At 69.1% G+C, this 109559-nt stretch carries 110 protein-coding genes, 1 tRNA gene and 2 pseudogenes (2 of these 113 only partly in view); 42 read left to right on the top strand and 71 right to left on the bottom strand.

Annotation, left to right across the window (positions count from 1 at the left end; translation table 11 throughout):
- A protein-coding gene (locus T8T98_RS05650; RefSeq protein WP_251105812.1) for a DUF808 domain-containing protein crosses the window boundary here: on the bottom strand, nt 1-565 show its 5' portion. 380 nt of this gene lie to the left of the window's left edge; the window shows 565 of its 945 coding nt (coding positions 1-565); the start codon lies at nt 563-565; its stop codon lies off the left edge, out of view.
- A gap of 218 nt (nt 566-783) precedes the next feature.
- On the opposite strand from T8T98_RS05650, the gene rpsF reads away from it, so the two are divergent.
- The 4 genes from rpsF to T8T98_RS05630 all read left to right on the top strand — a co-directional run bounded on the left by rpsF (nt 784) and on the right by T8T98_RS05630 (nt 3594).
- A complete protein-coding gene (gene rpsF / locus T8T98_RS05645; protein WP_160732677.1) occupies nt 784-1149 on the top strand; it encodes a 30S ribosomal protein S6 in 366 nt (121 codons plus the stop codon).
- Nucleotides 1149-1373 (top strand): 30S ribosomal protein S18, encoded by a 225-nt coding sequence (gene rpsR / locus T8T98_RS05640; protein ID WP_160732676.1) that lies wholly within the window; start codon nt 1149-1151, stop codon nt 1371-1373. Before rpsF ends, rpsR begins: the two co-directional genes overlap by 1 nt.
- 13 nt (nt 1374-1386) lie before the next feature.
- Nucleotides 1387-2028: a 50S ribosomal protein L9 gene (gene rplI, locus T8T98_RS05635; protein WP_160732675.1), complete on the top strand. Its 642-nt coding sequence runs from the start codon at nt 1387-1389 to the stop codon at nt 2026-2028.
- A gap of 126 nt (nt 2029-2154) precedes the next feature.
- Nucleotides 2155-3594, top strand: a complete 1440-nt coding sequence (locus T8T98_RS05630; protein ID WP_251105813.1) for an AMP nucleosidase — start codon at nt 2155-2157, stop codon at nt 3592-3594.
- A gap of 63 nt (nt 3595-3657) precedes the next feature.
- Here the strand turns inward: T8T98_RS05630 and rimK are convergent, their stop codons facing one another.
- The 11 genes and pseudogenes from rimK to trmD form a co-directional block, all read right to left on the bottom strand.
- The gene (gene rimK / locus T8T98_RS05625) at nt 3658-4563 is read right to left on the bottom strand and encodes a 30S ribosomal protein S6--L-glutamate ligase (RefSeq protein WP_251105814.1); all 906 of its coding nucleotides are present in this window, start codon (nt 4561-4563) and stop codon (nt 3658-3660) included.
- A 10-nt stretch (nt 4564-4573) separates the two neighbouring features.
- On the bottom strand, nt 4574-5038 hold the full coding sequence (locus T8T98_RS05620) for an ATP-dependent zinc protease family protein (protein ID WP_407675098.1): 465 nt from the start codon (nt 5036-5038) through the stop codon (nt 4574-4576).
- Nucleotides 5039-5078: 40 nt separating this feature from the next.
- Entirely contained in the window at nt 5079-6926 is a 1848-nt protein-coding gene (locus T8T98_RS05615; protein WP_251105815.1) for a M2 family metallopeptidase, read from the bottom strand.
- A 112-nt stretch (nt 6927-7038) separates the two neighbouring features.
- Nucleotides 7039-7794 (bottom strand): alpha/beta fold hydrolase, encoded by a 756-nt coding sequence (locus T8T98_RS05610; protein ID WP_251105816.1) that lies wholly within the window; start codon nt 7792-7794, stop codon nt 7039-7041.
- 12 nt (nt 7795-7806) lie between these two features.
- Entirely contained in the window at nt 7807-8538 is a 732-nt protein-coding gene (locus tag T8T98_RS05605; RefSeq protein ID WP_251105817.1) for a hypothetical protein, read from the bottom strand.
- Nucleotides 8535-8648: pseudogene (locus T8T98_RS05600) on the bottom strand (2-hydroxychromene-2-carboxylate isomerase); the annotation flags it as partial. The gene T8T98_RS05605 and the pseudogene T8T98_RS05600, both read right to left, overlap by 4 nt.
- Before the next feature lie 54 nt (nt 8649-8702).
- Nucleotides 8703-9140: a GyrI-like domain-containing protein gene (locus tag T8T98_RS05595; protein WP_251105818.1), complete on the bottom strand. Its 438-nt coding sequence runs from the start codon at nt 9138-9140 to the stop codon at nt 8703-8705.
- A complete protein-coding gene (locus T8T98_RS05590) occupies nt 9137-9784 on the bottom strand; it encodes a 2-hydroxychromene-2-carboxylate isomerase (RefSeq protein ID WP_251105819.1) in 648 nt (215 codons plus the stop codon). Before T8T98_RS05590 ends, T8T98_RS05595 begins: the two co-directional genes overlap by 4 nt.
- A gap of 32 nt (nt 9785-9816) precedes the next feature.
- On the bottom strand, nt 9817-10842 hold the full coding sequence (locus tag T8T98_RS05585; RefSeq protein ID WP_251105820.1) for an aspartate-semialdehyde dehydrogenase: 1026 nt from the start codon (nt 10840-10842) through the stop codon (nt 9817-9819).
- A gap of 149 nt (nt 10843-10991) precedes the next feature.
- The gene (gene rplS / locus T8T98_RS05580; RefSeq protein ID WP_160732665.1) at nt 10992-11366 is read right to left on the bottom strand and encodes a 50S ribosomal protein L19; all 375 of its coding nucleotides are present in this window, start codon (nt 11364-11366) and stop codon (nt 10992-10994) included.
- Nucleotides 11363-12205, bottom strand: coding sequence for a tRNA (guanosine(37)-N1)-methyltransferase TrmD (gene trmD / locus T8T98_RS05575; RefSeq protein ID WP_251105821.1), 843 nt, complete (start codon nt 12203-12205; stop codon nt 11363-11365). The genes rplS and trmD overlap by 4 nt, the downstream gene beginning before the upstream one ends.
- Nucleotides 12206-12247: 42 nt before the next feature.
- On the opposite strand from trmD, the gene T8T98_RS05570 reads away from it, so the two are divergent.
- On the top strand, nt 12248-13174 hold the full coding sequence (locus T8T98_RS05570; RefSeq protein WP_251105822.1) for an NAD(P)/FAD-dependent oxidoreductase: 927 nt from the start codon (nt 12248-12250) through the stop codon (nt 13172-13174).
- On the opposite strand, the gene T8T98_RS05565 is transcribed toward T8T98_RS05570, so the two are convergent.
- The 6 genes from T8T98_RS05565 to T8T98_RS05540 all read right to left on the bottom strand — a co-directional run bounded on the left by T8T98_RS05565 (nt 13161) and on the right by T8T98_RS05540 (nt 16898).
- Complete coding sequence (locus T8T98_RS05565) at nt 13161-13688, bottom strand: hypothetical protein (RefSeq protein WP_251105823.1); 528 nt, start codon at nt 13686-13688, stop codon at nt 13161-13163. The genes T8T98_RS05570 and T8T98_RS05565 overlap by 14 nt on opposite strands.
- A 55-nt stretch (nt 13689-13743) precedes the next feature.
- Nucleotides 13744-14232, bottom strand: coding sequence for a ribosome maturation factor RimM (gene rimM, locus T8T98_RS05560; RefSeq protein ID WP_251105824.1), 489 nt, complete (start codon nt 14230-14232; stop codon nt 13744-13746).
- Between the two features lie 10 nt (nt 14233-14242).
- Nucleotides 14243-14722 (bottom strand): 30S ribosomal protein S16, encoded by a 480-nt coding sequence (gene rpsP / locus T8T98_RS05555; protein ID WP_160732661.1) that lies wholly within the window; start codon nt 14720-14722, stop codon nt 14243-14245.
- A 40-nt stretch (nt 14723-14762) separates the two neighbouring features.
- Entirely contained in the window at nt 14763-16199 is a 1437-nt protein-coding gene (ffh, locus tag T8T98_RS05550) for a signal recognition particle protein (RefSeq protein WP_251105825.1), read from the bottom strand.
- A gap of 185 nt (nt 16200-16384) precedes the next feature.
- Nucleotides 16385-16460: transfer RNA gene (locus T8T98_RS05545), tRNA-Ala, on the bottom strand.
- Nucleotides 16461-16571: 111 nt separating this feature from the next.
- Complete coding sequence (locus T8T98_RS05540; protein ID WP_160732659.1) at nt 16572-16898, bottom strand: TIGR02300 family protein; 327 nt, start codon at nt 16896-16898, stop codon at nt 16572-16574.
- 205 nt (nt 16899-17103) lie between these two features.
- On the opposite strand from T8T98_RS05540, the gene aroA reads away from it, so the two are divergent.
- On the top strand, nt 17104-18417 hold the full coding sequence (aroA, locus tag T8T98_RS05535) for a 3-phosphoshikimate 1-carboxyvinyltransferase (protein ID WP_160732658.1): 1314 nt from the start codon (nt 17104-17106) through the stop codon (nt 18415-18417).
- Nucleotides 18418-18421: 4 nt separating this feature from the next.
- Here aroA and T8T98_RS05530 read toward each other — a convergent pair whose 3' ends face one another.
- Entirely contained in the window at nt 18422-18742 is a 321-nt protein-coding gene (locus tag T8T98_RS05530) for a DMT family transporter (RefSeq protein ID WP_251105826.1), read from the bottom strand.
- A 336-nt stretch (nt 18743-19078) separates the two neighbouring features.
- Here T8T98_RS05530 and T8T98_RS05525 point away from each other — a divergent pair, with 336 nt between their 5' ends.
- Entirely contained in the window at nt 19079-19324 is a 246-nt protein-coding gene (locus T8T98_RS05525) for a CBU_0592 family membrane protein (RefSeq protein ID WP_251105984.1), read from the top strand.
- On the top strand, nt 19321-19947 hold the full coding sequence (locus tag T8T98_RS05520) for a (d)CMP kinase (RefSeq protein WP_160732656.1): 627 nt from the start codon (nt 19321-19323) through the stop codon (nt 19945-19947). Before T8T98_RS05525 ends, T8T98_RS05520 begins: the two co-directional genes overlap by 4 nt.
- A gap of 58 nt (nt 19948-20005) precedes the next feature.
- Here T8T98_RS05520 and T8T98_RS05515 read toward each other — a convergent pair whose 3' ends face one another.
- On the bottom strand, nt 20006-22828 hold the full coding sequence (locus tag T8T98_RS05515) for an autotransporter family protein (RefSeq protein WP_322295865.1): 2823 nt from the start codon (nt 22826-22828) through the stop codon (nt 20006-20008).
- A 176-nt stretch (nt 22829-23004) separates the two neighbouring features.
- Here T8T98_RS05515 and T8T98_RS05510 point away from each other — a divergent pair, with 176 nt between their 5' ends.
- The 3 genes from T8T98_RS05510 to gloB all read left to right on the top strand — a co-directional run bounded on the left by T8T98_RS05510 (nt 23005) and on the right by gloB (nt 26262).
- Nucleotides 23005-23454, top strand: a complete 450-nt coding sequence (locus T8T98_RS05510) for a hypothetical protein (RefSeq protein WP_251105828.1) — start codon at nt 23005-23007, stop codon at nt 23452-23454.
- A 239-nt stretch (nt 23455-23693) separates the two neighbouring features.
- Nucleotides 23694-25394: a 30S ribosomal protein S1 gene (gene rpsA, locus T8T98_RS05505; RefSeq protein WP_160732654.1), complete on the top strand. Its 1701-nt coding sequence runs from the start codon at nt 23694-23696 to the stop codon at nt 25392-25394.
- Nucleotides 25395-25506: 112 nt separating this feature from the next.
- Nucleotides 25507-26262 carry a hydroxyacylglutathione hydrolase gene (gloB, locus tag T8T98_RS05500; protein ID WP_251105829.1) on the top strand — a complete coding sequence of 252 codons (756 nt, stop codon included), beginning with the start codon at nt 25507-25509 and terminating at the stop codon, nt 26260-26262.
- A 12-nt stretch (nt 26263-26274) separates the two neighbouring features.
- On the opposite strand, the gene T8T98_RS05495 is transcribed toward gloB, so the two are convergent.
- The 9 genes from T8T98_RS05495 to T8T98_RS05455 form a co-directional block, all read right to left on the bottom strand.
- Nucleotides 26275-26892, bottom strand: coding sequence for a flavodoxin family protein (locus tag T8T98_RS05495; protein WP_160732652.1), 618 nt, complete (start codon nt 26890-26892; stop codon nt 26275-26277).
- 108 nt (nt 26893-27000) lie between these two features.
- On the bottom strand, nt 27001-27564 hold the full coding sequence (locus T8T98_RS05490) for a F0F1 ATP synthase subunit B family protein (protein ID WP_251105830.1): 564 nt from the start codon (nt 27562-27564) through the stop codon (nt 27001-27003).
- Nucleotides 27557-28051, bottom strand: a complete 495-nt coding sequence (locus T8T98_RS05485; RefSeq protein ID WP_251105831.1) for a F0F1 ATP synthase subunit B family protein — start codon at nt 28049-28051, stop codon at nt 27557-27559. Before T8T98_RS05485 ends, T8T98_RS05490 begins: the two co-directional genes overlap by 8 nt.
- Nucleotides 28052-28128: 77 nt before the next feature.
- Entirely contained in the window at nt 28129-28356 is a 228-nt protein-coding gene (locus T8T98_RS05480) for a F0F1 ATP synthase subunit C (protein WP_047805836.1), read from the bottom strand.
- 47 nt (nt 28357-28403) lie between these two features.
- Nucleotides 28404-29162: a F0F1 ATP synthase subunit A gene (locus tag T8T98_RS05475; protein ID WP_160733205.1), complete on the bottom strand. Its 759-nt coding sequence runs from the start codon at nt 29160-29162 to the stop codon at nt 28404-28406.
- A 70-nt stretch (nt 29163-29232) separates the two neighbouring features.
- A complete protein-coding gene (locus T8T98_RS05470) occupies nt 29233-29568 on the bottom strand; it encodes an AtpZ/AtpI family protein (protein WP_322295864.1) in 336 nt (111 codons plus the stop codon).
- Between the two features lie 127 nt (nt 29569-29695).
- A complete protein-coding gene (locus tag T8T98_RS05465) occupies nt 29696-30097 on the bottom strand; it encodes a YdbL family protein (protein WP_251105833.1) in 402 nt (133 codons plus the stop codon).
- An 11-nt stretch (nt 30098-30108) separates the two neighbouring features.
- The gene (locus tag T8T98_RS05460) at nt 30109-30318 is read right to left on the bottom strand and encodes a YnbE family lipoprotein (protein WP_237486780.1); all 210 of its coding nucleotides are present in this window, start codon (nt 30316-30318) and stop codon (nt 30109-30111) included.
- A gap of 47 nt (nt 30319-30365) precedes the next feature.
- Entirely contained in the window at nt 30366-33656 is a 3291-nt protein-coding gene (locus T8T98_RS05455) for a YdbH domain-containing protein (RefSeq protein ID WP_251105834.1), read from the bottom strand.
- Between the two features lie 104 nt (nt 33657-33760).
- On the opposite strand from T8T98_RS05455, the gene radC reads away from it, so the two are divergent.
- Nucleotides 33761-34471 carry a RadC family protein gene (gene radC / locus T8T98_RS05450; protein WP_251105835.1) on the top strand — a complete coding sequence of 237 codons (711 nt, stop codon included), beginning with the start codon at nt 33761-33763 and terminating at the stop codon, nt 34469-34471.
- Between the two features lie 26 nt (nt 34472-34497).
- On the opposite strand, the gene T8T98_RS05445 is transcribed toward radC, so the two are convergent.
- From T8T98_RS05445 to T8T98_RS05415, 7 genes are all read right to left on the bottom strand, one after another.
- Nucleotides 34498-35721, bottom strand: coding sequence for a mechanosensitive ion channel family protein (locus T8T98_RS05445; protein WP_251105836.1), 1224 nt, complete (start codon nt 35719-35721; stop codon nt 34498-34500).
- Between the two features lie 156 nt (nt 35722-35877).
- A complete protein-coding gene (locus T8T98_RS05440) occupies nt 35878-36264 on the bottom strand; it encodes a DUF1801 domain-containing protein (protein WP_251105837.1) in 387 nt (128 codons plus the stop codon).
- Entirely contained in the window at nt 36261-36674 is a 414-nt protein-coding gene (locus tag T8T98_RS05435) for a DUF1801 domain-containing protein (protein WP_251105838.1), read from the bottom strand. Before T8T98_RS05435 ends, T8T98_RS05440 begins: the two co-directional genes overlap by 4 nt.
- Nucleotides 36671-36868, bottom strand: a complete 198-nt coding sequence (locus T8T98_RS05430) for a hypothetical protein (protein WP_160732643.1) — start codon at nt 36866-36868, stop codon at nt 36671-36673. The genes T8T98_RS05435 and T8T98_RS05430 overlap by 4 nt, the downstream gene beginning before the upstream one ends.
- Nucleotides 36868-37278 (bottom strand): SRPBCC family protein, encoded by a 411-nt coding sequence (locus tag T8T98_RS05425; RefSeq protein WP_160732642.1) that lies wholly within the window; start codon nt 37276-37278, stop codon nt 36868-36870. The genes T8T98_RS05430 and T8T98_RS05425 overlap by 1 nt, the downstream gene beginning before the upstream one ends.
- Nucleotides 37275-37619, bottom strand: a complete 345-nt coding sequence (locus T8T98_RS05420) for an ArsR/SmtB family transcription factor (RefSeq protein WP_251105839.1) — start codon at nt 37617-37619, stop codon at nt 37275-37277. The genes T8T98_RS05425 and T8T98_RS05420 overlap by 4 nt, the downstream gene beginning before the upstream one ends.
- Nucleotides 37620-37712: 93 nt before the next feature.
- Nucleotides 37713-40502 (bottom strand): DUF3857 domain-containing protein, encoded by a 2790-nt coding sequence (locus tag T8T98_RS05415; RefSeq protein ID WP_322295863.1) that lies wholly within the window; start codon nt 40500-40502, stop codon nt 37713-37715.
- Nucleotides 40503-40630: 128 nt separating this feature from the next.
- Here T8T98_RS05415 and purB point away from each other — a divergent pair, with 128 nt between their 5' ends.
- Nucleotides 40631-41941, top strand: coding sequence for an adenylosuccinate lyase (gene purB / locus T8T98_RS05410; protein WP_160732639.1), 1311 nt, complete (start codon nt 40631-40633; stop codon nt 41939-41941).
- Between the two features lie 104 nt (nt 41942-42045).
- Here the strand turns inward: purB and T8T98_RS05405 are convergent, their stop codons facing one another.
- Together T8T98_RS05405 and cobS are read right to left on the bottom strand one after the other, a co-directional pair.
- Complete coding sequence (locus T8T98_RS05405) at nt 42046-44244, bottom strand: transglycosylase domain-containing protein (protein WP_251105841.1); 2199 nt, start codon at nt 44242-44244, stop codon at nt 42046-42048.
- Nucleotides 44245-44293: 49 nt separating this feature from the next.
- A complete protein-coding gene (gene cobS, locus T8T98_RS05400) occupies nt 44294-45286 on the bottom strand; it encodes a cobaltochelatase subunit CobS (protein WP_251105842.1) in 993 nt (330 codons plus the stop codon).
- Nucleotides 45287-45386: 100 nt separating this feature from the next.
- On the opposite strand from cobS, the gene T8T98_RS05395 reads away from it, so the two are divergent.
- The gene (locus tag T8T98_RS05395) at nt 45387-46244 is read left to right on the top strand and encodes an oxygenase MpaB family protein (protein WP_251105843.1); all 858 of its coding nucleotides are present in this window, start codon (nt 45387-45389) and stop codon (nt 46242-46244) included.
- Between the two features lie 24 nt (nt 46245-46268).
- On the opposite strand, the gene soxR is transcribed toward T8T98_RS05395, so the two are convergent.
- Nucleotides 46269-46760, bottom strand: coding sequence for a redox-sensitive transcriptional activator SoxR (gene soxR / locus T8T98_RS05390; protein ID WP_160732636.1), 492 nt, complete (start codon nt 46758-46760; stop codon nt 46269-46271).
- A gap of 117 nt (nt 46761-46877) precedes the next feature.
- Between soxR and T8T98_RS05385 the strand changes: the two genes are divergently transcribed.
- Nucleotides 46878-47249 (top strand): VOC family protein, encoded by a 372-nt coding sequence (locus tag T8T98_RS05385; protein WP_251105844.1) that lies wholly within the window; start codon nt 46878-46880, stop codon nt 47247-47249.
- Between the two features lie 6 nt (nt 47250-47255).
- Here T8T98_RS05385 and ubiA read toward each other — a convergent pair whose 3' ends face one another.
- A complete protein-coding gene (ubiA, locus tag T8T98_RS05380) occupies nt 47256-48158 on the bottom strand; it encodes a 4-hydroxybenzoate octaprenyltransferase (RefSeq protein WP_251105845.1) in 903 nt (300 codons plus the stop codon).
- A gap of 203 nt (nt 48159-48361) precedes the next feature.
- Here ubiA and T8T98_RS05375 point away from each other — a divergent pair, with 203 nt between their 5' ends.
- Nucleotides 48362-49123 carry a 16S rRNA (uracil(1498)-N(3))-methyltransferase gene (locus tag T8T98_RS05375; protein ID WP_251105846.1) on the top strand — a complete coding sequence of 254 codons (762 nt, stop codon included), beginning with the start codon at nt 48362-48364 and terminating at the stop codon, nt 49121-49123.
- Nucleotides 49124-49172: 49 nt separating this feature from the next.
- Nucleotides 49173-50543 carry a glutamate--cysteine ligase gene (locus tag T8T98_RS05370; protein ID WP_251105847.1) on the top strand — a complete coding sequence of 457 codons (1371 nt, stop codon included), beginning with the start codon at nt 49173-49175 and terminating at the stop codon, nt 50541-50543.
- A 1075-nt stretch (nt 50544-51618) separates the two neighbouring features.
- On the opposite strand, the gene T8T98_RS05365 is transcribed toward T8T98_RS05370, so the two are convergent.
- From T8T98_RS05365 to T8T98_RS05345, 5 genes are all read right to left on the bottom strand, one after another.
- Nucleotides 51619-53004, bottom strand: coding sequence for a methyltransferase family protein (locus T8T98_RS05365; RefSeq protein WP_251105848.1), 1386 nt, complete (start codon nt 53002-53004; stop codon nt 51619-51621).
- 82 nt (nt 53005-53086) lie between these two features.
- On the bottom strand, nt 53087-54433 hold the full coding sequence (locus tag T8T98_RS05360; RefSeq protein ID WP_251105849.1) for an outer membrane protein assembly factor BamB family protein: 1347 nt from the start codon (nt 54431-54433) through the stop codon (nt 53087-53089).
- A 19-nt stretch (nt 54434-54452) separates the two neighbouring features.
- Nucleotides 54453-55220, bottom strand: coding sequence for a tetratricopeptide repeat protein (locus T8T98_RS05355; RefSeq protein WP_160732565.1), 768 nt, complete (start codon nt 55218-55220; stop codon nt 54453-54455).
- A gap of 125 nt (nt 55221-55345) precedes the next feature.
- Nucleotides 55346-56500, bottom strand: a complete 1155-nt coding sequence (locus T8T98_RS05350; protein ID WP_251105850.1) for a glycosyltransferase family 4 protein — start codon at nt 56498-56500, stop codon at nt 55346-55348.
- Nucleotides 56497-57357 carry an alpha/beta fold hydrolase gene (locus T8T98_RS05345; protein WP_160732563.1) on the bottom strand — a complete coding sequence of 287 codons (861 nt, stop codon included), beginning with the start codon at nt 57355-57357 and terminating at the stop codon, nt 56497-56499. The genes T8T98_RS05350 and T8T98_RS05345 overlap by 4 nt, the downstream gene beginning before the upstream one ends.
- An 87-nt stretch (nt 57358-57444) precedes the next feature.
- Between T8T98_RS05345 and T8T98_RS05340 the strand changes: the two genes are divergently transcribed.
- Together T8T98_RS05340 and astD are read left to right on the top strand one after the other, a co-directional pair.
- A complete protein-coding gene (locus T8T98_RS05340) occupies nt 57445-58881 on the top strand; it encodes a protein adenylyltransferase SelO family protein (protein WP_251105851.1) in 1437 nt (478 codons plus the stop codon).
- Between the two features lie 106 nt (nt 58882-58987).
- Nucleotides 58988-60403: a succinylglutamate-semialdehyde dehydrogenase gene (astD, locus tag T8T98_RS05335; RefSeq protein WP_407675115.1), complete on the top strand. Its 1416-nt coding sequence runs from the start codon at nt 58988-58990 to the stop codon at nt 60401-60403.
- 15 nt (nt 60404-60418) lie between these two features.
- On the opposite strand, the gene T8T98_RS05330 is transcribed toward astD, so the two are convergent.
- Entirely contained in the window at nt 60419-61153 is a 735-nt protein-coding gene (locus T8T98_RS05330) for a hypothetical protein (protein WP_251105853.1), read from the bottom strand.
- An 89-nt stretch (nt 61154-61242) separates the two neighbouring features.
- Here T8T98_RS05330 and T8T98_RS05325 point away from each other — a divergent pair, with 89 nt between their 5' ends.
- A complete protein-coding gene (locus T8T98_RS05325) occupies nt 61243-62346 on the top strand; it encodes a PA0069 family radical SAM protein (protein ID WP_251105854.1) in 1104 nt (367 codons plus the stop codon).
- Between the two features lie 45 nt (nt 62347-62391).
- Here the strand turns inward: T8T98_RS05325 and T8T98_RS05320 are convergent, their stop codons facing one another.
- From T8T98_RS05320 to T8T98_RS05310, 3 genes are all read right to left on the bottom strand, one after another.
- On the bottom strand, nt 62392-62616 hold the full coding sequence (locus T8T98_RS05320) for a hypothetical protein (protein WP_251105855.1): 225 nt from the start codon (nt 62614-62616) through the stop codon (nt 62392-62394).
- Between the two features lie 304 nt (nt 62617-62920).
- Nucleotides 62921-63349, bottom strand: a complete 429-nt coding sequence (locus T8T98_RS05315; protein WP_251105856.1) for a DUF1330 domain-containing protein — start codon at nt 63347-63349, stop codon at nt 62921-62923.
- On the bottom strand, nt 63346-64986 hold the full coding sequence (locus T8T98_RS05310) for a long-chain fatty acid--CoA ligase (RefSeq protein WP_251105985.1): 1641 nt from the start codon (nt 64984-64986) through the stop codon (nt 63346-63348). Before T8T98_RS05310 ends, T8T98_RS05315 begins: the two co-directional genes overlap by 4 nt.
- Nucleotides 64987-65070: 84 nt before the next feature.
- Here T8T98_RS05310 and T8T98_RS05305 point away from each other — a divergent pair, with 84 nt between their 5' ends.
- The gene (locus T8T98_RS05305; RefSeq protein WP_251105857.1) at nt 65071-65469 is read left to right on the top strand and encodes a hypothetical protein; all 399 of its coding nucleotides are present in this window, start codon (nt 65071-65073) and stop codon (nt 65467-65469) included.
- Here the strand turns inward: T8T98_RS05305 and dnaE are convergent.
- From dnaE to T8T98_RS05280, 5 genes are all read right to left on the bottom strand, one after another.
- Entirely contained in the window at nt 65425-68898 is a 3474-nt protein-coding gene (dnaE, locus tag T8T98_RS05300; RefSeq protein WP_251105858.1) for a DNA polymerase III subunit alpha, read from the bottom strand. The two genes, T8T98_RS05305 and dnaE, sit on opposite strands and share 45 nt — an antisense overlap.
- A 130-nt stretch (nt 68899-69028) precedes the next feature.
- Nucleotides 69029-69508: a glutathione peroxidase gene (locus T8T98_RS05295; protein ID WP_160732555.1), complete on the bottom strand. Its 480-nt coding sequence runs from the start codon at nt 69506-69508 to the stop codon at nt 69029-69031.
- 27 nt (nt 69509-69535) lie between these two features.
- Nucleotides 69536-69811 (bottom strand): hypothetical protein, encoded by a 276-nt coding sequence (locus T8T98_RS05290; RefSeq protein WP_251105859.1) that lies wholly within the window; start codon nt 69809-69811, stop codon nt 69536-69538.
- Between the two features lie 50 nt (nt 69812-69861).
- Complete coding sequence (locus T8T98_RS05285; protein WP_160732553.1) at nt 69862-70536, bottom strand: ABC transporter ATP-binding protein; 675 nt, start codon at nt 70534-70536, stop codon at nt 69862-69864.
- On the bottom strand, nt 70529-71770 hold the full coding sequence (locus tag T8T98_RS05280) for a lipoprotein-releasing ABC transporter permease subunit (RefSeq protein ID WP_160732552.1): 1242 nt from the start codon (nt 71768-71770) through the stop codon (nt 70529-70531). Before T8T98_RS05280 ends, T8T98_RS05285 begins: the two co-directional genes overlap by 8 nt.
- A gap of 164 nt (nt 71771-71934) precedes the next feature.
- Here T8T98_RS05280 and purF point away from each other — a divergent pair, with 164 nt between their 5' ends.
- The 3 genes from purF (at nt 71935) to T8T98_RS05265 (ending at nt 74575) form a co-directional block, all read left to right on the top strand.
- Nucleotides 71935-73401, top strand: coding sequence for an amidophosphoribosyltransferase (gene purF, locus T8T98_RS05275; RefSeq protein WP_160732551.1), 1467 nt, complete (start codon nt 71935-71937; stop codon nt 73399-73401).
- Nucleotides 73401-74123, top strand: coding sequence for an SDR family NAD(P)-dependent oxidoreductase (locus tag T8T98_RS05270; protein ID WP_251105860.1), 723 nt, complete (start codon nt 73401-73403; stop codon nt 74121-74123). The genes purF and T8T98_RS05270 overlap by 1 nt, the downstream gene beginning before the upstream one ends.
- 101 nt (nt 74124-74224) lie before the next feature.
- On the top strand, nt 74225-74575 hold the full coding sequence (locus T8T98_RS05265; RefSeq protein ID WP_160732549.1) for a PilZ domain-containing protein: 351 nt from the start codon (nt 74225-74227) through the stop codon (nt 74573-74575).
- A gap of 6 nt (nt 74576-74581) precedes the next feature.
- Here the strand turns inward: T8T98_RS05265 and T8T98_RS05260 are convergent, their stop codons facing one another.
- Both T8T98_RS05260 and T8T98_RS05255 read right to left on the bottom strand, forming a co-directional pair.
- Nucleotides 74582-75745, bottom strand: coding sequence for a serine hydrolase domain-containing protein (locus tag T8T98_RS05260; RefSeq protein WP_251105861.1), 1164 nt, complete (start codon nt 75743-75745; stop codon nt 74582-74584).
- Between the two features lie 5 nt (nt 75746-75750).
- Entirely contained in the window at nt 75751-76992 is a 1242-nt protein-coding gene (locus T8T98_RS05255; protein ID WP_160732547.1) for an SAM-dependent methyltransferase, read from the bottom strand.
- A 106-nt stretch (nt 76993-77098) separates the two neighbouring features.
- Here T8T98_RS05255 and T8T98_RS05250 point away from each other — a divergent pair, with 106 nt between their 5' ends.
- Complete coding sequence (locus T8T98_RS05250; protein WP_251105862.1) at nt 77099-77515, top strand: hypothetical protein; 417 nt, start codon at nt 77099-77101, stop codon at nt 77513-77515.
- Here the strand turns inward: T8T98_RS05250 and T8T98_RS05245 are convergent.
- Nucleotides 77512-78891, bottom strand: coding sequence for a cryptochrome/photolyase family protein (locus tag T8T98_RS05245; RefSeq protein ID WP_251105863.1), 1380 nt, complete (start codon nt 78889-78891; stop codon nt 77512-77514). The genes T8T98_RS05250 and T8T98_RS05245 overlap by 4 nt on opposite strands.
- A 41-nt stretch (nt 78892-78932) precedes the next feature.
- Here T8T98_RS05245 and T8T98_RS05240 point away from each other — a divergent pair.
- Nucleotides 78933-79562, top strand: a pseudogene (locus tag T8T98_RS05240) (phosphatase PAP2 family protein); the annotation flags it as partial.
- Between the two features lie 59 nt (nt 79563-79621).
- Here T8T98_RS05240 and T8T98_RS16325 read toward each other — a convergent pair.
- From T8T98_RS16325 to T8T98_RS05220, 4 genes are all read right to left on the bottom strand, one after another.
- Complete coding sequence (locus T8T98_RS16325) at nt 79622-80656, bottom strand: metal-dependent hydrolase (RefSeq protein ID WP_407675094.1); 1035 nt, start codon at nt 80654-80656, stop codon at nt 79622-79624.
- A gap of 120 nt (nt 80657-80776) precedes the next feature.
- Nucleotides 80777-81364: an EF-hand domain-containing protein gene (locus tag T8T98_RS05230; protein ID WP_160732543.1), complete on the bottom strand. Its 588-nt coding sequence runs from the start codon at nt 81362-81364 to the stop codon at nt 80777-80779.
- Between the two features lie 115 nt (nt 81365-81479).
- Nucleotides 81480-82514 carry a 2-oxoacid:ferredoxin oxidoreductase subunit beta gene (locus T8T98_RS05225; protein WP_251105865.1) on the bottom strand — a complete coding sequence of 345 codons (1035 nt, stop codon included), beginning with the start codon at nt 82512-82514 and terminating at the stop codon, nt 81480-81482.
- Complete coding sequence (locus T8T98_RS05220) at nt 82511-84496, bottom strand: 2-oxoacid:acceptor oxidoreductase subunit alpha (protein ID WP_251105866.1); 1986 nt, start codon at nt 84494-84496, stop codon at nt 82511-82513. The genes T8T98_RS05225 and T8T98_RS05220 overlap by 4 nt, the downstream gene beginning before the upstream one ends.
- A gap of 179 nt (nt 84497-84675) precedes the next feature.
- Here T8T98_RS05220 and T8T98_RS05215 point away from each other — a divergent pair, with 179 nt between their 5' ends.
- Both T8T98_RS05215 and T8T98_RS05210 read left to right on the top strand, forming a co-directional pair.
- On the top strand, nt 84676-85647 hold the full coding sequence (locus T8T98_RS05215; RefSeq protein ID WP_251105867.1) for an alpha/beta hydrolase: 972 nt from the start codon (nt 84676-84678) through the stop codon (nt 85645-85647).
- Complete coding sequence (locus T8T98_RS05210; protein WP_160732539.1) at nt 85644-86117, top strand: RNA pyrophosphohydrolase; 474 nt, start codon at nt 85644-85646, stop codon at nt 86115-86117. Before T8T98_RS05215 ends, T8T98_RS05210 begins: the two co-directional genes overlap by 4 nt.
- A 57-nt stretch (nt 86118-86174) precedes the next feature.
- Here the strand turns inward: T8T98_RS05210 and T8T98_RS05205 are convergent, their stop codons facing one another.
- The 5 genes from T8T98_RS05205 to T8T98_RS05185 form a co-directional block, all read right to left on the bottom strand.
- Nucleotides 86175-86681 carry a tetratricopeptide repeat protein gene (locus T8T98_RS05205; RefSeq protein WP_251105868.1) on the bottom strand — a complete coding sequence of 169 codons (507 nt, stop codon included), beginning with the start codon at nt 86679-86681 and terminating at the stop codon, nt 86175-86177.
- A 59-nt stretch (nt 86682-86740) separates the two neighbouring features.
- Nucleotides 86741-87922 (bottom strand): RsmB/NOP family class I SAM-dependent RNA methyltransferase, encoded by a 1182-nt coding sequence (locus T8T98_RS05200; protein WP_251105869.1) that lies wholly within the window; start codon nt 87920-87922, stop codon nt 86741-86743.
- Nucleotides 87923-87973: 51 nt separating this feature from the next.
- Nucleotides 87974-89428: an IMP dehydrogenase gene (gene guaB / locus T8T98_RS05195; RefSeq protein WP_160732630.1), complete on the bottom strand. Its 1455-nt coding sequence runs from the start codon at nt 89426-89428 to the stop codon at nt 87974-87976.
- A gap of 86 nt (nt 89429-89514) precedes the next feature.
- A complete protein-coding gene (locus tag T8T98_RS05190) occupies nt 89515-91017 on the bottom strand; it encodes a M28 family peptidase (RefSeq protein ID WP_160732536.1) in 1503 nt (500 codons plus the stop codon).
- 8 nt (nt 91018-91025) lie between these two features.
- On the bottom strand, nt 91026-91781 hold the full coding sequence (locus T8T98_RS05185) for a 3-hydroxybutyrate dehydrogenase (RefSeq protein ID WP_251105870.1): 756 nt from the start codon (nt 91779-91781) through the stop codon (nt 91026-91028).
- A gap of 109 nt (nt 91782-91890) precedes the next feature.
- Here T8T98_RS05185 and ypfJ point away from each other — a divergent pair, with 109 nt between their 5' ends.
- Together ypfJ and T8T98_RS05175 are read left to right on the top strand one after the other, a co-directional pair.
- Nucleotides 91891-92772, top strand: coding sequence for a KPN_02809 family neutral zinc metallopeptidase (gene ypfJ, locus T8T98_RS05180; protein WP_251105871.1), 882 nt, complete (start codon nt 91891-91893; stop codon nt 92770-92772).
- A 7-nt stretch (nt 92773-92779) separates the two neighbouring features.
- The gene (locus tag T8T98_RS05175) at nt 92780-93445 is read left to right on the top strand and encodes a hypothetical protein (protein ID WP_251105872.1); all 666 of its coding nucleotides are present in this window, start codon (nt 92780-92782) and stop codon (nt 93443-93445) included.
- Nucleotides 93446-93478: 33 nt separating this feature from the next.
- Here the strand turns inward: T8T98_RS05175 and T8T98_RS05170 are convergent, their stop codons facing one another.
- Nucleotides 93479-95086 carry a M56 family metallopeptidase gene (locus T8T98_RS05170; RefSeq protein WP_251105873.1) on the bottom strand — a complete coding sequence of 536 codons (1608 nt, stop codon included), beginning with the start codon at nt 95084-95086 and terminating at the stop codon, nt 93479-93481.
- Nucleotides 95083-95472 carry a BlaI/MecI/CopY family transcriptional regulator gene (locus T8T98_RS05165; protein ID WP_251105874.1) on the bottom strand — a complete coding sequence of 130 codons (390 nt, stop codon included), beginning with the start codon at nt 95470-95472 and terminating at the stop codon, nt 95083-95085. The genes T8T98_RS05170 and T8T98_RS05165 overlap by 4 nt, the downstream gene beginning before the upstream one ends.
- A 104-nt stretch (nt 95473-95576) precedes the next feature.
- On the opposite strand from T8T98_RS05165, the gene T8T98_RS05160 reads away from it, so the two are divergent.
- Entirely contained in the window at nt 95577-96731 is a 1155-nt protein-coding gene (locus tag T8T98_RS05160; RefSeq protein WP_251105875.1) for an alpha-hydroxy acid oxidase, read from the top strand.
- Nucleotides 96732-96790: 59 nt separating this feature from the next.
- Complete coding sequence (locus tag T8T98_RS05155; protein WP_251105876.1) at nt 96791-97429, top strand: peptidylprolyl isomerase; 639 nt, start codon at nt 96791-96793, stop codon at nt 97427-97429.
- A gap of 5 nt (nt 97430-97434) precedes the next feature.
- Here T8T98_RS05155 and T8T98_RS05150 read toward each other — a convergent pair whose 3' ends face one another.
- Complete coding sequence (locus T8T98_RS05150) at nt 97435-97761, bottom strand: winged helix-turn-helix transcriptional regulator (RefSeq protein ID WP_322295862.1); 327 nt, start codon at nt 97759-97761, stop codon at nt 97435-97437.
- A 140-nt stretch (nt 97762-97901) separates the two neighbouring features.
- Here T8T98_RS05150 and T8T98_RS05145 point away from each other — a divergent pair, with 140 nt between their 5' ends.
- The 8 genes from T8T98_RS05145 to T8T98_RS05110 all read left to right on the top strand — a co-directional run bounded on the left by T8T98_RS05145 (nt 97902) and on the right by T8T98_RS05110 (nt 105323).
- Complete coding sequence (locus T8T98_RS05145) at nt 97902-98498, top strand: FMN-dependent NADH-azoreductase (RefSeq protein ID WP_251105878.1); 597 nt, start codon at nt 97902-97904, stop codon at nt 98496-98498.
- 153 nt (nt 98499-98651) lie between these two features.
- On the top strand, nt 98652-99071 hold the full coding sequence (locus T8T98_RS05140; protein WP_251105879.1) for a glycine zipper 2TM domain-containing protein: 420 nt from the start codon (nt 98652-98654) through the stop codon (nt 99069-99071).
- A 101-nt stretch (nt 99072-99172) separates the two neighbouring features.
- Entirely contained in the window at nt 99173-99958 is a 786-nt protein-coding gene (locus T8T98_RS05135; RefSeq protein WP_251105880.1) for an SDR family oxidoreductase, read from the top strand.
- Nucleotides 99955-100617, top strand: a complete 663-nt coding sequence (locus T8T98_RS05130; RefSeq protein ID WP_251105881.1) for a cytochrome b/b6 domain-containing protein — start codon at nt 99955-99957, stop codon at nt 100615-100617. The genes T8T98_RS05135 and T8T98_RS05130 overlap by 4 nt, the downstream gene beginning before the upstream one ends.
- Entirely contained in the window at nt 100614-101351 is a 738-nt protein-coding gene (locus T8T98_RS05125; protein WP_251105882.1) for a molybdopterin-dependent oxidoreductase, read from the top strand. Before T8T98_RS05130 ends, T8T98_RS05125 begins: the two co-directional genes overlap by 4 nt.
- 57 nt (nt 101352-101408) lie before the next feature.
- Nucleotides 101409-102665, top strand: coding sequence for an SAM-dependent methyltransferase (locus T8T98_RS05120; RefSeq protein ID WP_251105883.1), 1257 nt, complete (start codon nt 101409-101411; stop codon nt 102663-102665).
- A gap of 105 nt (nt 102666-102770) precedes the next feature.
- A complete protein-coding gene (locus T8T98_RS05115) occupies nt 102771-103985 on the top strand; it encodes an argininosuccinate synthase (protein WP_251105884.1) in 1215 nt (404 codons plus the stop codon).
- A gap of 783 nt (nt 103986-104768) precedes the next feature.
- Nucleotides 104769-105323: a septal ring lytic transglycosylase RlpA family protein gene (locus tag T8T98_RS05110; RefSeq protein WP_251105885.1), complete on the top strand. Its 555-nt coding sequence runs from the start codon at nt 104769-104771 to the stop codon at nt 105321-105323.
- A gap of 323 nt (nt 105324-105646) precedes the next feature.
- On the opposite strand, the gene T8T98_RS05105 is transcribed toward T8T98_RS05110, so the two are convergent.
- The gene (locus T8T98_RS05105) at nt 105647-106642 is read right to left on the bottom strand and encodes a hypothetical protein (protein WP_251105886.1); all 996 of its coding nucleotides are present in this window, start codon (nt 106640-106642) and stop codon (nt 105647-105649) included.
- Nucleotides 106643-107095: 453 nt separating this feature from the next.
- On the opposite strand from T8T98_RS05105, the gene T8T98_RS05100 reads away from it, so the two are divergent.
- On the top strand, nt 107096-107725 hold the full coding sequence (locus T8T98_RS05100; RefSeq protein WP_251105887.1) for a hypothetical protein: 630 nt from the start codon (nt 107096-107098) through the stop codon (nt 107723-107725).
- Entirely contained in the window at nt 107688-109331 is a 1644-nt protein-coding gene (locus T8T98_RS05095; protein WP_251105888.1) for a hypothetical protein, read from the top strand. Before T8T98_RS05100 ends, T8T98_RS05095 begins: the two co-directional genes overlap by 38 nt.
- A gap of 125 nt (nt 109332-109456) precedes the next feature.
- Here the strand turns inward: T8T98_RS05095 and uvrA are convergent, their stop codons facing one another.
- Nucleotides 109457-109559 carry the final stretch of an excinuclease ABC subunit UvrA gene (gene uvrA / locus T8T98_RS05090; protein WP_251105889.1) on the bottom strand. 2837 nt of this gene lie beyond the right edge of the window, so the window shows 103 of its 2940 coding nt (coding positions 2838-2940); the start codon falls outside the window, past its right edge — the gene reads right to left on this strand; it ends in the stop codon at nt 109457-109459.

Genomic DNA, 109559 nt, shown 5'->3' with positions numbered 1-109559 from the left:
AGCCGTAGACGACCACGGTTATGACCGCGCCGACCAGCGCGAGGACCGCCGCGCGGGTGAGGAATGTCTCGACCGCGACTTCGTTGAGCGTGATCGCCATGATCTCCGCCGACAGGATCAGATCGGTGCGGATCGCGCCCGACACGCGCTTCTTCTCGAACGCGGCCGGGTCCTCGATCGGATCGTCCAGCGTCTTCCCGTGCTTCGCGCCGCCCAGCTTCTCCAGGACTTTCTCCGCCCCTTCGTAGCTGAGATAGGCCCCGCCGAGCATGAGGACGAAGATGATCGCCGCCGGCAGGAACTCGCTGAGCAGCAGGGCGCCGGGCAGCAGGATCAGCAGCTTGTTCCTGAAGCTGCCCTTGGTGATCTTCCAGATGATCGGCAACTCGCGCGCGGGCGAAAGCCCGGTGACATAGGAAGGCGTGACCGCCGCGTCGTCGATCACGACCCCGGCCGCCTTCGTGCCCGCGCGGCTCGCCGCCACGCCGACATCGTCGATCGAGGCGGCCGCCGTGCGGGCAATCACGGAAACGTCATCGAGCAGGGCCACCAGTCCGCCGGGCATCGAACCTCCTGTTTCGCAAGCTTTCCCCTGCCCTGCCGCGAGCCACCGGCCGGCACAAGCCCAACCTTGGCCTTGCATTCCGCGCCCAGGCCGCTATGTGCGCGCCTTCCTGCCGCCCGGCGACCGCGGTCGCCCGGCAGGAAAGAAGAAAGCCGGAGGGGCCCCGCAATCCCGCGGATCAGCCAGCGATCGGCATTGCAGAGTGAAGGAAGCGAAGCATGGCTCTCTACGAGCATGTCTTTCTCGCGCGGCAGGACCTGAGCCAGAGCCAGGTCGACGCGCTGGCGGCAACCGCCACCGAAATCGTCGAGAAGAACGACGGCAAGGTCACCAAGACCGAGACCTGGGGCCTCAAGAGCCTCGCGTACAAGATCGACCGCAACCGCAAGGCGCACTTCGTGCTGCTCAACATCGAGGGCCCCGGCTCCGTTGTCGAGGAACTGGAGCGCCAGACCCGTATCAACGAAGACGTCATCCGCTACATGACCGTGCGCGTCGAAGAGCACGAGAGCGGCCCCAGCGTGATGATGCGCAAGAGCGACCGCGACCGCAAGCGTCGCGCCGACCGCGAGGAGCGCGACTGATGGCCCGTCCGTTTTTCCGCCGCCGCAAGTCCTGCCCGTTCGCGGGCAAGAACGCGCCGAAGATCGATTACAAGGACGTGCGCCTGCTCCAGGGTTTCATGTCCGAACGGGGCAAGATCGTGCCCAGCCGCATCACCGCCGTCAGTGCCAAGAAGCAGCGCGAACTCGCCAAGGCGATCAAGCGCGCGCGGCACATCGGCCTGCTGCCCTACGTCGTGAAGTGAGAGGAGAATAGACATGGACATCATCCTCCTCGAACGCATCGGCAACCTGGGCAACATCGGCGATGTCGTGACCGTCAAGGACGGCTACGCCCGCAACTTCCTGCTGCCGCAGAAGAAGGCGCTGCGCGCCAACGACGCGAACCGCAAGGTCTTCGAAGCGAACCGTGAACGCCTGGAGAAGGAAAACGCGGAACGCCGTGGCGAGGCCGAGAAGCAGGGCGAAAAGATCGACGGCGTCGAGATCGTCCTGATCCGTGCCTCGTCCAATGCCGGCCAGCTCTACGGCTCGGTCAACGTGCGCGATATCGTGACCGGCCTGGCCGACAAGGGCCACGAGATCGACAAGCGCCAGGTCGTCATGGGCCACCCGATCAAGACCATCGGCATGCACGATGTCACGATCACGCTGCACCCGGAAGTTCACGTCACCGTCAAGGCCAACGTGGCCCGCTCGGAAGACGAGGCCGAACTGCAGAGCCAGGGCATCGACGTGATCGCGCAGATGTTCGAAGACGAGCAGAAGGAAATCGAGGAAATGGCCCAGGCCAATGCCGTCGATCCGACGCTCGAACCGGGCGAGATCCCGGCCGACATGCTCGAACAGGATGCCGGCGAAGGCGAAGCCGCGGCCGAGGAAGAGACCGGCGAAAGCTGATCTCCCGCGCCCGGCGCAAGCCCGGAACAATCGAAAAAGGCGCGGCCCTTCGCAGGGTCGCGCCTTTTTTCATGCGGCTGGCCGGCGGACTTTGAATTGTCACGCGGGCGGCGCTATCTGCCCCCGATGGAATCACCCGAAAAGATCATCGAAGACCTGATCCGGCTCTACGACGAGTCGGTCGAACGGCTCCGCGCCGATATCGTCGCCTTCGCGCGCGAGGGCACCCTGCCCAAGCCCGAAAAGCGCAGCGACGGCAGCTATGCCTACCCCGAGATTCGCCTGCGCTTCCGTGGCGGGGCCCGCCCGGCCGACGGCAGCCGCGCCTACGGCCGGCTCAACGCCCCGGGGATCTATGCCACGACCGTCACCCGGCCCCGGCTTTTCGCCGACTACCTGGCCGAACAGCTGCGCCTGATCGCCAGCGATTACGACGTCGATTGCGAAGTCGGCGCCTCGCGCCAGGAAATCCCCTTTCCCTACGTGCTCGACGGCGATGCCGGGGCCGAGCTGGCCGGTATCAGCCCCAACGAGCTGGCACGGCATTTTCCCGCGACCGAGCTGGCCGACATCGGCGACGAGATCGCCGACGGCTACGAGCTGGGCGCGCCGGGCGATCCGTTCCCCCTGTCGCTGTTCGACGGGCTGCGGACCGATTTCAGCCTCGCGCGCCTCGCGCACTATACCGGCACCGACCCGGCGCATTTCCAGCGCTTCATCCTCTTCACCAACTATCACCGCTACGTCGACGAGTTCGTGGACTGGGCCGGCGCGCAGCTGGGCAGCGACGACTGCACCGCGCTCGCCGGGGCCGGCGGCCTCTACATCGACACCCCGCGCGAGAATGCCCGGGCCGAGCTGTCGGACACCGCATGGCGCCGGCACCAGATGCCCGCCTATCACCTGATCGGCAAGAACCGCGGTGGGATCACCCTGGTCAACATCGGCGTCGGCCCGTCGAACGCCAAGACGATCTGCGACCACCTGGCCGTGCTGCGGCCCGAGGCGTGGCTGATGATCGGACACTGCGGCGGCCTGCGGCCGAGCCAGAAGATCGGGGACTACGTGCTCGCCCATGCCTACTTGCGCGACGACCACGTGCTCGACCCCGTCCTGCCGCCCGAGATCCCGCTGCCCGCGATCGCCGAAGTCCAGCAGGCGCTCGCCAAGGCGGCGGAGGACGTCAGCGGAACGCACGGGGCCAACCTCAAGCGGCGAATGCGCACCGGCACCGTGGTGACGACCGACGATCGCAACTGGGAACTGCGCTATACCCAGTCGGCCCGCCGCCTCTCGCTCAGCCGCGCGGTCGGGATCGACATGGAAAGCGCCACCATCGCCGCCCAGGGCTATCGCTTCCGCGTCCCCTACGGCACGCTGCTGTGCGTGTCGGACAAGCCGCTCCACGGCGAGATCAAGCTGCCCGGCCAGGCGAACAAGTTTTACGAGGAAGCCATCGCCGCCCACATGCAGATCGGCGTCACGACCTGCCGCCTCCTGCGCGAGGAAGGCAACCGCCTGCACTCGCGCAAGCTGAGGGCGTTCAACGAACCGCCGTTCCGGTAAGGGGCTGGACGCCGGCCTTGCCGTCGCCGCCGGGTCAGGCCCGGGCGACGGAGGGAGGTTCCCTCACCCCTTCCCCTTCGTCCTGGTTTTCCAGGCCTTGGCATTGGCGGCGACGAAATCGATGATCATGCCGGCGATGTCCTTGCCCGTCGCGGCCTCGATCCCCTCGAGCCCGGGCGAGGAATTGACTTCCATGATCACCGGGCCGTGATCGCTGCGCAACATGTCCACGCCGCAGACGTTGAGGCCCATCTTGCGCGCGGCGCGCACCGCGGTCGAGCGTTCTTCGGGCGTGATCTTGATCAGCTTCGCACTGCCACCCCGGTGTAGGTTGGACCGGAAATCGTCGGGGGCGCCGGTGCGCTGCATCGCGGCGACCACCTTGCCCCCGATCACCAGCGCGCGGATATCGGTGCCGCCGGCTTCCTTGATGAATTCCTGCACCAGGATGTTGACGTTGGCCCCGCGGAACGCCTCGATCACCGACTTCGCGCTCGCTTCCGTCTCGGCCAGGACGACGCCGATCCCCTGCGTCCCCTCCAGCAGCTTGATCACCACCGGCGGCCCCTTGACCGACCGGATCACTTCCCCGGTCTGCTTCGGATCGTGGGCGAAGGCGGTCAGCGGCAGGCCGAGGCCATGCTTGGCAAGGATCTGCATCGAACGCAGCTTGTCGCGGCTGCGCCCGATCGCGACGCTTTCGTTCAGCGGCCAGACCCCGGCCATCTCGAACTGGCGCAGGATCGCCAGGCCGTAATTGGTGATCGATGCGCCGATGCGCGGGATCACCGCGTCATATCCGCTCACCGTTTCGCCGTTGTAGCTGACGGTCGGCCGGTGGCTGGCGATATGGACGGTGCAGCGCAAGGTGTTGAGAATGTCGAGCGTGTGCCCCCGCTCCTCCGCCGCCTCGACCAGTCGCCGGTGCGAATAGAGTTCCGCGTTGCGCGCGAGCATGGCGATTTTCATGGCTGCAAGATCATGGTTTGTAGCCTTTTTCCACCTCGAGCCCGGGGGTTTGAAGCCACGAATGCCCCGAGTCGACGACGAACCGGCGCCTTAGCGCAGAACGGCCGACAAGCATCGGGAATTTCATGTCCGAACGATCGGCAAGGCTGATCTCGGCACGGAATTCGAGATTACCGATCCTCAGTGGCGTCTTGATGACATAGCGAAACTGGGTCTTGCCGTTGGAACTGGTGATGCCGCGCCTGTCGACGTGCACCGCCTCGCACACCTGGCGGACGTGCTGGCGTTCGAAATCGACCGCGAAACGCACGTATTCCGCGCCGTCGCGCGCGAACTTCTCCAACACGACGCCATGGAGCGAGGATGTCCGCGCCCCCGTGTCGATCTTGGCCGGGACATTGTGCAGCCCCAGTTCGGGCAGGTGGACCAGCTCGCGCCAGCCCACCGTCGCCATGCGCGTTTCCGGGCCGCTCAAGCGCGCATCGCCCGGCCGCCGCACTCGCCCGCCGGCACGCTCACCATCCGGAGGGCTTGCCCTTGTTCTGCTCGTCCAGCCATGCCTTCAGCGGGGCGAAATATTCGAGCATCGGCCGCGCGCTCATCTCGCGCGTGCCGGTGAAGGCCTCCAGAGCGTCGGGCCAGGGCTTGCTCGCGCCCATTTCCAGCATCGCGTTGAGATTGCGGCCGACTTCCTCGTTGCCGTAGAAGCTGCAGCGGTGCAGCGGCCCGTCCCATCCGGCCTGCTTGCACGCTGCCTCGTAGAACTGGAACTGCAGGATCCGCGCGAGGAAGTAACGCATGTAGGGCGTGTTGCCGGGGATGTGGTACTTCGCGCCCGGATCGAAGGCATCGGCCGGGCGCTCCACCGGCGGCTCGATCCCCTGGTAATCGCGCTTCAGGTCGACCCAGGCGGTGTTGTATTCCGCCGGGCTGATCGAACCGTCGAACACGCCCCAGCGCCACTTGTCCACCAGCAGGCCGAAGGGAAGGAAGGCGACCTTGTCCATCGCCTGCCGGAGCAGGAGGCCGATGTCCTTGTCCGCTCCCGGCACCTGGCTGCGATCGAGCAGGCCGATCTGCACCAGGTATTCGGGCGTGATCGACAGCGCGATCATGTCGCCGATCGCCTCATGGAAACCGTCGTTCGCGCCGTTCAGGTAGAGATAGGGCTGGTCCTTGTAGGCGCGCTGGTAATAGTTGTGGCCCAGCTCGTGGTGGATCGTGACGAAATCGTCGGCGTTCACCTTGATGCACATCTTGATCCGGATATCGTCCTTGTTGTCGATGTCCCATGCGCTGGCATGGCAGACGACCTCGCGGTCGGCCGGCTTGGTGAACATCGAGCGTTCGTAGAACGTCTCCGGCAGGGGTTCGAAGCCGAGCGAGGAGAAGAAGTCCTCGCCCGCCTTGACCATGTCCAGCGGGCCCTTGCCCTGCGCTTCGAGCAGTTCGCCGATGTCGTATCCGAGTTCGCCCGCGCCCTCGGGCGCGACGAGCGGGTAGATGTTGCCCCATTCCTGGGCCCACATGTTGCCCAGCAGGTCGGCGCGGATCGGCCCGGCAGGCGGCTGGACCGCATCGCCGTATTTCTCGTTCAGCTTCCAGCGGACGTAAGTGTGCAGCGCCTCGTAGAGCGGGCGGGTCTCTTCCCACAGGCGGTCGGTCACGGCGGTGAATTCGTCCGGGTCCATGTCGTAGCCCGAACGCCACATCGCCCCGACATTGTCGAAGCCGAGCTCGGCCGCGCCCTCGTTGGCGATCTCGACCAGGCGGGCGTAGTCCTCCTTCATCGGCGCGCCGACATTGTCGTGCCAGCTGGCCCACATCTCGGCATATTCCTCGGGCGTGTGTTCGAGATTGCCCATCTCGGCCTCGATGTCGGAGCCGGAGATCGGCTCCCCGTTCAGCGTGCCCTTGCCCTTGCCGTACTGGCTCTGCAGGTCGGTCGCGATCCGGTTCAGCTCGCCCGCCGCGCCCTCGGTCGTCGGAGCGGGCAGGACGATCCCGTTGCGCAGGATGTCGAGCTTGCGCGCGACATCGGGGTCGAGCCCTTCGACCTGCGCGAACTTCGCCGCCTCGAGCGCGTAGTTGACCGACTTCTCCGTCCCCTCGGCCCCCACTTGCGCCGCGAGCGCATTGGTGTCGTGCGTGATGTAGGTGGCATTCACCCAGTAGACCCGGCTCGCGCGCACCGAGTAGTCGAACAGGTCCTGTTCGACCATCTCAACCCATTCGGCCGCGCCTTCGGGCGTCATCGGGTAGTGCGCGGTGGCGGCGGCGCTTTCCTGGCCCCCCTGCTGCGCGGCGGCAGGCGTGGCAAGCGATACGGCGAGCGCGGCGAGTGCGACGGATGCGAATTTCATGGCGGTGGCGGTCCTCTCTCGATCGGCAATGCGGTTTCCGCAGATACCGGTTTGTTAGCCGCAGCGCGAGGTGAATCAAGCCGATAGGCGCGTCGGCCCGCCAGCCGGAACCTCAGCCGGCGAGAAAGGCGACCAGTTCGTCGCCCAGCGCCCCCTCGGTTACCGAGCCCATGTGCGTGCCGGGAATCGTGACGTGGCGGGCATCGGGCAAAGTCGCCGCCAGCCGTTCGGCGGAGCCGTTGTCGTCGTCCTTGTCCCCGCACAGGACGAGCGTGGGCATCGTGATCCGCGCCAGTTCCCCCGGGTCGGTGTCGTCCACCGCCTGCAACAGCAGCCGCGCGGCGACGCGGTCGATCTTCATCGTCTTCATGAAACTGACCGGCATGAAGGCGGGATCGCCGCGCTTCACCTGGTCGAAACGGTCGATCGCATCGATGAAATAGGCCGAGCGACCACTCCAGCCGGCCAGCCCCTCCAGCCCCATGCCGGCCAGCACCAGGCGGCGAGGGCGCTGCCCCTCGATCACGGAACGGGCCGCGGTGCGGGCGCCGAGCGAGAACCCGACGAGGTCGTAATCGTCCAGCTCCAGCGCGGCGACCAGCGCCGCGACATCGCGCGCCAGGACACCGGGCGGATAGCTTTCCGGGTCGTGCGGCTTGCCGCTTGCCCCGTGCGCGCGCAAGTCGGGCATGATCGCCTCGAACCCCGCGTCCGCCAGCTTGCCCGCGTGGCCGAAGCGGACCCAGTTCATCTCCGCGCTCGAGAACAGGCCGTGGAGGAGCACCACGGGCCGGCCGGCACCCATCCGGTGCACGGCCAGTTCGGTGCCGTCGAACGAAGAAAACGAAAAACTTCTTTGCGTATCCATTCGATCCATGGGTCAGTGTTCAAAGACACTCACCGGAGCCCTACCGTATCCCGGATCACGCCGTAACCCGGGATCGTCGGCAACGCCAGGTCCGTGCGAAAGCGTGTTCGATCGAGGTGCTGGCAGTGCGATTTTTGCGCTGTCGATGATTCGTCCAGTGATCAAGTCGACACCAATCACCTTCGCGTCATCTTCTGTGGGCCAGACAATCATTCCGACCGTATTGTTGCCTCGAACTGTCGGCAGATCGACGTACCGTACATCTTCTGCGACTACAGTGCGGGTCATCGCAGGCAAAGCGCCAACGATCAAATCGGCTCGCCCCTGAGGATACTGAGAAGAACTCGCGACCGAAGCTACGTAACCGACAACCTTGGGCTCTTCACCCCCATGATCGAAGATCAGTTCGAACATTATGAGCGAATCTTGTGGGCTCACCGCAAGTTCGACAGATTCGCCCGATTTTGGATTCACTAGCGTAATTCCTCCAAGATCATCGCGTTCATTGTCATCGCCTTCCTCGTAGTATGCAACGAGTTGACCGTCAGCGGTGTCGATCCCTTGCCCTATCAACCGAGAGATTTTGTTGTGTTCCGAACCGTAGGGTCTTCCCTCGGTCCGGCTATCATCTGAGTATGGCCAATAGCCAGAAAGCAACATCAGGATCGCGGATCCGATCACGATCAACGCAATGGCCACCGCGTTGAAACGACCGAGACAGAAGAAAAATCTCTCCCAGTTCACCGTTCCACCAGCCCTTTCTGTTCCATCCGCCATTGCGCCATTGCGATCCGGTCCTGGCCGAAGAACGGCTCCCCGTCGATAACCAGCGTGGGCACACCCCAACGGCCAGCTCGGTGCCATCGAACGCGGTGACCGTCTGGTGCGAAAGCTCGCCCATGCCGGACCTATCGATCGCTGTCGCGCTGCGAAACGACGAGGTGCGCGCGCATCGGCGGCGATCCGTCGCGGCGATGTTCGTCGAGCATGTCCGGCCCGCCGGGCCGCCGGGCCAGGCCGCGCGCGTCGCGCGTCGCCTGCAATTCGCCATAGACGCCGGTGGCGTCGCCGCCCGCGTGGTCGGCGCTCAGGCTGGACAGGGCAGGCAGATCGAGGCTCTCCAGCCCCGGCACGGCCTCTTCCGATTCGACCCCGACGAAATGGCGGAAGCCGTCGGGGCGATCCTCCCACGAAACGCCCCAGAGCGTCTCCGGGCGCTCTCCCAGCTTGCTCTCCAGCTCCTCCATCAGTCGGCGAACGGCGCCCGCCGCCGCCTCGGCATATGTTCCTTCCCATGCCAGGCCCGCCAGGCGGCGGGGCGGATGTTCGGCCAGCATCGCGGTCATCGTTTCTCCAGTCCCTTCTGCTCCATCCTCCACCGGGCGATGGCGATCCGGTCCTGCCCGAAGAACGGCTCGCCGTCGAAAACCAGCGTCGGCACGCCCCAGTGGCCGGCATCCTCGAGCGCCTGCTGGTTCGCCGCGATCTCGGCGTCGAGCGTTTCGGGCTCGGCCGCCACCTCGCGGTCCAGCTCGGCGAGGTCGAGCCCGGCCCGCTCTGCCGCTCCGGCGAGGTGATCGCCCTCGTGCCAGTTTTCCGCCCCGCCCCAGATCAGCTGCGCGGCCTCGTGCGCGAAGGCCAGCCCCCGGCCCCGCCGCGCCGCCGCCTGCCCCAGCCGCGTGATCCGGCGGATATAGGGCTGCTCGGGCGCGATCCGGCGGGTCGCCACGTCCTGCACGATCGGATCGGGGCGCGGCAGGTCGAAGGGGATGTCGTGGAACTGCGCCACGCGCGCCATGTCGAGAAAGGTGTATTGCAGCCAGTTCGGATGATTGCGCTCGAAGAAATCCGGCTGGCGGATGGCCAGCGGATAGACGGGACGCAGCGCGATATCGACCGCGCAGTCCCTCGCCATCGCGCGATAGCGGCCCATGGCGAGGTAGCTGTACGGGCTGCGGAAGCTGAAATAGAGTTCGGCGGACAGGGTCATGCGGCGCCTTGTGCCGCAAGGCCCGGCGCGCGTCACCCCTTCTTCAGGTGCCGCCGGCCGAGCAGTTCGGCGATCTGCACCGCGTTGAGCGCGGCGCCCTTGCGCAGGTTGTCGCTGACGCACCACAGCGTCAGGCCGTTCTCGACCGTCGGGTCTTCGCGCACGCGGCTGATATAGGTCGCGCCGTCGCCCGCGCTCTCGACCGGGGTGACGTATCCGCCGTCCTCGCGCTTGTCGACGAGCATGATTCCCGGCGCCTCGCGCAGGATATCCATCGCCGCCTCGGCCGAAAGCTCGTTCTCGAACTCGATGTTGACCGCTTCGGAATGACCGACGAAGACCGGCACGCGCACGCAAGTGGCGTTAAGCTTCACCTTCGGATCGAGGATCTTCTTGGTCTCGACCACCATCTTCCATTCTTCCTTGGTCGAACCGTCGTCCAAGAAGACGTCGATGTGCGGGATGACGTTGAAGGCGATCTGCTTGGTGAACTTCTTCGGATCGACCGGGTCGCCGACGAAGATCGCGCGGCTCTGTTCGAACAGCTCGTCCATCCCCGCTTTCCCCGCGCCGGAAACCGACTGGTACGTGCTGACGACGACCCGCTTGATCGTCGCCGCATCGTGCAGCGGCTTGAGCGCGACGACGAGCTGCGCGGTCGAGCAGTTGGGATTGGCGATGATGTTGCGTGCGGTATAGCCGTCGATCGCGTCGGGGTTCACCTCCGGCACGATCAGCGGCACGTCCGGCTCCATCCGGTAGAGCGAGGAATTGTCGATCACCACGCAGCCGGCGGCCGCCGCCTTGGGCGCATATTCCTTCGCCGGGCCGCTGCCGGCGGCGAACAGGGCGATGTCCCAGCCGGTGAAATCGAAATGCTCGATGTTCTTGCACTTGAGCATCTTGCCGGTGTCGCCGAATTCGACCTCGGTCCCCACCGAACGCGAGCTGGCCACCGCGGCCACTTCGTCGCAGGGAAACTCGCGCTCGGCGAGAATCTGCATCATCTCGCGCCCGACGTTCCCGGTCGCGCCGACGATTGCCACCCGATATCCCATCTGCTGCTCCTAGCTGGTTCCGGTCGCGTGCCTAGCGCCCCGCGGGGCGCGCGCAACCGCAATTGAAATTGTGCCGGGCCAAGCAAAAGGGGCGCCCCGACCCTGTGCCGGAGCGCCCCTTCGCTTGTCTCGTTCCCGGTCGGAGGCTGTCAGGCCTTCGCGGTCGGGCGACTGTCGCGGCGCTCGGCGATGCGGGCCGATTTACCGGTGCGGCCGCGCAGGTAGTAGAGCTTCGCCCGGCGCACGACGCCGCGGCGAACCACGGTAATGCTGTCCACGACCGGCGAATAGAGCGGGAACACGCGCTCCACGCCTTCGCCGAAGCTCATCTTGCGCACGGTGAAGTTCGAACCCATGCCGCGGTTCGAACGGGCGATCACCACGCCTTCGAAATTCTGCACACGCTCGCGCGTGCCTTCGACGACCTTCACGCCGACGCGCACGGTGTCGCCGGCGCGGAATTCGGGAATGTCCTTCCCGAGGTTCTCGATGGCTTCGGCCTCGAGCTGCTGGATCAGGTTCATTTGCCTGGTCTTCCTACGTCTTTTCGCTGCGCGCCAGAGGCAGGTCGGTCCCGAGCGTCACAGTAACGCTCCCAAAGGTCCGGCCTGCGTGACCGTGTGTCATCCTCGCTGCGTTGCCTGCGCCACGCCGCGATCTTCGCATGATCCCCCGATCGCAGCACTTCAGGGATCCTGCGCCCTTCCCATTCGACAGGTCGGGTATATTGCGGGTATTCGAGAAGCCCTTCTTCGAAGGATTCCTCGGCCCCGCTGGAAGGCGCGCCCATTACGCCCGGAAGCAGGCGAATGCAAGCGTCGAGAATCGCCAGCGCGGCGGGCTCTCCGCCCGAGAGGACCACGTCGCCGAGACTGACCTGTTCGATCTGCGGCCGCGCTTCGAACAGGCGCTCGTCGAACCCCTCGAACCGGCCACACAGGATCACCACGCCCGGGCCCGCCGCCAGCTCGCGAATCCGCGCCTGCGTGATCGGCTCGCCGCGTGGCGTCATGGCGAGGACGGGCCTCCCCCCCTCCCCTTCAGCGGAGGGGGTCGGGGGGAGGGGGTCGCCCGCTACCGGTGCCGCGTCCCCCTCTCCCAACGCTCTCCCCTGGAGGGGATAGGGCTTCGCCAGCACCGAATCCAGCGCCCTCGCCAGCACGTCGGCCTTCAGCACCATGCCCGCCCCGCCCCCGGCCGGCGTGTCGTCCACCGTGCGGTGCCGGTCGGTGGCGAAATCGCGGATCTGCACGGTCTCGCAGGCCCAGTCGCCCCGCTCCAGCGCGCGCCCGGCCAGCGAAACGCCGAGCGGCCCGGGAAACATCTCGGGATAGAGCGTTAGAATGGTGGCGGCAAAAGTCATGACCACGCCCATGCGCCAGGCGGAAGGGGATTAGCAAGCAGGATGGACGACTGCATCATCATCGGCGCCGGCCCGGCCGGCCTGACCGCGGCGATCTATCTCGCGCGCTATCACCTCTCGATCCGGCTGTTCGACTGCGGCACCAGCCGCGCGGCCTGGATACCCTGCACCCACAACCATGCCGGCTATCCCGACGGGATCGCGGGCAAGGAGCTTCTGCGCCGGATGAACGCGCAGGCGCGCAAGTACGGCGCCCTGCGCGAGGAAACGCGGGTCGAGCATCTGGCCAAGGCCGGCGACCGCTTCACCGTGGGCACCGCGGCGGGAACCTTTACCGCGCGCACCGTCCTGCTCGCCACCGGGGTCGTCAACCGCCGGCCCGATGCCCTGGCCGACGAGCTGCACGACGCCGCGCTCGCCCGCGGGCTGATCCGCTATTGCCCGGTCTGCGACGGATACGAGGTCACCGACCGCAAGGTCGCGGTGATCGGCACCGGAAAGCATGGCACGGCGGAAGCGCTGTTCCTGCGCGGCTTCACCGCCGACCTGACGCTCGTCAGCCCCCACGGCGACCACGACCTCGACGCGGAGTGCTCGGCCCGGCTCGACGACGCGGGGATCGCCCGCGTTCCCGGCCCCTGCGGCGGCTTCGCGATCGAGGGCGATCGGCTGGCTTTCGACACGGCCGAACGGCGCATGGCCTTCGAAAGCGTCTATCCGGCGCTCGGCACCCATGTCCGCTCCGAGCTGGCGGGACTGGCCGGGGCCGGGACGAGCGAGGACGGCTGTATCGCGGTCGACGATCACCTGGAAACGAGCGTGCCCGGCCTGTTTGCTGCCGGCGACGTGGTGATCGGGCTCGACCAGATCAGCCACGCGATGGGCCAGGCCGGGGTCGCCGCGACGACCATCCGCAACCACCTGGCGCGCGAACGCCCGCTCCGCCGTCAGCCGGTCAGCCGCACTTGACGAAGACCACGCCGTCCCCGGTGATCGGCTGGCCGGCGAGCGTCACCTCGCGTTCGCCGGACGACGGCATGACGGCTAGCCCGTCGGGGCCGCGCGCCGCGATCGGAAGCGGCGGAATCCCCTCGTCCCAGCGCAGGGCCGGGTCTTCGCCCAGGGCGACGCGCCCGGTGGCGGGGATGCCGTTGACGCTGGTTTCGATCACGTGGTCGCCGCCGCGATTGGCGCGGACCTGGAAATCGGGCCGGTCGCAGTCGGCCTCGACGCCCTTGGCGACCCACGAACCGCGCACGTAGGACGCGGTGAGCGGAATGCTGCCGGTCCGCGCCGGGTCGCGATCGCGCACAGGCTCCGCCGGCGCGTTGTCGGGAGAGGCTGCCGGGCGGTCGATATGGTCAATCGCGCCGGCATCGGTGTCGGCACCGGCATCGGCCGGTTCGCCGGAGGGTTCCGGCGCGCCGCAGGCGGCAAGCGCGAGGAGGAAGGGCAAGGCGGTCAGGATCGGTCGCTGTGTCATGCCCTTTCAGCGAGGGAGCAGCGCCGCAGTTCCGCAAAATCTCGCCGGGTGCCGGCTATTGCTCCGCGAAAGCGGCGGCGACGACCAGGCGCGCCGCGTCCCAGCCGGGAACGGCCGCGTCGATCAGCGGCACCATGAACCGCTTGCCATCGGGCCGCTCGATCTCGACCAGGTCGGTCGCGCCGAAGTTCTCGACCGCGACGACGGTGCCGAGCGGCTCGCCTCCCTCGGTCTGGGCGGAAAGGCCCAGCAGGTCGGCGTGGTAGTACTCGCCGTCGTCGAGCGCGGGCAGCGCGCTGCGTGGAACGGTGAGGGCGGTGCCGCGCAGGCGCTCGGCCGCGGCACGATCGGCAATCTCGGCGAAGCGGGCGATCGCCCCGCCCTTCCTGTCGCTGCGGACTTTCAGCAATGTCAGCGCGCCATCGTTGAAGGCCTCGTGCGCGCGCAGCGAATCCACCCCGTCGCCGAACAGCTTGAGGCGGACTTCGCCCGTCACGCCATGCGCGCCGGCGACGGCGGCAAGGGTGACGGGCCTGTCATTCATCGCGAGGCGCTCAGCCTTCCGACTTCTCTTCGCTCGATTCGTCGGCGGCCGGCGCTTCCTCGCCAGCAGCGTCCTCGGCCGGCGCTTCCTCGGCCGGTGCTTCGGCAGCGGCCTTGGCCTCTTCCTCGGCCGCCTTCTTGGCTTCCTCGGCCTCGGCCAGCTTCGCGGCCTTTTCCTCGGCGCGTTCCTTGGCCTTCTCGCCCGGCTCGGCCTTGTTCGGGTTGTTGCGCGCGGCACGCTCGCGGATACCGGCGGCGTCGAGGAAGCGGGCGACGCGGTCGCTCGGCTGGGCGCCGACGCTCAGCCAGTAACGGGCGCGGTCCTCGTTCAGCTGGACGCGCTTCTCGTCGTCCTTGGCGAGCAGCGGGTTGTAGGTCCCGATCTGCTCCAGGTAGCGGCCGTCGCGCGGCTTGCGGCTGTCGGCCGCGACGATGCGGTAATAGGGCCGCTTCTTCGCGCCACCGCGCGAGAGACGAAGTGCAATTGCCATTGTACGTTACCTTTCCAAAGTAAATTTCTGAATAAACGAATTATTTCTTCGATCCAGGGAGACCGGGAAGCCCCGGCGGCATCCCGCCCGGCCCCGCGCCCGGGCCGCCCAGGCCGGGCATGGCGGCGCCCATGCCGCCGCTGCCCAGCAGCGCGCCGAGCCCCTTGAGGCCACCCATCTTCTTGATCTGCTTCATCGCGCGGCTCATTTCCTGGTGCATCTTGAGCAGCTTGTTCACGTCCTGCACCTGCAGGCCGCTGCCGGCCGCGACGCGTTTCTTGCGCTTGGCGTTCATCAGCGCCGGGTTGGCGCGTTCCTTGGGCGTCATCGACCCGATGATCGCGTCCATGTGGACCAGGACCTTGTCGTCCATCCCCGACTGCGACAGCGCCGCCTTGGCCTTCTTCATCCCGGGCAGCATCCCGGCCAGCATTCCCAGGCCACCCATGTTCTGCATCTGGCGCAGCTGGGTGCGCAGGTCGTTGAGGTCGAACTGCCCCTTGGCCATGCGCTTGGCCATGGCCTCGGCCTCTTCCTCCTTGATCGTCGCCGCCGCCTTCTCGACCAGGCTGACGACGTCGCCCATGCCGAGGATGCGGCCGGCCACGCGCTTGGGATCGAAGGCCTCGATCGCGTCGAGCTTCTCGCCCGTGCCGGCGAACTTGATCGGCTTGCCGGTGACATGCCGCATCGAGAGCGCGGCGCCGCCGCGCGCATCGCCGTCCATCCGGGTCAGCACGACGCCGGTCAGCGGCACTTCCTCGGTGAAGCTTCTGGCGACGTTGACCGCGTCCTGCCCGGTCAGCGAATCGACCACCAGCAGGACCTCGGTCGGCGTGGAGACGCCGGCGACGGCCTTCATCTCGGCCATCAGCGCCTCGTCCACGTGCAGGCGGCCGGCGGTGTCGAGCAGGAGGACGTCGGCCGATTGCAGCTTCGCCGATTCCATCGCCCGGCGGGCGATATCGACCGGCTGCTGCCCGGCGACGATCGGCAGCGTCGCCACGCTCACCTGCTCGCCCAGCACCGCCAGCTGCTCCTGCGCCGCGGGGCGATTGACGTCGAGCGAGGCCATCAGGGCCTTCTTGCCGTGACGTTCCTTCAGCAGCTTGCCCAGCTTGGCGGTCGTCGTGGTCTTGCCCGAGCCCTGGAGGCCGACCATCATGATCACGACCGGGGGCTTCGCCTCGAGCGTGAGGCCTTCGACCTCTTCCCCGCCGAGCATCTCGACCAGCTCGTCGTTGACGATCTTGACGACTTGCTGGCCGGGGGTGACCGACTTGAGAACCTCGGTCCCGATCGCCTTCTCGGTCACGGCATCGATGAAGCGGCGCACGACCGGCAGCGCGACGTCGGCTTCGAGCAGCGCGACGCGCACTTCGCGCATCGCATCGCGCACGTCCTGTTCCGACAGCGCCCCGCGACCACGCAGGCGGTCGAACACGTTGCCGAGCCGGTCGGACAGGTTGTCGAACATCGCCTACTCCATACAGGTCTGCGGCCCGGTCGGCGGGCCAAACGCGAAAAACGCCGGCGGACGAAACCTCGTCGGCCAGCGTGGGGCGAACCCCTTGTAAACCCAAATTCCTATCCGGGCATGTCGAGATCCGGTCAGCGGCGGCGCGAAGGCCCCGATGGCCGGATGTCGGCAGATCCGGTAACTGGTGGAGCCGAGGGGGATCGAACCCCTGACCTCTACAATGCCATTGTAGCGCTCTCCCAGCTGAGCTACGGCCCCGTTCCAGTCATGTTCCGGCGCGCACTGGGTGGCGAACCGGCCCGCCGAAGCGGGAGGGCCGCCCTTTATTGAGAGCGGCCCGGCTTGGCAAGTGCGATTTCGCGGAAAAGTTCAGCTGTCTTCCTCTTCGTCGTCGCCCTTGCCCTTGGAAACGCCGAGATCGTCGTCGCCGCCGAGGTCCACCTCGTTGTCGGGCGAATCCTGATCGTCGTCGACGTCGATATCCTCGAGGTCGTCGCCGCCCAGGTCGCTGTCGGCTTCCTTGTCCTTCTTTTCCTCTTCCTCGAACGGAATCGGCTGCTTGGTCTTCAGCACCGGTTCGGGGGTCCATTCCTCGCCGCACTCGATGCAGGTGACCGGGTCGTCCTTGCCCAGGTCGTAGAAACGTTCACCGCACTTCGGGCACGTACGCTTCGTGCCCCATTCTGGCTTGGCCATTGTCAATCCTTAACGTCGCCCGCCGCCACGACGGGGCAGAAATCCGAAAGTGTAACGTGATGGGTGCGGCCGCAACGGGAATCAAGAGCGCACCGCATGCGGCGCGCGCCTTGCCATAGGGCAATCGCGCTGTCAAAAGCCGCGGCCGTTCGCCCCGCCTGGTGAAGGATCTCTCTTGCACGCGCAGCCCCGCCCCCGCCGCTTCATGCCCTCTTCCCCCCTGCGCGGGACAATTCGCGTGCCGGGCGACAAGTCGATCAGCCACCGCGCGCTGATGCTGGGCGCGCTGGCGGTGGGCGAAACCCGGGCCAGCGGGCTGCTGGAGGGCGAAGACGTGCTGGCCACCGCCGCCGCGATGCGGGCCTGCGGCGCGCGGATCGAGAAGCAGGGCGATACCTGGTCGATCCACGGCGTCGGCGTGGGCGCGCTGCTGCAACCCGAAGGCGCGCTCGACATGGGCAATTCGGGCACGTCCACCCGGCTGCTAATGGGTCTGTTCGCGAGCCACGCGATCACCGCCGTGCTGACCGGCGATGCCAGCCTGACGAAGCGCCCGATGGGCCGCGTGATCGAGCCGCTTTCGCAAATGGGCGCGAGCTTCACCGCCTCGCCCGGCGGACGTCTCCCGCTGACGGTGGAGGGGCTGTGCCCGGCGGTGCCGATCGAATATCGCCTGCCCGTCGCCAGCGCCCAGGTGAAGAGCGCGCTGCTGCTCGCCGGGCTCAACACCCCGGGCATCACCACGGTGATCGAGCCGGTGCCGACGCGCGACCACTCCGAACGGATGCTGCGCGGCTTCGGCGCGCAGATCGATGTCGAGGAGATCGGCGGCGAGCGGATCATCCGCCTGCACGGCGAGGCGGAGCTTTCGCCCCGGGCGATCGAGGTTCCCGGCGATCCCTCGTCCGCGGCCTTCTTCCTCGTCGCGGCGAGCCTGGTCGAAGGCAGCGACCTGACGATCGAGAACGTCGGCCTCAACCCCACGCGCGCCGGCCTGGTCGGCGTCCTGCGCCAGATGGGCGCCGACATTACGGAAGAAAACCCGCGCACCGTGGGCGGGGAGCCGGTCGCCGACTTGCGCGTGCGCCATGCCCCGCTGAGCGGGATCGACGTCGATCCGGCGCTCGCGCCGAGCATGATCGACGAGTTTCCCATCCTGTTCGTGGCCGCCGCGCTGGCCGAAGGCACGACCCGCACCAGCGGGCTGGAGGAACTGCGGGTGAAGGAAAGCGATCGCCTCTCGGCCATGGCCGCCGCGCTCGCCGCCGCCGGCGCCCGGGTGGAGGAAAGCGCAAACGGGCTGGTCGTCGCGGGCACGGCGGGCGAACCGCTGGCGGGGACCGAGCCCGCCGCCGCGGTCGCCACCCATCTCGACCACCGGATCGCGATGAGCATGGCCGTCGCCGGCCTTGCCAGCCGGGCCGGGGTGGAAGTGGACGACACGCGCCCGATCGCGACCAGTTTCCCGGCCTTCACCGACCTGCTTGCCCGCGCGACCGGGACGGCGGACGCGCGCTAGCGCATCACGCCGGGCTGGACAGCTTCATCAGCACGATGCCCGAGACGATCAGGCCCGCGGCGAACAGGCGCATCGGCGTCACCGCCTCGCCCAGCAGGACGATGCCGAGCACGAAAGCCCCGACCGCCCCGATCCCGGTCCAGATCGTATAGGCCGTGCCCAGCGGCAGCGCCCGCATGGCCAGGGCCAGGAGGGCGAAGCTGAAGATCATGGCGACGACCGTGACGATCGAGGCGACCGGCCGGGTGAACCCGTCGGAAAGCTTCATCGAATAGGCCCAGACCGTTTCCAGCAGGCCGGCGACAAACAGAAATATCCAGGCCATAACAGCCCCCTTGGTTCCATTGCAGCGACTGCCGGGCCGTCCCGGTCTTGATCGCCCGCGAGGGGGCACGCGCGGACGTGGCCGGCGCGCCTGCCAGATAGGGTGCGCCTTTGCGGTTCTCAATCCTTGAACGGCTCTTTAAGGGCCCGAACGGAATCCCAACGGGCCCCGCAGCCGATCGCGCGGCCCGCGCAATTTGCAGGAGCGACAGAAATGACCATGGCCGGCAACGGCATTCCCGAAGGCAGCCAGGCCACGCCGGCCTGGTCGCTCGGCGCCGAACTGGGCCTGCCCTACCCCGGGCCGGAGCTGGCCAATTACATCGGCTTCGCCGGGATGGCCTGCATCATCGCGGCCTATGCCTACCAGACCGTGCGCGACAATCCCGACCCGTTCGTGCAGCACGGCACGAACCTGCTGGGCGCGGCGCTGCTGACGATCTCGCTGCTGGTCTATACCAACCTCGCCAGCCTGGTGCTCGAAGGGTTCTGGGCCGCGATCGCGGTCTACGGCCTGGTCAAGGCCTTCCTCGCGCGGCGCCCCGCGGCCCGCACGGCCGCCGGGAAAGGAGAACGGCAATGATCATCGCAGTCGATGGCCCCACCGCCTCGGGCAAGGGCACGATCGCGCGCGCGCTGGCCGCGCATTTCGGCCTGCCGCATCTCGACACCGGGCTGCTCTACCGCGCGGTCGGGCGGCAGGTCTTCCTCGACGGGGGCGACCCGGACGATCCGGCCGACGCGCTGGCGGCAACCGCGTTTCCCGATGCGCTGCTGGCCGATCCGCACTTGCGCGACGAGGATACCGGCGGGCTGGCCAGCCGGGTCTCGATCCACCCCGTCGTACGCCAGGCGCTGTTCGAACGGCAGCGCACGTTCGCCACGCGCCCCGGCGGCGCCGTGCTCGACGGGCGCGACATCGGCACGGTGATCGCACCGGAAGCGCAAGTGAAGCTGTTCGTGACCGCCAGCGTCGAGGCGCGCGCGCTCCGCCGGTGGCAGGAAATGCACGACCGCGGCGCGGAGGCGACGCTGGAGGACATCGCCGCCAACCTGCGCCGCCGCGACGCGCGCGACATGGAGCGCAAGGATGCCCCGCTGGTCGCCGCGCCCGACGCGCTGGTGATCGATACTTCCGCGCTCGACCGCGACCAGGCGATCGCCGCCGCGATCGAAGCGGCGCGGACCGCGCTGGACGCCGCCTAGGCCGGCTGGACCGCCCGGCTTGCCCGGGCCAGGCCAACGCGCCGGGCCGGCGGCGCGGTCACCAGGCGATCGTCAGCCCCGCCGTGCCGCTCAGCCGCCGGTTGCGCGGGCCGCCCGCGTCGAGCGCGTAATCGCCCTTCAGGTGCAGCGCGACATTGCCCAGCCGGGCGACGACGCCGGCCCCGCCCTCGAACGCGGTGCGGTCGAAGTCGGTCCGGATCGCATCGCTGCCGAACCGCACCGCCTGGCTGCCCGAAAGGCCGTGCAGCACGCTGGCGTGGACATAGGGCAGTATCCGCGCCCCGCCCTCGCCATAGTCGCCCGCCAGCCGCAGACCGAGACGCCCGGCCAACGCGTCGCCGCGCGCGTAGCCGATCGTGGAGAAGGCGTCCTCGCGGTCGTCCAGCCGCACCTCGCGCCACTCGATCTGGGCCTGCGGCTCGAGGGTCCAGCGGGGCGAGAGCGCGAGCGGGTAGCCGGCCTCCAACGTGGCGGCGAGCCCGGTCCCGTCGAGATCGATCGCCATGCCCGTATCGGCCGAGGCGCTGCCTTCGAACCAGTTGCGCGCGAAGACCGCATCGACGTACCAGCCATCGGCCCCGACCACGCTGGCATATCCGGCCAACGTCGTGCTTCGCACCTCGACCTGTCCGACGGTGAGATCGTTCCAGCCGATCGAGCGGCCGCGCACCGTGCCGTCGCCGGTGATCCGGCCGCCGAAGATGCCGAGGCGCAGCGTGTCGCCCCCTTCCCCGCCCAGGCCGACGAGGTCCTGGCCGACCTGGAAGCCCGAGAAATCGCCGTCGAACGAGGGCGCGACGTCGCCGCGCCACTTGATCTCGCTGTCCTCGGCGAACAGCCGGCCCCAGGTCGCGGGCAGGATGCCCCCGCCGCGCAAGATCCCTTGCTCGCCGCGCCGCTCGTGAAACGTGCCGAGCGACAGGTGCGACAGGTGATGCATGACCGCGACCGGCGCGACGAAGGCCGGGACTTCGGGCCGATAGAGCGGCACGACCTCGCGCGTGTCGGCGGTGGCGCCGGGGGTGGGCGGCGCGACCGGGGCCTCGGCCACCGGCACCGGCGCGGGGTCTTCCGGCACGGGCGGCGGCGGCGGCGGGGGATCGGGCTGCGGCGCAGGCGCGGGCGGCGGCGGCGCGGGCGGCGGCGGGGTGCCCTCTTCGACCGGGGGCGCGGGATCGACCGGATCGGGGTCCGCCGGGGTCGGCTCGGGCGGCAGCGGCGGCGGCGGCGGAACCGGTGCCGGCGGCGGGGCCGGCGGCTCCGGTGCGACCGGCGGCGGCGGCGGAGGGGGCGGCTGGTTGGGCGGCGGCGCCGGCGCCGGCTCGGGCTGCGCCACGTCGGCCGGCGGGTTCGCCAGAGTCGAGCGCAGATACCAGTTCTCGCCCGTGCCGTTCGACAGGCCGCCGCGAAAGAGGAAATACTCGAACGCGCCGATCGCGACCCGGTGATTGAGCGCGAATGCCCCGCTGGCCGTGCTCGCCCCGTTGAGCGCCTCGACCACCAGGATGCCGTCGGCGGTCGTTTCGGCGCCCGCGCCGCCGGCGTTGAGGATCGTCACGCCGGTCGTGCCGGTGGCGGTGCCGCCGTCGATCACCAGCCGGTCCGACAGCGAGCTGTCGTCGCCCAGGACCGTGTCGAGCAGCAACAGACCGCCCTCCCCCACGTAATCGCCGGCCACGGTGAAGGTGTCGCCGGGGCCGGAACCGCCACCGGTCAGGTCGATCCGCCCGGCGTTGACCAGCGTGGCCGTCGCGCCCGCGGCGAACGCGGCCACGCCGGCGTGCGCGCCGCCGCCGAACAGCGTGCTGGAAGCATCGATCGTCAGGGTCCCGGTGCCGGTGCCCACGTCACCCAGCACGAGCGTATCGGCAAAGGCGATCTCGGTATCGTCGGTCAGCGCGATCGTTTCCCAGCCGGTGAAGCGCGCGACTTCGCCGGTCGTCACGTTGGCGAGCGTCAGCGCATCCACCCCGTCGCCGCCCGCGATTTCGGGCACGGCGCCAAGGTTCGCGTCGGTCAGATTGGCGAGCACGGCGCTGTCGTCGTCGCGGCTCATGTCGATCGCGCCGTGGACGATGCCGCCCCCGTCCCAGGTCAGCAGGTCGTCGCCCGAGCTCATGCGGATTTCCCCGCCGACGGAGCCGCCGGTGATCGTGACGCTGTCGGTTCCGCCCGAAACGCTGATATTGCCGCCGATCGTGCCGCCCGAGAGGACGATCGTGTCGTCGCCGAAGCCCGCCACGAGGTTGCGATCGATCGTCCCGCCCGACATGTCGAACACGTTGTCGGCCAGCTTCAGGTTGACCCGGCCGATCCGGCCCCCGGTCATGACGGCGTGATCGCCGTCGTCGAAGGCATCGACGATCCGACCGCCCGACATGAGAAACGTGTCGAGATCCCCGCCCTGGTTGAGCGAATCGATCTGGCCGCCGGTCATCGCAAAGTCGTCCAGCCCGTCGCCCTGCTGGACATTGCCGGTCACCGTGCCTTCGGCGATCTCGAACCGGTCGTCGCCGTCGCCCTGGTGGACGGCGCCCGCGATCGTGCCCGATTCCATGACGATCGCATCGGCGCCGCCGCCGAAGTTCACGTCGCCAGCGACCGTCCCCGATCCGCCGGCCGGGAAAGTCAGCGTGTTGTCGCCGCCGACATCGTCGAGGCCGCCGGCCGAGCTGCCGCTGTCGCAGACGTGGGTGTCGTCGCCCGCCGTGGGCACGAAGTCGCAGTCCGCCTGCGCCGGCGCCGCGTGGCACAGCGCAATGCCGGCCGCGCCCGCCATCAGCCAGGGCCTGTGCCCCGCCCGGCGGGGCAGCCCCCCGGCGGGCGCCCCGTTGCGACGACGATCGGCCATTGCACGCATATCGATTTCTCCCCTGCACCGCTGGCGGCCGGTCTTCGCGCCGGCGCTTCACCGAAGGACGCTGACGGGCAAGCGTTATCAATTCGTTGCGCGGCACACTTCGCACCTCGCTCCCTTCGCTCCCGCCTCCGGGCGTTTCGTGCTATGCACGGGCGGGCAGCAGAAAGGATCGGACAATGCTTCGCATCATGCTCGCGGCCGCAGCGCTCGCCGCACCCGCCACCGCCGCGCAGGCGCAGAAAAGCGGCATCGACAAGCTGATCGCCGTTACCCAGACCAAGAGCCAGGACGCCGACGAGGAGGCGCTTGGCGAAGACGGTGAAGAGGCCAGCCCCGCCGACCGCGTCGGCGCGCAGGCCCAGCGCCAGGCCATGGACCGCGCGCGGCTGGGCCGGACGCTGACGGTCAAGTGCCGCGACGACGCGGCGATACGGGCCGAACTCGACCGTGCCCGCTCGCTGCTTGAGGCCGCGCGCGGGCAGGACGGGGCCGCGCTCAAGGCCTCGATCGCGCGGGCCCGCGCGCACCTCGGCACGGCGCTCGCGGCCACCGGCTGCCCGCGCGGCAGCACGGCCGTGGGCAAGCGGACCGACGACGCGGCCTACGGCATAGTTTCCAAGCTCTGATCCGCGCGGCTCGCACCGCCGGCGGCCCGGCCCAAAAACCTTGCAATCTGCCCGCGCGTGATCTAGGCGCGCGCCCGTTCTCTTGATCGTTCGATTGACAGGACCCGCGCGAAGGCATCCGGCCCGTGCGGCAGCGGCCCTCTTGCCCCGCCAGCCGTCGCAATAGTGCGGCGGAAGCGGTGAAAGACCCCGGTAAAACCGGTGGCCGGAAGCAAAACGTGAACAGGATCACCAACTCTATGGCAACTTCCGCCAATCCCACGCGCGCCGATTTCGAGGCGCTGCTCAACGAACAGCTCGGCGGCGCCGGCGACGAAGGCTTCGAAGGCCGCGTCGTCAAGGGCACCGTCACCGCGATCGAAAACGGCATGGCCGTGATCGACGTCGGCCTGAAGAGCGAAGGCCGCGTCAACCTCAAGGAATTCATGCGCGTCGATGACGAGCACGGGCTCGAAGTCGGCAGCGAAGTCGAAGTCTACGTCGACCGCGTCGAAAACGCCGAGGGCGAGGCGATGCTCAGCCGCGACCGCGCCCGCCGCGAAGCCGCCTGGGACAAGCTCGAAAACGAATTCGGCGAAGGCAAGCGCGTCGAAGGGCGCATCTTCGGCCGGGTCAAGGGCGGCTTCACCGTCGACCTCGACGGCGCCGTGGCCTTCCTGCCCGGCAGCCAGGTGGACATCCGCCCCGTGCGCGACGTTACCCCGCTGATGGACATGCCGCAGCCGTTCCAGATCCTGAAGATGGATCGCCGCCGCGGCAACATCGTCGTCTCGCGCCGCGCGGTGCTGGAAGAAACCCGCGCCGAACAGCGCAGCGAGCTGATCGACAAGCTGTCCGAAGGCCAGGTGATCGACGGCGTCGTCAAGAACATCACCGACTACGGCGCCTTCGTGGACCTGGGCGGGATCGACGGCCTCCTCCACGTCACCGACATGAGCTACAAGCGGGTCAACCACCCGAGCGAGATCATCGAGATCGGCCAGACGGTCACCGTCCAGATCATCCGCATCAACGAGGAAACCCAGCGCATCAGCCTGGGCATGAAGCAGCTCGAAAGCGATCCGTGGGAAGGCGTCGGTGCCAAGTACCCGGTCGGCGCGAAGCTGACCGGCACCGTCACCAACATCACCGAATACGGCGCCTTCGTGGAGCTGGAGCCGGGCATCGAGGGTCTCGTCCACGTGTCCGAGATGAGCTGGACCAAGAAGAACGTCCACCCGGGCAAGATCGTTTCGACCTCGCAGGAAGTCGAAGTCATGGTGCTGGAAGTGGACAGCGAGAAGCGCCGCATCTCGCTCGGCCTCAAGCAGGCCCAGCGCAATCCGTGGGAAGAATTCGCGGAGAAGCACCCGATCGGCTCGAAGGTCGAGGGCGAAGTCAAGAACGCCACCGAGTTCGGCCTGTTCGTGGGCCTCGACGGCGACGTGGACGGCATGGTCCACATGTCGGACATCGCCTGGGGCATCTCGGGCGAAGACGCGCTGGCGCTGCACCGCAAGGGTGAACAGGTCGAGGCGGTCGTTCTCGACGTCGATGTCGACAAGGAACGCATCAGCCTGGGCATGAAGCAGCTCGAAAAGGGTGCGCCGAGCGAGGCGGGCGCTTCGGGCAGCCTGCGCAAGGGCGAAACCGTCACCGTCACCGTGCTCGAAGTGCGCGACGGAGGGCTGGAAGTGCAGGTCGGCGAAGACGGCGCGACCGGCTTCATCAAGCGTTCGGACCTCGGCCGCGACCGCGACGAGCAGCGCCCCGACCGGTTCCAGCCGGGCCAGAAGGTCGATGCCATGGTCACCGGGTTCGACCGTTCGAAGAAGCCGAACTTCTCGATCAAGGCGCGCCAGATCGCCGAAGAGAAGGAAGCCGTGGCGCAGTTCGGTTCGTCCGACAGCGGCGCGTCGCTCGGCGACATCCTCGGCGAAGCGCTGAAGAAGAAAGACTGATCCGGGACCGGCGCCCCCGCGACGGCGGGGTTGCCGAACCTGTCGGAAGGCCCGTCTGCCCCGTGGCAGGCGGGCCTTTCCTATGGCGCGCCACCGGCCTAGGATGGGCGCCATGCTCGACGTTCACCAGTTCCCCTGCCTCGGCGACAACTACGGCTACCTGCTGCACGATCCCGCCAGCGGCGAAACCGCCTGCATCGACACCCCCGACGGCGCGGAATACCTGCGCCAGGCGGCGGCGAAGGGCTGGCGCATCACCCAGGTCTGGAACACCCACTGGCACCCCGACCATGCCGGCGGGAACGCGGCGATCGTCGAAGCGACCGGCGCCACGGTCGTCGCCCCGCGCGAAGTGGAGAAGCTGTCCCCGATCGATCGTGTCGTGGCCGACGGCGACCGGGTCACGCTCGGCACGCACGCGGCGCAGGTGATCGACGTCGGCGGGCATACGCAGGGGCACGTCGCCTATCACCTGCCCGATGCCGGCATGGCCTTCGTCGGCGACAGCGTCTTCGCGCTCGGCTGCGGCCGCATGTTCGAGGGCACGGCCGAACAGTTCTGGGCCAGCCTGGAGCGAATCAGGGCCCTTCCGCGCGACACCACGCTCTATTGCGCGCACGAATATACCCAGGCCAACGCGCGCTTCGCGCTCCATGCAGACCCGAACAATACCGCCCTGCGCCGTTATGCCGAGGAAATCGATCGGCGCCGCGCCAAAGGCGAACCGACCGTGCCCATGCCGCTCTCGCGCGAGCTGGAGACCAATCCCTTCCTCCGCGCCGACGACGCGGGCCTGCGCGATCGCTGGGGCGGCAACGCCCCGCACGAGACTTTCGCCGCGCTGCGCGCCGCGAAGGACGCATTCTGACGGCGCGCGCGCTCAGCCTTCCTGCCCGGGGTAGGGGCTGTCCTTCAGCAGGCCGGCGAGGTGCGCGGCATTTCCGGCCACCATCGCGGCGGTTTCGGACACCTTGTCGGGAACTTGGTCGAGGTCCTTGAAGTCGGTCGATCCCATCGCTTCGCCGACCCAGTAACAGGCCGCGGCGGCGGGGATCGTCCACCCGGTGTCGTTGAGCGACTGGAACAGCTGGGACGAGGCCCAGTGCGCGCCGTCCTCGTTGCCGACGATCGCCGCCACGGCGACCTTGGAATAGCTGGGCATCCGCCCCTTCTCGTCGGTCTCGCTCAAGAATGCGTCCATCCGTTCGAGCACGCGCTTGGCGATCGAGCTGATCTGGCCCAGCCAGATCGGGCCGCCGAAGACGAGGATGTCGTGGGCGAGGATCTTTTCCCGCAACCGCGGCCAGTCGTCGCCCTCCCCCTCGTCCGACGTGACGCCGGGCAGGACGTTGTAATCGGCGATGCGCAGCGTTTCGGACAGCGTAACGTCGTGCCGGGCGAAGGCATCGCGCAGCACCGCGATCATCGCGTCGGTCGAGCTCGCCTCGTCGCCGGAGGACTTGAGCGTGCAGTTGAGGGCAATTGCGGAAAGGGCCATGTGATTCTCCTGTCTTCACAGGAAGAAGCACACGGCCCTTCTATCGTTCCGGGCGGCGCGCGGTGCCCGCAGGCTGGCGATCAGAGGTTGGCGATCAGAGGTTGGCGATCAGAGGCTGGCGATCAGCTCGTCCGCCAGCCTGCGATCGGCGTCGGCGTCGTGCTTCTGCGCGATCAGCTTGCGCGAAGCCTCGGCAGCGGCGGCGGCGGCGCGGTTGCGCACGTCCTCCACCGCCTCGCGCTCGGCCGCGGCGATCTTGTCTTCGGCCATCCGCTTGCGCCGTTCGACCATCGCCTTGCTGTCGTCTTCCGCCTTGGCGAGGATCGCGTCGGCTTCGCGGCGCGCGTTGTCGAGCATCGCCTCGGCGTCCTTCTCCGCCCCGGCGACCTTGCGGCGATACTCGTCGCGCAGGGCTTCGGCCTCGGCGCGAAGGGTCTTCGCCTCGTCGAGCTGCTGGCGGATCGCGGCGATCTTGTTGTCGAGCCCGCCGACGATCATGCCGGGGACTTTCTTCCACACCGCGATCAGGATCAGCACGGTCATCGCCACCGCGACGATCTGGAACGGGGCCAGCCCGAACAGCTCCGGCTCGACGTGTTCGGCCGAACCGTGTTCGATCACGGTCTGCGCCTCGGTCTCGTCGGTCGTGAACACTTCCGGCGTGTTAGCCATGGCTCAGGGCCTCCTTCACGGCCTTCTTGGCGCTGGCCGGGGTCACGCTGGCCCCGGCAAGGCGCTGGACGATGTCGCGGGCCGCATCGGCCGCCACGTCTTCCACTTCGGCCAGGGCCGTCTTGCGCGCCTCGGCAATCTCGGCTTCGGCCTTGGCCAGCTTGGTATCGAGGCGCTTCTGCGCCGCCGAAAGCTTCTTTTCGCTGGCCGCGGCCGCATCCGCCTTGGCCTGGGCGACCAGGGCCTGCGCGGCGGCGCGATTCTCGTTCTCGCGCGTGCGCCAGGCTTCCTCTTCCTCGTCCGCCTGGCTGCGCGCGGCCTCGGCAGCGGCAAGATCGGCGGCGATCTGGCTGTCGCGCTGGGAAACGGTGTCCATCACCTTGGGCACCATGCCCCGGCCGACAACGAAGAAGACGATCCCGAAGAACACCAGCAGCCAGAAGATCTGGCTGGAATAGGTATCTGCGAGCTGGGCTATCTGGGGCATCGAAGCACGTCCCGGAAGTCAGGCGGAAAAAGGCGTGCCGGCCGGGGCTGGCCCGGCCGGCGACGGGTATCGGTCGATCAGGCGACGAAGATCAGGATCATCGCCACGACGAACGCCAGCAGGCCGAGAAGCTCGGCAGCGGCGAAGCCGATGAACAGGCGGCCCTGCTGGCCGTCGGCGGCACCCGGGTTGCGCAGCGCGCTTTCGAGGAACGAGCCGAACACGTTACCCACACCGATCGCGGCCATGCCCGCACCGATAGCGGCGAGACCGGCGCCAACCAGCTTTGCAGCTTCTACGTCCATTTCAAAAACTCCTTTGGATCGAATACGTTAATTCGGGTTGGTAAAACTCAGTGAAGGTTCTCGGCGTCGTTGATGTAGAGCGACGTCAGGAGAGCGAACACGTAGGCCTGGATGCCCGCGACCAGGATTTCCAGCGCGCAGATGCCGATCATCAGCAGGAAGCTGGGCAGGCCGACCAGCGCGGCGAAACCGACGCCGGCATTGGTGCCGTCGATCACGAAGCTGGACAGCACCTCCAGCAGGACGTGACCGGCCATCATCGCGACGAACAGCCGCAGCGCGAGGCTGAACGGGCGCACGGCGAAGCTGACCAGTTCGATCAGGAAGATCGCCGGGATCATCGGCAGCGGGGTCCCGTGCGGGACGAACAGGCTGAAGAAATGGAAACCGTGCTTCCAGAAGCCGACGATCAGGACGATCGAGAAACTGATCGCGGCCAGGACGCCGGTGATCGTGAAATGGCTGGTGAAAGTGAACGGGTGGAGGCCGACCACGCCGAGCGGCAGGAGGCCGAGGAGGTTGGCGAAGAGAATGAACATGAACAGCGAGAAGACATAGGGCACGTACTTGCGCCCGGCCTTGCCGATGTTCGCTTCCAGCATGTCGTCGATGAAACCGGTGAAGGTTTCGACCGCCATCTGCCAGCGGCCGGGCACGAGCTGGCGCTTCGTCCCGCCCCATACGAAGATGCCCAGGATCACGGTCGTGATCAGCATCCACAGCGCGCTGTTGGTGAAGGCGATGTTATAGCCCGCCAGTTCCCAGTTCTGCGAGCCGAACATCGGCTCGATCGTGAACTGGTACATCGGGTCGACCTTTGCCGGTTCGGCTGCCACGGCTGTTACGTCCCTACCTCATGAACATTCGCGCTCGCGGCTACCCCTCGCTGGAGGAGTCGTCGGAGCGCGTGTTCGCCATCCGGAAAATGTTCCTGAAGGCCACCACTATCCCGAGGAACAGGCCGGCCAACAGACCCCAGGGCGACGTGCCGGCGAAGGTATCGACCAACCAACCGAGCACGAGGCCGCCGAGAATACCGCCGAGAAGATCCGCCAGGACCCGGTTGCCGCTGCGGTAATTCGCATCGGCGCCCTGACCCTGCGGCCGGTTGCGGTTGTCTTCGCGCTCGCGTGCGGCCTTGAGCCGCTCTTCGAGCGCGTCGATGCGCGCATCCTCGGCGATTGGTTCTCGTGCGGGCTTTTCGTCGCTCATGCCGTGTTCCTTAGGGGAATCCGCGACATGCGCAACACCTGCCCGCCGAGGGCGCCGCCCCCTTAGGCCGCCCCTTTTGGCGAGTCAATCGGCGGCTTGCCCCGGCCGGGGCCTGCGCGGCGCGCGATCAGGCCGGGCAGCGGCTGTCGCGCTGCGGCGGCGCGCTGGTGCGCGTCTGCCACGAACCGTCGGGCGCCTGGTACTTCTCCCCCGGAACGGTCTTCGCGATCGCGATGCAGCCGGCGGTCAGCGCATATTCCTCCACCGTCGCATTGGCGGCCTGCGCCCGCTGGGCATAGACCGCGCGACGCTTGATATTGATGTCGTTGACCATGCGCTGGAGATCGGGCGTGGCGGCGCCGACGATGCCGAGATAGCCGTCCATCCGTTCGCCCACCTTGCCGGCGGCGCGCGCGGCCTCGTAGGCCGGATCGCGCTGCGCCTGCGCCGGGGTGGCCAGGATCGCCCCGCCCGCCAGCGCGAAAGCGGCTGCGGCGAGCGAGAGCTTGCGGGTCAATGTCGTTTTCATGCCGGTTCCCATCAGAAGATGTCCGCGTTTTCCTCGATCGTGTTGCCCGCGTCTGCCGCGAGGCGATAGATCACTTCCTGCCGGATGTTGATATTCAGCTCGATCACGATCGGCCGTTCGGGCGCCTCCACCGAGATGCAGCCGCCCAGTGCCGCCGCGCCGGCCGTTACCAGCACCAGCGAACGGATCGCGCGCGTGATTGGCCGCGCTCCCCCCTGCATCGCCAGGGTTGTCGCAGCCGCGCAGCGGGCAGTCAATTCGGCGGGGATCATGGCATTGTCTCGCTTTCCTGGGTCTGAACGGGTGAATCGGGGGGCCGGGAATCGGCAGGCAGGGCATCGGCAGGCAGGGCATCGGCGGGCGGACTGCCCCCGCCCACCGGCCCGGGCGCGGGCTGCAGCCGCTCGCCGTCGTCGGACAGCAGCCCCAGCTCGCGCGGGTCGCGCACGAAGGCCGGATCGTAGAGCGACCGGAGATTGGTCAGCAACTGGGTGAAGGCGGCGCGGATGTTGACGCGGAATTCGAGCGGCAGCCCGGCGATCTGGCGGGTGACGAGGTTCTTGCTCGTCCCTTCCCCCTGGCTCACCCCCTCGAAGCGCAGCTCGGTCACGATCTCGCCCGAGAGGCTGCCGTTCATTTCCACCACCATCCGCCGGTAATCGAGCGAACGCAGCGCGTCGAAGGCGAAATTGGCCACCGGCGACAGGTCCTCGTATGTCAGTTCGCCGACATAGGACACGCTGCCGCCCGGCGCGCGCGAGACCAGGCGGCCGCCCTCGATCCGGCCGTTCCCGGCCGCGTCGAAGACGATCGGCAGTTCGCCGTCGAACGTGCCGGTGGCGTGGATATTGCCGAGATCGAGCTGCTGGACGAAAGTCGCCGCGTCGAGGCCCTCGATCACGAAGACATAGGCGCGCCGTTCGCTCGCGCCGATGTTCAGGTCCACCGGGCGCAGGGTCAGCGTGCCGCCCATGAAGGGCCAGGTCCCGCCGGCGATCGACAGGAACTGCCCCTCGCGCAAGGCGAATTCGACTTCGCCCCCCGTCGCCTCGACCCCCGGGTTGACCGATTCGACGCGCAGCCGCTGGCCCGGCACGGTGGTCAGGTCGAGGAGGTCGGAAAAGACGATCGTGCCCGCCGCGCCGCGCACCGGGCCGAAGGCGGCGGCGAAGTCCAGCCCCTCGCTCGAGAAGCGCCCGCCGCTCGTCACCCCGTCCCCGTCCCACGCGATCCGCCCGGTCCCGCGCACCACGCCGCGGGTATTGGCGATCACGCCCAGGGCCAGTTCGCTCAGCATGTCGGGCTGGAGCGCCTCGTCGAACCGCAGCGCGTCGACGTCGAGATCGGCATGGCCCGCCCCGCGCGCCAGGTCGTGGACGATTGCGACGTCCACGACCGCGCGGTCGCTGCGCGGTTCGCGCAGCAGGGCGTCGGCGCGGATCACGTTGTCCTCCAGCGCGAGCCGCGCCCCGCGCGCGACCAGCGGGCGGAAGCGGTCCTGCTCGCTGCGGTCTTCGAGGACGAAGGCGCCGTCCTCGATCGCGAAGACGCCGCCGGCATAGCGCCAGCGGCCGCGCGTCTCGCGCAAGTCGAGCGGGACGGCGAACAGCGCGACGTCGGCATCGGCGAAAGTCCCCTCGATCGCGCTGCCCAGCGTCGCGCCGACCTGGCTGACGCGGAACCGGTTCGCTTCCTCGACCGGGCCGAGCGAGATGTCGAGGTCGCGCGCGCTGAGATTGCCGGGCCAGGCGAAGCCGACCGGGCCCGATTCGATGCGGATCGCGGTGCCCGCCAGCTCCCCCGCCAGGTCGAGCGACGGCGTGCCTGCCGCCAGCCGCAGCCCGCGCGCATCGTAGGCAAGGATCGGGGCATTGCGCGGCGGACAGAGCCGCAGGCCGCGGCGTTCGAGCACGAGGTCGGCCATCTCCAGCCGTTCGAACCGGAAATCGGCGCAGTCGTGCCACAGCGCGAGGCCGCGCACGGGCGACCAGTTGCCGTCGAGCGGCACGACCAGCGCCCGCGCCGCGCCGCCCGGCAAGGCGCCCGAGACGACCGCGCGGCCGGAAAAGCCGAGCTGCCCGCCCGCGCCCTGGGCCAGCACGAGCTCGGGCAGGGCGACCCGCGAATCGCCGGCCGTGTATTCGGCCATCCGCATCCGCAGCACGGTATCGCGGCCGCCGAGCTGCTCCATCCGCCCGACCATGCGCGGCAGGCCCCTGCCCCCGGTGCGGAAATTGCCGGCGATGCGCGGCGCGCGCCCCGCCCCGCCCAGGTAGTGCACGCGCGACAGGGCGAGCAGCGTTTCCCCGCTGCCCCCGCGCAGGCTGGCGCTGGGGACGACGGCGGTCACCGCCTCGCCGGTCCTGCGCCAGGTCAGCTGCCCGGCGAGCCGGCTGCCGCGCTCCTCGCGCCGGAGGGCGTCGGCCATCCGGCGGGCGAGCGGCGCGAGCAGTGTGTCGCCGCCGTCGCGGGTGACGGCCGCCAGCGCCTCGGAAACGGCGCGCCCCATGCGCAGGCCGTTGCCTTCGAGGTCGGCGTCGATCTCGACCCGCCGAAACCCGTCGCGCGCGCGCAGCCCGCCCTTGGCGGTGAGGACGGCGAACTGCGCCTGCGGATGGGCGAGACCGCGGCCGACCAGCGAATAGCGCGCCGTCAGCCGCGCATCGCGCCAGCTGGCGCGCAGGTTGGCGTTCATCCCGTTTAGCCGCGCGCCGCCCAGCGTGGCACGGCCGGACGCGAGGCGGGCGCGGCCGTCGTAGCCGGCGAGGTCGGCATCGCCCGTCGCCTCCAGCGCGAGCGCGAGATTCTCCACCGCCGGGCCCTCGCCCGCGCAGGCGAGGCGCGCCACGCGCAGCGGCCCGTCGAAGCTCGGCCGGCCGGCGGCGGTGGTCAGGCGGCCGTAGAGGGTCGCGTCTTCGGCCCGGCATTCCCCGGCGGCGATTCGCGGCGCGACCGCGGCGAGGTGGCCGTCGAAGCCGTCGTCAAGTTCCCCCTCGCCCGCGGCCTTGATCCCGACCGGCCCGTAATCGCTTTCGATCAGCGCGCGACCGTCCACCAGCCGCAAGTCGAGATCGGGCAGCCCGGCGCGCGCGTCGCTGTCGGCGAAGAGCACACGGTCGAGCGTGCCGAAGCTCAGCCGCCCGCCCGCCAGCCGTCCGAAAAGGCGCGCCCGGTCGAGCTCCACCCGGCCGATCGCCGGCGTGCCGAAGCGATAGCGCAAGTTGACCACGACTCGCGCGATCGTGAGGTCGGGCCGCGCAGGGTCGCCGATCACGACGTTGCGCAGCACCTGGCGTTCGGGCCCGATGCTCTCGATCTCGTACTGCGCGGGGAGGTCGTGGTCTTCCAGCATCCCGGCGATCACGTCCTGCGCGATCCGCTCGCGCGAGAACCACAGGACCGCGATCGCGCTTGCCACCAGCGCGAGCAGGACCAGCGACAGGCGCACGCGCCAGCGCGGGGCGCGCCGGCCCGATGCCGCCGAATCCGGCCTTTCCTCGTTCTCGTCCTCGGCCAGCGCCATCGTGCTCCACTTGCGCGCATCGCCCGGCAAAGGCAATGCATGGCGGTTGGGGATCGCGCCCCGGGGGATCGCAACCGATGGGGCGCCACCCAAGAGGACGCGACATTTGGGGTCGCACTCCGGCGCAAGAGGGGGAGCCATTGCCGCAAGGGGGGAACAAGCCGCCCGGCAAGACGCCGGCCCACGCGGGCCTGGGCCACCGCGCGCGGCTGCGCCGGCGCCTGCTTGCCGGCGGGGCGGAGGCGCTGGCCGATTACGAAGTGCTCGAATATCTCCTCTTCGCCGCCAATCCGCGCGGCGACACCAAGCCGCTGGCAAAGGCGCTGCTCGACCGGTTCGGCTCGCTACCCGCGGTGCTCAACGCCGATCCCGCCGCGCTGGCCCGGGTCAAGGGCATGGGCGAGACGGGCACCGCCATGCTCAAGGCCACCGCCCTCGCCGCCCGGCGCATGGCCCGCGGCGAAGTCGAGCGAAAGCCGGTTCTGGCATCGTGGCAGGCGCTGCTCGATTACCTGACGATCGACATGGCGCACCTGACGGTGGAGCGGGTCCGCGTGCTCTATCTCGACACGCGCAACCGCTTGATCCTTGATCACCATGTCGGCGACGGTTCGATCGACGAGGCGGCGATCCACCCGCGCGAGGTGGTCAGGCGCGCGCTGGACGTGGGTGCGAGCGCGCTGATCCTGGTCCACAACCACCCCAGCGGAAACCCCGCGCCGAGCCAGGCCGACATCCAGGTCACCCGCCGGATCGCGGAGGCCGGCCGCCTGCTGGGGATCGTCGTCCACGACCACGTGATCGTGGGGCGCGAAGGCCATGCCAGCCTGCGCGCGAAAGGACTGATCTGACCCGAGGCCCCGCGGGGGCGGGCGCGCTAGCCTTCCGCCAGCGTGCGGAAATCGAGGCCGCTCGGCTGCTGGAATATCCGCAGGCCGAACTCGGGCAGGATCGCCAGCAGGTGATCGAAGATGTCCGACTGGATCCGTTCGTATTCGAGCCACGCGGTCGTGTCGGTGAAGCAGTAGATCTCCAGCGGCAGGCCCTGCGGCCCCGGCTCGCGCTGGCGCACCATCAGCGTCATCGCCGGGGAAACCCGCGGATGGGCGCGCAGATAGGCGAGGACATAGGCGCGGAACGTGCCCACGTTGGTCGCCCGGCGCGCGTTCACCGCCTCGCGCCCCGCCTCGCCCAGCCCTGCGTTCCATTCGCCCAGCTCGCGTTCCTTGTCGGCAAGGTAGTCCGCGATCAGCGCGACCCGCTTCAGCCGCGCGATCTCCTCGGCTTCGAGGAACCGGATCGAGTTCTGGTCGATAAAGATCGGCCGCTTGATCCGCCGCCCGCCCGATTCGGACATGCCGCGCCAGTTCCTGTAGCTTTCCGAAATCAGCCGGTGGGTCGGGATCGAGACGATCGTCTTGTCGAAATTCTGCACTTTCACCGTGTGCAGCGCGATATCGATTACGTCGCCGTCGGCCCCGGCCTGGGGCATCTCGATCCAGTCGCCCACCCGCAGCAGGTCGTTCGACGTGAGCTGGACCGAGGCGACGAGCGAAAGGATCGTGTCCTTGAACACCAGCAGGACCACCGCCGCCATCGCGCCGAGGCCCGAGAGGAGGAGGAGCGGCGACTGTTCGATCAGCACCGCGACGATCAGGATCGCCGCGCCCGAATAGACGACGATCTTCAGCACCTGGACATAGCCCTTGATCGGGCGGCTCGCGCTTTCGGGGCGCTGTTCGTAAAGCGCGTTGACGAAGCTGAGCGCCGCGCTGATCGCCATGGCGATGACCAGGATCGTCACCCCGTTGGCGACGTTCGCGATCACCGATGCGATCCCGGGCGCGAGATGCGGCACCGCGCCCACGCCGTAGGCGACGATCACCGTGGGCACGATATTGGCGAGATAGGCGACCACCTTGCGCGGGCTCGGCCCGTCCTGCGGCAGGACCCGCGCGATCAGGATGCGCAGGATGATCTTCTTGGCGACGAAGTTGCCCAGCCAGGCCAGCGCCGCCAGGATGCACAGGCCGACGACCATCTCGGCCGTCGGGGCAAGGCCGGTCAGGCCCAGGTCCTCGAAAGTCGGAGGTTCGATCATCGCGTCTTGCCGGGCAGGGAGCGGCCGAACCGCCCCGGCCTGTCCACTTGGCCCCTCGTTCTCGGTCGGTCGTGACGGGCGGCTAGGTGGACGCGGCCGCCCCGGCTGTCAATCGAAGCGCGCGCCCCCCACCGGCAGGGCGCGGCGCAGGCCCGGTCAGCCGGCCGCCCGGGCGCGGTTGGCGGCCACCGCCTCGCGCACCAGCGCGGTCAGCGCGGCCTCGTCCGGCTCGTCGCCTTCGCGCAGGTCGATCGCGCGGCGGACCTTGCCTTCCAGCCCCGCGTTGAACAGCCCGTGCGGATCGGCCAGCGCCGCGCCTCGCGCGAAAGTCAGCTTGACCTTGTCGCGATATGTCTCGCCCGTGCAGACGATGCCCTCGCAGGCCCAGGTCGGCACGCCCGCGGGGTTGGAGGGCTTGCGCCACTTCACCTCTTCCACGATGGCCGGGTCGGCGGCGAGGACGATCGCGCGCACCCGGGCGAGCGTTTCCTTGCGCCAGTCGCCGGCCCGATCGCCTGCTTTCGCGTCGCGCGCGCCGGTCACAGCTTCTCTCCCGGAAGGGCGACGGCCTGCCTGATCCAGCCGGCGAACCGCTCGCCGGGCCGTTCGCCTTCGTGAAAGTGGCAATAGCGAACCTCGGGGTATTTCGAGGTCTCGGGCGGCTGGGGTTCGAGCGACCCGCCGCGAAAGAAGGTGACTTTCACGTAACGGTCGAAACAATGGAACGAGGCGAACCAGCACCCCTGCTCGACACCGTAGAACGGGGTGTTCCACTTCACCGCCTTCTGCACCCCGGGCACCTCGCGCACGATCGCCGCGTCGAGCGCCTCGCCGATCGGTTTCTTCCATCCGGGCATGGCGGCGATATAGGCCTGGACCGGGGCATCCCCCTCCCCCTTCGGGATCTGGGGATTGCCCCCGGCCAGCAGCTTCGGCTCGCTCTCGTCGCTCATTTCGCGGCTCCCGGCCGCGCCGGGCGGAACCACATGTACATGCCGGATGCAATCAGCCCCAGGAGGAACGGCAGCGGCGTGTAGTAAAGCCATTCGGGCGGCGTCGTCAGCGCCTGGAGCAGGAAGATCGCGGCGACGAGAGCGACGAAGGCCATCGATATCCAGCGGTGCCATTTCCTGATCGTTGCGGGCATCAGCCAATCCTTTCGAGCAATGCGTCGAGAGCCTTGAGAAAGCGCGGCCAGCCTGCGCGCGCGCCGTAATAGGCCTGTCGATCCTGCGGCCGGAACCCGGTCTGTTCCAGCGTCAGGCGGGTTCCCTCGGCAGCCGGCTCCAGCGTCCATTCGACCTCGCTGCGCAGTTCGGGGCCGTTCCAGGTATAGCGCAGCCGGCGCTGCGGCTCGACCTCGAGGACCTCGCCTTCGACCCGGCCCCATTCGGCATCCATCGCGAAGCGCGCGCCCGTCTCGGCCCGGAAATCGTTGGGCATGATCCATTCGGCCAGCAGCTCGCTCTGCGTCAGGGCGCGCCAGACGCGCTCGGGCGGGTGGGCGAACTCGCGTTCGATCGTCAGGGTACGGGTCCGGTCGTCGCCTGGGGTCAATTGTCCATCCTTCGCAAGACATCGTCGAGCGCGTCGAGCCGCGCGTGCCAGGTCGCGCGCATTTCGCGGGTCCAGTCGTCGAGCGGGGCGAGCCGGTCCGCGCGCGCGCGGTAGAACGTCGCGCGGCCCGCCGGGCGGGCCTCGACCAGGCCGCCTTCCTTCAGGACCGCGAGATGCCGCGAGACCGCCGGTTGCGAGATCCCCGCGCCATCGGTCAGGCGAGCGACCGTCAGTTCCCCTTCGCGGCACAGGCGTTCGAACAGAGCGCGCCGGCTGCCATCCGCCAGCGCGCGGAAGACCTGGTCCCTCGCGGGGCTTGCGGGAGGCGCATCGGCGGGCACGACTCATTCATAACCACGTAGTTATGAATGAGTCAATCGGCGCTTGCCCGCTGCCCCGCCCCCCCCTTTCAAGACTGGGCGAGATCGGCGCGATCAGCGCGGCGGGGCGATGCCGTATGCGCGATAGACCGCCTCGAGCGCCGGCTCGGCCGCGAGCGCCACCGCGATGTCCTCGCGCCCGCCGGCGTCGCCCAGTTGCAGCCGCACGATCCCGCGCATGTAGCGCGAGGCATGTTCGTCCGGCGAGGCGGCGAGCACCTTGTCGAGATCGGTCAGCGCGCCTTCCGCCTCGCCCAGGCGGAACAGGACCATGGCCCGGCTGTCGAGCGCGCCGATCCCGCCGGCCGACTGTTCCACGGCCTTGAGGCAGACCGGCAGCGTCTCGTCCGTCGCGCGGTTCCAGATCCCGGAATACCAGCACAGGGCATTGAACGCCTCCGACCCGGGGGCGGCGAACTCGACCAGGTCGGCCAGCCGCTCGAGCCCTTCCTCGGTCTGGCCGGCCCAGCCCTCGGCATAGGCGATCTGGATGTCGCCCCAGTCGGGATTGCTGGCGACCAGCGCGCTGTCCTGCGCCAGCGCGATCGCTTCCTCTCCCCGGCCGAGCTGACCGAGGATCTCGACCTGCTTGAAGTGATCGGGATTGGCCGGATCGAGCGTCTCGGCCGCCTGGAGGTCGGCCAGCGCGCCCTCGAGATCGCCGAGCTGCCGCCGGGCCTGGGCGCGCCGGCGGTAAAGCCAGGCGGCGGGCTCGCGCTCCAGCGCGACGTCGAGGTCGGCCAGCGCCCCGTCCCAGTCGCCGACCCCGGCGCGGAAGATCGCGCGGTTGGTATAGGCGCCGGCCTCGTCGTCGTCCTCGCGCTCCACCAGGACGGCATAGGCTTGCTCCAGGTCCTCCAGCATGGCCCGGTCGCTGCCGCGATAGTCCCAGGCGCGCCGGGTGTCGGCAGGCGCGACGAAAGTGGGCAGGCGGCGCTTCATGCGGATCGCCTCGCGCTTGGTCGCGGGCAGTTCGCTGGCCGGGATTTCCCACGCGTGGCTGACAACGTCCTGCGTGATCGCGATCCGGTCGCCCTCGATCCCACCCGAGGAGACGAGCCGGTTGCCGCCGATCTCGCGATCGAACGCCGGTTCCCCCCGCACGGCGAACCCCGCCCCGTCTTCGGGCAGCAGCCATTCCACCTGCGTGCGCCAGAACAGCGGCCCGTTCACCGTTACCGGCAGGTCGCGCCACTCGGCCCGCGCGCGGTCGTTGTCGAAGCGGAACGACGCGGCGGGGAGATAGGGCATTTCCAGCCGGTAACGGCCGTCGCGCATGTTCCACGGCGTCGTCATCAGCCCTTCGACCGTCACCGTCGCGCTGCCCGATTCGTCGTCGAAGGCGATCGACCGGTCGATCTGGCGATGATCGCCGATGATCGCGGTCGCCGCGCCCTGGATGAACTCGTCGCGCTGGTCGCCGTCTTCCAGCTGGGCCAGCATCCGGAAGGCCGAGGCATCGGGCCCGGTCACGGTCAGTTCGAGATCGAACAGCGCCGGCAGGGCGATACCGGCCCGCTGGTCCACCGCGAGGCGCACGGTGCGGCCCGGCACCGGCAGGGGCCGCGCGGGAATCGGCTGGAGCCCGGCCCCGCCCTCGCGCAGCGGCAGCGCGTGCCCGAACCGCGGAACCGCCGCCATCGTCTGCAGGCGCGTGCCCGTGCTCGTGCCGTCGAGCCAGTACGTCTCGCCGCCGATATCGGCGCGCACGATCACGTGGTTGAAGTTGCCCGGCACGGGCAGAAGCTCGGGAATGGCATCGCCCATCGTCGTGCTGACCAGCACGGCCTCGGCCTCGATCCCCAGCTCGCGCAGCATGGCAAGCAGGAGGAGCGACTTGGCCTTGCAATCGCCGTAGCGCTTCTCCCACGTTTCGGCCGGGGTTTGCGGCAGGTAATTGCCCCCGTCGAGGCCGTTCATCAGGTAACCGACTTCTTCCTGCACCAGCTGCACGGCCAGCGCGGCGCGCGCGAGCGGGTCGCTTTCCGCGGCGCGGATACGGTCGAGCTCCTGCGCGATGGCGCCGCCGGGCGCGATCGTCCCCTCGGTCGCGTAGTAGGGCGCCATCGAGGCGGAAACCGCTTCCCAGCTGTCGAACGTGCCGGCCTGCACGGTGGGCGCGAGGCGGAACCGCACCGGCGCATCGTCGGGCATCTCCGGCGGTTCGGCCAGCGGCATGGCGATCGCCAGCCGCGTCATCCCGTCTTCGCGGGTCAGCCGGGCCGCGCCGTCCGCGCGGCGCAGCTGGTGCTGCACCGCCTGCCCTTCGGGCCAGGCGAGGACGATCCGCCCGCTCGCCACGGGCAGCGGCTCGGCAAGGATTTCGGAGCTCCATTCCATCTGCCCGTCGAGCGCCTGGTCGCGCCGCGTGACCGAGTAGGCGACCCGTAGCGTATCGCCGACGCGCAGGCCGGGGACGGCCAGCGTCGCGGTCAGCCCGCCATCGAGGATGCGCTGTTCCAGCTGCCGCTCGCGGCGAAGCACCTCGAACCCCGCGCCGTCGGCCAGGACATCGAGCGTTTCCTCGTCGCGCACCAGCTCGATCCGGTGGACGATCAGGTCGCCCTTGTCCGGCAGCCAGTTGGCCGAGACGGTGCCGAGCTGGCTCAGCATCTCGGGCGTCTCGAAGGCCAGCGCGACGTCCCTGAACTCCCACACCGTTCCGCCGTCGAGCAGGACCTGCGATTCGATCAGCCGCATCGGCTTGCCCTGGTGGCTGTCCGCCGGGGGCAGTTCGGCCACCTCGACCCATTCCGGCTCCGGCTGGTAGAGGATCTCCTCCCCGGCCCAGGCAGGCGCGACGAGCGCCGCCGCGGATATTCCCCCGGCAATCAGACGAACCACGTGATGCATGTGCCCCCCAGCGATGCAATTCCCCTGCCGTGCACCCTACCCGCGATCTGGCGGGTTGCCAATCGGCCTCCCCGCATATAGCCGCGCCGCGACACCCGTTTTCCCGCCCGGAGTTTGCCATGGTCCCCCGTTACGCCCGCCCCACGATGTCCGCGATCTGGGAGCCGGAGGCGCGCTATCGCATCTGGTTCGAGATCGAGGCCCACGCGACCGAGAAGCTGGGCGAGCTGGGCGTCGTGCCGAAAAGCGCGGCGAAGGCGTTGTGGGACTGGTGGGCGACCGACCCGAAGATCGACGTGCCCGCGATCGACGCGATCGAGGCGGTGACCAAGCATGACGTGATCGCCTTCCTCACCTGGGTGGCGGAGCAGGTGGGTGATGAAGCCCGCTTCATGCACCAGGGCATGACCAGTTCCGACGTGCTCGACACGACCCTGGCGGTGCAGCTTGCCCGCGCGTCGGACATCCTTCTGGAAGATCTCGACCTGCTGCTCGCCGCGATCCGCCGCCGCGCGGAAGAGCACAAGTACACCCCCACCATCGGCCGCAGCCACGGCATCCATGCCGAGCCGGTGACCTTCGGCCTCAAGCTGGCGCAGGCCTATGCCGAGTTCGCCCGCTGCCGCCAGCGGCTGGTCGCCGCGCGCGCGGAGATCGCGACGTGCGCCATTTCGGGCGCGGTGGGCACGTTCGCCAATGTCGATCCGGCGGTGGAAGAGCACGTGGCCGAGCGGCTGGGCCTGGCGATCGAGCCGATTTCCACCCAGGTCATCCCGCGCGACCGGCACGCGATGTTCTTCGCCACCCTGGCGGTGATCGCCGGGTCGATCGAGCGCGTCGCGGTCGAGGTCCGCCATCTCCAGCGGACCGAGGTGCTCGAGGCGGAGGAATACTTCTCCCCCGGCCAGAAGGGTTCGAGCGCGATGCCGCACAAGCGCAACCCGATCCTGACCGAGAACCTGACCGGCCAGGCGCGCATGATCCGCGCCTATGCCCTGCCCGCGCTCGAGAACGTCGCCCTGTGGCACGAACGCGACATCAGCCATTCCTCGGTCGAGCGCTTCATCGGCCCCGACGCGACGATCACGCTCGACTTCGCGCTCGCGCGGCTGACCGGCGTGATCGACAAGCTGGTCGTCTATCCCGAGCGGATGCAGAAGAACCTCGACCGCATGGGCGGGCTGGTCCATTCGCAGCGCGTCCTGCTGGCGCTGACCCAGGCCGGGATCAGCCGCGAGGATGCCTATGCGATCGTCCAGCGCAACGCGATGAAAGTGTGGGAATCGGACGGCGAACTGGCGCTGCTCGACCTGCTGAAGCAGGACGCCGAAGTCACCGCCGCGCTGGGCGAGGCCGAGCTGGAGGAGAAGTTCGACCTCGATTACCACTTCCGCCAGGTGGACCGGGTGTTCGAACGCGTCTTCGGCTGAGGCCGCCACGCGCGTCCTCCTGCGCCGACGGCGCCCGGGAGGCACGATGGATGCCCGAACGAGTTCGGCATGACGGGAATGGGGCTGGCTTCCGCGCCGGATGACTAGCGCGGCGCGGTGTCCTGCGGCGGATCGTCGCGCGGCGCGACGCCCGGTTCGAGCGCGAGCCCGTCGCGATCGAGCCTGACATCGACCGGGATTCCACCGACCTCGGTCGAAAGGGTCGCCCCGCCCCCGTCCACGCGCAGGCGCGAACCGTCCTCGCCCAGCGGGATGTCGCCGATCTGCGGCACGTCCTGCGGCTGGACAGGGCCGGCGGGATCGGGGCTCGGCGTCGGGCGCGGGCGGGCCGGGGCGCGCGTCTCGCCCAGCGCGCGGGCCATGAAGTCGCGCCAGATCCGCGCCGGCAGGCCGCCGCCGCTGATCCCGGCGAGCGGCGAGTTGTCGTCGTTGCCGATCCACACCCCGACCACCAGATCGCCGGCATAGCCGACGAACAGCGCGTCGCGGTTGTCCTGCGTCGTCCCCGTCTTGCCGAAGTTCGGCGCGCGCAGCATCGCCGCGCGCCCGGTGCCGCGGTTGATCGCGCTGCGCAGCAGGCGCTCGATCGCCTCGTGCCGCCCGTGCGAGAGGCTGTCGCGCCCGTTCCACAGCCAGTCGAACCAGCCCGGCTCCTCCTCCACGAACGCGTGGGGGCGCACGGGGAAGGAATTGCCCGCGATCCCGGCATAGGCGGCGGTCAGTTCCATCAGCGTCATGGTCGAGGTGCCCAGCGCCAGGCTGGGATCGCCCTCGGCCAGCGGCGAGGCAACGCCCAGCCGGCGGGCCGTGTCGATCACCGCCTCGCCCCCCACCTGTTCGAACAGCCGCACCGCGGCGACATTGCTCGACCGGGCGAAAGCCTGTTCCAGCGTCAGGCTCTGCGAATAGGCACCGCCGGCGTTGCGCGGGCGATAGCTGCCCGTTTCGATCATGCTGTTGTCGATCGCGTCCTCGGGCGACATCCCCGCCTCCAGCGCGGCGAGATAGACGAACAGCTTGAAGGTGGAGCCCGGCTGCCGCCGCGCCTGGGTCGCGCGGTTGAACGGCGACCTGGCGTAATCGCGCCCGCCGATCATCGCGACGACTTCGCCGTTGGGCCGCATCGCCACCAGCGCGACTTGCGCCGTACCCAGCGGGGCGCGGGCGATCACGTCGCGGGCAATGCCCTGCAGGCGCGAATCGAGCGTGGTCGCGATCGTCTGCTCCGAATAGCCGTTGCCCGTCAGCTTGCGCGCTTCGGGCAGAGCCCAGTCGGCGAAATAGGTCCCGGTCGGCAGCTCGTTGCGCCGGCGCACGTCGAGCCGCGGGGTCGGCAGGCGCCCGGCTTCGTCCCCCGTCAGGTATCCGGCATCGACCATTGCCGCGACGACCAGCCGCATCCGCCGCTCGGCCAAATCGAAATTGCGCGTCGGGGCGAGGCGCGACGGGGCCTGGAGCAACCCGGCCAGCATCGCGGCCTGTTCGGGCTTGAGGTTCTCCGGATGGCGGTAGAAGTAATGGAGCGAGGCCGCGCGCAGACCATAGGTATTGTCGCCGAAATAGGCGTTCGACAGGTACCGTTCGAGGATCTCGTCCTTGCTCAGCCAGGCTTCCAGCCAGAACGCGATCAGCGCCTCGCGCGCCTTGCGCGTCAGGCTCTGTTCGGGCGTCAGGAAGGTGAACTTGGCCAGTTGCTGGGTGATCGTGCTGCCGCCCTGGGTCGGCCCGCCGGTCAGGTTGGACCACAGCGCCCGGGCGATGCCGCGCGGATCGATCCCCCAGTGGCTGTAGAACCGCCGGTCCTCGATCGCCAGGAAGGGCTCGATCACGTGCGGCGGCAGGTCGGCCGCGCGCACCGGCTCGTCCACCACCGCGCCGTTGCGCGCGATCGGCGTGCCGTCCGATGCCAGCAGGGTCAGCTGCGGCGGGGCGATCGGTTCGAGCGAGCGCGACAGCGGCGCGGTCACCGCGAGCCAGCCGACCAGGAGGATGAAGGCGAACAGCCCCCCGGCCGCGATTCGCACCGTCCAGCGCCAGCGCCGTCGCCGGCGGTCGCGCTTCGGCTCGTCCTCGATATAGCGGTCGAGCTGTTCGAGCCGCTCGGCCCAGGGGTCGCCGGCCCGCGGCATCGCGCCGCCCCCGCGCCGCGCGGATTCCGGCTCGCCCGCCGGGTCAGACCAGCCACCGGCAGGGGCATCCTGCAACGCGTAGAATCCCGGTCCCTCAGGCTCGTCGCCATCGGTGCGCCGCCTGCGCGAAAGCCAGGAAAGGATGCGGGTCATCGACTTGCTGTGTTACACACTTAACACAGCCGGGCGCCGCTTCAACCCGTCACGCCGCCGAAACCACGCTCTCCGGCAGTTCCTCGCCGAAGACGCGCTGGTAATACTCGGCCACCAGCATCCGCTCCGCCTCGTCGCACTTGTTGAGGAAGCTGAGACGGAAGGCGAAGCCGATGTCATTGAAGATCGCGGCATTCTCGGCCCAGGTGATGACCGTGCGCGGGCTCATCACCGTGGAGATGTCGCCGTTGATGAAACCCTGACGGGTCAGGTCGGCGACCTTGATCATATCGGCGATCGTCTTCGGATCGCTGTCCGGGTTCTTGGCCGCGACGATCTCCTGCTCGGTCTCGGCCGGCAGGTAATTGAGCGCGACGACGATGTTCCAGCGGTCCATCTGCCCCTGGTTGATCGCCTGGGTGCCGTGATAGAGGCCGCTCGTGTCGCCCAGGCCGACCGTGTTGGCCGTGGCGAAGAGGCGGAAATTGGGATCGGGGCGGATCACCCGGTTCTGGTCGAGCAGGGTCAGCTTGCCCGCCTGTTCGAGCACGCGCTGGATCACGAACATCACATCGGGCCGGCCGGCGTCGTATTCGTCGAACACCAGCGCCACCGGGTGCTGCAGCGCCCAGGGCAGCAGGCCTTCGCGGAACTCGGTGACCTGCAGGCCGTCGCGCAGAACGATCGCGTCGCGCCCGACCAGGTCGATCCGGCTGATATGCGCGTCGAGGTTGATCCGGATGCAGGGCCAGTTCAGCCGCGCGGCGACCTGTTCGATATGGGTGGACTTGCCCGTGCCGTGATAGCCCTGGACCATCACGCGGCGATTGTGCGCGAACCCGGCGAGGATCGCCATCGTCGTCTGCGGTTCGAACACGTATGCATCGTCGCGGTCGGGCGTGCGTTCGTCGGGCTTCGAGAACGCGGGCACTTTCCAGTCGATGTCGATCCCGAATGTCTCGCGCACGTCGACTTCGGTGTCGGGTGCGGCGATTACGGTCTTGCTCGCGTGGTCGAAGCTCTTGTCGGTCATGTCGTTCATCTCGCGCGGGTGACTATACGCGCGGCCGCACCGCTGCAAGCGCCACGCGCGGCGCGCGGCGGAGATTTCATTGCCGCCGCGCCAGGCTATAGAGGCAGGCATGGCCGCCCCGCTCCCTTCCCAGCGCCTGCGCGCGGAACTCGTCCGGCGGGTGCGCGCGGTCTTCAACGAGGATGGCCAGCAGCCCGTCCCCCCTTCGGACGAGGCGCTGTTCGCGCGCGACACGCCGATCCGGCTGGTCCATGCCGACCTCGTCGGCATGATGGTCGGCGGGATTCGCGGCCTCCTGCTTCAGATGCTCCACCCCCACGCGCTCCAGGGCGTGCTCGACCATTCGGACTTCCGCCACGACATGCACGGGCGGCTGCGGCGCACCGCGCGCTTCATCGCGGTCACGACCTTCGGCCACCGCGACGATGCCCGCGCCGCGATCGCGCGGGTCAACCGGATCCACGAACGGGTCGGCGGCACGCTGCCCGACGGCACGCCCTATTCGGCGCGCGACCCGCGCACGCTGGCCTGGGTCCACGTGGCGGAAGCGACCAGCTTCCTCGCCGCCTACCTGCGCCACGTCGATCCGGCCCTGCCGCCGGCCGCGCGCGACGAGTACTATCGCCAGTTCGCCGTCGTCGCCCGCGCGCTGGGCGCGGACCCGGTGCCCGAAAGCGAGGCGGAAGCGCGGGCGATATTCACCGAGCTGCGCGGCGAGCTGCGCACCTCGCCCGAGGCGCGCGAGGTCGCGCAGTTCGTGCTGACCCAGCGCCCCGAGGCTGCCCCGGCCGCGCTCCAGGCGACGCTCGCGGCGGAGGCGGTCGCCCTCCTCCCGCCGTTCGCCCGCTCGATGCTGGGGCTCCAGCGGCCCGGCCTCGCCGCCCTTCCGGCGCGCGCGGCGACGTGGGGCATGGGCAAGGCGCTGCGCTGGGCCTTCCGCCAGGGGCCGCGCCACCAGGGGCGCTGACGGCACACGGCCGGCCCCGGCCGGTCAGGCCGGCGGTTGCTGCGCGCCGGCCCTTTCGCCCTCGCCGTCCGCTTCCAGCCGGCGCAGGACGCGCGGGCCGGGCCCCGCCTCGCCCGCGCGGTCTTCGGGATTGTAGAGCTTGCAATGCTTCAGGCTCAGGCACCCGCAGCCGATGCACCCGTCGAGGTTGTCGCGCATCGCCTCGAGCTGCGCGATCCGCCGGTCGAGCCGGTCGCGGATCGCCTCGCTGATCTTCCACCAGTCGAAGCTGGTCGGGGTCCGCCCGTCGGGCAGGCGGGCGAGCTGTTCGGCGATCTCCTCCAGCGTCAGGCCCAGCTTCTGCGCGATCAGGATGAAGCTCAGCCGCCGAATGTCGGAACGCAGGAAGCGGCGCTGGTTGCCGCCGGTGCGATGGGCGGTGACCAGCCCCTTGTCCTCGTAGAAACGGATCGCGGAGGGGGACAGGCCGGTGCGCCGGGCAAGGGCGCCGATGGGAAGGAGGTCGCTTGCGTGCATGATTCGCCGCTAGCGCATTTCGCGCTTGACCTCAACTTAAGTTGAAGTTGCATTGTCCGCCGCACCGATTCGCACGAAGCGCGGCAAGGGGCCGCTCGCGAGCCAAGGAGGTGCACAATGCCCAGGGGCCAGATCGAACACGCCAATCTCACCGTCACCGATATCGACCGCAGCGCCGCGCTGTTCGAAAGGCTCCTCGGCTGGCACGAGCGCTGGCGCGGGCCGGCGATGCTCGGCGGGGAAACGATCCACGTCGGCGACGAGACGACCTATCTCGCGCTCTACACCAATCCCGATGCCCGCGGCGGCTATGCCAAGGGCGTGCCGCTCAACCACGTCGGCCTGCTGGTGGACGATCTCGACGCGGCCGAGCGGATCGTGATCGAGGCCGGGCTGGAGCCCTTTTCCCACGCCGACTACGAACCGGGGCGCCGGTTCTACTTCCTCGACTGGGACGGGATCGAGTTCGAGGTGGTCAGTTACGGCTGATCGCCGTCAGGCATTGCCGACGACGAAGCAGGCGGCGGCGACCAGCGCGCCGGTCCACCGGTTCGAGCGGAAACGGTCGAGCGGGTTGGCCGGCTGCGCTGGATCGAGCGTCGCGACCTGCCAGGCGAGATGCGCCGCCGCCGGGGCCAGCGCCAGCAGCGCGACCCAGTCGCCGCGCAGCAGCCAGAAGGCGAGCGCCCACAGCGCCGCCGCCCCGCCGTAGAACAGCGCCACGCCGGGCCTGACCCGCGCGCCCAGCCGCAGCGCGGAAGACCGGATACCGACCAGCGCGTCGTCCTCCCGGTCCTGCAAGGCGTAGATCGTGTCGTAGCCGACGACCCACAGCGCGCAGCCGGCGTAGAGCGCGGCCAGGGCATCGAGGTGGTCGCCGCGCAGCGCGATCCAGCCGACCGGCGCGCCCCAGCTGAACACCAGCCCCAGCCAGGCCTGGGGCCACCAGGTGATCCGCTTCATGAACGGGTAGCCGGCGACCAGCGCCAGGCTCGCCAGCGCGACGGCCTGCGCCTGCCACCGCAGCTGGAGAAGGACGATCAGTCCCACCGCGCAAAGCGCCAGCAGCCAGGCCCAGGCCAGGCGTTTCGATATCCGTCCGCTGGCGACCGGGCGCACGGCGGTGCGCGCGACCTTCCGGTCCAGCTCGGCATCGACGATGTCGTTGTAGACGCAGCCCGCCGCGCGCATCGCCACGCTGCCCAGCAGGAGCCAGGCGAGCAGCATCCATTGCGCGCCCGCCCCCGCCAGCCAGACTCCGAAGGCGCAGGGCCAGAACAGCAACCACCAGCCGATCGGGCGATCGAACCGGCCGAGCTGCGCGAGGTCGCGCGGGACCTGCGGCAAGCGGGCAACGAGCCCGCGGTGTTCGGTGTCGGGGACGATATTGTCGCTCATGTCCGATGCCCTGGAGTGTTTTCCTTGAAACCGCACCGGCCCGCACCCGGCCACCCAACGGCAGGGTATTCCATGGGTGGCCGGGTAGGGGTGCGGGCCGGTGCCGCTTCAGCCTTGCCGAAAACGACCCTAGCCCCCTCGCGAGGCGGGCGAAAGCCGCGATCGCGCCTTGATCGCCGCCCTCGCTCGGCTAGAGCGTGCCCATGCCCGCGACACCCGCCTGGCCGCCCCGCTCGACCCCGCGCCTCTATATCGACGGCGAAATCGCGCCGGGATCGACCATCGCGCTCGACCCGGCCCAGGCGCGCTACCTGGTTGCCGTCATGCGCCGCGGCGAAGGCGACCCGGTGCGCCTGTTCGACGACCGCACCGGCGAATACCTCGCCCGCATTGCGCGTGCCGACGCGCGCAAGGGATCGGTCGTCGTCGAACAGCGCCTCGCCCCGCGCGAGGACGTGCCCGACCTGTGGCTCTGCGCCTCGCCGATCCAGCGCGACAACTTCGCCCTCGTCGCGGAGAAGGCCTGCGAACTGGGCGTGCGCCGGTTCGTGCCGGTCGCCATGCGCCGCTCGGTCGTGCGCAAGGTCAATCCCGAGCGGCTGCAGCGCCGAATGGTCGAGGCGGCCGAACAATGCGGGCGCACGGCCCTGCCCGAACTGGCCGAGACGCGCGATCTCGCCGCCCTTCTCGACGCCTGGCCGCAAGGGCGCACGCTGTTCTTCGCCGACGAGCTGGGCGGCGTTCCGGCCCCGCGCGCCTTTGCCGCGGCGCCCGGCCCGGCCGCGCTGCTGGTCGGCCCCGAAGGCGGCTTCGACGATGCCGAGCGCGAGGCGATCCGCGCCCTGCCCTCGGCGCGCCCGGTGGCACTCGGCCCGCGCATCCTGCGGGCCGAAACCGCCGCCATTGCCGCCACCGCGCTGTGGATGGCGACCTGCGGCGACTGGCACGCGGAAACGCAGGCGTAGAAGAATAATTTCCTTTCCACGAAAGGTCCGGTTTCCTAACTCCAGCCGAATGAGCACACGCGAGGCCGCCGCCGCCGAAGACCCGGTTATCGAGAGCCGCGACCAGCTGGTCGCGCCGATGCAGGCGGGTGAAAAACCCCGCGAGGCCTGGCGCATCGGGACCGAGCACGAGAAGCTCGTCTACAAGCACGGCGATTTCCACGCGCCCAGCTACGACGAGAGCTGCGGCATTCGCGACCTGCTGCTCAACCTGGAAAAATTCGGCTGGGAGCCGGTCGAGGAAGGCGGCAAGGTCATCGCCATGCGCGGGGCCGACGGCACCGTCAGCTTGGAACCGGCCGGCCAGCTCGAACTGTCGGGCGCACCGCTCGAAAACCTGCACGAAACCTGCAACGAGACCGGCCGCCACCTCGAACAGGTCAAGGCGATCGGCGAATGCTGCGGGGTCGGCTTCCTCGGCCTCGGCATGTGGCCCGACAAGGCGCGCGAGGACCTGCCGATCATGCCCAAGGGGCGGTACGACATCATGGTCCGGCACATGCCGCGGGTCGGCAATCTCGGCCTCGACATGATGCTGCGCACCTGCACGATCCAGGTGAACCTCGACTATGGCAGCGAGGCGGACATGGCGAAGAAGTTCCGCGTGGGCCTGGCGCTGCAGCCGCTCGCCACCGCGCTGTTCGCAAACTCGCCGTTTACCGAGGGCAAGCCCAACGGCTTCCTTTCCTATCGCAGCCACATCTGGTCGGACACCGACCCGCACCGCACCGGCATGTTGCCGTTCGTGTTCGAAGACGGCTTCGGCTACGAACGGTGGGTCGATTACATGCTCGACGTGCCGATGTACTTCGTCTTCCGCGACGGGAAATATATCGACGCCGCGGGGCAGAGCTTCCGCGATTTCCTCGACGGGAAGCTGCCCGCCCTGCCGGGGGAGAAACCGCGCGAGGGCGACTGGTGGGATCACCTTTCCACCGCATTCCCCGAAGTGCGGCTGAAAAGCTTCCTCGAAATGCGCGGGGCCGACGGCGGGCCGTGGAGCCGGATCTGCGCCCTGCCCGCATTCTGGGTCGGCCTGCTCTACGACCAGACCGCGCTCGATGCCGCGTGGGACCTGGTGAAGGACTGGACGATGGAAGAGCGCGAGGCGCTGCGAAACGCGGTGCCGAAGCTGGCGCTCGACGCGCCCGTTCCCGGCGGGGGCACGCTGCGCGAACTGGCGCGCGACGTGCTCGCCATCTCGCGCGCGGGCCTCGCCGCCCGCGCCCGGCTCAACACCGGCGGCGACAACGAGACCGGCTTCCTCGAAACGCTCGACGAGATCGTCGCCAGCGGCAAGGTCCCCGCGCAGCGCCTGCTCGATCTCTACCATGGCGAATGGGGCGGCGACGTGACCCGGGTTTACGAACAGAGTTTCTAGGGCCCATCGTCAATGCCCCCACCCGCGCGGGCGATCGACAATGGATCGGCATTGGCACATTCCCCTTGACATTTCTAACCGTTTTGGTTATGTGGTGAGCGCCAGTCCAGGCTGGCTACAGCGACGGGGGCAAAGCGTGTACGCGTCACGTCTGGCCGCTTCGTCCATACGGCCGGTGCCTCGGGGGGGCTAGTGACCGCTCGATAAAGCACCCCTGTGCCGGGATGCGAGGACTATCTAAGGCGCTTCCCTTGCCCGGCCCGCGGCGGACCTCAACGTCGCGAGCCTTTCAAGGGCCCGCTCCCGCGATAGCCTCTGGCGGACAGGGCAAGCGCGAGCCCTGGCCCTGTCCGCGCCTCGCACCCCTTCAAGGGCTGAGCGGGAGGTTGAAGGCAACCCCTCCCGCCACTCGCAAGGATGTTGCCAAGGCAACCTGTGACGCCCAGGTGGCAATCCTGTGATGCCCAGGTGGCAATCCTGTGATGCCCAGGCGGCACCGGTCGGTTCCGTCCGCTTGCCTTTCCTCCCGGCGTAACCGTCCGCACGCGCCAGCGGATGACCGGGCGTGGGCCGGTGCCGCGCTCCGCCATGCAACCCTCGCCGAGTTCCTGCGAAAGCAGGAACCCAGACACAGCCCCAGCGCCCGCCATCCTGGGCTCCTGCTTTCGCAGGAGCTCGCGTTGCGGGGAGAGGGGAACGGGGTGCCGCTCCCTGCCTGCCATGACGATGGCTCGACCCTCCCGAGTTCCTGCGAAAGCAGGAACCCAGACACAGCCCCCGCGCCCGCCGTCCTGGGCTCCTGCTTTTCGCAGGAGCTCGCGTTGCGGGGAAGATGGAACGGGGTGCCGCCCGCTTGCCTGCTGGGACGATGGCTCGACCCTCCCGAGTTCCTGCGAAAGCAGGAACCCAGACGCCGCCACAATGCCCGCCGTCCTGGGCTCCTGCTTTCGCAGGAGCTCACACGTTGCGAAGAGCGTGCCTTCCCGCCGCCCCCCGTCATGCTGAACGTGTTTCAGCATCCATCGTGCCGCCCGGCACCGCCGGTGCGGGAGGGGAAATGGACCCCGAAACAGCCTCAGGGTGACGGCGTTTCGGCCGTCCGCGCTTCCCCCTGCCCCCGCGCCAGCATCGGGCCGCGCGGGCGCAGGTAGCGGCGGAGCGCGGTGAGGGGGCGGGTGACCAGCCCGTGGCGTTCCATCCAGGCGTGGTATTCGCGGTACTTCGCGTCTTCGCCCAACAGGTGCGCTTCCTCCGTCTTCGCGCGCCAGAAATAGATCGCGCTGACGCAGGCGAGGAAGAAGGTGTTGCGGATCGCATCGACCGGCGAGCCGCTGGAAACGAGGAACGGCAGGGTCGCGCTCCACCAGAACAGGTTCTTCGACAGGTAGGCCGGGTGGCGGGTGAAGCGATAGGGGCCGTGGGTCAGCACGCCGCGATAGGTGAGGTTGGAAAAGCGCACCCCGAAGGCCACCGTCGCCCAGGCGTAGATCGCGGTCAGGAACACGAGCCAGCCGGCCCAAAGCCACATCAGCGCCGCGTTCCCGGCGAGCCAGTGCGCCCAGCCCGGCGTGTTCACCTCGTAAGCCAGCATCCCGTCGGCGCCCATGAAGGCATAGACCAGCGGCGGGTAGCAGATCAGCGCCGCGACCCAGCCCGACAGCAGCGGGTTGCCGCTGCGGATATGGGCATCGAGCGGGCGGAACGTGACGAGGTAACCGACCGTGCCGATCTGCACGTCGATCACGAACAGCAGTTCGATCAGCACGACGCTCGCCCGCACCGGGTCGGCCGCGAGTGCGGCCAGATCGGCCTCCACCACCGAGGCGAACCCGCCGGGCAGGATCGAGATCATGAAGGCGCCGAAGAACCCCTTGATGATCCAGGCGCGCCAGTGCTTCTTCACTTCTTCCGGGTCGAACGCCTCGCGCCCCAGCAGCATGGCGCCGAAATGCCAGGCGTGATCGCGCGGCTCGACCATTCGCCGGTCGAGCCAGAGGACATAGGGAACCGAGAGCACGAACAGCGGGATCGCGGCGACGGCGATCACTTCCATCGCGAACAGGTACGATCCCTGCCAGTACCAGCGCGCGACGCAGTAGAGGAAACCGATGATCGCCCAGGTCGCCCAGAGCGCGCCGATCTTGACCACCGAGACCGGCAGGACATCGGCCAGCGCGCGGCGGCGGCTCCAGTCGATGCCGGTGGTGGGATTGCGGTGGACCTTGTCCACCAGCAGCGACCAGGCCGCCATCGGCCCGGCGGAAAAGGCCAGCGCGGCGAGCGCGGCATAGGGCCCCGACAGCGGGGCGCGCGGCCCGGGCAGCGCGAAGGCCTGCGCGATATCCGGCCAGTTGCGGCAGATCGCGATCCAGGCGAGCAGGCCGAACAGCCCGGCCAGGCCCACGCCCGCCGAAACGTCGCTCGCCGGAAGGGCTTTCGCCGGGGGCTGGTGCGCGCTCATCTCGCCCCGCGCGATAGCGGCAAAGGGTTAAGGACGCGGTAAGGGTCGGCCGCGAAATGCGCGCCGCGCCCCCGGCCTGCGCTCAGCGATAGGCGTGGATCGTGCCCGAATCGTCGAGCAGGTAGAGCGTCTGCTGCGCCACGACCGGCGGCAGCGAGACCGGCTCGTCGAGGTCGGTGAACAGGCTGGCCGAACCTTCGCCGGTGCTGATCCGGTAGACCTGCCCCCGGCTGCTCGCGACCCACAGGCTGTTGCCCGCCAGGACCGGCCCGGTCCAGAAGATCGCGCCCTCGCGGTCTTCCTCGTCGCGGTAGCGCTGGAGCTGCGTCATCCACCGCACCCGGCCCGATGCCCGCGCGATCGCCAGCATCCGCGCATCGTCGGTCAGCGCGAAGATCCATTCGCCGGCCACCGCGGGGGTGGAGATCCCGGCCACGTTCAGTTCCCAGATCCGCTGCCCGGTGACCAGCTCGTAGGCCGCCATGCGGCCGCCCTGGCCGAGCGCATAGACCTTGCCCGAATCGATGATCGGGTCCGCGTCGATATCGGTCAGCGATCCGACCTCGGTCGAGATCGAGGTCCGCGCCAGCGCATCGGACCAGACGACCAGCCCGTTCTCGTAACGATAGGCGACCAGTTCGCCCGAGCTGTAGCCGGCGATCACCGTGCCTTGCCCCGCGGCCGGCGCCGCGACGCCGAAGACCCCGGCCTGCGCCTGCGAGCCCGATTCGTTCCACCGGGTCGCGCCGGTCGCGGTGTCGAGCGCGTGGATCTGGTTGTCCTGCGTCATGACATAGACCGAATTGAACGCGATCGTCGGCGATCCGCGCAGCGGCCCGGCGGGCTGGACCTTCCAGATCTCCGTGCCGCTCTGCGCGTCGAGCGCGGCGACTTCGCCCGCGCCGTTGGTCGCATAGACCCGGCCATTGTCGTAGGCCGCGCCCCCGCCGAAGGCGGAGCTGCGCACGTTGCCCGGCACTTCCATCCGGTGGCTCCAGCGCCGCGCGCCGCTCTGCGCGTCGAAGGCGTGGACCACGCCCTCGGTATCGACCGCGAAGACCATGCCGCCGCCGACCACCGGGGCCGCGGCGAGCAGCCGCCGCTCGGTCCCGCCGGCGATCTGCGCCGTCCAGGCCGGGGCCGGCGTGTCGGAAAGCGCCAGGTGGCCATAGGACTTGTCCGCCGTGCCGCCCGCCTGGGGCCAGGCCTCATTGGCCCGCGCCGGGGGCAGGACGACCGAGATCCCGGCCAGCGCCGGATCGACTTTCGCCCCGCTCTCGATCCGCGAGAGGACCGGCTTGCGCTCGCCCAGCGTGGGCGTCGTCTTGGTGTCGCCGCCGCCGCCGAACACGCCGCAGGCGCCGAGCGTGGCGGCCAGCGCCGTCGCCGCGATGGCGCGCGTGAAATGGGAAATGCTGTTCGCTGTCATCGCCTCGAATCCTGACCTGTTACTGCGCCGGGCCCGCGCCGCCCTGGGGCGCGCGCATGTCCTCGAGCACGGCATCGACATCCTCAATCGCGTCGACGCCCAGCGCGCCCGCCATCTGCCGCGCGCGCGAGCGCAGGCCGTCGGGTTGCGTCTCGTCCTTCGCGATCGCCGCCAGCAGCGTGCCCGCCTCGCGGTCCTTGCCCTGCTCTAGGTAGGCCATTGCGAGCAGTTCGCCCGCGCTGGCGAAGAACGGCTTGCCCGGCACGGCGAGCGGCTGGAGCCGTTCGACCGCCTCGGCCGGTTCGATCGTGTCGAATGTCGCCGCCACCTGCCGCACCGTCGCCATGTCGCGCAGCAATTGCGGCGCATCGGCATTGGCGGCAATCTCGCCATAGAGCGCGGCGGCATCCTCGGCCCGCCCCTGCTCCATCGCGACACCCGCTTCGACCAGCGCGGCCTGGATCGCCGCGCCGCCGCCTTCGCCCTCCAGCGGGGCGAGCGCTTCGACCGCGCCGTCGAGATTGCCGGCCTGCAACTGGTCGAGCGCGCCGACCAGCGTTTCGGAGCGCTGTTCCATCGCCGCTTCCTGCCGGCTGTCCCAATAGAGGTAGCCGGCGAAGGCGGCGAGGCCGAGCACCACCGCCGCGACCAGCGGCTTGCCGTACCGGCGCGCGAAATCCGAATACTGGTCCTGCCGCACGGCATCGTCGACTTCGCGCATCAGCACGTCTTCTTCGGCGGCGCGGCGGCGTTCGGGGCTTTGCTTGGAGGGGAGGTTCAGGGCCAAGTTGCGGCTCTTTCAAGTTTCCGTGACGTTCGGCGGGCGTGTTTAGCGGATGGGCGCATCAATTCAACTTGGAAACCGGCCTGTCCCCCGCCGCGTGAACCGCAGGTGAAGCCGGCGCGGGCCGGTCAGCCGATCCCCTTGCCGCCGAGCGCCGAGGAATAGAGCCGGCGATAGGCCGCGATCATCGGCTTTTCGTCGAACGCCTCGCGCGCCTTGGCCCGGTTCGCTTCCCCCACTTCGCTGCGCAGCGCGGGATCGGCCGCGAGCTGCGCCAGCGCCCCGGAAAGCGCCGCCTCGTCGCCGGCGGGCGCGATCAGCGGCACGTTCGCCTCCGCGACCATCGCCGCGACATCGCCCACCGCCGGCGCGGCGACCGGCAGGCCGGCGGCCATCGCCTCGACCACCGAGATCGGGAACTGCTCGCTGTCCGAAGACAGCGCGAAGACATCGAACAGGCCGACGTAGCGCGCCGGGTCGGGCGCGAAGCCGGGCAGGTGGACCCTGTGGCCGATGTCCCACCGGTCCGCCTCGGCCCGGATCGCGTCGCGTTCCGGCCCCTCGCCGACGATGACCAGGTGCCAGTCTTGCGGAAGGGCGCGGAAGGCGCGCACCAGCCGGGGCAGGTTCTTGACCGGGCGCAGGCCGGCGAGCGTGCCGACCCAGCGTTCGCCCTTGCGCTTCACCACCCCGCGCAGCGCGTCGGGCCTGGGGCGCCTGGCGAAAGCGCGGGTGTCGATCCCGTTGGGAATGTGCCTGACCCGCCCGATCGGCTGTTCCCACACCTCCAGCGCGATCCGTTCGAGCGTCTCGGACGGCACGACCAGCCCGTTCGAACGGCCGAGCGCGATCTTGCGGAACCAGTTGCGAAGCGGTTTCAGCCGCTCGCGCTCGTCCTCGTTGAAGCCATCCTCGTGGTGGATCAGCGGGGGAAGCGCGAAGACGTCGCGGAACGCCGTGCGCGCGAGAACCGCGTTCATCGCGCCCCAGTTGTAGGTCAGGACGAGGTCGTAGCCCTGCATCGCCCGCGCCAGCCGCTGGAGGCGGCCCGGGGTGGGCTTGCCCTGGAGCGTGGGAAACTCGCGCGGGTAGCGCACGGGAACGTGGCGCGCGATGTGCTGCGCGGCCTCCATCCGCCCCGGCTCGCCCGATACTATGGCGTGTTCGGCCTTCGCCCCGAAGGCATTGATCAGCCGCACGGTGCGCAGTTCCTTGCCCCCGGCGGAAAAGGTCGAATGCAGGTGCAGGATGCGCGGCCTGTCGCCGCCCTTGCGCGCGCTCATGCCGCGCGGGCCAGCAGCCGGTCGATCGCGGCCAGCGCCTCCGGCTCGTCGAGCAGCGGGGCATGGCCGACGCCGGGCACGGTGACCAGTTCGGCATCGCCGTGGCGCGCGACCATCGCCTGCGCCGTGGCCTCGGAAAACAGGTCGGACAGCGCGCCGCGCACGACCAGCAGCGGCGCGGTGCGCAGCGCCTCGAACGCGGGCCAGAGATCGGGCGGCGCCCCGCCCTCCCCGCCCTGGAACGGTTCGGCGATGCCCATGTCGTAATCGAACGCGATCCGCCCGTTGGGCTGGACCGCCATGCCCCGCTTGGCCATCGCGATCCAGTCTTCGGTGGCGAAGCCGGGATGGGCCGCGCCGTGGACGTCCTCCAGCGCGCGGGCGGCATGCATCCAGGTCGGGAAATTGCGCGGCTGGCCCACGTATTCGCCGATCCGGGCGAGGCCGCCGGCCTCCACCTCGGGCCCGATGTCGTTCAGCACCGCGCCGGCGATCCGCCCCGGCCCGGCCGCGGCCAGCAGCATCGTCATCAGCCCGCCCAGCGACGTGCCGACCGCGACGAAGCGCCCGATCCCCTCCTGCGCCAGCAGCGCCTCGACGTCGGCGACGTAAGTGGCCGGGGTATAAGTCGCGGTATCGCGCGCATATTCGCTTTCGCCGCGGCCGCGCATCTCGGGCACGATCACGCGGCGCCCGCCGGCCAGGTGCTGCGCCAGGGCGGCGAAATCGCGCGCATTGCGGGTCAGCCCGTGCATGCACAGCACCGGCGCCCGGTCGGCCGGGCCGGCATAATCGCGGAAATGCAGCTTCAGGCCGTCCGGGCTCTCCCAGAAGCGGTCGGTAAATCCAGTGCCCATCGGTTTTCGGGAGTTTCCTGTGTCCAAATCCTCGCATCGCCGGGCAGCCGCATTGCCAGCCCTGCCCGCGCACCCCACTATCGCCGCATGAGCCAGGAACCGCAAGCGTCGCCCTATCGCCCCGATCCCGCGATCGCCCCGCTGGCCGGCTGGCTGGGCGACGCGGTGGAGCCGGCGCGGTTCCCGCAGGCCACCGTGCGTTTCCGCAACCGCCGGTGGGATCGCGCGATCGGGCTCGACGATCTCGACGAGGCGGGCTGGATCGCCCGCTTCGCGCGCTTCGATCCGCTGCCCGGCAACCTGCCCCGCCCGCTGGCCCTGCGATACCACGGGCACCAGTTCCGGGTGTACAACCCCGAGATCGGCGACGGGCGCGGGTTCCTCTTCGCGCAAGTGCGCGACGGCGCGGGCAGGCTGCTGGACCTGGGGACGAAGGGTTCGGGGCAGACGCCCTACAGCCGCACCGCCGACGGGCGGCTGACGCTGAAGGGCGCGGTGCGCGAGATCCTGGCGACCGAGATGCTCGAAGCGCTCGGCGTCTATACCTCCAAGACGCTGTCGGTGATCGAGACGGGGGAGGAGCTGGTCCGCCACGACGAGCCTTCCCCGGCGCGCTCGGCGGTCATGGTCCGGCTCAGCCACGGCCATGTCCGCATCGGCACGTTCCAGCGGCTGCTCGTGCTGGAGGAAGCGGGGCAGATGGCGCAGCTGGTCGATTACTGCCTCGCGCAGTTTCCCGGCCCGCCCCCGCCCGAAGAGGCGCCCGGGCGCGGGGAACCCGCGGTGATCCTGATGCACCAGGCGGTCGAGCGGATGGCCGATCTCGCCGCCGCGTGGATGGTCGCCGGTTTCGTCCACGGCGTGCTCAACACCGACAATATCAACATCACCGGGGAAAGCTTCGACTATGGCCCCTGGCGCTGGCTGCCGGCGTGGGACCCGGGGTTCACCGCGGCCTATTTCGACCAGGGCGGCCTCTATGCCTTCGGCCGCCAGCCCGAGGCGGTGAACTGGAACCTGGGGCAGCTGGCGGTCGCGCTGCGCCTGCTGGCAGAGGCCCCGCCGCTGATCGCCGCGCTCGACCGGTTCGGGCCGCTGTACATGGCGGCGGTGGGCCGGCGCTGGTGCTGGCGGCTGGGGGTGGAGCCGCGCGGGCCGGAGCGCGACGGACCGCTGGTCGCGGCGAGCGAGCAGGCCATGCGCGAAAGCGGCGAGCCGCCCGATCGTTTCTTCCACCGCCACCGCGGCGGGCGCGCGGCCGAAGGCGACCTGGCGCGCGCACTCGAAGGCTATCGCCCCGTCGCCGGCACGCATCCCTACTGGGACGAGGACGCGCCGCAGGCGATGCCGATCGAGGAAGTCGAATCGATCTGGTCGGCGATCGAGCGCGACGACGACTGGGGCCCGCTCGAAGCCAAGGTGGAGGCGGTCCGCCGGATGGGCGCCGCCCACGGCCGCGCGCCGCGGCCGCAGGGCCATCGCCTGCCCGAAGGCGAGGCGGGCTGGCAGAAGATCGGCCTGTGACTACATCGGCCTGTGACTACATCACCGTTTGCGACTAGAGGGCGGTTTGTGACAACACGCCGCTTGTGGCATGGGCCGGCTGGCCGAAATTTCAGGGAATTAGGCTCTGGTGAGCAGTGAAATCGTTTCGTTCGAGCCCGCGACGGGCAAGGAATTGTGGCGCAGCGCGCCGGGCGACGTCGATGCGACGCTGGACCGCGCCCGCCGCGCCTGGCCGGCCTGGGCGGCGCAGCCGCTGGCGACCCGGATCGAGCTGTGCCGGCGCTTCGCCAACGAAGTGCGCAAGAAGGCGGACGAATTCGCCGAACTGATCGCGCGCGAAACCGGCAAGCCGCTGTGGGAAGCGCACACCGAAGTCGAAACGGTGATCAAGAAAGTCGATATCTCGGTCACCGCCTATGCCGAGCGGACCGGACAGAAGAGGCTCGACAGCGCGCTGCAGGGCAAGGCCGCGGTGCGGCACAAGCCGCACGGAGTCATGGCCGTGCTCGGCCCGTACAACTTCCCCGCGCACCTGCCCAACGGCCACATCGTGCCGGCGCTGATCGCGGGCAACGTCGTCGTCTTCAAGCCGAGCGAGAAGACCCCGGCCGTGGGCGAATTCCTGGTCGAATGCTTCCACCGCGCGGGGATTTCGGCCGCGGTCGTGCAATTGCTGGTCGGCGGGCCGGACGAAGGCAAGGCGCTGGTCGCCCACCGCGGGGTGGACGGGGTGCTGTTCACCGGTTCGGCCCAGGCCGGCATCGCGATCAACCGCAAGCTGGCGACCAGCCCGGGCAAGATCGTCGCGCTGGAAATGGGCGGCAACAACCCGATCGTGGCGATGGATACGCCCAAGATCTCCGACGCGGCGACGCTGGTGATCCAGTCGGCCTTCACCTCGGCCGGCCAGCGGTGCACCGCCGCGCGCCGGCTGATCGTGAAAGACAGCATGTACGACGACCTGGTGGCCGAGGTGAAGGCCCTGGCCGGGCGCATCCTGGTGGACGAACCCTTTGCCGATCCCGCGCCGTTCATGGGGCCGGTGATCGACAACCAGGCCGCCGACCAGCTGATGGAAAGCTTCCTCTACCTGCTGTCGAACGGCGGCAAGGCGATCCGCCACATGACGCGGCCGAACGACGACCTGCCCTTCCTCTCCCCGGCGATCATCGACACGACCGCGATGGCCGAACGGCCCGACGTGGAACTGTTCGGCCCCCTGCTGCAGGTGATCCGCGTGGCCGACCTCGACGAAGGGATCGCGGAAGCGAACAATACCCGCTTCGGCCTCTCCGCTTCGCTGATCGGCGGCACGCCGCAGGATTACAACCGGTTCTGGGCCAATATCCGCGCGGGGATCGTCAACTGGAACCGCCCGACCAACGGCGCATCCTCCGCCGCGCCGTTCGGCGGGGTCGGCCTGTCGGGCAACCATCGGCCGGCGGCCTACTACGCGGCCGATTACTGCGCCTATCCGGTCGCGAGCACCGAGATGGACCAGCCGCGCGCCAGCGTCGGCGTGGGGTTCAAGGACGCGTGAGCGGTCGCGACGGGGTCAGCGTGGCTGGCCCCAGGTGACCAGATCGACTTCGCTCGTCCCGTCCGGCGCCTTCCGGGCATAGACCGCGAACGCCGCCCCGCCCTGCGTTCCGCGCAGAACCTGTTCCTCGCCCATTACCGTGCGGGACGAACTGTAGCCCGCCCCCAGCGCCCGCATGTGGTAGAACGCCAGCACTTCCTCCAGCGGCACGGGCGTGCGGAACACCGCGGCCCGGAGTGCGCAGCCGGGCGACGCATTGCCCATCGCATCCTGCGCGGCGGAGCGAGGGTAGAGGGGAAAAGTCTGCGGCATTCGCGCGGCCCAGATAAAGCCGCCCTGCGCCCGCCCCGCGCATTCGGCTCCGACCCCCGACAGGATGGCCCGCTCGGCCAGCGAGAAGCGCGCGGCGAGCGGGGCCGCCTCCCCCTCGCCCGAAGGCGGCGGCAGGTCGATCATGGCATCGCGCCCGCCGACCAGCGCCAGCGCCTCCTCGCGCGCGGCCTCGATCGCGCGCAGTGTGCGGTTCTCGAGCGGCAGGGCGTTGTCGACGTTCACCGTCAGCGCGGCGTTGCCCTCGTTCTGGCGCGAGAGGTCGGGATCGACCAGGATCGGATCGTTGATCGCTGCCAGCACCGCCGGATCGACCGCGCGCTCCGCCACGGGCGGATCGCTTTCGCCGCACCCCGCCAGCGCCAGCAGCGCCGCGCACGAGATCCCCCGCCGGATCGACCTGGCCCGCATCCTCGCCATGCCCCGCCCATAGCCGCCAATGTGCGAGAATATGGTTAATCGAAAAACGGGCTGGTGCACGGCTTATGTTCCCTGTATGTTCTCACACCATGGAGCAACGCCGCGAACCCCCGGTGCATGGCAGGGGCGCCCAGTCGGGCGAGGTCCCGACGCGGTTCGGCCTGGCCACGCGTGAAACCGACGGCGACTGGCGCGACCACGTCGAATCGCTCGACGGTCCGCCGGTCAGGCTGCGGACCACGGTGACCGAGGAAAACCCGAAGACGATCCTCAGCTTCAACCGCTCGCCCGACATTGCCTTCGACCGATCGATCAACGCCTATCGCGGGTGCGAGCATGGCTGCGTCTATTGCTTCGCGCGGCCGACCCATGCCTACCACGACCTGTCGCCGGGGCTGGATTTCGAAACCCGCCTGTTCGCCAAGCCCGCGGCGGCCGAGCTGCTGCGTGCCACGCTGGCCAAGCGCGCCTATCGCCCGCGCCCGATCGCGATGGGCACCAACACCGATCCCTACCAGCCGATAGAGCGGCGATACCGGATCACGCGGCAGGTGCTGGAGGTGTGCCTCGACGCGCGCCACCCGGTGACGATCACGACCAAGTCCGACCGGGTGCTCGACGATCTCGACCTGCTGACACAGCTGGCGCGGCACAGGCTGACGGCGGTGGCGATCTCGGTGACGACGCTCGACCCCAGGCTGTCAGGCAAGCTCGAACCGCGCGCAGCCGCACCGGCCAAGCGGCTCGCCGCGCTGGGCAGGCTGGTCGACGCCGGGGTGCCTGCGCACTGTTCGATCGCGCCGGTCATCCCCGCGATCACCGACGCGTTCATGGAGGAGATCGTCCAGCGCGCCGCCGCGCTGGGCGTGCGTTCGGCCGGATGGATTCCGCTGCGCCTGCCGCACGAGGTCGCCCCGCTGTTCCGCGAATGGCTCTCGGTCCATTTTCCCGAGCGCGGCGGCAAGGTCATGTCCATCGTCCGCTCGATCCGCGCCAAAGACGGACAGGGGCGCGACAACGATCCCGATTTCTTCACCCGCATGAAACCGCGCGGCGTCTGGGCCGACCTGTTCCGCGCCCGCTTCCGCCTCGCCTGCACGCGCGCCGGGATCGGCAAGACGCGCTTCGAACTCGACTGCTCGCAATTCCGCCGGCCCGAGGTGAGCGGACAGATGCGGTTGTTCGAGGACTAGGCCGGCGGCCGGCCCGCCGATTGCCAGGCGGTCCGGCTCAATCTGTCACGGCCTGGGACAACTCGTCGTCTGATACGTGCATTCCCCCGGCGGCACCGGGACCTCGTATCCGTCCGGCGGCCCCCTTTCGCCGTCATCTTCCTGCTCGCCGTAAAGTCGGTAGCATTCCTGGTAGCAGAAACCGTAGGAATTGCCCCAGCTCTGGCATGCGCTCAGGCACTGGTGGTACGCTTCCTCATCCATCTCCGCCGACGCGGATGCACTCAGCATCAGGGCGACCCCCGCACCCAGCACTGACAACAACCTGTTCCTCATCGCTATCTCCCGTATCGGTTCCGAGCACCAGCCTTTCGGTGGTGGTGCCCGCCGATCGTACCAGAGGGCGGCGAGCCTGGAACCGCAGGCCCGCGGGTTTCTGATCCGGAATGGGAGCTTTTCGATCAGCCCCGCGCACATCCGCTCGGCACGCAAACGCTCTTTCGTTTTTAAGGAGGTGCAGAGTACCGACGTTCGTCGAAATGTCTCCGCTACCGCCCACCAGTGCGGACGGAACGCCGGCGGCGCCCGTACCCCGTCAGAACCCCTCGCCGCCCTCGCGCGGCTTGAAGCGGACGAGGCGGCTGTCGGCCAGGGCGGCGGTGCGGTTGACGACGGCCTGCTGGTAATCGGCGTCCTTGATCATTTCGAAGAAGGCCGCGCTGTTCGGATACTGCGCGACGAAACCGTCGTGCCAGCGGCGGTCTTCGGGTCCGGTGACCATCGCCTGGAACGCGCCGCGCCAGACGATCGTGCCGCCCACCCGGCGGAAGATCGGCCCGCTGGTCTTGCCGTATTCCTCGTAAGCGCGGCGCCCGCTCCAGCCCTTGTCCGCGTGTTCGTGGCCCTCCGGGTACTCGGCCCGGTCGCGATAGAGCAGGAGGTTGAGCATGTGGATCGGCTCGTCGCGCGGCAGGGCCTTGAAGGCGTCGAAATTCGCGCGGCTCGGGTCGATGTAGGCGGTCATTCGGCGGCCTCCAGCGTATAGTCGGCGAAGCGGGCGCGCAGGTCCTTCTTGCTGATCTTGCCGGTCGCGGTGTGGGGGATGTCGTCGACGAACTCGACCGCGTCGGGCAGCCACCACTTGGCCACCAGCGGCTCGAGATGGGCGATCACCTCTTCCGCCGTGCATTCGCAGCCTTCCTTGGCGACCACGAACAGCACCGGGCGCTCGTCCCACTTGGGGTGCGGCATTCCGATCGCCGCCGCCTCGGCCACCTTGGGATGGCCGCAGGCCGCGTTCTCCAGCTCGACCGAGCTGATCCATTCGCCGCCCGACTTGATCACGTCCTTGGTCCGGTCGGTCAGTTGCAGCGTCCCGTCGGGATGGAGGATGCCGACGTCGCCGGTGTTGAACCACCCATCCTCGGTCACCGCGTCCTCTTCAGCCTTGAAATAACGCTTGATGATCCACGGCCCCCGGATCTGGAGCGCGCCCGCGCTCTTGCCGTCGCGCGGCAGTTCCTTCGTCCAGTCGTCGAGATCGACCGTGCGCAGTTCCACCCCGAAGACCGGGCGGCCCTGGCGCGTGACGATGTCCACCTGCTCCTCGAACGAGAGGCTGTCCCAGTCGGGGGTCGGCGCGCCGACGGTGCCGATGGGGGAGGTTTCGGTCATGCCCCAGGCATGGGCGACGCGGCTGCCGTTCTTCATCAGCCGCTCGATCATGAAGCGCGGCGCGGCCGAACCGCCGATAATCGCCTGCTGCAATTTGGGCAGCGGGGTTCCGGTGCTGTCGCAATACTGGAACATCGCCAGCCAGACGGTCGGCACCCCGGCCGAATGGGTCACCCCCTCGCGTTCCATCAGGTTGCACAGCACGGCCGGGTCGTTGACCGCGGCATAGACGAACTTGACCCCGGTGATCGCCCCGGCCCAGGGCAGGCCCCAGCTCGCGGCGTGGAACATCGGCACGACCGGCAGCATGACGCTGCGCGCATCGAAGTCGAAGGCATTGGGCTGGATGCCCGCCATGGCGTGGATCATGGTCGAGCGGTGTTCGTAGAGCACGCCCTTGGGATTGCCCGTCGTGCCGCTGGTGTAGCAGAGCATGCACGGATCGCGTTCGTCGACCGCGACCCAGGCGGTGTCGCCGTCGTGCGCGCCGATCCAGTCCTCGAAGCCCAACGCCCCGGAATCTGGCCCCCCGGAATCTGCCCCCCCGAACCCTTCGGGCGGGTCGTAGCAGATGTAGTGTTCGATCGTCGTCCACTTGTCGCGCATCTTGTCGACGATCGGCTGGAAGGCCGCATCGTAGAGCAGAACGCGGTCTTCCGCGTGGTTGGCGATATATTCGAGCTGGTCCTCGAACAGGCGCGGGTTGATCGTGTGCAGCACGCCCCCGGCCCCGGCCACGCCGTACCAGCTGACGAGGTGGCGCGAATGGTTCATCGCCAGGGTCGCCACGCGGTCGCCCTTGGCGATCCCCAGCGCGCGCAGGGCCTGCGTCATGCGTAGCGCGTCGTGGCGAATGCTGGCCCAGGTGGCGCGGGTTTCCGTCCCGTCGGCCCAGTAGGTGACATGTTCGCGCGACCCGTGTTCGCGCGCGGCATGGTCGATCAGGTGGGTGACCACCAGGTCCCAGTCCTGCATCGCTCCGAGCATCATCGTCCTCTCCCCATTCGATTTCGCTTTGCCACTTTCATGCCCATGCTTGCGCGGCAATGCAATCGGCTCCACTAGCGCGGAATGAGCCTGCTCCAGCAAGTCAAAATGGTCATCATCGAATACACGCACCTGGCGAAGGACGCGCTGCACATCTACGTCGCGCTGGCCATCATGCTGGGCGCCTGCCTCGCCTTCGGGTGGAAGGTGCGCCAGTGGCGCCCCTGGCTGCTGGTCCTGGCGGTCGCTCTCGCGGGCGAATACTGGGACTGGCTTGAAAACAGGAGCGTCGGCCGCAACCCCGATTACGACGGGCACTGGAAGGACGTGTGGAACACGATGCTGGTGCCCACGATCCTGCTGCTCGCGGCGCGCTACACGGCGATCTTCGACAAGGCCCCGCCGGCGAGCGAGGAAGGCCCCCCGCGCGAGGATCGCTCAGGCGACGAGGCGCAGGTGCCCGGCCCCGCGGCGGGTGGTTAGCGAGACCTTGTCCAGCCCCGGCACTTCGGCCAGGCGCTCGGCCAGTTCGCCGTCGATCTGGTAATCGCGCCCCAGCCGCAGCAGCGGCTCTTCCCCCGTCCCCGTCTTCAGACGGACATAGACCTCGCCGTGGCCCGGCGTGCCGATCGCCAGCGCCATCTTCAGCTCGCTCAGCGCCTCGACCGTCGCGACTTCCATCGTCAGGACCATGCGCGAGCCGCTCTTGACCTCGTCCAGCGGGCGCGCGCCGCGCACCGTGACGCGCGGCGGCTCGTCCGGGCTGGGGCTGTCGAGCTCGACGTTGAGGAGGACGCAAGTGCCCTCCGCGGCCCATTTCTGGAAGCTTTCGACCAGCGATTCCTCGAAACAGGCGGCGCTGAACTGGCCCGTGCTGTCGGAGAAATCGGCGCGCACGAACTCGCCCCCGCGGCGGGTGCGGCCCTTGTTCACTTTCTCCACCATCGCCGCCATCACCGCCGGCTGGCGCCCGCCGGCCGGCCCGCCGCCTTCCATCAGGCTCTGGTAACTGCGCGCGCCGTTGGCGCTGGCGATCGCGCGATACTGCTCCACCGGATGGGCGGAGAAATAGAAGCCGAAGTTCTCCCGCTCGTTCGCCATCCGCTCCGACCGGCTCCACGGCTCGGCCGCTTTCAGCCGAAGCGTGTCGCCCGCGGCCTCTTCCCCGCCGAACAGCCCCGCCTGGCCGCTTTCGCGCTCGCGGTTGGCGGCCTCGGCCACGGCCAGGAGCATGTCGATATTGGCGTGGAGCCTCGCCCGGTCGGGATCGAGGCTGTCGAGCGCGCCGGCGCAGATCAGCCCTTCGAGCTGGCGGCTGTTCATCGAGCCCTTGGGCAGCCGTTCGAACAGGTCCTGCAGGCTTTCGAACCAGCCGTTCGCCTCGCGCTCGGCAACCAGCGCCTCCATCGCCTTCTCGCCGACGTTGCGAATCCCCGCCAGGGCATAGCGCACGGCATAGCCTTCGTCGGTCCGCTCGACGGTGAACTCGGCCTCCGACCGGTTGACGTCGGGCGCGCGGACCTCCACCCCTCCGCGCCGCGCATCGTCCACGAACAGCGCCAGTTTTTCCGACTGGTGCATGTCGAAGCACATCGACGCGGCGTAGAACTCTTCCGGGTAATGCGCCTTGAGCCACGCGGTCTGGTACGCGAGCAGCGCGTATGCGGCGGCGTGCGACTTGTTGAAGCCGTAGCCGGCGAACTTGTCGATCAAGTCGAACAGCTCGTTCGCCTGCTTCGCCTCGATCCCCGAAACCGCCTTGCACCCTTCGACGAAGCGTTCGCGCTGGGCGTCCATCTCGGCCTGGACTTTCTTGCCCATCGCGCGGCGCAGCAGGTCGGCATCGCCGAGCGAATAGCCGGCGAGGATCTGCGCCGCCTGCATGACCTGTTCCTGATAGACGAAGATGCCGTAAGTCTCGGCGAGGATCTGCTCCAGCTTGGGATGCGGATACTCGATCGGCACTTCGCCCGCCTTGCGCTTGCCGAACAGCGGGATGTTGTCCATCGGCCCCGGGCGATAGAGCGAGACGAGCGCGATGATATCCTCGAACTTGGTCGGCTTCACCGCGGTCAGCGTCCGCCGCATCCCCTCCGATTCGAGCTGGAAGACCCCGACCGTGTCGCCGCGCTTGAGCAACTCGTAGACCGCCGGGTCGTCCCACGCCAGCTGCCCCAGGTCGACCGTGATGCCCCGCTTGCCGAGCAGCTGCACGGCCTTCTGCAGGACCGAGAGGGTCTTGAGCCCGAGGAAGTCGAACTTCACCAGGCCCGAGCTTTCGACATGCTTCATGTCGAACTGCGTCACCGGCATGTCCGAGCGAGGATCGCGGTAGAGCGGGACCAGCCTGGCCAGCGGCCGGTCGCCGATCACCACGCCGGCCGCGTGGGTCGAGCTGTTGCGCGGGAACCCTTCGAGCTGCATCGCCAGATCGACGAGGCGCTTGACCTCGTTGTCGTTGTCGTACTCGCGCTTGAAATCGGCCGCGCCGTTCAGCGCGCGCGGCAGGGTCCACGGGTCGGTCGGGTGATTGGGCACCATCTTGCACAGCCGGTCCACGTGGCCGTAGCTCATCTGCAGGATGCGCCCGCAATCGCGCAGCACGGCGCGCGCCTTCAGCTTGCCGAAAGTGATGATCTGCGCGACGTGGTCGTGCCCGTACTTGCGCTGGACGTAGCGGATCACTTCGCCGCGCCGGGTTTCGCAGAAGTCGATGTCGAAGTCCGGCATCGAAACGCGTTCGGGGTTTAGGAAGCGCTCGAACAGCAGGCCGAGCCGGATCGGGTCGAGATCGGTGATCGTCAGCGCCCAGGCGACGAGGCTGCCCGCGCCCGAGCCGCGCCCCGGGCCGACCGGGATGTCCTGTTCCTTGGCCCACTTGATGAAGTCGGCAACGATCAGGAAGTAGCCGGGAAAGCCCATCCCGACGATGATGTCGACTTCGAAATCGAGCCGTTCGAAATAGACCTTGCGCTCTTCCTCGCTCAGATCCTCGTAGGCCGAAAGGCGCGCCTCCAGCCCCTTGCGCGCGTCCTCCGCCAGCATCCGCGCCTCGCCTTCCAAATCGCCGGCCAAGCTGGGCAGGATCGGGGCGCGGTTGGGCGGCGCAAAGGCGCAGCGCTGCGCCACGACGAGGGTGTTGGCGGTCGCCTCGGGCAGGTCGTCGAACGTCCCGGCCATCATGTCGGCCGGCTTGACCCAGGCCTCGCGGTTGGAGCGCGCGCGATCCTCCGCCTCGATATGGGTCGATCCGGCGATGCACAGCATGGCGTCGTGCGCCTTGTACATGTGCGGTTCGGCGAAGTTGGCCGGGTTGGTCGCCACCAGCGGGATGTCGCGGCGGTAGGCGAGATCGATCAGCGCCTCTTCCGCGGCGTCCTCCACCGGGTCGTCGCGCCGCGCCAGCTCGATGTAGAGGCGCTCGCCGAACAGGCTCTCCAGCCGTTCGAGCAGCGCCTCGGCATGGTCGTGCTGCCCTTCTGCCAGCAGGCGGGTCAGCGCGCCCTCGCTCGCCCCCGTCAGCGCGATCAGCCCCTCGGTCCGCCCCTCGAGGTCGGCCATCGCGACATGCGGTTCCAGCTCCAGCGGCCGGTCGAGGTGGGCGCGGCTGACGAGGTGGCACAGGTTGTCCCACCCCGCCTCGTCCTGCGCGTAGAGCGGAAGATAGTCGATCTGGCGCCCTTCGGCATCGCGGGCAACGCCGAGCAGGGTGCCGACGATCGGCTGGATACCCTCGTCGAAGCAGGCCTTGGCGAACATGACCGCGCCGTAGAGCCCGTTGCGGTCGCAGATCGCGACCGCGGGAAAGCCGCGTTCCTTCGCCAGCCGGGCGATCGCCTTGGGGTCGATCGCACCTTCGAGCATCGAGTAGGACGAGAGCACGCGAAGGGGGACGAACGGCGCGAAGGACATCGCGCGAATATGCGGGCGCGGGGCGGATTCGCCAAGGGGCGGCGGCCGCGTTTCCCCGGCCCGCTGTGCCCCGGGCGCGTATCCGGCGCGCCCCGGGGGCCGGCCGGCGCGCCATCGGCCGAACCGCCCGCTAGAGCAGCGCCTCGATATCGGCGGCGAGCTTCTCCGGCTTGTCGGTCGGGCCGTAGCGGCGCACGACGTGCCCCTCGCGGTCGACGAGGAACTTGGTGAAGTTCCACTTGATCGCCTTCGACCCCATCAATCCGGGCGCCTCGCGCTTCATCCAGTCGAACAGCGGCGATGCGCCCGCGCCGTTGACCTCCACCTTGGCCATCAGCGGAAAGCTGACGCCGAAATTGACCTGGCAGAACTGCGCGATCTCTTCGGCATCGCCGGGTTCCTGCCCGCCGAACTGGTTGCAGGGGAAGGCGAGCACCTCGAACCCGCGATCGCGGTACTTGCGCCAGAGCGTTTCGAGCCCCTCGTACTGCGGCGTGAAGCCGCACTGGCTGGCGGTGTTGACGACCAGCAGGACCTTGCCCCGCTTCGCCGCGAGATCCACCGGCGTGCCGTCGTTGGCGGCGACGGTGAAATCGGCAATCGTGGTCATTGCGTTCCCCTCCCCCTGTCGCGGGGCTCAGCCCGGAAAGTCGTCGCGCGCGGCAAGCGCCTCGATCTCCGCGCGTTTCAGCCGGTGGTCGCCGGCCTTCTGGATCACGAAGTCGCCGCGCCGCTCGGGCGGATAGGCCATGACCTGGGCGACCATTTGGGCCAGCGTGCCGCTGCGCAGGCCCTTGGCCCCGTCGAGGACGCCCTGCCCGTCGTCCGCCTCGTGGATCGAGGCGCGGTCGTCCCACTGGACCCCTTCCTGGTGGGTCCGCACGGCCTTGTAGGTGCTGGGATGGTCGGTCATGCAAAAATCCTCCTTTGCATGGCCAACGCCCGAAAGGCCCGCCGGGTCCGCTATTCCAGCAACCCCTCGTGCAGGCGCAGGACGCGGTCCATCTTCGCCGCCAGCCGTTCGTTGTGCGTCGCCACCAGCGCCGCGCTCCCCTCCCCGCGGACGAGCGCGAGGAACTGTTCGAGCACGCGGTCGGCCGTGTGCTCGTCGAGGTTGCCGGTCGGTTCGTCGGCGAGCACCAGGGTCGGCCGGTTGGCCAGCGCGCGGGCCACGGCGACGCGCTGCTGCTCGCCGCCCGAAAGCTGGCTGGGGCGGTGTTCCAGCCGCTGCGCCAGGCCGAGCGCGGACAGGAGCTCGCGCGCCCGCTCGGCCGCTTCCTCGCGCCCCCTGCCGGCGACGAGCTGCGGCAGGATCACGTTCTCCTCCGCGTTGAAATCGGGCAGGAGATGGTGGAACTGGTAAACGAAGCCCAGGTGCTCGCGCCGCACGCGGGTCCGCCCGTCCGAAGGCAGGGCGCTCGCCTCGGTCCCGGCGATCGCGATGCTGCCGCCGAAGCCCCCTTCGAGCAGGCCGACCGCCTGGAGCATCGTGGACTTGCCCGACCCCGACGGGCCGAGCAGCGCGACGATCTCGCCCGGTGCGATCTCGAGGTCGATCCCGCGCAGGACGTCGATGCGTTCGCCGCCCTGTTCGAAACTGCGGGTGAGGCCGGAAAGGCGGACGACGGCATCACTCATAGCGCAGGACCTGTACCGGATCGGTGCTCGAGGCCTTGAACGCCGGGTAGAGCGTGGCGAGGAAGCTGAGCACGAGGGCCAGCGCGACGATCCCAGCGATCTCCAGCGGATCGACCCGCGCGGGCAATGTCGAAAGGAAGCGGATCGACGGGTCCCACAGGTTCTGGCCGGTGACGACCTCGATCACTTTCACGATCTGCTGGCGAAAGGCGAGGACCAGGAAGCCGAGCACGAGCCCGGCGACCGTGCCCAGCGCGCCGACGGTGAACCCGGTCGTGACGAAGATCTTCAGCAGGCTGCGCCGAGTTGCGCCCATCGTGCGCATGATCGCGATGTCGCGCGTTTTCGCGCGGACCAGCATGACCAGGCTCGAAAGGATGTTGAACGCCGCGACCAGGACCATGAAACTCAAGGCGAAGAACATCGCCACCCGTTCGACCTGCAGCGCCTCGAACAAAGTCGAATTGATCGTTTTCCAGGTGTTGACCACCGCCCGCCCGTCCAGCTGGCGGCGGATCGGTTCGAGGATTTCCTCCACCCTGTCGGCATCGGTCGTCGTGATCTCGATCATGCCCACGGTATCGCCCATCAGCAGCAATTGCTGCGCGTCGCGCATGGGCATGACGACGAACTGGTCGTCGTAATCGTAGATCCCGACCTCGAATATCGCCGCGACGCGGTACCCCACCTGTCGCGGCATCGTGCCGAACGGCGTCGTGCGCCCTTCGGGGTTGTAGAGCGTGATCGTGTCCCCCACGCGCAGGCCCATGTTGGCCGCCAGGCGCGATCCCAGCGCGACGTTCTTCGCCCCGCCGCTCAGCTCGGTCAGGTTCCCGGCGACCAGGTTGGGCGCCAGGTTGCCGATGTCTTCCTGCGTGTTGCCGCGCACCAGCACGCCGGCGATGCGGCCATTGTAACTGGCCATCAGCGGCTTTTCGATCAGCGGGGATGCGCTGACCACGCCGGGAGTTTCGCGCGCGTCGCGCAGCACGTCTTCCCAGTTGTCGAGCCGCTCGCCATAGGCCTGGACGATCGCGTGGCCGTTCAACCCCACGATCTTGTCCAGCAGCTCGGCCCGGAAACCGTTCATCACGCTCATCACGATCACCAGCATGGCGACCGAGAGCATGACCACGCCGACGCTGATCCCGGCGACCAGGGCGATGAACGCCTCGTTCCGTCCGGGCAGCAGGTAACGCCGGGCGATCGTTCGTTCGAAGAGGGAAAGTACCAAGGGCGCGGGGTCTTTTTGTTGTTGGGTCGCTGCGGCTTTAGGGTCGCTTTGCTGACGGCGCAATGAATCCGTGCCGCGCGCCGCGGCGGGCCACGCTACCCTTGTAATCGGCCGGTAACATCGCCATTGAGCGCGGCGAGACGCGCAACCCGGATCGCACCGTCATGAACATCACCCACCCGTTCCGCGACGAGGACGGCGACAAGCTCCGCGAGGAGTGCGGCGTCTTCGGCGCGATCAACGCTTCCGACGCGGCCGCGGCGACCGCGCTCGGCCTCCACGCCCTGCAGCACCGCGGCCAGGAGGCCGCCGGCATCACCAGCTTCGACGGGGGCGAGTTCTACCAGCGCCGCGGGCTGGGCCAGGTGGCGGAGAACTTCTCTTCCAGCGAGGCGATTTCCGAACTGCCCGGGTTCATGGCCGCCGGGCACGTGCGCTATTCCACCACCGGCGGATCGGGCCTGCGCAATATCCAGCCGCTCTATGCCGATCTTGCCAGCGGCGGTTTCTCGGTCGCGCACAACGGCAATATCTCCAACGCCGGCACCTTGCGGCAGGAACTGGTCGGCAAGGGCGCGATCTTCCAGTCCACCTCGGATACCGAGGTGATCATCCACCTCGTCGCGACCAGCCGCTACCCGACGATGAGCGACCGCCTGATCGACGCGCTGCGCCTGATCGAGGGGGCCTATGCCCTGATCGTGATGACGCCGGAGGGGATGATCGCCTGCCGCGACCCGCTGGGCATTCGCCCGCTGGTGATGGGCAAGATGGGCGATGCCACCGTCTTCGCCAGCGAAACGGTCGCCTTCGACGTCGTCGGGGCCGAGTTCGTCCGCCAGGTCGAACCGGGCGAGCTGGTCAAGGTCGATTTCGACGGCAACATCGATTCGCTCCACCCCTTCGGCAACCACAGCCCGCGCCCCTGCATCTTCGAGCACGTCTATTTCAGCCGGCCCGATTCGATCTTCGACGGGCGCAGCGTCTATGCCGCGCGCAAGGCGATCGGCGAACAGCTGGCGATCGAGAACCCGGTCGAGGCGGACCTCGTCGTGCCGGTGCCCGACAGCGGCGTGCCGGCGGCGATCGGCTATGCCCAGCAGTCGGGCGTGCCGTTCGAACTGGGGATCATCCGTTCGCACTACGTCGGACGCACGTTCATCCAGCCGAGCGACGGCGTTCGCCATTCCAGCGTCAAGCGCAAGCACAATGCCAACCGCGCGCTGGTGGAAGGCAAGCGGATCGTGCTGATCGACGATTCGATCGTGCGCGGCACGACCAGCATGAAAATCGTCGAGATGATGCGCGAAGCCGGGGCGACCGAAGTGCACTTCCGCGTCGCCAGCCCGCCGACCGCGCATTCGTGCTTCTACGGCGTCGATACGCCCGAGCGCTCCAAGCTGCTGGCCGCGCGGATGGAGATCGAGCCGATGCGCGAGTTCATCAGGGCCGACAGCCTCGCCTTCGTCTCGATCGACGGGCTCTACCGCGCCGTCGGGCACGAGCCGCGCGACGCGGCCTGTCCGTCGTTCTGCGATGCCTGCTTCACCGGCGATTATCCGACCCCGCTGACCGACCTCGCCAACCGCGAGCGCCGCGATGCCCAGCTTTCCTTCGACAAGGTTGCCTGATGGCCGACAGCACGTCTCTGGAGGGCCGCGTTGCCCTGGTTACCGGCGCGAGCCGCGGGATCGGCGCGGCGAGTGCGACCGCGCTGGCCGCCCGGGGCGCCCACGTGATCCTGACCGGGCGCGACGTCCGGGCGCTGGAAGCGGTGGAGGACGCGATCCACGAAGCCGGCGGCACGGCCACGATCGCGCCGCTCGACCTGGCCGAACAGGACGGGATCGCCCGCCTCGCCGCGGCGGTCGCCGGACGGTGGAACAAGCTCGATATCCTGGTGATCGCGGCGGCCTATCTCCCCACGCTCACCCCGGTCACCCAGATCGAGCCCAAGCAGTTCGCCCAGGCGGTGACCACCAACCTGCTCGCGACCCAGGCGCTGATCGCCGCCTTCGACCCGCTGCTGAAGCGTAGCGACGGCGCACGGGTCGTCGGCCTGACCAGCAGCGTGGGGGCCGATGCGCGGCCGTTCTGGGCCGCCTACGGATCGACCAAGGCGGCGTTCGAATCGCTGCTCGACAGCTATGCGGAGGAAGTCCGCAAGCTGGGCGACATCCGGGTCGCGATCGTCGATCCGGGCGCGACCCGCACCGCCATGCGGGCCAAGGCCTATCCGGGCGAGGACCCGGCCACGGTCAAGGAACCGGCGGTCGTGGGCCGGCGGATCGCGGCCCTGGTGGGCGAGGATTTCCCCACCCGCCACCGCGAACGCGTGGTGAATCCGGCTTAACCCTTTTCCGCAACCTCGCCGAAAGCAGGCGGGCACAGCATTCGCTCCAGTCCCCGCGCGCGCGGCGTGCGCGCGACGGCAAGCGAAAGGGTAACCAAGCCATGCCGGTCGATTCCTTCGATCGCTATTCGATCGCCGCGCAGGAAGATCGCTGCGCCCCGCGGACCAAGCTGACCATCCCGGCGCAGCTGCGCGCCTCGGGCGGGAAAGCGTTCCAGACCGTGGTCCACGACCTGTCGGTCTCCGGCTTTTCCGCCGCCGCGATCAACCGGATGCACCCGGGGCAGCTGTGCTGGCTGACCCTGCCGGGCCTCGGCGCGCTCCAGGCCGAGGTGATCTGGTGGGACAATTGCCAGGTCGGCTGCTCGTTCGCCGAGCTGCTGAGCCCGGTCGTCCACGACAACATCGTCGCCCGGCACACCAGCAGCCCGGTCTTCCGCTCCGCCTGCTGACCGCGCTCAGCGCGCGTCGATCAGCGTCCGCCACAGCTTCATGCGCGTTTCTGCCAGGCCGGCGTCGGTCGCCACGCGGTAATTCGACACGATCGCGACGACCATGTTCCGTTCGGGCACGACGGTGACGTATTGCCCGAAGATCCCCTGCCCGCCGAAGAAACCGCCGGGGTAGGACCACCACTGGTAACCGTATCCGTGCCCTTCGCCCAGGTCGACCATCGGCGCGCCGGCACGCCCGAACCACCCCTCCGGAACGGAAGGCTGCGCGCCTTCGAGCACCCACTGGCCCATGCGGGCATAGTCGGAAAGGCGGATCGACAGGCAGCAGCCGCCCACGTTGCCGCCGGTGAGGTCGGTCATCCAGAACAGGTCGCCCGCGAACCCGGCCGGATCGACGATCTTGTCCTTCGCATAGGCCGCCAGCGAACGCCCGGTGGCCGCGGCGACGATATCGCCCAGCAGGTTCGTCTCCAGCGTCTTGTAGAGCCATTTCTCGCCCGCGGGCGCCTCGCGCGCCAGCGTCCGGGCGAACGTGACCGACTGGGTTTCGCCTTCGCGCGGCGCGATCATCAGCATTCGCGCCACGTCGCTGTCGGGATCGGCGTAGTCTTCGTTCCAGGCAACGCCCGAAGTCATCGTCGCGACCTGTTCCACCGTCACCCCGTCGTAGGCCGTGCCGGCGAGTTCGGGCAGGTAATCGGTCACCGGGTCGGAAAGGCTGGCGATGTGCCCGTCCTTCACCGCCGCGCCGAGCAGGGTCGAGGTGAAGCTCTTGGCCACCGAGAAGCTGGTCCAGCGCTGCTGCGGCCCGAAGCCGAGCCGGTACTTCTCCAGCCGCACCTTGCCGTCCTGGATCACCATGATCCCGGCCGCGTTCAGTTCCGCGAGGTAGCCGTCGACCTGCGCCAGCGTCGCCGCGTCGAACGGTTCGCCCGCCGCGAACCGGCGCGGATCGGGCGCGGCGGCGACCTCGGTGCCGGCGAAGTAGTCCTCCATCCGGCGGAAGCGGTCGGCGCGCGTGGCGTCGTCCCAGAACAGGACCTGCTGGTCCTCCAGCGTGACCGAATCGGGTTGGCGCGTCTCGCGGACCTGCGGCTCGGGCACGGTATTCGCCTGGGCGCAGCTCGCCAGCAGCGCCGCGCCCAGCGCCAGTTTCCAGTTCGGCATTCCTCTCACCTTTCCTTGATCAGCGTAACCTGGTGAACGTCGATCCCGCCCCCGCGGAACCCGCCCTCGCAATACATCAGGTAATAGCGCCAGAGGCGCCGGAACCGCTCGTCGAACGCGGCCGGCAGGCGCCCTTCCTCCACCGCGCGGTCGAACCGCGCGCGCCAGGTCCGCAGCGTGCGGGCATAGTCCTGCCCGAACGATTCGCAGTCCGCCCAGCGCAACCCGCGTTCGCGCGCGAGCCGCTCGAACTCGCGCGTGCGGATCAGCAGCCCGCCGGGGAAGACATAGGCCTGGATGAAATCGGCGCTGCGGGCATAGGCCTCGAACAGGCTGTCCTTCATCGAAATGAACTGGATCGCGGCCCGCCCGCCGGGCTTCAGGCAACGGGCGATGCAGTCGAAATAGCTCGGCCAGTACTCGCGCCCGACCGCCTCGACCATCTCGACGCTGACGATCGCGTCGAAACGCTCGTCCACGTCGCGGTAGTCCTGGTGGCGGAAATCGATCGCCGGGTCGTGCCGCTCGCGCGCCCAGGCCAGTTGCTCGTCCGACAGGCTGATCCCGACGACGCGCGCGCCGGCGGCGGCGAACCGGTGCGAGAGGCCGCCCCAGCCGCAGCCGATCTCCAGCACCGAGGCCGGGTCGCCCACCCGCCGGGCCAGCCGTTCCCACTTGCGCCGCTGCGCCGCCTCGAGGTCGTCGCCTTCGCCCCAGATCGCGCTGGAATAGCTCATCGTCGGGTCGAGCCACTGGGCGTAGAAATCGTTGCCGAGGTCGTAATGGACGTGGATGTTCCGCGCCGCCCCCTCGTGCGTGTTGCGGTTCATCCAGTGCGCCGCCCGCGCCGCCCAGCGGAACGGGCCGCGCGCCCTGCCGGTATCGCCCAGGGCATCGCCATTGGCCATGAAAAGCGCGAACAGCGGCACCGGGTCGGGGCTGTCCCACTCGCCCGCTTCCCAGGCCTGGAACCAGCCGATCGAGCCGTTGGTCGCCAGTCGCATCAGCGCGCGCCAGTCGTGCACGGTGACTTCGGCGTCGAAGCCCGGCGCGCGCCCGCCCAGGACGCGGGTGGACCCGTCGGGCAGGTGGCCGGTGATCGATCCCCGCTCCAGCCCGCTGTCGATCCGGTCGAGGATCTTGTGGAAGCCGGGGGCGAACACCCGCGCGAGCAGGCCCGGGCTGCGCTCGAACCGGGCGCCGCCTGTCAGAAGGGATTCGCCCCTGCCTAGCCCCTCCGCTTTCATGCCCCGATCTATGGACCGGGCGCGGTGCCGGTTCAAGCATGCGATCGGCGCGCCAGACCGGCGCGCGGCGTGCTATGATCCCCGCCAGGTTGGAGAAAGGATGCAGATGACCAGTCCGGCAGTGCGCAACGTCGTCGCCACGATCGCGGGGATCGTGGTCGCGGTCACCGTGGTCTTCGTGATCGAGGGGATCGGCCACGCGCTCTTCCCCCCGCCCCCGGGGCTGGACCTCGCCGCGGCGGAAGATCGCGAACGGTTGATGGAACTGATTCCCACCGGGGCCAAGGTGGCGGTCGTCGCCGGTTGGTTCCTGGGCGCGCTGGCCGGGGCCTGCACCGCGATCGCGGCCTCCCGCCGGGTGCTGATGGCCTGGATCGTCGGGCTGGCGATCGCGCTCGCCGGGGTATGGACGACGCAGATGTTCCCCCACCCCGACTGGATGCTCGCCTCGGCCGCGGTCCTGCCGCTGGTGGCCGTCCTCGTCGCCAAGCGGCTGATGGCGGCCAGGATCGTCGCCGCCTAGGCTTTCGCCGCGCGATAGGCCTCCAGCGCCCGCTCGCGCGCTTCGCGATGGCCGATGATCTTCGCCGGATAGGCGCCGCGCGCTTCGTCGGGCGGATCGTGGATCTGGCCGTCGGGAAGATCGGCCAGTTCGGGCACATGGCGGCGGATATAGCCGGCTGCGTCGAACTTCTCGCTCTGGCGCAACGGGGCCATGATGCGGGGGAACATGTTGCTGTCCACCCCCGTGCCGGCGACCCATTGCCAGTTGACCGCGTTGTTGGCGTAATCGGCATCGACCAGGCAATCCCAGAACCAGCGTTCGCCGAAAGTCCAGTCGATCAGCAGGTGCTTCACCAGGAAGCTGGCGCAGACCATCCGCGCGCGGTTGTGCATCCAGCCGGTCTGCCACAGCTGGCGCATCCCGGCATCGACCAGCGGGTAGCCGGTCCGCCCCCGCTGCCACGCGCGCAAGTCCTCCGCGATCAGGGGCCCGCGGTTCGGGTTGCGCCAGATATCATCCAGCCCTTCACGGTGGCTGGCCCGGCCATAGTCGGGGAACTGGCAGACCACGGTCTGGGCATAGTCGCGCCAGAGCAGTTCCCCGGCGAACGTCGCCCAGCCCTCCCCCCGGCGGCCCTTGAGCGCGTGCCAGACCTGCGCGGGGGAGATCTCCCCCCAGTGCAAGTGCGGCGAGAGGCGCGAGGAACCGTCCTCGGAAGGCATGTCGCGGCTCTCGTGATAGGTGGAAACCGCGCCGGCCCAGCGCTCGAGCCGGTCGTGCGCGGCCGCTTCGCCGACGTCCCAGGCCTCGCGCAGCCCGCCCGCCCAGTCGGGCGCGGTGGGCAGGAGGTTCCAGTCGTCCAGCGCGTCGCTGTCGGGCCAGCTATCCGGCAGCGCGATCCGCGCCGGTTCGGGCAGGCAGGCGCGCGGCGGCATCTCGGCCAGCATGGCCTTCGCGAAAGGCGTGTAGATCTTGTAGGGATCGCCCGAACCCGTGGTCACGAACCCGGGAGGAGCGAGGTAGTTGCCATCGTGCAGGACCAGGTCGAGTTCCGCCCCCAGGCGGCTTTCCGCTTCCTGCCACCACGGCTCGTAATGGCGCACGGCGTGGACGGCGCCCGCCCCGGCCGCCTGCGCGATCGTGGCCAGGTGCTGGACCGCGTCGCCGCGGCGCAGGACGATTCGCGAGCGGTGCCGCGCGAGCGACCGCCCGAGGCTGTCGAGCGAGTGGTGCAGCCACCAGCGCGCCGCGCCGCCGGGGGCATGGTCGCCCGGGGCATCCTCGTCGAGCACGAAGACCGGGATGACCGGCCCCGCCTGCGCCGCCGCGTGGAAGGCGGGCTGGTCGGCCAGGCGCAAGTCGCGCCGCAGCCACACGATCTGCGGCGAAGTCATGCCCCGGGGAACGGGAACGGCCGCCCCCGGGTTCCCCGGGCATGAACGATCCCGCCCGCCAGGGCCATCACCTGCCCGCCGAAACCGTCCGCCTGCCGGCGCGCGGATTCGCGATCGACCGGCGCAAGGCGGCCGTCGTGGGCCTCGCGTGCTGGACCGGCTTCGCCCTCGTCGCCTGGCTCCTCGCCCGCGGACACGCCGCCGGGTTCGACCGCGCGGGCCTGGTGCTGGCGCGAAGCGGGGAGGAGCTGGCGCTGGCCGGGCCGCCCCTGCTGCGCGAGATCGTGCGCGACGTGACCGCGCTGGGCGGCGTGTTCCTGCGCAACCTCTTCGCAGTAGCCGCCATCGTCGCGCTCGCGTTCCTGAGGCTGCGGCGCGAGGCGGTGCTGCTGGCGATGACGGTGGTCGCGGGCTGGCTGGTCAATACCGGGGCCAAGCACCTGGTCGGGCGCGAACGGCCCGAGATCGTGCCGCGGCTGATGGAAGCGGGCGGGCAGAGCTTCCCCTCGGGCCACAGCTTCAACGCGGCGGTGGTCTATATCGCGATCGCGCTCGCCTTCGCCGCGCTGAGCCGGCGCCACGCGGTGCGCTACACGGTGGTCGGCGCAGCCATGGTGGTGAGCGCGATGGTCGCCTGGAGCCGCGTCATGCTGGGGGTCCATTTCCCGACCGACGCGATCGCGGGCTGGCTGGGCGGGGCCGGCTGGGCCTTCCTCGCGGCGGCCCTGCTCTATCGCCCGGCCCGGGCGGCGGCGGACAGCGAGGCGGTGGAGAGCCTGGCCCCGGCCCCTCGCCAGCCGAGCGGTTCGCAAGGTATGCCGGGCAAGGCGACCGAGAACCGGTCGCGCGCGCGCGGATCGTAGAAACGGGCATCGCGCAGGACGAGCGATCCGTTTGGCGATCCATCCGGCGAACCGTCGGGCGCCCGTTCCGCGAAGGGTGCACGCGACCAGAAAAGGAACGCCGCCGCCTGGGCATTGCCCGCAAGGGTGCCCTCGTCCGGCAGGGCGCATTGCTGCCGCGGGGGCGCGCGATATCCATGGCCGTCGGCCGCGCCGGTCCAGTCGGAGGACCACCAGAGGCCGTCGGCCGTGCGGATGATCCGCTCCCGCTCCCAGAATGCCAGCGGCACCGGCGCGGCGATCGCCACCTCGGGATAGGGTTCGGCCATCAGCGCGCCCGTCTGGCGCTCGAAATAGGTGATGCCCCCGTTCAGCCCGACGTAGGCCAGCGCCACCGCGATCGCGATCCGCGCCGGCCGCCGCCATTCCCCGCCGCGCTTCTCGCGCCGGAGCGAGAACCACGTGGCGAGGCCCAGCAGGGCCCAGAGCCAGACGTCGATGATGAACAGCGTGTCGCCGTAGAACCAACGGCTGGAAAACGGCTCCAGCAGGCGAATGCCGTAGACGTTGAGCCAGTCGAGCGCCGGGTGGGTGAGGCAGCCGATGAAGGCGAGCGCGTAGAGCCAGCCAAACCGCACCGGCAAGCGCCCTTCGGGCCGCTTCCCGCGCCGTTCCTGCCACCGGTCGAAGGCGTAGAGCAGCCCGGCCAGGACCAGCGGCAGGAGAACCCAGGCGATCGGCCCGTGGGTGATCCCGCGGCGGAAGCCAAGGTGCTCGACCCCTTCGAGCCAGAAGAAGCAGGCCGCGTCGACATCGGGCAGGTTGGCGCCGATCACCAGCGCGGGCATGGCGAGGCCGGTCTTCCGCTTCAGCCCCGCCTGTCCGATCAGCGCCCCGACGAGGCTGTGCGTCAGATTGTCCACGTCGTCTCCGTTCCGATTCGCGCCCCTGCGCCGGCCCGGCCTGCGCGGTAACGCGGTTCGGGCGAATCAAAAAGGGCGGCGAAAACCTCGCCGCCCTCTCGTCGTCCGCTGTCGGCGCCGTCAGGCGACGTCGGCCCCGCTGCGGGCGGCCTGGAATTCGGATTGCGACAGGTAGGTGTCGCCGTCGCGGTCGTAGTAGAAGAACGAATCCGCGGCCTTGTTGGCCTGTTCCGCCGTCACGCGCGGGGCGTTCTGGTCGTCGGGACGCGGCGCCGTGGGGTCGAGCGGGATGGCCCAGATCGCATATTCGGCGACCGAGAGCTGCCCGTCGTCGTTCCGGTCGAGATAGGCGAAGGTCATGTTCTCGCGCGCGCGCATGTTGGTCTGCGGATCGCGCGGGGCGGACGCGGCCTGGGCCTCGGCAGGATCGTCGGCATCGCTGCCGGTCGGTTCGGCCGGTTCGGACATGATATCGTCGCGATAGGTGCCGTATTCTTCCTGGAAGGCGGTTTCGTCGAACGCGTCGCGGCGCGCCTGCGCCTCTTCGGTCAGCGTGTAGTCGCGGGTCGAGGGATCGAATTCGGCCGTTTCGGACAGGTCTTCCTCGACCATCGCGTTGTCGGTTTCGGCCACCTCGGGTTCGCCGCACGCGGCGAGGGCAAATGCGAGCGCGCTCGCCGTGGCGAGGGAGGCGTTGAGCTTCTTCATCGAACTCTCCTTCGTATGACCTGCCAGTGGGGCAGGCTTCACGGCACGAACGAACGAGCCGGCGGAAGGTTCAGAAAAAGCGTCGAATCCTTGTCAGGCGGCGGCAAATCCCGCGTCAGACCGGGTCCTGCGCGGTTCCGCTGACGGTCCAGGTCTGCCCCTTGCCCAGCAGCCGCGCGAGGTCGGCTTCCTTGCCCGCGCTGGCCTGGGCGCGTTCCTCGATCACCGCGGTCTCGAAAGTCGGGCGCGGATCGTCGTAGAGGACGCCCAGCGCCATCGGGAACGGGCCGAACGGCATTTCCACCAGCATGTGCGCGATCGAACGGTTGGCCGCGTCGTGCACGATCACCCCGGCCGCCTGCCAGTCGCCATCGACGACATCGACCACTTCGAGGCACAGCTTGTCGCGGTCGAGCGTGATGCCCCTGGTGCCGCCGGCGAACAGCATCGGCTCGCCGTGTTCCAGCCAGAGCTGCTGCGCCTCGGCCCCCTTGGGGGCGGCGAAATCCTCGAACACGTCCTTGTTGTAGACGATGCAGTTCTGGAAGATCTCGATGAAGGCCGCGCCCTGGTGGGCGTGGGCCGCCTTCAGCACTTCGGGCAGTTTCTTCGACACGTCGAACCCGCGCGCCACGAAGCGCGCGCCCGAACCGAGCGCGAAGGCCGCCGGCCGCGCCGGGTGGTCGTAGCTGCCCAGCGGGGTGGAGGGCGACTTGGTCCCCTCGCGGCTGGTCGGCGAGTACTGGCCCTTGGTCAGGCCGTAGATCTCGTTGTTGAACAGCATGATCTGCATGTTCACGTTGCGCCGCAGCACGTGCATCAGGTGGTTGCCGCCGATCGACAGGCCGTCGCCGTCGCCGGTCACCAGCCAGATGTCGAGATCGGGATTGGCCAGCTTCACCCCCGTCGCCACGGCCGGCGCGCGCCCGTGGATCGTGTGGAAGCCATAGCTTTCCATGTAATAGGGGAACCGGCTGGAACAGCCGATGCCGCTGATGAACACTGTGTTCGCCGGGTCGGCCCCGATCTGCGGCAGCGTGCGCTGCACCGCCTTGAGGATCGCGTAGTCGCCGCAGCCCGGGCACCAGCGAACCTCCTGGTCGGTTTCCCAGTCCTTGAGCGTGGTTTCGATTTTCACTGGTGCGTTCACGAGCCGTGCTCCTGCGATTGCGGCGAGGCCTTGGCGTTCAGCGAGCCGTCGTCATGCCCCGATTCCAGGTGCGGCAACTGCTCTTCGTTGACCGGGACCTGCCCGCCCTCGTTGTCGGCAATGCCGTCGAAGTACTTGCCGATCGCCTCTTCCAGCTCGGCGATCTGGAACGGCTGGCCGCTGGTCTTGGTCAGCGGCTCGGCGTCGATCAGGAACTGGTCGCGCAGCACGGTCTTGAACTGGCCGGTGTTCATCTCGGGCACGAGGACCTTGTCGAAACGCTTGAGCAGAGCGCCGAGGTTGGCCGGCAGGGGCCAGATATGGCGCACGTGGACGTGGCTGACGTCGTACCCCTTGCGCCGCGCGCGGCCCACGGCCTGGTGGATCGGGCCGAAGGTCGAGCCCCAGCCGACGACCGCCAGCCGGCCGCTCTCGCCGCCGAGGCAGACGTCCTGGTCGGGCACCGTCACGCCCAGGACCTTGTCCTTGCGCGCATCGGTCATCGCCTGGTGGTTGTCGGGCGAATAATCGATGTGGCCGGTATCCACCGCCTTCTCGATCCCGCCGATGCGGTGCATCAGGCCGGGGGTGCCGGGCTTGATCCACGGGCGCGCGCCCTTCGCATCGCGCTTGTACGGCAGCAGGGTGTCGCCGGCGTTCTTCTCCGCCAGGAACGTGGCCGGGAACCTGGCATAGGCCGCCGGATCGGGCACCTTCCACGGCTCGGCCGCATTGGCGATATAGCCGTCGGTCAACAGCATGACCGGGGTCATGTATTCGACCGCGATGCGGCAGGCCTCGATCGCGCAGTCGAACGCGTCGCCCGGGCTGCGCGCCGCGATCACCGGCATCGGCGCGTCGCCGTTGCGGCCGTAGACGGCCTGGTAGAGATCGCTCTGCTCGGTCTTGGTCGGAAGCCCGGTGGACGGGCCGCCGCGCTGCGAATTGACGATCACCAGCGGCAGCTCGGTCATGATGGCAAGGCCCATCGCCTCGCCCTTCAGCGCGATGCCCGGCCCGCTGGAGGAGGTCACCCCCAGGCTGCCGGCATAGCTGGCGCCGATCGCCGCGCAGATGGCCGCGATCTCGTCTTCCGCCTGGAAGGTCGTGACGCCGAATTCCTTCAGCCGCGCCAGGTGGTGCAGGATCGCGCTCGCCGGCGTGATCGGATAGCCGCCGAAGAACATCGGCAGTTCAGCCAGCTGCGCGCCCGCGACGAGGCCCAGCGAGACCGCCTCGGCCCCGGTGATCGTGCGGTAGAGGCCCGGCTCGCTCGGCACCGGATCGACGTGGACCTGCTTCAGCGGGCCCGAAAGCTCGGCCGTTTCGCCATAGGCATGGCCGGCATCGAGCGCGGCGATGTTGGCATCGGCGATCTCGGGCTTGTTGCGGAATTTCTGGCGCAGCCAGTCGTGCAGCGGCTCGCGCGGGCGGTCGAACATCCACAGCGCCAGCCCCAGCGTCCACATGTTCTTGCAGCGCAGGGCATCCTTGTTGCCGAGGCCGAAGGGCTTGACCGCCTCGATCGTCAGCGCACTGATGTCGAACGCCAGCAGGTCGTATTTCGCCAGGCTGCCGTCTTCCAGCGGGTTGGCCTCGTACTTCGCCTTGTCGAGGTTGCGCTTGGTGAACTCGCCGGTGTCGGCGATGATCAGCCCGCCCGGCTTCAGCGCGGCGAGGTTCACCTTCAGCGCGGCCGGGTTCATCGCCACCAGGACATCGGGCGCGTCGCCGGCGGTGTTGATCTCGCGGCTGCCGAAATTGATCTGGAACGCCGATACGCCGAACAGCGTGCCCTGCGGGGCGCGGATCTCGGCCGGGAAGTCGGGGAACGTGGCCAAGTCGTTGCCCGCCAACGCGGTCGAGAGGGTGAACTGCCCGCCCGTCAGCTGCATGCCATCGCCGGAATCTCCGGCGAAACGCACGACTACGGCATCGGGGGAATCCGCTTCACGCGGGGTTGCGGCGGCCTGACTAGCCATCGAAATTCCTTTTCGCGCACCGCCCGCGGGCGATGCATTCTTCTCGGGGGGCGGCACCTATGCACCCTCCCCCTCTCCCGCAATGAAGTTTTTCTCCCCGGGGCGCAAAATGTCGAGTGGAAAAGCGCACTTTGCGCGCTAGGATTGCGAAAAGAAACCGATTGGCGGGAGGGAACAATATGGCCAGCGACGATCACTACGTGCGCGACGACGTGCGCGCATTCCTCGACATGCTGGAGCAGCTCGGCCGCCCGGGGGTGGAGGAACTGCCGGTCGAGGAAGGGCGCGAGGGGATGCGCACGATGGGAATGCTGGCCGAGGCGGAGCCGCGCGATCTGGCGGTCGTGCGCGACCTCTCGTGCCCCGGCCCGGGGGGCGAGATCCCGCTGCGGCTCTACGACACGCGCGAATCGCGCGGCCCCGGCCCCTGCGTGGTGTTCATCCACGGCGGGGGCTTCGTGATCGGCGACCTCGAGGTCTATCACGCGCTGTGTACCGAGATCTGCCACCAGCTCGACCTGCCGGTCGTCTCGGTCGATTACCGGCTCGCGCCCGAACACCCGTTCCCCGCCGCGCCCGACGATTGCGAGGCGGCGGCCCGGTGGATCGCCGGCAGCCCGGCCGAGCTGGGGCGCGAGATCACCGGCCTCGTCATCACCGGCGACAGCGCGGGCGGCAACCTGACGATCGTCACCACGAACCAGCTCTGCGCCGAACCGGCGGCGGTGCCGGTGATCGTCCAGGCGCCGATCTACCCGGTGGCGGACGATCCCGCGCAGCATCGCAGCTTCTTCGACTTTTCCGACGGGTTCCTGCTCACCGGCGCGGCGATGGCCTGGTTCACCGCGCAGTATGCCGCCGACCCGCAGGACCGGCGCAACATGCCGATGATCGGCGACTGTTCGGGCACGCCGCCAACCGTGATCTGCACCGCGGGGCTCGACCCGCTGCGCGATTCGGGGCGCAACTACGCGGCCCACCTGATCGGCCTGGGGATCGACGTGACTTACCTGGAATTCGCCGGGAACATTCACGGCTTCACGACATTGCGCAAGGCGATCCCCAGCGGCCAGGAGGACCTCGAATCCTTCATCGCTGCGATCAAGTTGATGCTGACTCGCCAGGCGAGCCAGGGCAAGGGAGGCGCATGAACGAACTGGGTTATCGCCCCTGCGTGGGCGTCATGCTGGTCAATGCCGAAGGCCGCGCCTTCGTCGGCCGCAGGATCGACAACAAGGAAGGCGACTGGTGGCAGATGCCCCAGGGCGGCGTGGACGAGGGCGAGGACCTGCGCGAGGCGGCCCTGCGCGAACTGGGGGAGGAAACCGGCGCCGATCCCGCGCACGTCACGATCCTGCGCCAGATGGAGGAACCGGTCCGCTACGACCTGCCCGAAGAGCTGATGGGCAAGCTGTGGGGCGGCCGCTATCGCGGGCAGGAACAGGTGTGGTTCCTGGCGCGCTTTTCCGGCACCGATGCCGATATCGACCTGGAAGCGCACGACCCGCCCGAGTTCTGCGACTGGAAATGGGTCGATCCCGAACAGCTGCCGGACCTGATCGTGCCGTTCAAGAAGCGCGTCTATCGCGCCGTGCTGGAGGCTTTCCGCGAACTGGTGTGAGCGCGGCGGCACGGCCCGGCGCGCGGGGATGGCATTCGCCTAGTTCGGCGCATTCGCCTAGTTCGCCTGGCTGGCCTGGGCATCGGGCATGACAGCTTCCGCCGTCAGCACCGGCGCGCGCGGCCCGCGCTGGATCGCGCCGGCCAGCCTCTGCGCCTCGACGCAGCCTTCGCCGCACATGCTGTGAAGCTTGGCGAGATTGGCCTTGGCCTTTTCCACCGCGCCTTTCTCCACCAGGGCCTCGCCCTCGCCCGAAATGGCCGCCAGGTTGCCCGGATCGCGGGCCAGCGCCTCGCGGTAGTAATGGATCGCCTTGCCCTGCAGCCCCTCCGCCCGCGCGGCCCGTGCGAGCTCGAGGAAGATCGCGGTGTGCCCCGGATCGACCGCCAGCGCGGCCTCGAACGCGTCGATCGCGCCCTGCGGGTCCTGCGCATCCATCGCCGCGCGGCCTTGTGCAACCAGCATGGCGGCCCGCGGATCGGCCTCGCGCTCCGCGCCCTGCCCCACGCTCGCGGTAATCGCGACGACCAGCGACAGGGCGGCGGCGGCGGGGGCGAAACGCATGATCAACTCCTGAAAAGGCGGGACATTTGCAGACGGTTCCTCTGCCATGACCTCGCCGATTAACATGCCCGGGCTGCACGTGCGATGAAAAATCCGTCGGTATCGTCGTGGCCCGGCGTCAGGCGCAGGCCGGCCCCGCGCTCGCGCCCGAGGGGGAGATCGGGCCGCTCCGCCCGCCAGTCGGGGCGCTCGGCCAGGAAGGCGGCGATCCGCTCCGCCCCTTCCGCGTCGAGCAGCGAACAGGTCACGAAGACCAGCCGCCCGCCGGGACGCACCAGCCCCGCGGCAATCGCCAGCAGCCGGTCCTGCACCGCGGCGAACCGCGTCAGTGCCGCCGGGTCGAGCCGCCAGCGCGCCTCCGGATTGCGGCGCCAGGTGCCGGTCCCCGAACAGGGCGCATCGACGAGGACGGCGTCGGCCTGCCCGGCAAACCGGGCCAGCCCCTCGGCCTCGCGGCCCGGATCGAGCAGCACGCTCTCGATCATGCTCGCGCCGGCCCGCTGCGCGCGCGGCCCCAGGCGCGACAGGCGCGCGCGATCGGTGTCGCTGGCGACCAGGGTTCCGCGGTTTTCCATCGCCGCGGCGAGCGCGAGCGTCTTGCCCCCGCCGCCGGCGCACAAGTCGATCACCGTTTCGCCCGGCCGCGCTCCCACGGCGATGCAGGCGAGCTGGCTGCCGTGGTCCTGGATCTCGACCGCGCCCTCGCGATAGGCGGCCCATCGATCGACCGCCGTCCCTGCGGGAAAGCGCAAGCCGTCGGGTGCCGCCAGCACGTCGCCCGGCTCGAGCAGGTCGAGCGTGGCGCGATCGGCCTTCAGCCGGTTGACCCGCAGGTCGAGCGGGGCCCGGCCCAACAGGGCGCGCGCCTCGTCCCCCGCGATGGCCGAACCTGCCAGCGCCTCCTCCAGCCACGCGGGCGCCAGCCCCGCGTCGGCGGCTTCCTCGCCGGGGCCGATCGGAGCGGGGCCGTGCGGCGAACCGTCGAACAACGGGGGCAGCGCCGCGTCCTCCAGCGCCAGCCGCAACATGGCCGCGCGGCCATCGCGGGGCACCGGCCCGCAGGCGCGGATCGCGCGATAGACCAGCTCGCGCACGGCGCGCCGGTCCTTGCTGCCGGCATAGCGGCGCTGGCGGAAATAGTCGGCGACCAGCCGGTCGGCAGGCGCGCCGCCGGTGCGCGCGGCGGCGACGATCGCGTCGAGCAGTTCGATCGCGGCCTGGACCCGCGCGGCGGGCGTCATGCCCGTACCCCGGCGTGCACGAAGCGGCCGTCCGCCACCGCGCGGCCGGGCCTAGCGGGTCGGATAGTTCGGTGCCTCACGCGTGATCGCCACGTCGTGGACATGGCTTTCGCTCAGGCCCGCATTGGTGATCCGCACGAACTGCGCGCGGGTGCGCAAGTCGTCGATCGTCGCGCTGCCGGTATAGCCCATCGCGGCCTTCACCCCGCCCACGAGCTGGTGGATCACGTCGGCCGCGGGCCCCTTGAACGGCACCTGCCCCTCGATCCCCTCGGGAACGAGCTTCATCGCCGACACGTCCTGCTGGAAATAGCGGTCGGCGCTGCCGCGTGCCATCGCGCCGACGCTGCCCATCCCGCGATAGGCCTTGTAGCTGCGGCCCTGGTAGAGGAACGTCTCGCCCGGGCTTTCGGCCGTGCCGGCCAGCATCGACCCGACCATGACGGTCGAAGCGCCGGCGGCCAGGGCCTTGGCCGCGTCGCCGCTGGTCCGCAGGCCGCCGTCGGCAATCACCGGAACGCCCGATTTCGCGGCCTCTTCGGCGCAGTCCATGATCGCGGTCAGCTGCGGCACGCCGACGCCGGCGACGATGCGCGTGGTGCAGATCGACCCCGGGCCGATCCCGACCTTGACCGCGTCGGCCCCGGCATCGATCAGCGCGCGGGTCGCCTCCGCCGTGGCGACGTTCCCGGCGACGATCTGGACCGAGTTCGAAAGCCCCTTGGCCTTCTCGACCGCCCGCGCCACGTCGCGGTTGTGGCCGTGCGCGGTGTCGATGATCACCACGTCCACTTCGGCATCGACGAGCGCCTCGGTCCGTTCGAAGCCCTTGTCGCCCACGGTCGAAGCCGCCGCGACGCGCAGCCGGCCAGCCGCGTCCTTGGTCGCGTGCGGATAGTTGACCGCCTTCTCGATATCCTTGACCGTGATCAGGCCGATGCAGCGGAAATCGTCGTCCACCACCAGCAGCTTCTCGATCCGCCGCTGGTGCAGCAGGCGGCGCGCCTCGTCCTGGCCGGTGCCGAGCGGCACGGTGGCGAGGTTGTCGGTCGTCATCAGTTCGCGGACCGGCTGGGCCGGGTTCTCGGCGAAACGCACGTCGCGGTTGGTCAGGATGCCGACCAGCTTGCCCCCGCGATCGGTTACCGGGATGCCGCTGATCCGGTGCTGCTGCATCAGGGCCTGCGCATCGCCCAGCGTGGCATCGGGCGAAACGGTGATCGGGTTGACGACCATGCCGCTTTCGAAGCGCTTGACCGCGCGCACCGCCGTGCACTGCTGCTCCACCGTCAGGTTGCGGTGAAGCACGCCGATGCCGCCCAGCTGCGCCATGACGATCGCCATGTCGGCTTCCGTCACCGTGTCCATCGCGGCCGACAGGACCGGGATGTTCAACGCGATCTGGCGCGTGAGCTGGGTGCGGGTGTCCGCCATCGAAGGCAGGATGTCGCTTTCGGCCGGCCGGAGGAGAACGTCGTCGAACGTCAGGCCGAGGGGAATGTCGATGGAAGCCACTTGCAAGTCTTTCGCCGGAAGAATCGTGGCGGCCCATGTAACCGCATGTCCCCCGGCCCGCTAGGGGTGCGGGGCAATTAATCGCCGGGGACGGCCGCCCTGGCGGGGTAGCTCGCGGCGCTGGCGAAATGCTCCACCAGGGCGAGGTGGAGCAGGACGTCCTCGGCCGCCCCGCCCAGCACGATCGAGCCGTCGGCAACGTCGGCGGCCCGGTGGTAACGTTCGCGCATGAACCTCTCCAGCGCCGGGTGATCGGCGAAGGCCGCCGATACGGCCACGGTCGGCACGTCGTGCTGCAGCAGCGCCCAGCCATCCTGCCGGCGCAGGTAGCGGTTGGCATAGTCGTGATCGCCCGCCGCGCGCCCGCTCGCGGCGAGGACGCGCGCGATATCGTCGTCGAGGTCGGTCAGCCCGTGGCCGACCACTGCCACCGGCCCGCCGCGCGGGGCGATCGCCACGGTATCGACGTTGAAGGCCGCGACGATGCTGTCGAGCGGTATCGCCGGATCGCGCGCGAAGGCCCGCGCGCCGAGGAGGCCCCATTCCTCTGCCGTGGTGGCGAGGAAATAGACGTCGCGATCGAACCCCGCCGCAGGCAGGCGCCGCGCGACCGCGCTCAGCAGGGCCAGCCCGCTGGCATTGTCCACCGCGCCGTTGCAGATCGCCAGCGGCTCTTCCCCTTCCGCGCAATAGCCGAAGTGATCCCAGTGCGCGAGCAGCAGGACGGCGCCGGTTTCGGGCCGCCGCCCGGGCAGGCGCGCGACGAGGTTGTGCGTGCGCACTTCGGCCTGGAGCGAGGTCGCCTCCAGCCGGGCCTCGACCGCGAGCGGCTGCGGGCGGAAACCGGGCAGGCCGGCCGCCCGCGACAGCGATGCGAACCGCTCCGCGCCGAGCAGCGCCCGCGCACCGTCGGCCGAGACGAGCCCGTCGAGCCGGGCGCCGTCCTCCTCGTCCACCAGGCGATAGGAACCCTTGGCCCGGCGGTCGGCCAGTTCGCGCAGCTCGCCCGCGTCGGGGACGATCGCGAGGACCGCTGCGGCCCCCTTGTCCAGCAGGGCCTCGTGCTGTTCGATGCGGCGCGGATGGTCCCACAGCATCAGCGCGATGCGCCCGGCCAGTTCGGACTGCTCCAGCGCTTCCCCCGCCCGCCCGACGAAGACCACCGGGCTGCGTTCGAGCAGCGAGCGCCGGCCAGAGGTATAGAGCCGCACCGATCCTGCGGGCACGGGCAGTTCGCGCCGCCCGCGATAGAACCGCGCTTCGGACCGGTCGGGCGTGTTCAGTTGCAGGGCGACCGGCGCGAACCACGGGTTGGCCGGGTCGTTGGTGCCCGATTCCAGCCCGGCGGCCTGCCAGGCCTGGGCCAGGTATCGCAGGGTCTTCGCCTCGCCCGGGGTGCCGGGGCGCCGCCCCTCGAACGCGTCGCTGGCCAGGACGGCGATGTCGGCTTCCAGTTCCGCCTCGATCGTCGCCAGCCTGTCGGCCGGCGGCCCGCCGATCGGCGCCGGGGCGCAGCTTGCCGCCAGCATCGCGAGCAGGATCGCGAGTGTTCGGCGCTTTGCCGGTGCCCCCGCCGCCATCGTCCCTCCTATTCGGCGGTCCAGCCGCCGTCGACGCTCCAGTTGGCGCCGGTGACATTGCCGGCTTCCTCGCGGCATAGAAACACCGCCAGCGCGCCGAGTTCCGCCGGCTGGACGAAACGCTTGGTCGGCTGCTTGGCCAGCAGCACGTCGTCCACCACCTGTTCGCGCGTCAGCCCACGGGCCTTCATCGTGTCGGGAATCTGGTTCTCGACCAGCGGCGTCCAGACGTAGCCGGGGCTGATGCAGTTGGCCGTCACGCCGGATTGCGCCAGTTCCAGCGCCACCGTCTTGGTGAACCCGTCCAGCCCGTGCTTTGCCGCGACATAGGCGCTCTTGAACGGCGAGGCGGTCTTCGAATGGGCGCTGGCGGTGTTGATGATCCGCCCCCAGCCTTGCGCGTTCATGTGCGGCACGGCGCGGCGCACGGTGTGGAAGGCGGCGGTGAGATTGAGCGCGAGGATCGCGTCCCACCGTTCGGCGGGAAAGTCCTCCACCGGGGCGACGTGCTGCATCCCGGCGTTGTTGACCAGGATATCGACCGGCCCCGCCGCGTCCATCAGCGCATCGCATCCTTCGGCCGTGGTCAGGTCGGCACCGGCGTGGCGCGCGCCCAGCTCGTCGCAGAGCGCGGCAATGGCATCGTCGTCGCCGAAGCCGTTGAGGACGATTTCGGCCCCCTCGCCCGCCAGCGCACGCGCGATGGCAAGGCCGATGCCCGATGTCGATCCGGTGACAAGGGCCCGCTTGCCGGTGAGGAACATCTGGATCTCCCGTGGATTTCAACTGCGTCGCGCTGCATAACCGCTTTTGCGGCAGGACACACCGCTGTCCAGAAGATATCGTCGCGCCGGCGCCGACAGGGAGGAAACGATGCGGCTCAAACGGTTCGATCCCCGGAATATCAGGGTCCGCCAGGGCGGCACGGGTGGCGGCCGCTTTCCCGGCGGCGGCGGGGGCAAGCTGGGATGCGGCTCGCTGATCGTGGTCGTGATCGCGGCGCTCGTCTTCGGGGTCGATCCGGGCCAGATGCTCGGCACGCTCGACGGAATGCAGCAGCAGCAACAGTCCGCCCCCGGCGGGCCGCAACAGGCATCGAACCTCTCGCAGACCGAAATATGCGAACAGAATGCCTACGCGCTCGAAGCCTGCAACGCGCTCGATTCGCTGAACCGCACGTGGCAGCCGGAATTCGCCCGCGCCGGGATCGCCTTCAGCGATCCGCTGCTGACGTTCTACCAGGGCGGCACCCCGTCGGGCTGCGGCGCGGCGTCGAGCGCGGCCGGCCCGTTCTACTGCCCGGCGGACAACGGCATCTATATCGACACGAGCTTCTACGACACGCTCGCGCGCGAACTGGGCGCGGGGGGCGACTTCGCCCGCTATTACGTGATGGCGCATGAATACGGACACCATATCCAGAACCTCACCGGCCTGGCCGCCCAGGTCCGCAGCGCGCAGGCGCAAAACCCGCGCAGCGCCAACCAGCTCCAGGTCCGCATGGAGCTGCAGGCCGATTGCTACGCCGGCGTGTGGGCGGGCAAGAACCGCAACCTGATCGAACCGGGCGACATGGAGGAAGGCCTGCGCGCCGCGAGCGCGATCGGCGACGATACCTTGCAGCGGCGCGCCGGGCGGCAGGCGAACCCCGAAAGCTTCACGCACGGCACCAGCGCACAGCGCATGGAAGCCCTGCGACGCGGAATGGAAAGCGCCGACGAAAGGGTGTGCGATGCCTATTTCGAAATGGGCTGAACGCCCGATGCGTAGCGGGATCCTGGCCGGCGCGGTGGCTGCGGCGATCGCGGCGGTCCCGGTCGCGCCGGCGGCTGCCCGGGCCCAGGGCGCGATGGACGCCGAACCCGACGTCGAAGACGTGGCCAGGACGCCGCTGACCGACCTCAACCTCGCGAAAGATCCGATCCCGCCGCTGCTGCTGGAAGCGGCCGAGGCACCCTACGCCGGCGACGGGCTGGACGGGTGCGACGACATCGGCAGTGCCATCGCCGAACTCGACGCCATCCTGGGCCCCGACCTCGACGTCGCCGACGGCCGCGGCGATGCGATCTCGGTCGGACGCATCGCCCAGAGCGCGGTGGGATCGTTCATCCCCTTCCGTTCCATCGTGCGTGAAATTACCGGCGCGGCGGACCACCAGCGCGCCTTCGAAGCCGCGATCACGGCGGGCGCCATCCGGCGCGGATACCTGAAAGGGCGCGGCGAGCAGATGGGCTGTTCCTATCCGGCGCGCCCGGCCTTTGCCCGGATCGACATGGACGAGGACGACAGCGTCGAGTGGAGCGACCGCGAAAAGACCCCGCGGCTCGCCTCGCCGGAAGAGGCAGGCGTACCCGGAAACGAGGGCCCCGGAAACGAGGGCGACATCACCTTCGTTTCCGAGGAAGTCGTGCAGGATACCGGCGGCTGAGGGGACCGTGCCGGCAGCCGGGCCCGCGATCGATCAGTCGTGGGTCGGCATCTCCGCCATCGCCTCGTCGATCGAGCGCAGGGCCTCGGCCCGCGCTTCGGGCGGGATCGTGGTGTCCTGCGCCAGAGCCGCACGGGCTTCGCGCAGGCCGGCCCTGGCCTGGGCCTGGATCCGGCGGGTGCAGATGCGGATGACCTCGCGCCCGCCCTCGTTGCTTTCATGGACGATCCCCTCGCCGCGGCACCCCGGGATCACCCTGGGCGCGCTCGCGAGGGCGAGCCGGACCTCGCGCTCGACTTCCTCGCCGATCCCGTCGAGCTCGACTTCCAGCCGTGCCATGTCGGCCGCCAGTTCGGCCCGATCGGCCTCGGACAGGGCCGCCATTTCGCGGGCCTTCTCGGCCTTCCGGCGCGCCTTCTCGGCCTTGGCCCGGGCATTCTCGCGCTCGACGCGGCGGACCTCGACCGTGCGCCGCCCGTCCTCGCTGCGCTCGATCCGTTCGATGAGGACGTGGCGCGCATTGTCGGTGCCGGGCGCCGGCGGCGCGGGGGGCGCAGGCGGCGCGGGCGGGGCTTCGGGGGCGAAAGCGGCCGGCTGCGGGGGCAGCGGCGGCTCGGGCGGCAGCGGCGCGGCCGGCGCCTCGGGCGGCTGCGGGGGCGCGTCGGCAGCGCTCTCGGCATAGGACACCGTGGCGGTGAGCGGCAGGGCCAGGAGGCCGGCTGCCAGCAGGGCGCGGCCGGCCATCCGGCGGCGCGGGGTGATCTCGTTCATCGTCAGGCTCCTCAGGCGTTGGATTATCGACTTGTCGCCCAGGACCGGGCAGGCCATCGGCGCGGCGAGCGCCACCCGCGGGCCGGCGGCGAAGCTGGCGATCACGCGCCCGTATTCGGCGCGCGCGCGGCGATCGCGCGTTTCGACGACCCTCGCGTCGCAGGCCGCCTCCTGGTCGCGGCGCATCGCCTGCCAGCCGAGATAGGCGAGCGGGTTGAACCAGTGCAGCGCGAAGAGGAACTGGGCCGCGAAATTGGCCAGCAGGTCGTGCCCGCGATGGTGCGCGAGCTCGTGCGCCAAGGCCAGGTCGCGGGCATCGCGGTCGCGCCGGGCCATGAACCCGGGCGGCAGGGCGACGACGGGGTCGAACAAGCCGAAGGCGATCGGCGCGTTGGTCTCCGGCGTTTCGACCAGCCGGACCCGGCCGGCCTCCCCGACCGGGGCGGCATCCGCCAGGAGCACGCGCCGGGCGCGGAAATAGGCGGAAAAGCGCAACCACAGGAACCCGGCCACACCCGCGAGCCACAGTGCAAGCAGCACCGCGGCCCAGGGGATGTCCGCCGGCACTGCCTGCACCGGGCCGCTCCCGTCCAGCAGGAGAGGCTGTTGTCCGATCGTCTCCGCCATGGCGGCGGGGGCGGAAGCGCCGGCCCCGTCGATGGCGGAAGGCGGACCGGGAAACGTCGGATCGCCGGCCGGTGCCATCCACGACGGCAGGACCAGCGGCGGCATCAGAAGGCGCGCGAAAGGCACGATCCAGAGAGCATAGGCGGCCCGCGCACCCAGGTGCCGGGCGACCGGCCGCCGGACGAAAAGGACGAGCGCGATCAGCAGGCCGGTCCAGGCAAGCGTCTCGACCAGCCAGCTCATTGCCGCAGCTCCTTCAGCAGGGCCTCGATCTCGGCCAGGTCGTCCTCGCTCAGCGCCTCTTCCTGCGCCAGGTGGGCGAAGAGCGGGGCGGCGCGGCCGCCGAACAGGCGATCGACCAGCCGGCGCGATTCCCCGCCGAGATAGTCGGCCCGCGAAAGGAGCGGCGAATAGAGGAAGCGCCGGCCATCGGGCCGGGTCGCAACCGCCTGCTTCGCCACGAGGCGCGACAGCAGGGTTTTCACGGTCGGCAGGCTCCAGTCGCGCTCTTCGCACACGGCGGCGCAGACTTCGGCCGCGGTCTGCGGGCTGCGCGCCCAAAGCACTTCCATCACCGCGTGTTCGGCTTCGCTGATGCGATCGGGTCTCTCGTCGTCTGACCTGGCCATCGCTACCTCCTCGCCTACATCTGTAGGCAATTCGACTACGCCTGTAAACATTAAGCCTGGATGAACCGATTGGCGCAGCCCCACGGCGCTGGTAGAGCCCGGTCATGCGTTTATCGGACTGCCACAACATCGCGGACATGCGCCTGCTGGCGCGGAAGCGCCTGCCCTGGCCGGTCTTCGACTATATCGACGGCGCGGCCGACGACGAGGTGACCAAGGCGCGCAACACGGCGGCGTTCGACGAGGTGGACCTTGTACCCAACGTCCTGGCCGGGGTTGCGCGGATCGACACCGGCTGCACGATCATGGGGCGGCACAGCGCCCTGCCCCTGGTGCTCAGCCCGACCGCGCTCCAGCGCGTCTTCCACTGGCAGGGGGAGCGCGCCGTCGCCCGCGCGGCCGAGCGCTTCGGCCTGTGGTTCGGCATCTCCAGCCTCGCGACGGTGAGCATAGAGGAGATCGCCGCGCTCGTATCCGCGCCCAAGATGTTCCAGCTCTACGTCCACAAGGACGCGGGGCTGAACGCGTCGATGATCGAGCGGTGCCGAGCCGCGCGGTTCGACGCTCTCGCGCTGACCGTCGACACGATCGTTTCGGGCAAGCGCGAGCGGTGCCAGCGCAGCGGGTTCACCACCCCGCCCCGCTTCACGCCCGCGGCGCTCTGGTCCTACGCCACGCGGCCGCGCTGGACGCTCGACTACCTGCTGCGCGAGGAATTCCGCCTCCCCAACCTCGACACCCACGTGCGCGAAGGGACCGGCAGGGCGGTGAGCATCGCCGAGTATTTCAACACCATGCTCGACACGGCGATGGACTGGGACACCGCCGCCCGCATCCGCCAGGACTGGGGCGGCACCTTCTGTCTCAAGGGCGTGATGAGCGCCGCCGATGCGCGCCGCGCGGTGGAGATCGGGGCCGACGCGATCATGGTCTCCAACCACGGCGGCCGCCAGCTCGACGGGAGCCGCGCCCCGTTCGACCAGCTGGCCGAGATCGTCGATGCGGTCGGCGGCGAGATCGAGATCATCTGCGACGGCGGGGTGCGCCGGGGCACCCACGTCCTGAAAGCGCTCGCCACCGGGGCGAGCGCCGCTGCGGGCGGGCGCCTCTACCTCTATGCCCTCGCCGCCGCCGGCCAGCCGGGGGTCGAGCGCGCGCTGGCGCTGCTTCGCGACGAGATCGAGCGGGGGATGCGCCTGATGGGCGTGACCGGGACCGAGCAACTCGACCGCGCCATGCTTCGCCGCCGCGGCGCCTGAGGGCACCGGCACGGCGAGACGTCTGGGACCGGCGGGCCACGCCGGCTAGGATGTCCCGCATGTTCAAGCGATTCGCCCTTCTTGCCGCCCCTTTCGCGCTCACCGCCGCCGCTGCGCAGGACGCACCCGCACCTGCCCCGGCCGAGGAGCACGAAACCGCCCGCGTCGTGATCGAGACCGAGCTCGGCGACATCACCGCCGAGATCGAGGTCGAGCGCGCGCCGGTGACCGCGGCCAATTTCCTGCGCTACGTCGACGAGGGGCGGTTCGACGGCACGGCGTTCTATCGCGCCATGCCGCTCGAATGGGGCGATCAGCCGAACGGACTGATCCAGGCGGGCACGCAGCACGATCCGGAGCGGGTCCTGCCCCCGATCGCGCACGAGCCGACCAGCGAGACCGGGGTCGCCCATGTGCGCGGCGCGCTGTCGATGGCGCGCAATGCGCCGGGCACGGCAACCGGCGACTTCTCGATCATGCTGCAGGAACAGCCGGGCATGGACGCCGACCCGTCTTCCGAAGACCCCGATCTGAGGGCCGGCTACGCCGCCTTCGGCCGCGTGGTCGAAGGGATGGACGTGGTCGAGGCGATCCACGCCGCGCCGACCGATCCCGACAAGGGCGAAGGGTGGCTGAAAGGGCAGATGCTCAGCCCCCCGATCACGATCGAGCGCGTGCGCCGGGTGCCCGCGGACTGACCGCTTCAGGCCTCGCGCCGGTCGAAGTCCGCGCGCGCCGCCTCGATTGCCGCGCGGTGGGCGATCGCCCAGGCACCGAGCGACCGCACCGGCTCGCGCAGCGACCGGCCCAGTTCGGTGAGCGAATAGTCCACCCGCGGCGGCACGCTGGGGGTCACCGCGCGCACCACCAGCCCGTCACGCTCGAGCGCGCGCAAGGTGCGGGTCAGCATGCGCTGGGAAATCCCGTCGATCGCCCGGCGCAGCGCGTTGAAGCGGACCGGCCCGTCGGCCAGTGTCATCACGACCTGCATCGACCACTTGTCCCCAACGCGGGCTAGGACGTCGTTCACCGCCGGGCAGTCGGCGGCGATCGAGGCCCCGGCAGACACAACGGTGTGCCCTGATGACGGCAATGTGCCTTCTTGCGGCGGCGGTGCGGCAGTATCCATATGCCCCCTAGTTATCATCCGTAACCAGGAAATCCATAACCATGCAGATCCTCCGTATCGACAGCGCCTCCACCGGCGAAAGCTCCGTCAGCCGCGAGCTGACCCAGGCGATCCTCGACCATTTCAGGGCCGTCCATCCCGAGGCAACGGTGATCGAGCGCGATCTCGTCGCCGATCCGCTGCCCCATATCGACGAAGCGCGCACCGGCGCGATCCGCCAGCCGCCCGAAGCGCACGATGCGGCCATGGCGGAAGTCTTCCCCGCCGAACGCGCGGTGCTCGACGAATTTCTCGCCTCGGACATCGTGATCGTGGGGGCGCCGATGTACAATTTCACCATCCCCAGCCAGCTCAAGTCGTGGATCGACCGGCTGGGCGTGCCCCGCGTCACGTTCGCTTACGAGGACGGCGCGCCCAAGGGGCTCGCCGGCGGCCGGCGGGTGATCGTCGCCTCGGCGCGCGGCGGTGCCTACGAGATGGGCGGCCCGGCCGAGCATCAGGAATCCTACTTGCGCGATTTCTTCGCCTTCATCGGCCTGCCCGATGTCGAGTTCATCCGGGCCGAGAAGACCGGTTTCGGGCCGGACGTGCGCGCCCAGGCGATCGAAGACGCCAAGGCGGCGATCGCGGAGCTGTGATGCACCCTCTCGGCCGGCCGTTCGGCGCCTGTCGCGCACGGCCGGTCGCATTGTCCCGCCCGGGCCCGTTCGTTCATCCAGCGTTGTGGATCGCTGAACGAGACATCGGCGTTGAACCCACGACCTGCCCCGTGCTGCGAAGGAGAACGAACGATGTTGAAGAAGACCCTCTTTGCCGCCGCCGCGATCGGCCTTTCGGCCGGTGCCGCCCCCGCGATGGCCGCCGAACTGCCCGCGCCGACGCAGGCCGGAACGGCCGCCTTCCTCGACGTTTCGACCGCCTATGACCGCGACCGCTGGCGCGACCACGATCGTTACGACCGCCGCGGCCGCTATCGCGAACCGCGCCGGATCACGCGCAATTCGCGCATGTGGCGCGGCCGCGACGGGCGTTACTATTGCAAGCGCGACAACGGCACGACCGGGCTTGTCATCGGCGCCGGCGTCGGCGCGCTGGCCGGTCACGAGATCGCCGGCAACGGCGGCGACCGCACGCTCGGCGCGATCCTGGGCGGCGCGATCGGCGCGGTCGTGGGGCGCGAGATCGATCGCGGCACGCTGAAATGCCGCTAGGCTGATCGCGCGAGAGGTTGCGCGAAAAAGGCGCGTCGCCCGCCCCCGGGCGGCGCGCCTTTCGCTTTGCCCGCGCCGCCTCATGTGCTTGAACGGGCGCGATGAGCGAGCACGACCAGAGGCCCGACCGCCCCGCCGCCCTGATCACCGGCGCCGCCAGGCGCATCGGCGCGCGGATCGCCCGCGCCTTCGGCGAAGACGGGTGGCACGTCGTCATCCACTATCACCGCTCGGCCCGGGCGGCGGAGGAACTGGCCGCCACCCTCCCCTCGGCCGAGACGGTCGCCTGCGATCTGTCCGACCACGCAGCGGCGGCGGCCATGATCGCCGGACTGGCGGAGCGCCTGCCCGACTGGCGCGTGCTGGTAAACTCCGCCTCCGTCTTCCAGCGCGACGAGGCGTCCGCCCTCGATCCCGCCACCTGGACCGGGGCGATGCGGGTCAATGCGCTTGCGCCGGCGCGCATGGCACAGACCTTCCTCGCGCGCGCGCGCGGCACAACCGGCCGGCGCGTGATCCAGGTGACCGACCAGAAGCTGGCCAATCCCAACCCCGATTTCTTCAGCTACACGATGAGCAAGCACGCCGCCGCGGCCACCGTGCCGATGCTGGCCATGGGCGCGGCGCGGGCGGGAGACCGCGTCTATGCCCTGGCCCCGGGCGCGATCCTGGCCAGCCACGACCAGAGCGAAGCGGAAACCGAGGTTTCGCACCGGCTCAACCTGCTGCGGCGCAAGACCGGGGCGGACGAGATCGCCGGCGCCTGCCTGTGGCTGGCCCAGGGCTGGCTGGCGAGCGGCGAAACGCTCTATGTCGATAGCGGGCAGCACCTGCTGTCGCAGCCGCGCGACGTGATCTACCTCGCCCGCGAAGGGGCCGCGGCGTGAAACGGCACGCGCTGTCCACGCGGCTGTGGCACTGGCTCAACCTCGCCTGCGTGGTCGTGCTGTTCATGTCGGGCCTCAACATCTCGAACGCCCATCCGCACCTTTACTGGGGCGACTGGGGATTCGACCTGCGCGATGCCTGGCTCAGTGTGCCGCGCTTCCCCGGATGGATGACGATACCGGGACACTACAGCCTTGCCGCCGCGCGCGACTGGCACATCCTCGCGGCCTGGCCCTTCGCGCTGGGCCTGCTGTTCATCTGGATCGCGATGCTCGCGAACGGCCATTTCCGCCGCGACATTGCCATCGGGCGCCGCGAATGGCGCTGGCCGGCCCTGCGCGCCGATATCGCGGCCCATCTGCGGCTCGACTTCCGGCACCGGCGGGGCGGGTACAACCTCCTGCAGAGAATCGCCTACGGGATCGTGTTCGGCATCCTCCTGCCGCTGATGATCGCCACCGGCATGGGGATCAGCCCGGGCTGGGAGCCGCATCTCCACTGGATGATCGAGAGCATGGGCGGACGCCAGTCGGTCCGTTCGATCCATTTCGTCGCGGCCTGGGCGCTGTTCGGCTTCGTCGTCGTTCACGTCGCCCTCGTCCTTCTGTCGCGGCCCCTGCGCCAGGTGCGCGACATGGTGACGGGGGGCCGGCGATGAAGCGGCGCAGCCTGCTCGTCGGGCTGGGGGCCGCCGCCGTCGCCGGGTGCTCGCGCATTGCCGATAGCGGCCCCGGCGCGCGGGCGCTGGCAGCGGCGGAAGACTGGCACCGCAAGGCTCAGCGCCTGTTTGCCGCGCGCACCGCGCTCGCGCCCGAATACGATCGCGCCGCCATCTCGCCCAGCTTTCGCGGCAACGGCTCGCTCACCGTCGATACCGACGCCTATCGCGCTTCGCTGGCGAGCGGCTTTGCCGACTGGCGGCTGAACGTGCGCGGGCTGGTGCGCCACCCGCTGTCGCTGAGCATGGACAACATCCGCCGCCTGCCCCAGCGCACCCAGGTCACGCGGCACGACTGCGTCGAGGGGTGGAGCGCGATCGGCGAGTGGACGGGGCCGCAGCTGGGCCTGATCCTCTCGGCCGCGCAGCTCCTGCCGCAGGCGAAATACGTCGTCTTCCGCTGCGCAGACCGCCTGCGCGGCGCGTCCTATTACGAGAGCATCGACCTGATCGACGCCTTCCACCCGCAGACGATCGTCGCCCATCGGCTGAACGGCGCCCCCCTGCCCGAGCGCAACGGCGCGCCCCTGCGCCTGCGGGTCGAGCGGCAGCTCGGCTACAAGCATGCGAAGTACCTGACCGCGATCGAGGCGGTCGCCAGCCTCGATGGGATCGGCGGCGGCGCGGGCGGGTACTGGGAGGATCGCGGCTACCAGTGGTATGCCGGCGTCTGAAGGCAGCGGGAAAAGCCCCTTCCCTCCCCCGCAGAAGGGCATTATCCCCCGGCCTCGATGAATGCCGCATCGCTCTTCGACAAGGCGATCGGCCGGGCGGTGAAGTCCGGCCGGCTCACGGTGCACCATGCCGATGGACGCTGCGCGCGCTTCGGCGAGCCTGCCCCCGGCTTTCCCGAAGTGACCGTGCGCTTCGCCGATAGGCGCGTGGCGCGCGACATCGTGCTCGATCCCCGGCTGGGCGCGGCGGAGGCGTTCATGGACGGGCGCCTGGTGATCGAACAGGGCGACGTGATGCAGCTGGTCCAGCTGATCCGCACGAACGCCCCGTGGGAAGCCAATGCCGACTTGCGCGCCGGCAGCCCGGGGCGGCGGCTGGCCAACGCGATCGGCTTCGCGGTCGAATCGTTCAACCAGGCCCGCTCCTCGCGCCGCAACGTCGCGCACCACTACGACATCGGGAACGCGCTCTACGCGCTGATGCTCGATGCCGAGCACATGCAGTACAGCTGCGCCTACTGGCCGCGCGAAGACATGACGCTGGCCGAGGCGCAGGAAGCCAAGCTGGCGCATATCGCGGCCAAGCTGGCGATCGGCGACGGGCAGACCGTGCTCGACATCGGGTGCGGCTGGGGCGGCATGGCGATCTACCTCGCGCGGCATTTCGACGTGCGCGTGAAGGGGATCACGCTCAGCCGGGAACAGATCGCCCTCGCGCGCGAGCGGGCGGAGGCCGCCGGGGTAGCCGACCGGGTCGAGTTTGCGCTGGTCGATTACCGCGACCTTGCCGAGCGCGGCGACCGGTTCGACAGGATCGTGTCGGTCGGCATGTTCGAACACGTCGGCCGCCCGCAGTTCGAAACCTTCTTCCGCGCCAGCGCCCGGATGCTGGCAGACGACGGGGTCATGCTGCTCCACACGATCGGGCGCATGGGCGGCCCGGGCAGCACCGATGCCTTCACCCGCAAGTACATCTTCCCCGGCGGCTACATCCCCGCGCTGAGCGAAACGGTCGCCGCGAGCGAGAAGGTGCGCCTCATCGCCTCCGACGTGGAGACGCTGCGGCTGCACTACGCGCGCACGCTGCGCGCCTGGTACGCCAATTGCGAGGCGCACCGCGAGGAGATCGAGCGCCTGTTCGACGCGCGCTTCTATCGCATGTGGACCTTCTACCTCGCCGGGGCCACGTCGGCCTTCGAAAGCGGGGGCATGTGCAATTACCAGATCCAGTTCGTCCGCGACCGCCGCGCCCTGCCGCTCGCGCGCGACTACATGCGCGAGGCGGAGCTGCGCCTCCTCGGCGAAAACGCCTGACGCCCCGCCCGGCCAAGCCGCGGTTGATGCGCGACAACACCTTCCCCGTTGCCCCCTTGCGCGCGCCCTGATACCGGCCCCGCCGATTGACGGAGTGCTAGCGTAATGTCCGATGTGAAACGTGTCGTCCTCGCCTATTCGGGCGGCCTCGATACCAGCGTGATCGCCAAGTGGCTGGAAGTGGAACGCGGCCTCGAGGTCGTGACCTTCACCGCCGACCTCGGCCAGGGCGAGGAGATCGAGCCCGCGCGTGCCAAGGCGCGGGCGATGGGCATTCCCGACAAGCACATCTTCATCGAGGACCTGCGCGAGGAATTCGTGCGCGACTTCGTCTTCCCGATGATGCGCGCCAATGCCCGCTACGAGGGCGATTACCTGCTCGGCACCAGCATCGCCCGGCCGCTGATCTCGAAGCGCCTGGTGGAGATCGCCCGCGAGACCGGGGCCGATGCGATCGCGCACGGGGCGACCGGCAAGGGCAACGACCAGGTGCGCTTCGAACTGTCTGCCTATGCGCTCGATCCCGAGATCAAGGTGATCGCGCCGTGGCGCGAGTGGGATCTCAACAGCCGCACCGCCCTGATCGCCTGGGCGGAGAAGCACCAGATCCAGGTGCCGACCGACAAGCGCGGCGAAAGCCCGTTCTCGACCGACGCCAACCTCCTCCACACCTCGTCCGAAGGCAAAGTGCTCGAAGACCCGTGGGAAGAGACGCCCGACTACGTCTATTCGCGCACCGACCACCCGGAGGACGCGCCCGATACCCCCGAATATGTCACGATCGACTTCGAGAAGGGCGACGGCATCGCGCTCAACGGCGAGGCAATGAGCCCGGCGACACTGCTCGCGGCGCTGAACGACCTCGGACGCCGGCACGGCATCGGCCGGCTGGACCTGGTCGAGAACCGCTTCGTCGGCATGAAGAGCCGCGGGATGTACGAGACGCCGGGCGGCGAGATCTACGCCCGCGCCCATCGCGGCATCGAACAGATCACGCTCGACGGCGGCGCGGCGCATCTCAAGGACGAGTTGATGCCCAAGTACGCGGAGCTGATCTACAACGGCTTCTGGTTCAGCCCCGAACGCGAGATGCTCCAGGCCGCGATCGACCTCAGCCAGGAGAAGGTCAGCGGCACCGTGCGGCTGAAGCTCTACAAGGGCCAGGCCGCCGTGGTCGGGCGCAAGTCGCCCCATTCGCTCTATTCCGAAGCGCACGTCACGTTCGAGGACGACGCCGGCGCCTACGACCAGGCCGATGCGCAGGGCTTCATCAAGCTCAACGCGCTGCGGCTGAAGCTCCTGGCGAAGCGCGACCGCTAGCATCTTGCGACAGGCGGTGGACTTATCCACCCCTGTCCACAGTGAAATCCGGGCATAGTGGATAAACCGGGGCTTGCGCGCTTGCGCGACTCGCTTTCGCGGCGCAGTCTCGAACCATCGAAAGGGCGCAGAAAGCCTCGCGTTTGACGGCCTAACAGCCTGAAAACACTGAAGTTTCTTGCACTCGTTCGACGTGGCGGCATCTGTCCGCGCGGTCTTCGAGGGACACCTGCAGAAGGCTTCGGCCGGATGCAAGGGCACCGCTTGAGAGGAACGCGAAAGCATTGCCGTCACGGGCCGGACGATCCGGCCGGGTGTCGACGCCCTGCACGGTGCAAGCCGCGCAAGGCCGCTTAAGACAACCGGCCATTCGCGATCGACCGGCTGCGGAACCGCCGGAAGGCGCGCGAAGGCCCCCGGGCCCGACCCGCCCTCGACGGAACCGGATGCCGGTGCGAGCGCCGGTGACAGACGCGGCGGTCCGGTTCGCCGGACAGCTTGCGAAAACACCGGGCGCCAAGCGCTTCCCGACTGGTCCGCCACGACGGAAGACCACGCATCGGTGAGAGTGGGGTCGGCAGCGATGCCGGCCCCATTTTCACGCCCGCCCCCTTCCGGCATTCGCTCCTCCCTCCCCCTCATGCCCCGCCGCGACACCCGATTCGCCGGGGCGGGATCGCGGTTGACCGTTCCCCTGGGCGCGACGAGCCGAACCCCTTTCGGGGCAGGCGGACGGCCAGGTGGTCCCGGCCGGCGTGCTCAGCGGGTATAGGGGGAACCGTCATGGACGGGACCAGACCATACCGCCGCATCCCCGCGCGCAAGCTCGCCGGGCTGGCCGCCGCGCTGATGCTGACCGCGCCCGCGGGCGGCCCCGCGCTGGCCGACACCGGCCCTGCCGTCACCGCCGCCAGCGCCGCGACCGGGGGCGAGTTCGAGGCGAGCTTCGCCCACCTGCCCGCGCCGCGCACCCTGGCCGCGCCCAGCGTCGGCGCGGTGGACATCGCCGCGATCGATCCGCCGGTGGAGGTCGAGCCGGCGGGCAAGCCGCTTGGCGCCGGGGTGGCATCCTATTACGGCCGCCGCTTTGCCGGCCGCCCGACCGCGAGCGGGGAGATCTTCGATCCGGGCCTGATGACCGCCGCGCACCGCACCCTGCCCTTCGGCAGCCGGGTCAAGGTGACCAACCCGCGCAACGGCAAGTCGGTCGTCGTGCGGATCAACGACCGCGGGCCGTTCCACAAGGGCCGCACGATCGACCTCTCGCGCGCCGCCGCGGGCGAGCTGGGCCTTGTCCGCCGCGGGCATGGCCGGGTCGAGATGCTCCTGCTCGACTGAGCCCCCCCGCCCCGCGCATCGCGCGATCATGGGCCGATCGCCCAGGCCGATCACACAGGCGCATTGCCCGCCGCCTTCCGCGCGCGGGGCCCGGGAGGGGCGCGCCCGCCCTCGGTGGTTTCGGCGGGCGCGCCCGGTCCTGAGAGGGACCGAGGGGGCGCGCGGAACCTCGGGAGAGGGGGGAGAGGGAGTCGAAGGCCGCGCGCCGCCTCTCCCGCCCCAATGATGCTCCGCCGCGCCGGGTCCGCCCCAATCGGCCAGCCGTGCCAATGCTGCGACGGCTCCCGCCGCGCCTTCCCCGCGCCCTCGCCCGCCGCCCGGCGCTAGTCCTCCGCGAAGTGCCAGGCCTCCGGGTCCTCCCCCTCCTCCGGCGGGACGACCAGCCACCAGCGCTCCACCCCCGCCTCGAAGGCGGCGACCTGCTCGGCCTCGACCGCGTCGGTGTCGAACCCGCGGCGGGCGAGCTGGTGCGGCAGCGGCGCGCCGGGCGGGCGTTCGGCCTCCATCGCGTTGAGCAGGCGGGAGAGCGGCGGGATGTAGACCCCGCCGCGCCAGTGGTCGGGATCGTCCATGTCCGGCTCCCACGCGTCGTATCCGGGCGGCAGGCTGCGCCCCGGCGGCGGCGCGCCCGGCGGCCGGGCCGCCCCGTCCCCGCCAGGCGCGCCGTCGCCCGCCTGATCGGCCGCGTGCCCCTCCCCCTCGCCCGGGGTTCCGGGTCGAGACATGGACCGCCTGTTACACTGTCCTGGAGATGAAATTCCGCCCCCTTCGCGCGGCGTTCCGGCGGGCGCGGTGCCGGCGGGTTCGGCCCGGGGTTCCGGGTGCGGCTCCGGGTGCGGTTCCGGCTGCGGCTCCCCGCGCGCGAAGCGGTCGAGCGCGGCCTCGAAATCGTCGGCGAAGGCGCAGGTGGCGGCATCCTCGGTCAGCTTGTCGAGCCGCGCGAGGTGCGCCAGCAGCAGCCGCGAATCGTATCGCCGGCGGGTGGCGACGACTTCGCCGTGGTAGAACACCTGTTCCTCCACCCCTTCGAGCGCGCGGCAGGCGAGCACGTCTTCGGCCGCGGCGCGCGCGGCGAGCAGCGCCGCGTTCCAGGCGCGGCGGAACTCGGCGCTGGCGCGGCGCATGCGATAGGCGGTCTGGTGGCTGACCCCGGCCGCCTTCGCCGCCCGCCGCGCCGAGCCGCTGGCCGCGAGCGCGGAGAGAAAGGCGACCTGGCGCTCTCGGGTGAACTCGGTCTGCGGCGCGCGCGTGGAATCGGAAGGCAGCGCATCGATCAGCGCGGGCAGGTTGGGCGTCGGAATGGTCGCAGGCGCGTTCATGCGCCGGCTCCCGAGAGCCACCCCGACCGGCACAGGCGCCCCCGGCCCGGGGTTTCAGCGCAAACGAGGGAAGAGAGGATCATGGTTCGGACTCCGCATGGATGAACGAACCGAACCACTTATGCGATGCAGGGGGCTGTAGGAAAATGGTTTGTGGGGGTGGGGTGGATGGTGGGTGAAGGTCGGAGGGCGTACCGACACTGCGCCTCCGAACCGCCAGTCTGTCAAAAGTATCCGAGGCGCACTTGAGGCAGGGGGCGACGGCGCATCTGAGCCCGTGCGACAAAGCGCAGCGAGCCGGCCCGCGCCCGGTGCTTGAGGGTCTAAAGGAAGATTGTGCATTGGTTCGTCTGCTTGTGGGGCAGCGAACGGATCTAGTATAAGTGAGAGGCGTGTAGGTCAGAATTTAGCAGGTCACTAAGATGTGGAAAAGGGAGACCAGCCTGTCTTGTAATGGCGGAAAGCGGCTATGCTCTCAGCATGCTGCCGGCTTTCCAAAAAATTGTCTCAACAAGAGAGAAATCGAACATCGACATCATGCGAAAGATGGTCGGTGAGATCGAGCCAATCGTTGCCGATATCGCGAGACACTGCATTTTTGAAGGCTCCGCAAGCGAGATTGTGAGAGAAAGCGGCGAGACAGATAAGACGAAAATTGAAAAGCATGAAGGCTCTGTAGAAATACGTACCGTCCCCATCGATGAGTTTTCATATCAAGATGTACTCGAGAAACTGTGGGAAATGGCACAACAGCTTGCGCAAAGCACTGCCAAGCAGATCATCGATGCCATCAGCGATGGTGCAGATAAATCCGGCAATGTGATAAGTGGAGAAGGCAAACCGTTGTCCGAAGAACTCCTCCTTGAGGCCTTGTCTACAATGTCCCACTCCTTCGATGCTGATGGGAAGTGGCAAGCGCCCTCAATTTTGCTGACACGTCAGCAGATAGAGCGGATGGCTGAGAGGCATAGAAATCAATCGGCTCACGAAAAAGCAGAGTACAAACGGCGCTTGTCTATGATAGTATGCGAAAAGAAGGCTGAATATGATCGCGAACAAGCTCGTCGAATCTTGGCTGGATAATCAGTCTGAGAGGCAATACCAGCCGGCCTTCGTCCAGCTCCTGATTTCTGAAGGTTGGGACGTTCTTCACAACACGCGCCACACGGCTCTTGAGTTTGGCAAGGATGTAATCGCTCGCGCTCCAGATGGAACCCTGTATGCCATTCAGTTAAAAGGGAACCCGGGCACGCGTGTTTCAAAGTCGGAAGCCCAGTCACTGCTCGGGCAATTTCGTGAGGGTATGATTAGCTTCGTACCGGACGCATACCAGGCTACCAAGAACGAGAGGCATGTTTTCGTCTTTTGCACGAACGGCGAAATTGACGAAGCGGCGATGGTGCTTTTCGAGAATGTAGCCAAGCACTGCGGGGAACCTGGAGTTGCCGCAAGCAAGGTCGAATACTGGTCTCGCGGTAACCTTTTAAATCGCTTTACGCCTCAAATTGAGAAAGTATGGCCCTCTTCTCCCGAAGCTATGAGCCGTGTCTTGAAGGTCTACACCCATGAAGGGCGAGATCTACCGGACATCCAGCTTATATCAGCCTCAATAGAGGAGGCCATGAAGGACCCGTACAAGATGACTGCCTCGCGTAAGCGAGCGATCATTACCGCTAGCCTCTTATTCTCGGAGATCCTAAAAAGGCCGTGGCGCGAAAGCGAAGATCACTACTCTATGTTTTTAATCAGTGTTCTCGCAGCAGTTAGATGTATCCCCCTTGCGGACAGGGATGATGGCACAGTTTTGATTGCCGAGTATCTAGAAGTCGCGGCGGAGCATGCAAACAGCTTAATATCTGAAGCGATTGAACTTGGCTACGATCCAAAGCTAACGTGGGCACAGCGGAACCCGCTGGCCGAAGTGGACATTATGATCGAAAGAAGGCGCCTCATCGCTGACGCAGGCGCGTTCCTGGTCCTCTTCGGCGTGGAGTTGAGCCCTGAGAAGCGAACCTACTTGAGAGAATTGCTAGAATACAGCTTCGACCCGAATACCCTTTGGGGTCAGGCCGTCATACCATCAATGATTGTGCGATACTGGGCATATCGAAAACTGGATGCCACGTGTAAACCCGATCTGGCTCTCATCTCGGTGCTAAGAGCGGTAATTTCGGCGGCGCGTCGGCGAGACAGCGCGTTGGCTGCGAATTCCCCCCCATACTATCGGTTTGATGAAGTCCTCTACCTTACTTCCGGAGGAATCGTGGGAGACAAAAGCGATATTAGTCGCGACATAGCGCTGAATCGATCTTACTTCGCGAAAGCACTTTTTTTAATGGTAGCAAAACGCAACTGGAAGCAAACATGTAAGAATTTATGGAGAGTATACTCCAACCTCCTTCATGAGTCTGTTCGGGTGCCCGACAACGATTTTTTCTCGCCTCAGCATTCCAAAGAAGGCGAGAATTCCGGGCAACAGATATTTGACAGCACTTGGTTAGAACAAATAGAAGAGGCCGTGCGATTAAGCGATTGGAGCTTGGCAAAAGCATTTGAGCCTTTTCCAGCTCTACTAGCGGCTTACCTAACTATTGTGCCTTATCGCGCGCAACCATGGGTGATAATGCACCTAGATGAGCAACTAGCTGACACATGGTACGGCAGGCATCACTTTCCTCCACGATCGTAAATCAGGTAACGTATTGCGCTGCTCTCGCATTACTTCGTCGCGTCCCTCCGCTGCTCCAGCATCGGCTTGAGGTGTCGCTTTGAATACCTCTCTCCAGCGCCTTGGCAATCTACTCCGACCCCAGCCTACACCGGGGCAGGCTCGTTCCGGGTTGCGCGATCCAGCATCGGACGCAGATACTGCCCCGTAAAGCTACCTTCGACCGCTGCAACCTCCTCCGGCGTCCCT

The sequence above is a fragment of the Pelagerythrobacter marinus genome (assembly GCF_034375205.1).
GTDB classification, from domain to species: Bacteria; Pseudomonadota; Alphaproteobacteria; order Sphingomonadales; family Sphingomonadaceae; genus Pelagerythrobacter; species Pelagerythrobacter marinus.
This window is presented reverse-complemented; position numbering and strand designations above follow the sequence as displayed.

Excerpts from the sequence above, each read along its gene's own strand:
- T8T98_RS05315 (WP_251105856.1), bottom strand. The coding sequence starts at position 63,349 with ATGACCGCCTACATCGACCCGAGCCGCGCGAATTTCGACGCCTTCAAG.
- T8T98_RS05350 (WP_251105850.1), bottom strand. The coding sequence starts at position 56,500 with ATGAGCGCGCGCAAGGGCGGCGACAGGCCGCGCATCCTGCACCTGCAT.
- soxR (WP_160732636.1), bottom strand. The coding sequence starts at position 46,760 with ATGCACGCAAGCGACCTCCTTCCCATCGGCGCCCTTGCCCGGCGCACC.
- T8T98_RS05405 (WP_251105841.1), bottom strand. The coding sequence starts at position 44,244 with ATGACCCGCATCCTTTCCTGGCTTTCGCGCAGGCGGCGCACCGATGGC.
- T8T98_RS05540 (WP_160732659.1), bottom strand. The coding sequence starts at position 16,898 with ATGGCCAAGCCAGAATGGGGCACGAAGCGTACGTGCCCGAAGTGCGGT.
- T8T98_RS05110 (WP_251105885.1), top strand. The coding sequence starts at position 104,769 with ATGGACGGGACCAGACCATACCGCCGCATCCCCGCGCGCAAGCTCGCC.
- ubiA (WP_251105845.1), bottom strand. The coding sequence starts at position 48,158 with ATGAGCGACAATATCGTCCCCGACACCGAACACCGCGGGCTCGTTGCC.
- T8T98_RS05360 (WP_251105849.1), bottom strand. The coding sequence starts at position 54,433 with ATGACAGCGAACAGCATTTCCCATTTCACGCGCGCCATCGCGGCGACG.
- T8T98_RS05310 (WP_251105985.1), bottom strand. The coding sequence starts at position 64,986 with ATGCTCGGAGCGATGCAGGACTGGGACCTGGTGGTCACCCACCTGATC.
- T8T98_RS05630 (WP_251105813.1), top strand. The coding sequence starts at position 2,155 with ATGGAATCACCCGAAAAGATCATCGAAGACCTGATCCGGCTCTACGAC.
- T8T98_RS05465 (WP_251105833.1), bottom strand. The coding sequence starts at position 30,097 with ATGAAAACGACATTGACCCGCAAGCTCTCGCTCGCCGCAGCCGCTTTC.
- ffh (WP_251105825.1), bottom strand. The coding sequence starts at position 16,199 with ATGTTCGACAACCTGTCCGACCGGCTCGGCAACGTGTTCGACCGCCTG.
- T8T98_RS05175 (WP_251105872.1), top strand. The coding sequence starts at position 92,780 with ATGCGTAGCGGGATCCTGGCCGGCGCGGTGGCTGCGGCGATCGCGGCG.
- T8T98_RS05165 (WP_251105874.1), bottom strand. The coding sequence starts at position 95,472 with ATGGCCAGGTCAGACGACGAGAGACCCGATCGCATCAGCGAAGCCGAA.
- aroA (WP_160732658.1), top strand. The coding sequence starts at position 17,104 with ATGCCCTCTTCCCCCCTGCGCGGGACAATTCGCGTGCCGGGCGACAAG.
- cobS (WP_251105842.1), bottom strand. The coding sequence starts at position 45,286 with ATGAACGACATGACCGACAAGAGCTTCGACCACGCGAGCAAGACCGTA.
- T8T98_RS05120 (WP_251105883.1), top strand. The coding sequence starts at position 101,409 with ATGAATGCCGCATCGCTCTTCGACAAGGCGATCGGCCGGGCGGTGAAG.
- T8T98_RS05215 (WP_251105867.1), top strand. The coding sequence starts at position 84,676 with ATGGCCAGCGACGATCACTACGTGCGCGACGACGTGCGCGCATTCCTC.
- T8T98_RS05200 (WP_251105869.1), bottom strand. The coding sequence starts at position 87,922 with ATGACGCCCGCCGCGCGGGTCCAGGCCGCGATCGAACTGCTCGACGCG.
- T8T98_RS05250 (WP_251105862.1), top strand. The coding sequence starts at position 77,099 with ATGACCAGTCCGGCAGTGCGCAACGTCGTCGCCACGATCGCGGGGATC.
- T8T98_RS05480 (WP_047805836.1), bottom strand. The coding sequence starts at position 28,356 with ATGGACGTAGAAGCTGCAAAGCTGGTTGGCGCCGGTCTCGCCGCTATC.
- rplI (WP_160732675.1), top strand. The coding sequence starts at position 1,387 with ATGGACATCATCCTCCTCGAACGCATCGGCAACCTGGGCAACATCGGC.
- T8T98_RS05595 (WP_251105818.1), bottom strand. The coding sequence starts at position 9,140 with ATGACCGCGATGCTGGCCGAACATCCGCCCCGCCGCCTGGCGGGCCTG.
- T8T98_RS05345 (WP_160732563.1), bottom strand. The coding sequence starts at position 57,357 with ATGGGCACTGGATTTACCGACCGCTTCTGGGAGAGCCCGGACGGCCTG.
- T8T98_RS05570 (WP_251105822.1), top strand. The coding sequence starts at position 12,248 with ATGGACGACTGCATCATCATCGGCGCCGGCCCGGCCGGCCTGACCGCG.
- rpsP (WP_160732661.1), bottom strand. The coding sequence starts at position 14,722 with ATGGCAATTGCACTTCGTCTCTCGCGCGGTGGCGCGAAGAAGCGGCCC.
- T8T98_RS05525 (WP_251105984.1), top strand. The coding sequence starts at position 19,079 with ATGGCCTGCATCATCGCGGCCTATGCCTACCAGACCGTGCGCGACAAT.
- T8T98_RS05460 (WP_237486780.1), bottom strand. The coding sequence starts at position 30,318 with ATGCAGGGGGGAGCGCGGCCAATCACGCGCGCGATCCGTTCGCTGGTG.
- T8T98_RS05260 (WP_251105861.1), bottom strand. The coding sequence starts at position 75,745 with ATGCCGAACTGGAAACTGGCGCTGGGCGCGGCGCTGCTGGCGAGCTGC.
- T8T98_RS05370 (WP_251105847.1), top strand. The coding sequence starts at position 49,173 with ATGAGCACACGCGAGGCCGCCGCCGCCGAAGACCCGGTTATCGAGAGC.
- T8T98_RS05230 (WP_160732543.1), bottom strand. The coding sequence starts at position 81,364 with ATGAAGAAGCTCAACGCCTCCCTCGCCACGGCGAGCGCGCTCGCATTT.
- T8T98_RS05105 (WP_251105886.1), bottom strand. The coding sequence starts at position 106,642 with ATGAACGCGCCTGCGACCATTCCGACGCCCAACCTGCCCGCGCTGATC.
- T8T98_RS05365 (WP_251105848.1), bottom strand. The coding sequence starts at position 53,004 with ATGAGCGCGCACCAGCCCCCGGCGAAAGCCCTTCCGGCGAGCGACGTT.
- rpsA (WP_160732654.1), top strand. The coding sequence starts at position 23,694 with ATGGCAACTTCCGCCAATCCCACGCGCGCCGATTTCGAGGCGCTGCTC.
- T8T98_RS05140 (WP_251105879.1), top strand. The coding sequence starts at position 98,652 with ATGTTGAAGAAGACCCTCTTTGCCGCCGCCGCGATCGGCCTTTCGGCC.
- T8T98_RS05585 (WP_251105820.1), bottom strand. The coding sequence starts at position 10,842 with ATGGGATATCGGGTGGCAATCGTCGGCGCGACCGGGAACGTCGGGCGC.
- T8T98_RS05475 (WP_160733205.1), bottom strand. The coding sequence starts at position 29,162 with ATGTACCAGTTCACGATCGAGCCGATGTTCGGCTCGCAGAACTGGGAA.
- dnaE (WP_251105858.1), bottom strand. The coding sequence starts at position 68,898 with ATGTCCTTCGCGCCGTTCGTCCCCCTTCGCGTGCTCTCGTCCTACTCG.
- T8T98_RS05185 (WP_251105870.1), bottom strand. The coding sequence starts at position 91,781 with ATGTTCCTCACCGGCAAGCGGGCCCTTGTCACCGGATCGACATCGGGC.
- T8T98_RS05135 (WP_251105880.1), top strand. The coding sequence starts at position 99,173 with ATGAGCGAGCACGACCAGAGGCCCGACCGCCCCGCCGCCCTGATCACC.
- T8T98_RS05565 (WP_251105823.1), bottom strand. The coding sequence starts at position 13,688 with ATGACACAGCGACCGATCCTGACCGCCTTGCCCTTCCTCCTCGCGCTT.
- T8T98_RS05530 (WP_251105826.1), bottom strand. The coding sequence starts at position 18,742 with ATGGCCTGGATATTTCTGTTTGTCGCCGGCCTGCTGGAAACGGTCTGG.
- T8T98_RS05210 (WP_160732539.1), top strand. The coding sequence starts at position 85,644 with ATGAACGAACTGGGTTATCGCCCCTGCGTGGGCGTCATGCTGGTCAAT.
- T8T98_RS05325 (WP_251105854.1), top strand. The coding sequence starts at position 61,243 with ATGGAGCAACGCCGCGAACCCCCGGTGCATGGCAGGGGCGCCCAGTCG.
- T8T98_RS05265 (WP_160732549.1), top strand. The coding sequence starts at position 74,225 with ATGCCGGTCGATTCCTTCGATCGCTATTCGATCGCCGCGCAGGAAGAT.
- T8T98_RS05385 (WP_251105844.1), top strand. The coding sequence starts at position 46,878 with ATGCCCAGGGGCCAGATCGAACACGCCAATCTCACCGTCACCGATATC.
- T8T98_RS05445 (WP_251105836.1), bottom strand. The coding sequence starts at position 35,721 with ATGATCGAACCTCCGACTTTCGAGGACCTGGGCCTGACCGGCCTTGCC.
- T8T98_RS05510 (WP_251105828.1), top strand. The coding sequence starts at position 23,005 with ATGCTTCGCATCATGCTCGCGGCCGCAGCGCTCGCCGCACCCGCCACC.
- purF (WP_160732551.1), top strand. The coding sequence starts at position 71,935 with ATGAACATCACCCACCCGTTCCGCGACGAGGACGGCGACAAGCTCCGC.
- T8T98_RS05590 (WP_251105819.1), bottom strand. The coding sequence starts at position 9,784 with ATGACCCTGTCCGCCGAACTCTATTTCAGCTTCCGCAGCCCGTACAGC.
- T8T98_RS05125 (WP_251105882.1), top strand. The coding sequence starts at position 100,614 with ATGAAGCGGCGCAGCCTGCTCGTCGGGCTGGGGGCCGCCGCCGTCGCC.
- T8T98_RS05160 (WP_251105875.1), top strand. The coding sequence starts at position 95,577 with ATGCGTTTATCGGACTGCCACAACATCGCGGACATGCGCCTGCTGGCG.
- T8T98_RS05245 (WP_251105863.1), bottom strand. The coding sequence starts at position 78,891 with ATGACTTCGCCGCAGATCGTGTGGCTGCGGCGCGACTTGCGCCTGGCC.
- T8T98_RS05220 (WP_251105866.1), bottom strand. The coding sequence starts at position 84,496 with ATGGCTAGTCAGGCCGCCGCAACCCCGCGTGAAGCGGATTCCCCCGAT.
- trmD (WP_251105821.1), bottom strand. The coding sequence starts at position 12,205 with ATGACTTTTGCCGCCACCATTCTAACGCTCTATCCCGAGATGTTTCCC.
- T8T98_RS05470 (WP_322295864.1), bottom strand. The coding sequence starts at position 29,568 with ATGAGCGACGAAAAGCCCGCACGAGAACCAATCGCCGAGGATGCGCGC.
- T8T98_RS05615 (WP_251105815.1), bottom strand. The coding sequence starts at position 6,926 with ATGAAATTCGCATCCGTCGCACTCGCCGCGCTCGCCGTATCGCTTGCC.
- T8T98_RS05485 (WP_251105831.1), bottom strand. The coding sequence starts at position 28,051 with ATGCCCCAGATAGCCCAGCTCGCAGATACCTATTCCAGCCAGATCTTC.
- T8T98_RS05170 (WP_251105873.1), bottom strand. The coding sequence starts at position 95,086 with ATGAGCTGGCTGGTCGAGACGCTTGCCTGGACCGGCCTGCTGATCGCG.
- T8T98_RS05495 (WP_160732652.1), bottom strand. The coding sequence starts at position 26,892 with ATGGCCCTTTCCGCAATTGCCCTCAACTGCACGCTCAAGTCCTCCGGC.
- rimK (WP_251105814.1), bottom strand. The coding sequence starts at position 4,563 with ATGAAAATCGCCATGCTCGCGCGCAACGCGGAACTCTATTCGCACCGG.
- T8T98_RS05190 (WP_160732536.1), bottom strand. The coding sequence starts at position 91,017 with ATGGCGGCGGGGGCACCGGCAAAGCGCCGAACACTCGCGATCCTGCTC.
- rplS (WP_160732665.1), bottom strand. The coding sequence starts at position 11,366 with ATGAACCTGATCCAGCAGCTCGAGGCCGAAGCCATCGAGAACCTCGGG.
- T8T98_RS05285 (WP_160732553.1), bottom strand. The coding sequence starts at position 70,536 with ATGAGTGATGCCGTCGTCCGCCTTTCCGGCCTCACCCGCAGTTTCGAA.
- gloB (WP_251105829.1), top strand. The coding sequence starts at position 25,507 with ATGCTCGACGTTCACCAGTTCCCCTGCCTCGGCGACAACTACGGCTAC.
- T8T98_RS05270 (WP_251105860.1), top strand. The coding sequence starts at position 73,401 with ATGGCCGACAGCACGTCTCTGGAGGGCCGCGTTGCCCTGGTTACCGGC.
- T8T98_RS05290 (WP_251105859.1), bottom strand. The coding sequence starts at position 69,811 with ATGACCGACCATCCCAGCACCTACAAGGCCGTGCGGACCCACCAGGAA.
- T8T98_RS05095 (WP_251105888.1), top strand. The coding sequence starts at position 107,688 with ATGATCGCGAACAAGCTCGTCGAATCTTGGCTGGATAATCAGTCTGAG.
- T8T98_RS05610 (WP_251105816.1), bottom strand. The coding sequence starts at position 7,794 with ATGGATACGCAAAGAAGTTTTTCGTTTTCTTCGTTCGACGGCACCGAA.
- T8T98_RS05255 (WP_160732547.1), bottom strand. The coding sequence starts at position 76,992 with ATGAAAGCGGAGGGGCTAGGCAGGGGCGAATCCCTTCTGACAGGCGGC.
- T8T98_RS05435 (WP_251105838.1), bottom strand. The coding sequence starts at position 36,674 with ATGAGCGACGAGAGCGAGCCGAAGCTGCTGGCCGGGGGCAATCCCCAG.
- T8T98_RS05430 (WP_160732643.1), bottom strand. The coding sequence starts at position 36,868 with ATGCCCGCAACGATCAGGAAATGGCACCGCTGGATATCGATGGCCTTC.
- T8T98_RS05205 (WP_251105868.1), bottom strand. The coding sequence starts at position 86,681 with ATGCGTTTCGCCCCCGCCGCCGCCGCCCTGTCGCTGGTCGTCGCGATT.
- T8T98_RS05395 (WP_251105843.1), top strand. The coding sequence starts at position 45,387 with ATGGCCGCCCCGCTCCCTTCCCAGCGCCTGCGCGCGGAACTCGTCCGG.
- T8T98_RS05340 (WP_251105851.1), top strand. The coding sequence starts at position 57,445 with ATGAGCCAGGAACCGCAAGCGTCGCCCTATCGCCCCGATCCCGCGATC.
- T8T98_RS05320 (WP_251105855.1), bottom strand. The coding sequence starts at position 62,616 with ATGCTGAGTGCATCCGCGTCGGCGGAGATGGATGAGGAAGCGTACCAC.
- T8T98_RS05100 (WP_251105887.1), top strand. The coding sequence starts at position 107,096 with ATGGCGGAAAGCGGCTATGCTCTCAGCATGCTGCCGGCTTTCCAAAAA.
- rpsF (WP_160732677.1), top strand. The coding sequence starts at position 784 with ATGGCTCTCTACGAGCATGTCTTTCTCGCGCGGCAGGACCTGAGCCAG.
- T8T98_RS05520 (WP_160732656.1), top strand. The coding sequence starts at position 19,321 with ATGATCATCGCAGTCGATGGCCCCACCGCCTCGGGCAAGGGCACGATC.
- T8T98_RS05490 (WP_251105830.1), bottom strand. The coding sequence starts at position 27,564 with ATGGCTAACACGCCGGAAGTGTTCACGACCGACGAGACCGAGGCGCAG.
- T8T98_RS05145 (WP_251105878.1), top strand. The coding sequence starts at position 97,902 with ATGCAGATCCTCCGTATCGACAGCGCCTCCACCGGCGAAAGCTCCGTC.
- purB (WP_160732639.1), top strand. The coding sequence starts at position 40,631 with ATGGTCCCCCGTTACGCCCGCCCCACGATGTCCGCGATCTGGGAGCCG.
- T8T98_RS05295 (WP_160732555.1), bottom strand. The coding sequence starts at position 69,508 with ATGACCACGATTGCCGATTTCACCGTCGCCGCCAACGACGGCACGCCG.
- T8T98_RS05375 (WP_251105846.1), top strand. The coding sequence starts at position 48,362 with ATGCCCGCGACACCCGCCTGGCCGCCCCGCTCGACCCCGCGCCTCTAT.
- rpsR (WP_160732676.1), top strand. The coding sequence starts at position 1,149 with ATGGCCCGTCCGTTTTTCCGCCGCCGCAAGTCCTGCCCGTTCGCGGGC.
- T8T98_RS05515 (WP_322295865.1), bottom strand. The coding sequence starts at position 22,828 with ATGCGTGCAATGGCCGATCGTCGTCGCAACGGGGCGCCCGCCGGGGGG.
- T8T98_RS05155 (WP_251105876.1), top strand. The coding sequence starts at position 96,791 with ATGTTCAAGCGATTCGCCCTTCTTGCCGCCCCTTTCGCGCTCACCGCC.
- rimM (WP_251105824.1), bottom strand. The coding sequence starts at position 14,232 with ATGAATGACAGGCCCGTCACCCTTGCCGCCGTCGCCGGCGCGCATGGC.
- T8T98_RS05115 (WP_251105884.1), top strand. The coding sequence starts at position 102,771 with ATGTCCGATGTGAAACGTGTCGTCCTCGCCTATTCGGGCGGCCTCGAT.
- T8T98_RS05330 (WP_251105853.1), bottom strand. The coding sequence starts at position 61,153 with ATGGCGAGGATGCGGGCCAGGTCGATCCGGCGGGGGATCTCGTGCGCG.
- ypfJ (WP_251105871.1), top strand. The coding sequence starts at position 91,891 with ATGCGGCTCAAACGGTTCGATCCCCGGAATATCAGGGTCCGCCAGGGC.
- T8T98_RS05305 (WP_251105857.1), top strand. The coding sequence starts at position 65,071 with ATGAGCCTGCTCCAGCAAGTCAAAATGGTCATCATCGAATACACGCAC.